Source organism: Mycobacterium sp. RTGN5 (assembly GCF_033804465.1).
GTDB lineage: Bacteria > Actinomycetota > Actinomycetes > Mycobacteriales > Mycobacteriaceae > Mycobacterium.
This window is the reverse complement of record NZ_JAPZLA010000004.1, coordinates 287518-402860: the sequence shown is the minus strand read 5'-3', so window position 1 is coordinate 402860 and position 115343 is coordinate 287518. Positions and strand designations below refer to the sequence as shown.

Annotated in this window: 108 protein-coding genes and 4 pseudogenes (1 of these 112 running past the window's edge); 67 read left to right on the top strand and 45 right to left on the bottom strand. The window is 66.0% G+C overall.

From position 1 onward, the window contains the following. The first annotated feature begins 127 nt into the window (after positions 1-127). Positions 128-838, top strand: coding sequence for a hypothetical protein (locus tag SLQ31_RS21990; RefSeq protein WP_319436185.1), 711 nt, complete (start codon positions 128-130; stop codon positions 836-838). A 434-nt stretch (positions 839-1272) separates the two neighbouring features. Further along, positions 1273-1731: a hypothetical protein gene (locus tag SLQ31_RS21985; protein WP_319436184.1), complete on the top strand. Its 459-nt coding sequence runs from the start codon at positions 1273-1275 to the stop codon at positions 1729-1731. A 974-nt stretch (positions 1732-2705) separates the two neighbouring features. On the opposite strand, the gene SLQ31_RS21980 is transcribed toward SLQ31_RS21985, so the two are convergent. After that, positions 2706-2930 (bottom strand): hypothetical protein, encoded by a 225-nt coding sequence (locus SLQ31_RS21980; RefSeq protein ID WP_319436183.1) that lies wholly within the window; start codon positions 2928-2930, stop codon positions 2706-2708. 39 nt (positions 2931-2969) lie between these two features. After that, on the bottom strand, positions 2970-3401 hold the full coding sequence (locus tag SLQ31_RS21975) for a hypothetical protein (protein WP_319436182.1): 432 nt from the start codon (positions 3399-3401) through the stop codon (positions 2970-2972). 19 nt (positions 3402-3420) lie between these two features. On the opposite strand from SLQ31_RS21975, the gene SLQ31_RS21970 reads away from it, so the two are divergent. Then, entirely contained in the window at positions 3421-5421 is a 2001-nt protein-coding gene (locus SLQ31_RS21970) for a beta-propeller fold lactonase family protein (RefSeq protein ID WP_319436181.1), read from the top strand. A gap of 448 nt (positions 5422-5869) precedes the next feature. Here the strand turns inward: SLQ31_RS21970 and SLQ31_RS29525 are convergent. Next, positions 5870-6055, bottom strand: a pseudogene (locus tag SLQ31_RS29525) (hypothetical protein); the annotation flags it as partial. A gap of 305 nt (positions 6056-6360) precedes the next feature. Beyond that, on the bottom strand, positions 6361-6834 hold the full coding sequence (locus SLQ31_RS21965; RefSeq protein ID WP_319436180.1) for a hypothetical protein: 474 nt from the start codon (positions 6832-6834) through the stop codon (positions 6361-6363). Between the two features lie 151 nt (positions 6835-6985). Between SLQ31_RS21965 and SLQ31_RS21960 the strand changes: the two genes are divergently transcribed. Then, positions 6986-8293 (top strand): YncE family protein, encoded by a 1308-nt coding sequence (locus SLQ31_RS21960; RefSeq protein ID WP_319436179.1) that lies wholly within the window; start codon positions 6986-6988, stop codon positions 8291-8293. Between the two features lie 245 nt (positions 8294-8538). On the opposite strand, the gene SLQ31_RS21955 is transcribed toward SLQ31_RS21960, so the two are convergent. Further along, positions 8539-9768 (bottom strand): helix-turn-helix transcriptional regulator, encoded by a 1230-nt coding sequence (locus SLQ31_RS21955; protein ID WP_319436178.1) that lies wholly within the window; start codon positions 9766-9768, stop codon positions 8539-8541. A 110-nt stretch (positions 9769-9878) separates the two neighbouring features. Here SLQ31_RS21955 and SLQ31_RS21950 point away from each other — a divergent pair, with 110 nt between their 5' ends. The 3 genes from SLQ31_RS21950 (at position 9879) to SLQ31_RS21940 (ending at position 12547) form a co-directional block, all read left to right on the top strand. Next, entirely contained in the window at positions 9879-10079 is a 201-nt protein-coding gene (locus SLQ31_RS21950) for a hypothetical protein (RefSeq protein WP_319436177.1), read from the top strand. Between the two features lie 170 nt (positions 10080-10249). Beyond that, positions 10250-10801, top strand: coding sequence for a recombinase family protein (locus SLQ31_RS21945; protein WP_319436176.1), 552 nt, complete (start codon positions 10250-10252; stop codon positions 10799-10801). Positions 10802-11056: 255 nt separating this feature from the next. Continuing rightward, positions 11057-12547: an ADP-ribosylglycohydrolase family protein gene (locus tag SLQ31_RS21940; RefSeq protein WP_319436175.1), complete on the top strand. Its 1491-nt coding sequence runs from the start codon at positions 11057-11059 to the stop codon at positions 12545-12547. Between the two features lie 226 nt (positions 12548-12773). Here SLQ31_RS21940 and SLQ31_RS21935 read toward each other — a convergent pair whose 3' ends face one another. The 3 genes and pseudogenes from SLQ31_RS21935 to SLQ31_RS21925 all read right to left on the bottom strand — a co-directional run bounded on the left by SLQ31_RS21935 (position 12774) and on the right by SLQ31_RS21925 (position 13477). Further along, positions 12774-12950 carry a hypothetical protein gene (locus SLQ31_RS21935; RefSeq protein WP_319436266.1) on the bottom strand — a complete coding sequence of 59 codons (177 nt, stop codon included), beginning with the start codon at positions 12948-12950 and terminating at the stop codon, positions 12774-12776. Positions 12951-13073: 123 nt separating this feature from the next. Further along, a pseudogene (locus tag SLQ31_RS21930) lies at positions 13074-13178 on the bottom strand (DUF2510 domain-containing protein); the annotation flags it as partial. Positions 13179-13312: 134 nt separating this feature from the next. Continuing rightward, the gene (locus tag SLQ31_RS21925) at positions 13313-13477 is read right to left on the bottom strand and encodes a hypothetical protein (protein ID WP_319436174.1); all 165 of its coding nucleotides are present in this window, start codon (positions 13475-13477) and stop codon (positions 13313-13315) included. 772 nt (positions 13478-14249) lie between these two features. On the opposite strand from SLQ31_RS21925, the gene SLQ31_RS21920 reads away from it, so the two are divergent. From SLQ31_RS21920 to SLQ31_RS21905, 4 genes are all read left to right on the top strand, one after another. Continuing rightward, complete coding sequence (locus SLQ31_RS21920; RefSeq protein WP_319436173.1) at positions 14250-14639, top strand: hypothetical protein; 390 nt, start codon at positions 14250-14252, stop codon at positions 14637-14639. A gap of 285 nt (positions 14640-14924) precedes the next feature. Beyond that, positions 14925-16901, top strand: a complete 1977-nt coding sequence (locus SLQ31_RS21915) for an N-6 DNA methylase (protein ID WP_319436172.1) — start codon at positions 14925-14927, stop codon at positions 16899-16901. After that, the gene (locus tag SLQ31_RS21910) at positions 16898-18100 is read left to right on the top strand and encodes a restriction endonuclease subunit S (protein WP_319436171.1); all 1203 of its coding nucleotides are present in this window, start codon (positions 16898-16900) and stop codon (positions 18098-18100) included. The genes SLQ31_RS21915 and SLQ31_RS21910 overlap by 4 nt, the downstream gene beginning before the upstream one ends. A gap of 2 nt (positions 18101-18102) precedes the next feature. Next, on the top strand, positions 18103-21207 hold the full coding sequence (locus SLQ31_RS21905; RefSeq protein WP_319436260.1) for a type I restriction endonuclease subunit R: 3105 nt from the start codon (positions 18103-18105) through the stop codon (positions 21205-21207). 36 nt (positions 21208-21243) lie between these two features. Here the strand turns inward: SLQ31_RS21905 and SLQ31_RS21900 are convergent, their stop codons facing one another. Further along, on the bottom strand, positions 21244-21666 hold the full coding sequence (locus SLQ31_RS21900; protein WP_319436170.1) for a hypothetical protein: 423 nt from the start codon (positions 21664-21666) through the stop codon (positions 21244-21246). Positions 21667-22010: 344 nt separating this feature from the next. Here SLQ31_RS21900 and SLQ31_RS21895 point away from each other — a divergent pair, with 344 nt between their 5' ends. From SLQ31_RS21895 to SLQ31_RS21880, 4 genes are all read left to right on the top strand, one after another. After that, positions 22011-23381 carry an FAD-dependent oxidoreductase gene (locus tag SLQ31_RS21895; protein WP_319436169.1) on the top strand — a complete coding sequence of 457 codons (1371 nt, stop codon included), beginning with the start codon at positions 22011-22013 and terminating at the stop codon, positions 23379-23381. A gap of 85 nt (positions 23382-23466) precedes the next feature. Further along, a complete protein-coding gene (locus tag SLQ31_RS21890) occupies positions 23467-23844 on the top strand; it encodes a DUF427 domain-containing protein (RefSeq protein ID WP_319436168.1) in 378 nt (125 codons plus the stop codon). A 2-nt stretch (positions 23845-23846) separates the two neighbouring features. After that, positions 23847-24761, top strand: a complete 915-nt coding sequence (locus SLQ31_RS21885) for a DNA-3-methyladenine glycosylase 2 family protein (protein ID WP_319436167.1) — start codon at positions 23847-23849, stop codon at positions 24759-24761. Between the two features lie 74 nt (positions 24762-24835). Then, positions 24836-25378, top strand: a complete 543-nt coding sequence (locus SLQ31_RS21880; RefSeq protein ID WP_319436166.1) for a DNA starvation/stationary phase protection protein — start codon at positions 24836-24838, stop codon at positions 25376-25378. A 5-nt stretch (positions 25379-25383) separates the two neighbouring features. Here the strand turns inward: SLQ31_RS21880 and aqpZ are convergent, their stop codons facing one another. The 6 genes from aqpZ to SLQ31_RS21850 all read right to left on the bottom strand — a co-directional run bounded on the left by aqpZ (position 25384) and on the right by SLQ31_RS21850 (position 31843). After that, entirely contained in the window at positions 25384-26136 is a 753-nt protein-coding gene (gene aqpZ, locus SLQ31_RS21875; RefSeq protein WP_319436165.1) for an aquaporin Z, read from the bottom strand. Positions 26137-26250: 114 nt separating this feature from the next. Further along, positions 26251-27696: a chloride channel protein gene (locus SLQ31_RS21870; RefSeq protein WP_319436164.1), complete on the bottom strand. Its 1446-nt coding sequence runs from the start codon at positions 27694-27696 to the stop codon at positions 26251-26253. Between the two features lie 26 nt (positions 27697-27722). After that, positions 27723-27980: an HPr family phosphocarrier protein gene (locus SLQ31_RS21865; protein WP_319436163.1), complete on the bottom strand. Its 258-nt coding sequence runs from the start codon at positions 27978-27980 to the stop codon at positions 27723-27725. Between the two features lie 61 nt (positions 27981-28041). After that, complete coding sequence (locus SLQ31_RS21860) at positions 28042-30069, bottom strand: fructose-specific PTS transporter subunit EIIC (RefSeq protein ID WP_319436162.1); 2028 nt, start codon at positions 30067-30069, stop codon at positions 28042-28044. 20 nt (positions 30070-30089) lie between these two features. Further along, positions 30090-31067: a 1-phosphofructokinase gene (pfkB, locus tag SLQ31_RS21855; protein ID WP_319436161.1), complete on the bottom strand. Its 978-nt coding sequence runs from the start codon at positions 31065-31067 to the stop codon at positions 30090-30092. Next, positions 31064-31843, bottom strand: a complete 780-nt coding sequence (locus SLQ31_RS21850; RefSeq protein WP_319436259.1) for a DeoR/GlpR family DNA-binding transcription regulator — start codon at positions 31841-31843, stop codon at positions 31064-31066. The genes pfkB and SLQ31_RS21850 overlap by 4 nt, the downstream gene beginning before the upstream one ends. A gap of 103 nt (positions 31844-31946) precedes the next feature. Between SLQ31_RS21850 and ptsP the strand changes: the two genes are divergently transcribed. Then, positions 31947-33644 (top strand): phosphoenolpyruvate--protein phosphotransferase, encoded by a 1698-nt coding sequence (gene ptsP, locus SLQ31_RS21845; RefSeq protein ID WP_319436160.1) that lies wholly within the window; start codon positions 31947-31949, stop codon positions 33642-33644. A gap of 36 nt (positions 33645-33680) precedes the next feature. Continuing rightward, positions 33681-34658, top strand: coding sequence for a pirin family protein (locus tag SLQ31_RS21840; protein WP_319436159.1), 978 nt, complete (start codon positions 33681-33683; stop codon positions 34656-34658). Between the two features lie 6 nt (positions 34659-34664). Here SLQ31_RS21840 and SLQ31_RS21835 read toward each other — a convergent pair whose 3' ends face one another. Both SLQ31_RS21835 and SLQ31_RS21830 read right to left on the bottom strand, forming a co-directional pair. Next, on the bottom strand, positions 34665-36815 hold the full coding sequence (locus SLQ31_RS21835) for an FUSC family protein (protein WP_319436158.1): 2151 nt from the start codon (positions 36813-36815) through the stop codon (positions 34665-34667). Then, positions 36812-37372, bottom strand: a complete 561-nt coding sequence (locus tag SLQ31_RS21830) for a TetR/AcrR family transcriptional regulator (RefSeq protein WP_319436157.1) — start codon at positions 37370-37372, stop codon at positions 36812-36814. Before SLQ31_RS21830 ends, SLQ31_RS21835 begins: the two co-directional genes overlap by 4 nt. A gap of 147 nt (positions 37373-37519) precedes the next feature. Between SLQ31_RS21830 and SLQ31_RS21825 the strand changes: the two genes are divergently transcribed. From SLQ31_RS21825 to SLQ31_RS21805, 5 genes are all read left to right on the top strand, one after another. Further along, positions 37520-38920 (top strand): aldehyde dehydrogenase family protein, encoded by a 1401-nt coding sequence (locus SLQ31_RS21825; RefSeq protein WP_319436156.1) that lies wholly within the window; start codon positions 37520-37522, stop codon positions 38918-38920. Between the two features lie 310 nt (positions 38921-39230). Then, the gene (locus tag SLQ31_RS21820; RefSeq protein WP_319436155.1) at positions 39231-39863 is read left to right on the top strand and encodes a TetR/AcrR family transcriptional regulator; all 633 of its coding nucleotides are present in this window, start codon (positions 39231-39233) and stop codon (positions 39861-39863) included. A gap of 164 nt (positions 39864-40027) precedes the next feature. Beyond that, on the top strand, positions 40028-40954 hold the full coding sequence (locus SLQ31_RS21815) for a class I SAM-dependent methyltransferase (protein ID WP_413642743.1): 927 nt from the start codon (positions 40028-40030) through the stop codon (positions 40952-40954). Positions 40955-41031: 77 nt separating this feature from the next. After that, complete coding sequence (locus SLQ31_RS21810) at positions 41032-41895, top strand: SDR family oxidoreductase (protein ID WP_319436153.1); 864 nt, start codon at positions 41032-41034, stop codon at positions 41893-41895. Positions 41896-41913: 18 nt separating this feature from the next. Further along, positions 41914-42609 (top strand): haloacid dehalogenase type II, encoded by a 696-nt coding sequence (locus SLQ31_RS21805; RefSeq protein WP_319436152.1) that lies wholly within the window; start codon positions 41914-41916, stop codon positions 42607-42609. On the opposite strand, the gene SLQ31_RS21800 is transcribed toward SLQ31_RS21805, so the two are convergent. The 3 genes from SLQ31_RS21800 to SLQ31_RS21790 are packed head-to-tail and all read right to left on the bottom strand — an operon-like array spanning position 42606 to position 46441. After that, positions 42606-43475, bottom strand: a complete 870-nt coding sequence (locus SLQ31_RS21800) for an EamA family transporter (protein WP_319436151.1) — start codon at positions 43473-43475, stop codon at positions 42606-42608. The two genes, SLQ31_RS21805 and SLQ31_RS21800, sit on opposite strands and share 4 nt — an antisense overlap. 10 nt (positions 43476-43485) lie before the next feature. Continuing rightward, positions 43486-44907 carry a Re/Si-specific NAD(P)(+) transhydrogenase subunit beta gene (pntB, locus tag SLQ31_RS21795; protein WP_319436149.1) on the bottom strand — a complete coding sequence of 474 codons (1422 nt, stop codon included), beginning with the start codon at positions 44905-44907 and terminating at the stop codon, positions 43486-43488. A gap of 1 nt (position 44908) precedes the next feature. Next, the gene (locus tag SLQ31_RS21790; protein WP_319436148.1) at positions 44909-46441 is read right to left on the bottom strand and encodes a Re/Si-specific NAD(P)(+) transhydrogenase subunit alpha; all 1533 of its coding nucleotides are present in this window, start codon (positions 46439-46441) and stop codon (positions 44909-44911) included. Positions 46442-46831: 390 nt separating this feature from the next. On the opposite strand from SLQ31_RS21790, the gene SLQ31_RS21785 reads away from it, so the two are divergent. After that, positions 46832-47317 carry a DUF456 domain-containing protein gene (locus SLQ31_RS21785; protein WP_319436147.1) on the top strand — a complete coding sequence of 162 codons (486 nt, stop codon included), beginning with the start codon at positions 46832-46834 and terminating at the stop codon, positions 47315-47317. Here SLQ31_RS21785 and SLQ31_RS21780 read toward each other — a convergent pair. From SLQ31_RS21780 to SLQ31_RS21765, 4 genes are all read right to left on the bottom strand, one after another. Further along, positions 47306-48100 carry a tyrosine-protein phosphatase gene (locus tag SLQ31_RS21780; protein WP_319436146.1) on the bottom strand — a complete coding sequence of 265 codons (795 nt, stop codon included), beginning with the start codon at positions 48098-48100 and terminating at the stop codon, positions 47306-47308. The genes SLQ31_RS21785 and SLQ31_RS21780 overlap by 12 nt on opposite strands. Further along, positions 48097-49314, bottom strand: coding sequence for an acyl-CoA dehydrogenase family protein (locus SLQ31_RS21775; protein WP_319436258.1), 1218 nt, complete (start codon positions 49312-49314; stop codon positions 48097-48099). Before SLQ31_RS21775 ends, SLQ31_RS21780 begins: the two co-directional genes overlap by 4 nt. A gap of 149 nt (positions 49315-49463) precedes the next feature. Then, entirely contained in the window at positions 49464-49631 is a 168-nt protein-coding gene (locus tag SLQ31_RS21770; RefSeq protein WP_319436145.1) for a hypothetical protein, read from the bottom strand. 19 nt (positions 49632-49650) lie between these two features. After that, complete coding sequence (locus SLQ31_RS21765) at positions 49651-49821, bottom strand: hypothetical protein (protein WP_319436144.1); 171 nt, start codon at positions 49819-49821, stop codon at positions 49651-49653. A gap of 151 nt (positions 49822-49972) precedes the next feature. On the opposite strand from SLQ31_RS21765, the gene SLQ31_RS21760 reads away from it, so the two are divergent. Both SLQ31_RS21760 and SLQ31_RS21755 read left to right on the top strand, forming a co-directional pair. Next, complete coding sequence (locus SLQ31_RS21760; RefSeq protein ID WP_319436143.1) at positions 49973-50614, top strand: response regulator transcription factor; 642 nt, start codon at positions 49973-49975, stop codon at positions 50612-50614. Next, positions 50607-51812: an ATP-binding protein gene (locus SLQ31_RS21755; protein WP_319436142.1), complete on the top strand. Its 1206-nt coding sequence runs from the start codon at positions 50607-50609 to the stop codon at positions 51810-51812. Before SLQ31_RS21760 ends, SLQ31_RS21755 begins: the two co-directional genes overlap by 8 nt. Positions 51813-51967: 155 nt before the next feature. Here SLQ31_RS21755 and SLQ31_RS21750 read toward each other — a convergent pair whose 3' ends face one another. Beyond that, on the bottom strand, positions 51968-52393 hold the full coding sequence (locus tag SLQ31_RS21750; protein ID WP_319436141.1) for an ATP-binding protein: 426 nt from the start codon (positions 52391-52393) through the stop codon (positions 51968-51970). 772 nt (positions 52394-53165) lie between these two features. Between SLQ31_RS21750 and SLQ31_RS21745 the strand changes: the two genes are divergently transcribed. Together SLQ31_RS21745 and SLQ31_RS21740 are read left to right on the top strand one after the other, a co-directional pair. Next, a complete protein-coding gene (locus tag SLQ31_RS21745) occupies positions 53166-55907 on the top strand; it encodes an Ig-like domain-containing protein (RefSeq protein ID WP_319436138.1) in 2742 nt (913 codons plus the stop codon). A 53-nt stretch (positions 55908-55960) separates the two neighbouring features. Beyond that, a pseudogene (locus SLQ31_RS21740) lies at positions 55961-56119 on the top strand (NAD(P)(+) transhydrogenase (Re/Si-specific) subunit beta); the annotation flags it as partial. On the opposite strand, the gene SLQ31_RS21735 reads toward SLQ31_RS21740, so the two are convergent. The 3 genes from SLQ31_RS21735 to SLQ31_RS21725 are packed head-to-tail and all read right to left on the bottom strand — an operon-like array spanning position 56116 to position 57857. After that, complete coding sequence (locus SLQ31_RS21735; RefSeq protein ID WP_319436137.1) at positions 56116-56583, bottom strand: acyl-CoA thioesterase; 468 nt, start codon at positions 56581-56583, stop codon at positions 56116-56118. The pseudogene SLQ31_RS21740 and the gene SLQ31_RS21735 sit on opposite strands and share 4 nt — an antisense overlap. Beyond that, positions 56580-57728 carry a low temperature requirement protein A gene (locus tag SLQ31_RS21730; RefSeq protein ID WP_413642696.1) on the bottom strand — a complete coding sequence of 383 codons (1149 nt, stop codon included), beginning with the start codon at positions 57726-57728 and terminating at the stop codon, positions 56580-56582. Before SLQ31_RS21730 ends, SLQ31_RS21735 begins: the two co-directional genes overlap by 4 nt. An 18-nt stretch (positions 57729-57746) precedes the next feature. Continuing rightward, a complete protein-coding gene (locus SLQ31_RS21725) occupies positions 57747-57857 on the bottom strand; it encodes a hypothetical protein (protein WP_005142555.1) in 111 nt (36 codons plus the stop codon). 144 nt (positions 57858-58001) lie between these two features. Between SLQ31_RS21725 and SLQ31_RS21720 the strand changes: the two genes are divergently transcribed. Together SLQ31_RS21720 and SLQ31_RS21715 are read left to right on the top strand one after the other, a co-directional pair. Next, entirely contained in the window at positions 58002-58652 is a 651-nt protein-coding gene (locus tag SLQ31_RS21720) for a TetR/AcrR family transcriptional regulator (protein ID WP_319436134.1), read from the top strand. A gap of 20 nt (positions 58653-58672) precedes the next feature. After that, positions 58673-59116: an SRPBCC family protein gene (locus SLQ31_RS21715; RefSeq protein WP_319436132.1), complete on the top strand. Its 444-nt coding sequence runs from the start codon at positions 58673-58675 to the stop codon at positions 59114-59116. Positions 59117-59130: 14 nt separating this feature from the next. Here the strand turns inward: SLQ31_RS21715 and SLQ31_RS21710 are convergent, their stop codons facing one another. Further along, on the bottom strand, positions 59131-59826 hold the full coding sequence (locus SLQ31_RS21710; RefSeq protein WP_319436131.1) for a GntR family transcriptional regulator: 696 nt from the start codon (positions 59824-59826) through the stop codon (positions 59131-59133). 146 nt (positions 59827-59972) lie between these two features. Here SLQ31_RS21710 and fadD5 point away from each other — a divergent pair, with 146 nt between their 5' ends. The 15 genes from fadD5 to SLQ31_RS21635 all read left to right on the top strand — a co-directional run bounded on the left by fadD5 (position 59973) and on the right by SLQ31_RS21635 (position 76048). Further along, complete coding sequence (gene fadD5, locus SLQ31_RS21705; RefSeq protein WP_319436130.1) at positions 59973-61598, top strand: fatty-acid--CoA ligase FadD5; 1626 nt, start codon at positions 59973-59975, stop codon at positions 61596-61598. 314 nt (positions 61599-61912) lie between these two features. Then, positions 61913-62629, top strand: a complete 717-nt coding sequence (locus tag SLQ31_RS21700) for an MlaE family ABC transporter permease (RefSeq protein WP_413642740.1) — start codon at positions 61913-61915, stop codon at positions 62627-62629. A 1-nt stretch (position 62630) separates the two neighbouring features. Further along, positions 62631-63500 carry an ABC transporter permease gene (locus tag SLQ31_RS21695; RefSeq protein WP_319436127.1) on the top strand — a complete coding sequence of 290 codons (870 nt, stop codon included), beginning with the start codon at positions 62631-62633 and terminating at the stop codon, positions 63498-63500. 3 nt (positions 63501-63503) lie between these two features. After that, complete coding sequence (locus SLQ31_RS21690; protein ID WP_319436126.1) at positions 63504-64715, top strand: MCE family protein; 1212 nt, start codon at positions 63504-63506, stop codon at positions 64713-64715. Next, positions 64712-65752 carry an MlaD family protein gene (locus SLQ31_RS21685; RefSeq protein WP_319436125.1) on the top strand — a complete coding sequence of 347 codons (1041 nt, stop codon included), beginning with the start codon at positions 64712-64714 and terminating at the stop codon, positions 65750-65752. Before SLQ31_RS21690 ends, SLQ31_RS21685 begins: the two co-directional genes overlap by 4 nt. Beyond that, the gene (locus SLQ31_RS21680; protein ID WP_319436124.1) at positions 65749-67305 is read left to right on the top strand and encodes an MCE family protein; all 1557 of its coding nucleotides are present in this window, start codon (positions 65749-65751) and stop codon (positions 67303-67305) included. Before SLQ31_RS21685 ends, SLQ31_RS21680 begins: the two co-directional genes overlap by 4 nt. 3 nt (positions 67306-67308) lie before the next feature. Then, complete coding sequence (locus SLQ31_RS21675) at positions 67309-68931, top strand: virulence factor Mce family protein (protein WP_319436122.1); 1623 nt, start codon at positions 67309-67311, stop codon at positions 68929-68931. Between the two features lie 53 nt (positions 68932-68984). Beyond that, positions 68985-70085 (top strand): virulence factor Mce family protein, encoded by a 1101-nt coding sequence (locus SLQ31_RS21670; protein ID WP_319436257.1) that lies wholly within the window; start codon positions 68985-68987, stop codon positions 70083-70085. 15 nt (positions 70086-70100) lie between these two features. Continuing rightward, entirely contained in the window at positions 70101-71666 is a 1566-nt protein-coding gene (locus SLQ31_RS21665) for an MlaD family protein (RefSeq protein WP_319436120.1), read from the top strand. Next, entirely contained in the window at positions 71636-72325 is a 690-nt protein-coding gene (locus SLQ31_RS21660) for an Mce protein (protein ID WP_319436119.1), read from the top strand. The genes SLQ31_RS21665 and SLQ31_RS21660 overlap by 31 nt, the downstream gene beginning before the upstream one ends. A gap of 2 nt (positions 72326-72327) precedes the next feature. Further along, complete coding sequence (locus tag SLQ31_RS21655) at positions 72328-73341, top strand: RDD family protein (RefSeq protein WP_413642738.1); 1014 nt, start codon at positions 72328-72330, stop codon at positions 73339-73341. Next, positions 73338-73895: a mammalian cell entry protein gene (locus tag SLQ31_RS21650; RefSeq protein WP_319436115.1), complete on the top strand. Its 558-nt coding sequence runs from the start codon at positions 73338-73340 to the stop codon at positions 73893-73895. Before SLQ31_RS21655 ends, SLQ31_RS21650 begins: the two co-directional genes overlap by 4 nt. Next, positions 73862-74500: an Mce protein gene (locus SLQ31_RS21645; protein WP_319436113.1), complete on the top strand. Its 639-nt coding sequence runs from the start codon at positions 73862-73864 to the stop codon at positions 74498-74500. The genes SLQ31_RS21650 and SLQ31_RS21645 overlap by 34 nt, the downstream gene beginning before the upstream one ends. Positions 74501-74525: 25 nt before the next feature. Further along, entirely contained in the window at positions 74526-75209 is a 684-nt protein-coding gene (locus SLQ31_RS21640) for a YoaK family protein (RefSeq protein WP_319436112.1), read from the top strand. A 14-nt stretch (positions 75210-75223) separates the two neighbouring features. Continuing rightward, a complete protein-coding gene (locus SLQ31_RS21635) occupies positions 75224-76048 on the top strand; it encodes an SDR family NAD(P)-dependent oxidoreductase (RefSeq protein WP_319436111.1) in 825 nt (274 codons plus the stop codon). A gap of 32 nt (positions 76049-76080) precedes the next feature. On the opposite strand, the gene SLQ31_RS21630 is transcribed toward SLQ31_RS21635, so the two are convergent. Further along, entirely contained in the window at positions 76081-77160 is a 1080-nt protein-coding gene (locus SLQ31_RS21630; protein ID WP_319436109.1) for a phosphodiester glycosidase family protein, read from the bottom strand. Between the two features lie 237 nt (positions 77161-77397). Here SLQ31_RS21630 and SLQ31_RS21625 point away from each other — a divergent pair, with 237 nt between their 5' ends. Continuing rightward, on the top strand, positions 77398-77676 hold the full coding sequence (locus SLQ31_RS21625) for a GlsB/YeaQ/YmgE family stress response membrane protein (protein ID WP_319436107.1): 279 nt from the start codon (positions 77398-77400) through the stop codon (positions 77674-77676). A gap of 57 nt (positions 77677-77733) precedes the next feature. On the opposite strand, the gene SLQ31_RS21620 is transcribed toward SLQ31_RS21625, so the two are convergent. After that, entirely contained in the window at positions 77734-78489 is a 756-nt protein-coding gene (locus tag SLQ31_RS21620) for a pirin family protein (protein WP_319436106.1), read from the bottom strand. A gap of 92 nt (positions 78490-78581) precedes the next feature. Here SLQ31_RS21620 and SLQ31_RS21615 point away from each other — a divergent pair, with 92 nt between their 5' ends. Further along, complete coding sequence (locus SLQ31_RS21615) at positions 78582-79028, top strand: MarR family winged helix-turn-helix transcriptional regulator (RefSeq protein WP_319436105.1); 447 nt, start codon at positions 78582-78584, stop codon at positions 79026-79028. Positions 79029-79040: 12 nt separating this feature from the next. On the opposite strand, the gene SLQ31_RS21610 is transcribed toward SLQ31_RS21615, so the two are convergent. Further along, positions 79041-79436 carry a heme-binding protein gene (locus SLQ31_RS21610; RefSeq protein ID WP_319436256.1) on the bottom strand — a complete coding sequence of 132 codons (396 nt, stop codon included), beginning with the start codon at positions 79434-79436 and terminating at the stop codon, positions 79041-79043. Positions 79437-79926: 490 nt separating this feature from the next. Between SLQ31_RS21610 and SLQ31_RS21605 the strand changes: the two genes are divergently transcribed. Together SLQ31_RS21605 and SLQ31_RS21600 are read left to right on the top strand one after the other, a co-directional pair. After that, entirely contained in the window at positions 79927-80889 is a 963-nt protein-coding gene (locus SLQ31_RS21605) for a ferritin-like domain-containing protein (protein ID WP_319436104.1), read from the top strand. 100 nt (positions 80890-80989) lie between these two features. Then, positions 80990-81415 carry a nitroreductase family deazaflavin-dependent oxidoreductase gene (locus tag SLQ31_RS21600; RefSeq protein WP_319436103.1) on the top strand — a complete coding sequence of 142 codons (426 nt, stop codon included), beginning with the start codon at positions 80990-80992 and terminating at the stop codon, positions 81413-81415. A 23-nt stretch (positions 81416-81438) separates the two neighbouring features. Here the strand turns inward: SLQ31_RS21600 and SLQ31_RS21595 are convergent, their stop codons facing one another. Further along, positions 81439-82446: a sigma-70 family RNA polymerase sigma factor gene (locus SLQ31_RS21595; RefSeq protein ID WP_413642686.1), complete on the bottom strand. Its 1008-nt coding sequence runs from the start codon at positions 82444-82446 to the stop codon at positions 81439-81441. Between the two features lie 65 nt (positions 82447-82511). On the opposite strand from SLQ31_RS21595, the gene SLQ31_RS21590 reads away from it, so the two are divergent. The 6 genes from SLQ31_RS21590 to SLQ31_RS21565 all read left to right on the top strand — a co-directional run bounded on the left by SLQ31_RS21590 (position 82512) and on the right by SLQ31_RS21565 (position 87950). Further along, on the top strand, positions 82512-83351 hold the full coding sequence (locus tag SLQ31_RS21590) for an alpha/beta hydrolase (RefSeq protein ID WP_319436102.1): 840 nt from the start codon (positions 82512-82514) through the stop codon (positions 83349-83351). Between the two features lie 29 nt (positions 83352-83380). Next, positions 83381-84385, top strand: coding sequence for a hypothetical protein (locus tag SLQ31_RS21585; protein ID WP_319436254.1), 1005 nt, complete (start codon positions 83381-83383; stop codon positions 84383-84385). Between the two features lie 50 nt (positions 84386-84435). Continuing rightward, the gene (locus SLQ31_RS21580) at positions 84436-85185 is read left to right on the top strand and encodes a DUF2786 domain-containing protein (RefSeq protein ID WP_319436101.1); all 750 of its coding nucleotides are present in this window, start codon (positions 84436-84438) and stop codon (positions 85183-85185) included. After that, complete coding sequence (locus tag SLQ31_RS21575; protein WP_319436100.1) at positions 85182-85679, top strand: TIGR04338 family metallohydrolase; 498 nt, start codon at positions 85182-85184, stop codon at positions 85677-85679. Before SLQ31_RS21580 ends, SLQ31_RS21575 begins: the two co-directional genes overlap by 4 nt. 140 nt (positions 85680-85819) lie before the next feature. Continuing rightward, positions 85820-87520, top strand: a complete 1701-nt coding sequence (locus tag SLQ31_RS21570) for an ABC transporter substrate-binding protein (RefSeq protein WP_319436098.1) — start codon at positions 85820-85822, stop codon at positions 87518-87520. 73 nt (positions 87521-87593) lie between these two features. Next, positions 87594-87950 carry a nitroreductase family deazaflavin-dependent oxidoreductase gene (locus tag SLQ31_RS21565; RefSeq protein WP_319436097.1) on the top strand — a complete coding sequence of 119 codons (357 nt, stop codon included), beginning with the start codon at positions 87594-87596 and terminating at the stop codon, positions 87948-87950. On the opposite strand, the gene SLQ31_RS21560 is transcribed toward SLQ31_RS21565, so the two are convergent. Beyond that, a complete protein-coding gene (locus tag SLQ31_RS21560) occupies positions 87947-90169 on the bottom strand; it encodes a molybdopterin oxidoreductase family protein (RefSeq protein WP_319436096.1) in 2223 nt (740 codons plus the stop codon). The genes SLQ31_RS21565 and SLQ31_RS21560 overlap by 4 nt on opposite strands. 66 nt (positions 90170-90235) lie before the next feature. After that, the gene (locus SLQ31_RS21555; RefSeq protein WP_319436095.1) at positions 90236-90997 is read right to left on the bottom strand and encodes an IclR family transcriptional regulator; all 762 of its coding nucleotides are present in this window, start codon (positions 90995-90997) and stop codon (positions 90236-90238) included. 90 nt (positions 90998-91087) lie between these two features. On the opposite strand from SLQ31_RS21555, the gene SLQ31_RS21550 reads away from it, so the two are divergent. The 3 genes from SLQ31_RS21550 (at position 91088) to SLQ31_RS21540 (ending at position 94816) form a co-directional block, all read left to right on the top strand. After that, positions 91088-92428, top strand: a complete 1341-nt coding sequence (locus tag SLQ31_RS21550; protein WP_319436094.1) for an FAD-binding oxidoreductase — start codon at positions 91088-91090, stop codon at positions 92426-92428. Further along, entirely contained in the window at positions 92425-93213 is a 789-nt protein-coding gene (locus tag SLQ31_RS21545) for a DAPG hydrolase family protein (protein ID WP_319436253.1), read from the top strand. The genes SLQ31_RS21550 and SLQ31_RS21545 overlap by 4 nt, the downstream gene beginning before the upstream one ends. A 121-nt stretch (positions 93214-93334) precedes the next feature. Then, a complete protein-coding gene (locus SLQ31_RS21540) occupies positions 93335-94816 on the top strand; it encodes a PE-PPE domain-containing protein (protein WP_319436093.1) in 1482 nt (493 codons plus the stop codon). Positions 94817-94840: 24 nt separating this feature from the next. Here SLQ31_RS21540 and SLQ31_RS21535 read toward each other — a convergent pair whose 3' ends face one another. Continuing rightward, on the bottom strand, positions 94841-95287 hold the full coding sequence (locus SLQ31_RS21535) for a GNAT family protein (RefSeq protein WP_319436091.1): 447 nt from the start codon (positions 95285-95287) through the stop codon (positions 94841-94843). A gap of 18 nt (positions 95288-95305) precedes the next feature. Then, complete coding sequence (ilvD, locus tag SLQ31_RS21530) at positions 95306-97003, bottom strand: dihydroxy-acid dehydratase (protein WP_319436089.1); 1698 nt, start codon at positions 97001-97003, stop codon at positions 95306-95308. 82 nt (positions 97004-97085) lie between these two features. Here ilvD and SLQ31_RS21525 point away from each other — a divergent pair, with 82 nt between their 5' ends. The 5 genes from SLQ31_RS21525 (at position 97086) to SLQ31_RS21505 (ending at position 102000) form a co-directional block, all read left to right on the top strand. Further along, positions 97086-97673, top strand: a complete 588-nt coding sequence (locus tag SLQ31_RS21525; protein ID WP_413642679.1) for a DUF305 domain-containing protein — start codon at positions 97086-97088, stop codon at positions 97671-97673. Next, positions 97674-97964, top strand: coding sequence for a metal-sensitive transcriptional regulator (locus tag SLQ31_RS21520; RefSeq protein ID WP_319436086.1), 291 nt, complete (start codon positions 97674-97676; stop codon positions 97962-97964). It begins immediately after the preceding gene. A 75-nt stretch (positions 97965-98039) separates the two neighbouring features. Continuing rightward, positions 98040-99266: an MFS transporter gene (locus SLQ31_RS21515; protein ID WP_319436085.1), complete on the top strand. Its 1227-nt coding sequence runs from the start codon at positions 98040-98042 to the stop codon at positions 99264-99266. Between the two features lie 144 nt (positions 99267-99410). Further along, positions 99411-100484, top strand: a complete 1074-nt coding sequence (locus SLQ31_RS21510) for a L,D-transpeptidase (RefSeq protein ID WP_319436083.1) — start codon at positions 99411-99413, stop codon at positions 100482-100484. Between the two features lie 61 nt (positions 100485-100545). Further along, positions 100546-102000, top strand: a complete 1455-nt coding sequence (locus SLQ31_RS21505; protein ID WP_319436082.1) for an alpha/beta hydrolase — start codon at positions 100546-100548, stop codon at positions 101998-102000. Here SLQ31_RS21505 and SLQ31_RS21500 read toward each other — a convergent pair. From SLQ31_RS21500 to SLQ31_RS21490, 3 genes are all read right to left on the bottom strand, one after another. Then, positions 101966-103177, bottom strand: a complete 1212-nt coding sequence (locus tag SLQ31_RS21500) for an MFS transporter (protein WP_319436081.1) — start codon at positions 103175-103177, stop codon at positions 101966-101968. The genes SLQ31_RS21505 and SLQ31_RS21500 overlap by 35 nt on opposite strands. Before the next feature lie 94 nt (positions 103178-103271). Then, positions 103272-103787 carry a nitroreductase family protein gene (locus SLQ31_RS21495; protein WP_319436080.1) on the bottom strand — a complete coding sequence of 172 codons (516 nt, stop codon included), beginning with the start codon at positions 103785-103787 and terminating at the stop codon, positions 103272-103274. A gap of 5 nt (positions 103788-103792) precedes the next feature. Continuing rightward, entirely contained in the window at positions 103793-105772 is a 1980-nt protein-coding gene (locus SLQ31_RS21490) for a M13 family metallopeptidase (protein ID WP_319436079.1), read from the bottom strand. A gap of 66 nt (positions 105773-105838) precedes the next feature. Here SLQ31_RS21490 and SLQ31_RS21485 point away from each other — a divergent pair, with 66 nt between their 5' ends. Together SLQ31_RS21485 and SLQ31_RS21480 are read left to right on the top strand one after the other, a co-directional pair. Beyond that, positions 105839-106429: a hypothetical protein gene (locus tag SLQ31_RS21485; RefSeq protein WP_319436078.1), complete on the top strand. Its 591-nt coding sequence runs from the start codon at positions 105839-105841 to the stop codon at positions 106427-106429. After that, the gene (locus SLQ31_RS21480; RefSeq protein WP_319436076.1) at positions 106426-107115 is read left to right on the top strand and encodes a hypothetical protein; all 690 of its coding nucleotides are present in this window, start codon (positions 106426-106428) and stop codon (positions 107113-107115) included. The genes SLQ31_RS21485 and SLQ31_RS21480 overlap by 4 nt, the downstream gene beginning before the upstream one ends. On the opposite strand, the gene SLQ31_RS21475 is transcribed toward SLQ31_RS21480, so the two are convergent. The 3 genes from SLQ31_RS21475 to SLQ31_RS21465 are packed head-to-tail and all read right to left on the bottom strand — an operon-like array spanning position 107102 to position 110970. Further along, positions 107102-107521, bottom strand: a complete 420-nt coding sequence (locus tag SLQ31_RS21475; protein ID WP_319436074.1) for a CoA-binding protein — start codon at positions 107519-107521, stop codon at positions 107102-107104. The two genes, SLQ31_RS21480 and SLQ31_RS21475, sit on opposite strands and share 14 nt — an antisense overlap. Before the next feature lie 21 nt (positions 107522-107542). Further along, positions 107543-108037, bottom strand: coding sequence for an XRE family transcriptional regulator (locus tag SLQ31_RS21470; RefSeq protein ID WP_319436073.1), 495 nt, complete (start codon positions 108035-108037; stop codon positions 107543-107545). Continuing rightward, entirely contained in the window at positions 108034-110970 is a 2937-nt protein-coding gene (locus SLQ31_RS21465; RefSeq protein WP_319436072.1) for an MMPL family transporter, read from the bottom strand. Before SLQ31_RS21465 ends, SLQ31_RS21470 begins: the two co-directional genes overlap by 4 nt. Before the next feature lie 420 nt (positions 110971-111390). Between SLQ31_RS21465 and SLQ31_RS21460 the strand changes: the two genes are divergently transcribed. The 3 genes from SLQ31_RS21460 to SLQ31_RS21450 are packed head-to-tail and all read left to right on the top strand — an operon-like array spanning position 111391 to position 113824. After that, positions 111391-111762 carry a heme-binding protein gene (locus SLQ31_RS21460; protein ID WP_319436071.1) on the top strand — a complete coding sequence of 124 codons (372 nt, stop codon included), beginning with the start codon at positions 111391-111393 and terminating at the stop codon, positions 111760-111762. A 57-nt stretch (positions 111763-111819) separates the two neighbouring features. Next, on the top strand, positions 111820-112488 hold the full coding sequence (locus tag SLQ31_RS21455) for a response regulator transcription factor (RefSeq protein ID WP_319436252.1): 669 nt from the start codon (positions 111820-111822) through the stop codon (positions 112486-112488). A gap of 7 nt (positions 112489-112495) precedes the next feature. Next, positions 112496-113824 (top strand): HAMP domain-containing sensor histidine kinase, encoded by a 1329-nt coding sequence (locus SLQ31_RS21450; protein ID WP_319436070.1) that lies wholly within the window; start codon positions 112496-112498, stop codon positions 113822-113824. On the opposite strand, the gene SLQ31_RS21445 is transcribed toward SLQ31_RS21450, so the two are convergent. Both SLQ31_RS21445 and SLQ31_RS21440 read right to left on the bottom strand, forming a co-directional pair. Then, positions 113821-114198 carry a DUF3054 domain-containing protein gene (locus tag SLQ31_RS21445; protein ID WP_319436069.1) on the bottom strand — a complete coding sequence of 126 codons (378 nt, stop codon included), beginning with the start codon at positions 114196-114198 and terminating at the stop codon, positions 113821-113823. The genes SLQ31_RS21450 and SLQ31_RS21445 overlap by 4 nt on opposite strands. A 30-nt stretch (positions 114199-114228) precedes the next feature. Further along, positions 114229-115343, bottom strand: a pseudogene (locus tag SLQ31_RS21440) (lysylphosphatidylglycerol synthase transmembrane domain-containing protein); its annotated part runs 54 nt beyond the window's last position; the annotation flags it as partial.

The window sequence follows — 115343 nt, the reverse complement described above, 5'->3', positions numbered from 1 at the left end:
CGGTGAGGAGCCATGAGGCCCCCGACATGGAGAGGGCCGCTCGGTTGTCTCGCCAAGCGGCCACTCATCCCAATTGCCACCACGGTTCATGAGGAGGCTGCTGCACATCATATGCGGTTGCCCGCATATGAGTGGCAGCGTCATGGCCGATGACGACGACCTCATTGGTGCCCCCATCGACCATTCACTGGGCTATCTGCAGGATCTGCTGCACTTCGGCATCCCCGAGCGCAAGCACCCCACCGACACGATGGTCTGGGGTGCATTCGTGAGGATCGCCATGAGCGCCCAGCGCCGTGGCTGGGGCCAGATCGAGTTCGAGAACGAGGTCACCGCCGAGCGCAAGATGAAGGGGCGCTGGCGCAAGCACAAGCTGTGGGTGCAGCACACCGAACTGAACCGGACCCCGGAGCGGTCCCTGGACAAGGCGTGGCAACAGGCTGCCTTGCACCTGCGCGGTGAGGGACTGAGCACCTGCGAGGACATCGCGGACCAGGCAGTGGAGACGGCCCTGCACTGGGAGGACCGGCTGACCTCGGGGGTGGACGGTCTTGATGACATCGACATCCTGGTGATGGACTATGTCATCGTCTGGACCCAGAAGCGTCGGTACGCCCAAGTCACCTGTCCCAAGCGTGAGGTTGGCCTCCACGCCGGTGTCCACGAGAACGTCGCCATCTACCGGCTGAAGCGGTTGGCCAAGCGGGGGCTGCTGGTCAGGTACTCAACCGGTTACGCCGCCAAGAAGAAGCTCAACGACGAGGGCAAGTGGGAGCCGTGCGGGGGAAGGGCAGCCATCTACTGTCTCACCGACCCCTTCACCGGTGGATCACCCTGACGGTATGTCCATAAGAGTCTTTGGAGACATATATGGACAACATCCCGAGTTGTCCCGCTGGAGGGCAGGGGGGTTCCGTCTGGCTGGGGCTTTGGTCAGTGCTTCGCGGGGGTCCGGTGATTGACCCGCATCCCCCGCCTGCCACCCCCGGTGTCCCTGTGGCACACCTACTCCGGTGGCCCATCCCCCGATCACTCCCCACCTCGGTGGGGTGCGGCTACCGGTGACGCCTTGCCATTGATGTGCCGAGGCTCCCAGGCCCTGATGGCCAAGCACAGCTGAGGCGGAATCACCCCATCCCCCTTGCTTATCGAGGCCCGCGGGACCCTGCACCACGCCTGGACCGAGCCATCGCAGCGCCTTAGGGTTCCATTCGACTGAGGCAGGATCTGCATGCATGGCCCCGATCCTGCCAAAACGTTATCGTGAGGGTTATGACGCCTGACCAGGCCGGGGGACCGCACCATCACGCCATATCCAAGGATGACGCCCAGGTGGTGGCGGACACCATGCGTGCAGAGGTAGGGCTGCCACCGCAGGATGACACCACGATGATGAGGGCGGCTGAACCGGTGAGGACCGACCTCCTGCGCAGAGAGCCCCGGTGTCGGATATGCCGTGAAGAGTCCCTGCGCATCGAAGTGAACGCCATGCTGGACTGGCGCGGAGTCCCCACCTTTGAGAAAGGCGGCAAGAGCCACCGAGTGACCTACGCAGAGATTTTTCGTGACTTGGAGCCACTCAACGAGGGCCGCGACAAGAAGGACCTAATCACGTACTCCGCGCTGTGGAATCATGCTCGGCTTCACTACAACCTTGCCGGGGTGGCGTCCTACTTGAGTGCCCAGTTGGACAAGAAGCTGAGGAAGGGTCTGAGCCGTAAAGCGGTGTAGGCCTACAGAATAGCTATAGAGAAACTGGCATTAAGTACGAAGGAAATTGATCCCGGGTTACCCAACTTGTGTTGCGCTACAGGCTCAATCGGTCGCGAGAGCGGATTCAGCAAGCCAGCGCCAAGGCCCCCCAAGGTGACAGGTGAGCTGCCTGGCCACCAGTGCATGACCGCCGCCATGAGGTCCAGGCGGCCCCTGTCGATCAGCAACCGCAGCCTTTGACAGGCTGGTTGTTACGACCTATTGCCTGAGTGCTTTTCACGGCCACGGACAACGGCCGGGCTGCGGCCTAACGGCATCAAACAACACGCGGCAAGCACGATCAAGACAACTGGAGATTGGGATTACGTGCGAATCTGATCTCCACCCGCCACGGCGGCAACTCCCAAGAAGGGTGACCGTCCTGATGAACCGAGCACATTTATACCGATTCGAGCTGGAAGACGACTGGCCCGTCCCAGCTGTGCGGGGGCACCAACGACATCGTGCGCGTACAAGAATTCAAACCAACATATTTCCGCACGAGATGGAACGCCAAAGGCCGACTGATCGAAGCGAAGCTCATGGGAGAGAGAGTCGGAGGTGGGCGGGCGCTGGCCTGGATGTTTTTACCGACCTTCTCCGATCTGCCTCCGCAGGTTAGGAAGGAGTTGGTGTCGTATTGCATCCAGAACGGCCTGACCATTGCCGGAATGCCGGGTGAAGCCACTCACCTGTCGTGGTCGGCAACGTACGGAGCCAGCTAAACGTAAATTGACACGAATGCCATTTTCTTCATACGGTTCGCTAGAACCAGCAAACGACCCGCCGCCCCGGAGGCAGCCACGGGTCGCCACTGTGCTGTACGACTCACAGCGCTGAGCGCCGTCAGCGATGCACAGCACGATTAAGGAAAGCAGGGGCAATTCGATGGCGGGTGGGCATCGGTCGCACAAGCGGGCCAAAGCAACAACGAAGCGCAAGGCGAATGCGCGTCATGCCAAGCCACAACGCGCCGAGGCGTACACCTGGCTGGGTGCGGGTGCGCTCACCCTGGGTCTGGGCGCGGCCATGGCGAGCGGATCTTGCATTGCCCACGCCGACGACACCGGCTCCGACACTGCCTCCTCGCCGAGCAGCAAGGCCAACGGCTCGCCATCCACTGTGAGGTCGACCAGCGTGGGCAGCGGACCCAAGGCCACCAAGACCGCCGATACCACCGGCAGCTCTAGTGCAGCTCACGGCGCAGCGGCACCGGATCACACAATCCCATCGAGCACGGTGTCCTCGACCGGCGGCAACGTGTCCTCGGCGACGACCACCTCCACAGCGTCACGCTCGACGAGTTCCCCGCAGCCCGGATCGACCACAACCAATACACCCGGGGCATCCAGCACCGCCACACCCGCGATGATGACCAGCGTTGTAACGCAACCCAGTACGACCAGCACCCCAATCACAGGCACGACCGCCGTCAACACGGGCAATCCTGACGTGCCGACAACACTCGTTGCAGCCCTTGCGACACCGACGGTTGCGACGAACACCCTTGCGGCACCCTCGATCACCCCAACCGCTGCGGCGTCGGGGACACCGACCCCGCTGGCTTCGACCGCACCCACCGCGAACGCGGTGACACCCAGCCAAACCCTCGCCGTCCAAACCACGGCGGCACCCGTCGCAAACAGCACGCCACCGTCGATGGCCCAGATGCTGCAACACGCTTTGTTCAACAAGACCCCAACCGCCAACCCGGCGCAGTCTCCCGGACATTCCGCCGCCGGAGTCGTCACCGGCAACCTCAACGCCAGCGACCCCAACGGCGATCAGGTGACCTACACCGTCACCCAGCAGCCCACACACGGCAGCGTGGTGGTGAACCCCGACGGCAGGTACACCTACACCCCGAACAACACGGATCTGGCGAACTTTGGCGGACCGGATCACTTCACGGTTTCCGTCGACGACGGCACCGCCTACCGGACTACCGATGTCGCTGGTGCGATCCTCGGACTCTTCCATTCGCTGGCCCAAGCAATCGGACTCAGCGGGCCTGATACCAAAACTGTCACCGTCACCGTCAGCGATCCGGGAACGCCGATTGTCGGAACCCCCATGGTGGGCGTCCCGAGCTGGGCTGGGGGTACGGGGTCAGTCCTTGTCACCGCAGTGTTCACTGACCCCGCAGGCGGCGACCTGAACTACAGCGCACCCACCACCAGCACCGGCGGCGGCAGCGTCGTGTACAACGGCTCTGACCCCGGCCTGCCATATTTCGTGTACACCCCGAGCGCCGCCCAAATTGAAGCCGCGACACCGACGAGCACCGACACCTTCACCATCACCGCCTCCAACGGCTGGCACACGGCCACCCAAACTGTCACTGTCCCGGTCATCCAAGACATCCCGTCAGCCACCGACAACAGCGGTGCGTTTGGCGGCGAATACAACTCCATGGTCGACGGATCGGTCAGGGGCCAGGTGCAGTTCCGTGATCCGGCCGGTCACCCGCTGACCATTAGCGTCCCTTCCAGCAGCACCGGTGGGGGCACCATCCAGTACTCCCCCTTCCCCGAGGGCCCGATTGCGGGGGGGAGTTTCACATACATCCCCACTCAGGCTCAACGTCGTGCCGCCCAGACCGCTACCGGCACCGTCTTCGACACCTTCACCGTCGCCGCCTCCAACGGGGTGCATACCACCACTCAAACAATTATCGTCCCAGTCCTACCTTCACCTCCTCCCACCGCGACCGCCACCGTCCCTGTCGGCAACGATCCGTCCGAGGTGGCCCTCAGCCCTGACGGCAGCAAGCTCTACGTCACTAACTTGAATGACAACACCGTGTCGGTCATCGACACCGCAACGAACAGGGTGACCGCGACCATCCCGGTCGGCAAAGCGCCAGAGGGGGTGGCAGTCAGCCCCAACGGCACCGTTTACGTCACCAACATCAGCGACGGAACAGTGTCGGTTCTCGGCGGCGGAAACGCAGTTACGAAGACAATTTCGGTTCCTGGCTGCGGCGGTTGCACGGGTGGACCAGGACCGAACGCCGTCGCGTTTAGCTCCAATGGTCGCTACGCCTACGTCGCTAAAGTCCCCCCCAACAACACGCGCTACGGAACTGTCTCGGTGGTCGACACCCTCACTTCCGCCGTCATAACTGGCATCACCGTCGGCCCTGCGGGGACCTATCCCCAAGACGTGGCGTACGCCTACACCAGCAGTGGGGAACGGCTTTACGTCGCCAATGTGGGCCCGACTGGCTCCTACGGCACGGTGTCAGTAATCGGGATCACCTACAACGGCAGTACCACACCCACCCTCACCCCCGCCGCCACCATAAATGTCGGAACCAAGGGCAACTTCCCCGTCGCGCTGGCAGTCAGCCCCGATGGCAGCCACGTCTATGTCGTGAACAACTCCGATGGAACAGTGTCGGTGATCAACACCGCCACTAACAGCGTCACCGCCACCATCCCCGTCGGGTCTGGTCCGCAACAGGTGGCGGTAAGTCCCGATGGCACCCGTGTCTATGTCACCAACGGCGCAAGCAATACGGTGTCAGTGATCAACACCAGCACCAACACCGTCACGAATACCATTGAGGTCGGTACTCTCCCGGACGGAATTGCAGTGAGTCCGGATGGACAACACATCTACGTCGCCAACTCCGGCAGTAACACGGTGTCGGTGATCGCCGTTTGACGCTCGATCACCCAGGATGTCGAAGGCGCTCGGTGGCGATAGGCGTGGTCTCGAAAGAGAGCACATCTGCGACACTCGTCGATCCCCTTACGGGGCGGGGGATTCCGCACGTCGCAATGTCTCAAAAGTTAGTCTCACGGCGATGTGTCTCATCTTCCGCCCTGAAGTACTAATGAGGTGCCTGCCCAGACCAAACCGAGGCAGGCAGAAGGGCCGCCGTCATGGCACCGCCTCGGCCCCCTCCGCCGTCGCCTCCTACGCCAACTCGACACTGCAAAATCTGATCCGTACGTTCCGGTCACCTAAAACCCGGACACGGCACGACGCCCGGCATCCCCGCCCCTCCCGCGCCCAGCGCGGCCACCTAATCGGTACTGACGCTCGGGTCGGCTACGACTCTGGGGCTTTTCCAACCGCACGCACGCAGGCATAGGCAGAGAGAGGAGAGGGCCGCCGAGAACTGCGCCAGGGAGTTGTTCTGGGCCTGCTGCTGCAGGGTCTCGCTCTCTTCGAGCCGGTCCTTGATGTGGGTGACCACGTTACGCACGCTGGAGTCGGGGTGATCTCCAGAAAACAGGTCATTGATCTGTGCGATGGCCTCATCAAAGGCACCGTCTCCGGACCGACCTGCTGGAAAGCATGGTGTTGACTCGATTGGTGCGGGCCAAACCGGAGGCGTTCGGGATCGGCGATTCAGGGGCTAAGGGGAATCGACGCCGTTCAGTGGATGCAGCAAAGGGGCAGGTGAACTTTGTTTGGCTAGACAACCTGCATATATTCCCTACCTGCTATTTTTTGGTCGGTACAGGGTGTCGGCTTAACGCAACACGAGGACCGGGGGCGTGAAATGGTCGGTGGCCATCAGGCAGAGATATCGGCGAACGGCAAGGCCCCGCGCACGAGGGGATTCCACCGTGCCGGGCAGCGCCACCGCGAGCCCTACGCCTGGCTCGGGGCGGGTGCGATCACGTTGGGTGTCGGTGCCGCGTTGGCGAGCGGCTCGGGTGTCGCCCATGCTGACGCAGCGGTGTCCGGCAAATCGTCCACGTCAAGAGACACCAGCGACGCCGCGTCATCATCGAACCCCACCAGAAGCGCCGCATCGGCACATGACACGTCCTCAGTGACAAGCAATCCAGAGCGCATGGCACCTCGGCCATCGACCGGTAGCTCCAATACGGCATCGGCCGTTAACGGCAGCATCACCAACTCCACGGGCACGGGCAGTGCTGCGTTGGCGAGGGGCTCGGGTGTCGCCGACTCCACCGGCACCGCCGTGAGTCGGCGGGGCGCGGCCACCGCAGACACAACTGATATCGCCACTAGCACGCCCCAGCGGGCGCTGATACGCGCAACCGCTGCGGCGACGACCACGATCCCCGCTGGTGCTTCGGGCGCAACTGCCCGAAGCATAAGGGTCAGCGCAGCCCCCGCTGCCGTCCCATCGACGGCCGCCAGTGACACCCAGGCTCGGGAGGTAATCGCATCGGTGCAAGCTGCGGTGACCAGGGCCGCTTCAGCGCAAGCGAACCCAATTGTGAGCCTGTTCGCTAGAGTGCTGTCCTTGTTCGGACTGACGGCCCCGACTGCACCCACGAATCCGGTGGGCGCGTTTGTTTGGGGGTTGTTGCGTCAGATCGAATCCGGGCAGGGCTTGATTCCGGTGGCAGGCACCCCCACCATTGGCACACCCGACAGTGTCACCGGGGTCGTGACCGGCACGCTGGGGTTCACCCAACCTCGTGGGCTGCCGCTGACCTACACCGTCACCGGCATGTCCACCGGCGGGGTGGTCACCGTGGATAGCGTCGGGGGCTTCATCTACACCCCGAACCAGGCCCCCCAAGCCGACGCCGTCACCAACACCGATACGTTCACCGTGACCGCAAGCGACGGGTTAGCTGGCACCAACCAAACGGTCACTGTCGCCGTCAATCTTGGCGCTATCTCCGGCCCCGTGACTCGTGGAGCGTATGGGGTCGCGGTCAGCCCCGACGGCCTTGTGCTTTACGTCACCAACGGCTGGGACAGCGCGATACAGGCGTTCAACACGGCCAACAACGACTACCTCGGGGGCTTTAGCGTTCACCACCATCCGACGGGGTTGGCGTTCAGTCCCGACGGGTTTGCCGTCTTTGTCACCGATAACGTCGTCAATACCGTGTCGTATGTTGTCAATGCCGAACAATGGCTGGTTCCGATATCCGGCGGCTGCTGCGGTTATCCGCCCCCGGAAATCCCCGTGGGCAGCGCACCGACCGGGGTCGCGGTCAGCCCGAACGGCAGTTCCGCCGTCTACACCGTCTACGTCGCCAACGCTGCCAGCAACACGGTGTCGGTGATCACGACTGCCACCGACGCCAATTACGGTCTGACGGGCACCGTTACCGCCACCATTCCCGTGGGCAGCGCACCGACCGGGGTCGCGGTCAGCCCGAACGGCAATACCGTTTATGTCGCCAACGGTGGCGGTACGGTGTCGGTGATCAACACCGCCACCAACACCGTCACCACCAGCATCCCCGTCGTCGATGGTGCCAACGGAGTGGCGGTCAGCCCGAACGGCAATACCGTCTACGTCGCCAACGGCGGCAACGCAGTATCGGTGATCAACACCGCCACCAACACTGTCACGGCCAATATCCCAGTGGGCGTGAAGCCGGAGTGGATCGCGGTGAGTCCCGATGGCACCCACGTCTACGTCGCCAATTCCGGGAGCAACACGGTGTCGGTGATCGACACCGCCACCAACACCGTCACGGCCAATATCCCGGTGGGCGTGAAGCCGGAGGGAATCGCGGTGAGTCCCGATGGCACCCACGTCTACGTCGCCAATTCCGGGAGCGACACGGTGTCGGTGATCATCGTTTGACCTCCACTGCCCAGAGGTGCTCCCCGGCGAATCTGGCATGGGCACCGCTGATTCATTTGTCGTCATCAAACGATGCGAATCCGTCGATGGGGACCCCCGGGGCACGGTCAACGGGCGTGGGATCGTGTCACCACCCGGCAAGGCAGTCCGCCATAACGGCGGTCGGCTCAGCAACCAGGAGCCGAGCACGGACGGGTCCGACATGAAACGGACACATCGGAATCCTGGGCCCGGCGATCACGCGCTCATACGAGTGATTCGATGGTGGATTGCGCTTGTTTGAGGACTTCGTCGGCGAACTCGATCAGTTTCTCTCGATCCTCACCACGACTGGCCATGAGTTCTTGAACGTTGATGGTGACGACCGACAACTGGCTGGCGGCAAGGGCGATGAAATCCTTGTAGCGCTGTTGCTCGTCGGGGGACATCGAGTTCCATTGCCGCGGTCGTGGGCCAAGTTGGCCTTCCCATCGTTTGAGTGAGTGTCCACCATGCACGGCGATGTAGTCCAGTGTCTTTGTCGCACGAGGAAGGATGTTCGCGAACGCTTCGAAACCTCTTCGCGTTGCGGCGATCTCCTCATCTGCCGCATCAAGCTTGACCGTGAGTTCTTGTTGTTGCTTGCGGTTGCGTCTGACCATCCAGACCAGACCGCCAACCGTGAGCAGCAGTGCGGGTGCTGCCACGATGCTGGCGAGCAGGGCGGTGCCGCCAGCGACTCCGGCACCCCCAGCGGCCAGCGTGCCCCCGCCCAGCAAGGCCAGCGCAGCGTTTGTCGCAGTTACACCGGACAACCCCGCAATTGCGGCACCAGTCGATGCAGATCCGAAGGACACTGCGGCCATGAAGGTGCCGTAGGCCGCAGCCCCGCCCACAGCGGCACCCGCGAAAGCGCCCCCCGCACCACCGGCAAGCACATGGGCAACCCCGTAGGAGGTGAACCGCTGCCGGTACTGCGCTTCTGCCTGTGCATCGTCGGCATCGTCCACCTGCAGGCCTTTGCGATCTGGTGGAAGTACTCCGTTGATCCCATCAGCGATCTCGATGAACTTCATGAAGAAGTCGTCGCGGGCACGGTCATGGGCCTCGTTGAACTTGTCCCCGAGCTCAGTGATGAGCGTGGTGCGACGTTCGATTTCGTGCTGGATTCGCTTGATCCGATCTTTGATGCGCTCATCGCCAGCCGCTTTCGCTGCCCCGCCGCTGCGCGGCTCGCCCTGTTCCTTCGCTACCTCCAGGGTCCGTTTGGCTGCCTCTGCCTCAAGTTGGCGGGTGCTCAGGCCCAACGCACGGGCGATGCCCTCGAACCGTTCCGGGCTGGGACGTGTTAGTCCGCTCTCGATGCGGGAGATCGAAACACCCGCGCCAGACTTGTACCCAGCCTTGTCGCCTAAATCGTCTTGGGTCATCGGGGGCTTCTTGGCCTCACGATGCTCGCGGATGACCCGGCCCAGCGTCTCCAGTGAGAACTCCATAGAGGCACCTTAGCGCAAGAAGTTAACTTTAGTGTGTTGACATTGACTAATTTAGTCACTAACTTCGTGTTTAGCGAGGTCGCCCGGCCTCCCCATCGAAAGGTCTCGTCATGGCTCGTATCAATACCGCAACGCTGATCGCGCAGGCCGCAATCGTGGGCGACCGTGCAAACTTCGTGCGCCAGGACCCTGCTGTGGTGAAGGCCGCGAAGCAGGCACTGGCCGATTTCATGCAGGCCGGGCGCTCGGCCAACACCCTCTTCCAGGAGACCAGCGCCGCATGGCAGCGCTCCGCTCGGCACAACCGCTGAGCACACCGCGACGACCAATCCGCCATCACGATCACCGCCTGCTCGGTGGGTGAGCTGCTCAGGCCCAACGACTTCACAAACAGGAACACGGCTTCGGTAATCGCGGAGCAATAGACACATCGTGCGACAGGAGCGTGGACATGGAATCAGCGTCAAGCACTGGGACACGGGTGGGCTACACACGAGTAAGCACCATCGCCCAGACCCTCGATCAGCAGAACACCGCTCTGGCCGCAGCAGGGGTCACGAAAACGTTCTCCGACAGCATGTCTGGCGCGAAAGACGACCGTCCCGGCCTTGCTGCGTTGATGGAGTACGTCCGTGACGGGGACACCGTGGTGGTCTGGAAGCTCGACCGGCTCGGTCGCAACACCCTGCACATCCTGGAGACCGTGAAGGCACTCACCGATGCTGGGGTCACCCTGATCTCCACCACTGATGGCATTGACTCGTCAACTGCGGCGGGGCGCATGGTGATTGGTGTCTTAGCGAGTATGGCGGAGTTCGAACGGGAACTGATTAAGGAACGCACTGCGCTGAAGCGGGCAGTCTCCCGTGCCAACGGCACCAAATTCGGGCGACGCATCAAAGTCTCCGACCCAGTCCACATAACTACCGCGAAGCGGATGAAGGCTGACGGGCATACCGCCCGCGATGTCGCCAAATACCTTGGTGTCAGCCGGGCAACCTTGTATCGCTACCTCGCTGAGGAAGCGGCGTAACCCCCTAGTGGGGGCAGCCATATCGCTTCACCCCCGTCGGGGACACCGACCAAACCTGCACTCCCCCGTCGGGGACACCCTGCTTCCTGCGTCGCGGGGACTAACGAATCTGCTCCCCCGTCGGGGACAGAATCACACCTTCCCCCGTCGGGGACAGACAACACCGACCACTGAGCCCCGTTGGGGGGCATTGACATTCTGATTCGCCCCCGCCAGGGGCATGCCCACTTGTCAGTGGGCGAAAGGAGACATCTGATGAACTTGACTCCCGCAGAACTTGACCGGGCGGTCGGCGTGCTGCTGGGCACCGCAGCCGGTGACGCACTAGGAGCACCGTATGAATTCGGTCCTCCCCGTGGCCCGGAACTTGAGGTGGCCATGGTGGGGGGCGGCAGCTTCGGCTGGGAGCCCGGTGAATGGACTGATGACACCTCGATGGCCATCGCTATCGCAGAGGTGGCCGCCACCGGGGCAGATCTGCGTGACGAAGAAGCTGCCGACGCCCTGGTGCAGCGGTGGCATGAATGGTCGCAACACGCCACAGATGTTGGGGTCCAGACCCGCTCGGTGCTGAGCCGGGCAGGCCGACACGGCATCACAGCCCACACAGCACGCACCGAATCAGCCGCGCTACACGAACTCTCTGGCCACACCGCAGGAAACGGTTCCCTGATGCGGACTGCACCGCTGGCGCTGGCCTACCTCGATGACGAGCTGGGACTGGTGCAGGCAGCCCGTGCGCTCAGCGAGCTCACACACTGGGACCCCGACGCCGGAGACGCCTGCGTGCTGTGGTGCCTGGCGATCCGCCACGCCGTCCTCACCGGCGAACTGGACGTGCGGATCGGCCTGCAGCACATCGACCCACACCGTCGAGACCTCTGGATCTCGCGGCTAGACACCGCCGAAAAGTCACAGCCGTCGGACTTCCGAAACAACGGATGGGTGGTCGAGGCACTACAGGGGGCGTGGTCGGCCATCGCGACGACACCAGTGCCGGTGGATGATCCGGCCAACGGTGTGTTCCGTGCCGATCACCTGCGCCTGGCGCTGGATGCTGCGGTGCGCGGCGGTTATGACACCGACACCGTCGCTGCCATCGCTGGTGGACTGCTCGGTGCTGTCTATGGGGCCTCCGCCATCCCTGCACAGTGGCGTCGTGTCTTGCACGGCTGGCCAGGGCTGGTGACCTGGGACCTGGTGGCGCTGGCCACCCGAATCGTGAAGGCCGATAGGCCATTCAGCTATGAACCCGCTCCGATGACCCCAGTGCGGCACCCCCATGACGACGGGGTGTGGATGGGCAACGTCGCAACCTTGGGAGCACTCCCGAATGATGTGGATGCCGTGGTGTCCCTGTGCCGGGTGCCCGAGGCGGACCTGCCGATAGGTGTCGAGCAGCTCGATGTCCGACTCATCGACCAACTCGATGCCAATGACAACCTCGACTTCGTACTGCTCGACACGGTGCGAGTGGTCGAGTTGCTGCGCCACGAGGGCCACACCGTGCTGATCCACTGCGTGCAGGCCCATAGCCGCACCCCTGCCATCGCCGCCCTCTATGGAGCGAGGCTGCACAGCATCGACATCGCTGAGGCACTTGCAGCGGTGTGTGCCGTCTTGCTGGAAGCCGATCCGAACCCGGAGTTCCGTGAGGCGTTGCGACGGCTTCACCAGGTGCAGGTCGACACGCAGATGACTAGCGACACGGTTCTTCGGGGCGACAGAAGGAAAAAGAAGAACTGACCGGTCTCATTCGGCGCTACTTGCATCTGCACACCCCCAAGCACCTCACCAACCCGGACCATCTGAGCTCCCTGGGCGATCAGCAGCAGCCAACAGCAGGCTTTGATGGACCAAGACTGCAAGTCGCCGCGAGCTATTCAGCGGGACGCCCGAAGCTCACCGGAACATGCAATAGGACTGCGGCACAGGCGGAAATGCGGCAATGTCTTGGTCCGCTACCAACCGATCAGCTGCTTCGCAGCTGCCTGACGCCCCACACGACCACGCCGATGATGCCGACAATCGTGGCCACAACGCTGGCAAGCCACATCGCGAACAGCACGAAACCGACGATCTCGAACAAGAGTGAGTTCGACCCGCCGGTGGCCGCGCCAAAAGCCAGCTGCATGAGAACGAACGTCACGACGCCCAGAATCGGGCCGCCACAAGCCATGATCACCCAGCGCCACGGAAACCTCGCCGGGGCACCCGGTCGTTTAGCCTGCGATGCCGGTGGCGGTAACGGACTGCGGATGGGTGGCGGGCTAAACGGAGCGAGTTGATCCGTCCACTTATTGCCGTCGAAATACCGCTGCGCGTTAGCGCCGCCGGGATCTGGATACCAACCCGCAGACTGCTGCTGTCCCGTCACGCTGTTCCCTGCACGCCCATAGCGTAGGGCGGCAGTGGCACGCTGGGAATGATCGGCTCATTGAAGTGTTTTTGGTCAAATCGCACTCAGCGCCGTAGCAGGACGACTTAGAGGAGATCCTCCGCTTATTGTCGTCATCGCCGCGTCAGCGGACTATTGAGTACGGAATTCACCAGGCCGACCGAGCACCCGACCTCTCTAGCGATGGCGCGCTGCGACAACCCAGCGGCGCGCAGCATGAGGATTCGGTCGTCCCGTAGCTCACGCGCCAGTTGGATCTCGCCATGCTCGTCGGCCACGTGTTCAACGGTACTAAAAGTTCAAACCCGGTAGAACGCGATTGGTCCCACGCGGTGATGTTGGATGCCGCGTGAAGAGCCGCCAGGGTCGGCACTGAAATGTTCTTCAGCCAATCGCGATCAGGTCTATCTCAAGACGCACGATGGGCTTGCAATCAGTCCTTTGGCATAACCTGGATGGTCTTGTGTCGGTATCTCTCGGGGGACGGCAATTCATAGCCAAGGTCAGCGGCGCTCTTCGACGTGAAGGGGCGGGTGCCGTCTAGCCTCTGTGCGAGCTTCTCTGCCTGCGAACGTCCGCCAGTCTGTCCCCGTGCGTTACTAACTTCGCGCAGGATTGAGCCATCCCGACGTATCAGCCAGAAGCGACCCGAGTCGGACGAAATCACCGCGACCTTCTTCGTGCCTTTCCAATCATTGTGGTCCACCGCCCATAGTCGCAAGGCGTCGAAATCCTCGGACTCAGCCAACGCTGGGCATGGGGCTACAGAGCCGTGGTCCTCGTACAGCCGGTACTTCACTGGCGCACCTCCCACTCGCAGGCTCTGTTGCCCCAATGCAGTGATTTCACCACGCAATCGAGCCCTGTCAAGCCCTATAGATTGGAGTGTCTTTCGGCCCCAGTCGCTATCAGAAGCGACGGCCTGCACTTCGCCGATCTCGTCCCGTATTAGCGCGGCGGCTGATGCTTGATCCAACCTCGCCGTTGGCTACGAACTGCCGCGCTAAGGTCGGCAGTTATGGACCCGGACGTTGCTTCACTCCGCCGCAAATGAGTCTCGAACAGGGCGACTACGGCCTGTGGATGAGTTGTCAGCACTACAGCGGCTGTGGTCGCAACCGCTACGAACGCGAGCACAACCTGCCGAGTCGGTGGCCGGGCCAACGCCCCCATTACGCTGCCGCCGAAATCGCCACGTTAGTCGCGCTATGCGACGAGCTGCCCTCACATCGGGGCCACCCGTTCATCGCCAGGTGGAACGGTGAGGACTGGCAGACTGTTGGCATGGTCTGGACCGATGGCTGTGTCCAAATCAACGACAAGTTGCGACCGGACAAGTACGACCGGTTGCGCCGCGGCAAGGGCAAATCCAGCTATCCGGCGAGTTACCCGTCATTCGAATCCATTGCCAAAGACGACGTGCCGACCAAGTACGTCTGAGTGCCGCGTAGAACGAACAAGTACGCAGCTAATGTCGCCCTGCCATCGATCAGAGGCGTATCGACCAAATCGTTGACTAGGCAACAGCCTTAGCCCACGGGCTGGCACACACCTCCCGATCCAGGCGGGCCTCCCTTGCCGAAGTGATCTACTTTCACCGGGTCTGTTGTAATCCGTCAGGGTCGGCGAATTACGGCGGCTCAGAACCGCAATCCAACATCTAGTCAGCACGTCGGGGTAACTTCCACCTGTCTCAGAATCGAACCAGGGGGGTAGTTCAAGGCTATGGCTCAGACCAATGCCAATTTGATCTGGAAGATCGCCGATCTGCTGCGGGGGCCATATCAGCCCAACCAGTACGGGGACGTGATCTTGCCGTTCACCATCCTGCGCCGCCTGGACTGCATCCTGGAGCCCACCAAGACCGAGGTCCTCGCCGAGTACAAGAAGATCTCCTCGACCAAGGTCGACCCGGGCGTGCTGCTGAAGGCCAAGTTCAAGCTGCCGTTCTACAACACCTCGCGCTGGACCTTCGCTTCCCTAATCTCCGACCCGGAGGGCGTCGCCGACAACCTCGTCAACTACATCGAGCACTTCTCACCCAACGTGCGAGATGTGTTCGACGGCTTCAGGATGCTCGACCTGATCAGCGACCTGGCCAAGTCGGATCGGCTATATCTGATCGTCAAGGAGTTCGCCGCCGTCGACCTACATCCCAACGTGGTCACCAACCACGACATGGGCTACATCTTCGAAGAACTCATCCGAAAGTTCGCCGAGTCCAACAACGCCCAGGCCGGTGATCACTTCACCCCACGCGAAGTCATCGCCCTGATGGTGGACATCCTGTTCCACACCCAAGACGACGTGCTGACCAAACCCGGCACCGTGCGCACCATCTACGACCCCGCCGCCGGGACCGGGGGCATGCTCTCCACCGCCTACGACCATCTGATCGAGATGAACCCCAAGGCCCGCCCGGTGCTCTACGGCCAGGACATCAACCCTCGCTCGTATGCGATGTGCAAGTCGGACATGATCATCAAGGGCCAGGACATCGACAACATCCATCTCGGCGACACCCTGACCGATGACGGCTTCCGCACCCGGCACTTCGACTTCCTGCTGTCCAACCCGCCCTTCGGGGTGGCCTGGAACACCCAGCAGAAACAGGTCACCGACGAATACGAGCAGCGTGGCTTCGCAGGACGTTTCGGCCCTGGCCTACCTCGCGTGTCCGACGGGTCACTGCTGTTCCTGCTGCACCTGATCTCCAAGATGCAGCCCGTCAAGGGTGGCGAGGGTGGCAGCCGTCTGGCCATGGTCCTCAACGGCTCCCCGCTGTTTACTGGTGGGGCGGGGTCGGGTGAGTCGAACATTCGGCAGTGGATCATCGAGAATGACCTGCTGGACGCGATCATTGCGCTGCCGACTGACATGTTCTACAACACCGGCATCAGCACCTATATCTGGGTCTTGGACAACAACAAGCCGACCAAGCGCAGGGGCAAGGTCCAGCTCATCAACGCCGTGGGCATGTTCGGCAAGATGCGCAAATCCCTGGGCTCCAAGCGCAAAGAACTACGGCCCAAGGACATTGAGCGGATCTGCCACCTCTACGACAGCTTCCGCAACGAGCATGGCACCGACGAGCACCCCGCTGTATCGAAGGTGTTCACGGGCGAGGAGTTCGGCTACTCCACCATCACCGTCGAACGCCCATTGCAACTGCGGTTCACCCCCACCGAGGACAACATCGAGGAAGTCCTCGCTCAGAAGAGCATCGAGAAGCTCAAGCCTGGTGAGCAGGCCGCGATCCGCAATGCCCTGACCGGACTGATCGGGTGGGAGTACAAGGACCGCGACGGATTCGTCACCGAACTCAAGGACTCACTACGCAAGACGGGGTTGGCCAAACCGCCCGCCCCGCTGATCAAGACAATTTGCGCGGCAGTCGGGGAGCATGACGAGGACGCCACCACCGTCACCGATTCCAAAGGCAAACCCGAACCCGACCCAGCCCTGCGCGACACCGAGAACGTCCCCCTGGTCGAAGACATCGAGGAGTACTTCACCCGCGAAGTCCTGCCTCATGTTGCCGATGCATGGATTGACCACGAGAAGACCAAGATCGGCTACGAGATCCCGTTCACCCGCCACTTCTACCGCTATGTGCCACCTAGGCCGTTGGAGGAGATCCAGAAAGACCTCCGCGTCCTGGTCGGTGAAATCCAAGCCATGCTCGCCGAGGTCGGAGCATGACATGGCCCGCTTACCCTAGGTATCGCGATTCCAGGGTTGACTGGCTAGGGGACGTTCCCGATTCCTGGGCTGTGACCCAGCTACGCCACGTGTGCAAAGTGTCGACTGGAGACAAGGACACGATCAACCGCGTCGACGACGGCGAGTACCCGTTTTTCATCCGCTCTGAAGAAATTCAGCGGATCAACTCTTGGTCGCTTGACTGCGAGGCGGTCCTGACGCCGGGCGACGGGGCGGTGGGGAAGGTATTCCATCACTACGTAGGGAAATTTGACTTTCACCAGCGTGTTTATGCCTTCTACGACTTCCGAATGGTCCTTGGCCGATACTTCTTCTATTACCTCTCCGGGCTATTCGCAGCCGTTGCCCTGGATGGGAGTGCGAAAACAACCGTTGACTCGCTAAGGATGCCGCTGATCAAGGGCTTCCAACTGACATTTCCGTCGAGCGGAACGGATCAGCGGGAGATCGTCGAGTTCCTAGACCGCGAGACCGCCAAGATCGATGCGCTGATCGGCAAGCAGGAGCGGCTCATCGCCACCCTGCAGGAGCGACGCGGTGCCGTCGCCGATCAGCTGCTCAATCCGCCCGGCCTTATCCTCCCGCTGAAGCGCATTGTCGCGGACGTGACGGTAGGAATCGTGGTCACCCCCTCAGCGTGGTATGCGGATGAAGGAGTCCCCGCGCTGCGCGGACTCAACATTCGACCCGGTCTCGTTACATCGGAGGACCTCGTCTACTTGACTCCTGAGGGAGACGCCCTCCATGCGAAGTCGCGCCTCTGCGCGGGCGACGTGGTCATGGTGCGCACCGGTCAAGCCGGGTCAGCCGCAGTGATACCAAACCAACTGAGCGGGGCTAATGCCATTGATCTGCTAATCATCCGTCCGGGTGCTAAGGCTGACCCCGACTTTCTCGCCGCCTACTTCAATGCACCGTCAACTCGGGAGAAGATCGCACACGGCTCCGTAGGGGCGATCCAAGGGCATTTCAACGTGAGCGCTCTAAGGGAGTTGGAGTTCCCCTCTATTGATATTGCCGAACAACGCCGCCGGGCAGAGCATTGGTCCATCCAAGCTTGCAACATCGACGCCCTGATCGAAAAGACCGAGACGTTCATCGAGCTCTCGCGTGAGTATCGGTCGGCGCTGATCACCGATGTGGTGACCGGGAAGATCGATGTGCGAGGGGCGGCGTGATCGTGTCGCAGCAGCATCATGAGTCCTCCTTCGAGATCGAGATCTGCCAGCACCTGGCCGAGAACGGGTGGCTGTACTCACCGACCGATGCGGGCTATGACCGTGAGCTGGCGTTGTTTCCCGAGGATGTGTTCGGTTGGTTGGCTGAAACCCAGCCGGATCAGTTAGCCAAGCGGGTCAAGCCGGATCTGACCGGTGAGGCGCTGGCCAAGGCCCAGGCCGGTGTCCTGGCCACGTTGGTGAAGGCGTTGGGGGCTGATCCGAAGGCCAATGGTGGCACGTTGTCGGTGCTGCGGCGCGGGTTCAAGGACCTCAATGCCCAGTTCCAGATGTGCCAGTTCCGGCCCAACACATCGCTGAACGAGACCACCGCCAAGAAGTACGAGGCGGTGCGGCTGCGGGTGATGCGCCAGGTGCATTACTCAACGAGCAACAACAACAGCATCGACCTGGTGCTCTTCGTCAACGGCATTCCCGTGGCCACCGCCGAGTTGAAGACGGACTTCACTCAGAACATCACCGATGCGGTCCTGCAATACAAAGATCACCGGCTGCCCAAGGGTGAACCCTTGCTGGGGTTTGGGTCTCGGGCGTTGGTGCATTTCGCGGTGTCCAACAGCGAGGTGCAGATGACCACCAAGCTGGCGGGCAAGGACACCGTCTTCCTACCGTTCAATCGGGGCAACAAGCACCACGCCGGGAATCCGCCCAATCCGCACGGCTCACCGACGGCGTATCTGTGGCAGCAGATCCTGGCGCGTGACACCTGGCTGGACATCCTCGGACGTTTCCTGCACCTACAGGTCACCGACAAGGTCGACCCAGTGTCGGACAAGAAGATCCGCACTCAGACCATGCTCTTCCCGCGCTACCACCAGTGGGACGCAGTCACCCGGTTAGTCGAAGGGGCCCGCGATCAAGGGCCGGGACACCGGTATCTGATCCAGCACTCGGCAGGGTCGGGCAAGACCAACAGCATTTCGTGGCTGGCGCATCGGCTGTCGGTTCTGCATGACGAGGCCAACACGCCGGTGTTCGATTCGGTCATCGTGATCACCGACCGCAACATCCTCGATACTCAGCTGCAGGAAGCGATCCGTCAGATCGACCGCACCCCCGGAGTGGTCGCGCACATCGCTGGTTTGGGTGGGGCCAAGTCGCAGGAGCTGGCCGATGCGCTCACTGGTGGGACGAAGATCATCATCGTCACCATCCAGACCTTCCCCTTCGCCCTGGAGTTGATCCGCACCCAGGCCAACCTGAAGGGCAAGAGCTTCGCGATCATCGCCGATGAGGCCCACTCCTCGCAGGCCGGGGAAGCCTCCAAGCGGCTCAAGGCGGCCCTGACGGCCACCGAGCTGGGTGATCTCGAAGACGGTGGCACGGTGGACGCTGAGGACATGCTGGCCGCGGAGATGGCTGCCCGGGCCGAGGCGAAGAACTTGTCGTTCTTTGCGTTCACCGCCACCCCGAAGGCCAAGACCCTGGAACTGTTCGGGCATAAGGGCATCGACGGCACGCCGCACCCGTTTCACTTGTACTCGATGCAGCAGGCTATCGAAGAAGGCTTCATCCTCGATGTGCTGAAGAACTACACCCCCTACAAGACGGCGTTCCGGCTCACCCACAACGGGCAAACCTTCGAAACCGAAGACACCGCCGCTACGGGGACCATCCAGGTCTCTGGGGGCTCCAGCACCGACCTGGTGGATAAGAGCGCGGCGATCAAGTCGGTGATGAACTGGGTGAAACTGCACCCCACCAACATCTCCCAGAAGGTGCAGATCATCATCGAGCACTTCCGGGAGAATGTCGGCTGGCGCTTGGATGGCAAGGCCAAGGCGATGGTGGTCACCTCGTCACGTAAAGCGGCGGTGCGCTACAAGTTGGCCTTCGACAAATACGTCGCTGAACAGGGCTACACCGATGTAGCGGCCTTGGTGGCGTTCTCCGGTGAGGTCACTGATCTGGAGTCGGGGTTGGAGAAGGTCACCGAGACTTCGATGAATCCGGGCTTGAAGGGCCGCGATCTGCGGGATGCGTTCGCGACCGACGAGTACCAGGTGATGTTGGTGGCCAACAAGTTCCAGACCGGGTTCGACCAACCCCTGCTGGTAGCCATGTACGTCGACAAACGGCTGTCCGGGGTGGCTGCGGTGCAGACCCTGTCCCGGCTCAACCGGGTTGCTCCCGGTAAGGATCAGACCTTCGTGCTGGATTTCGCCAACACCGCCGAGGACATCATCGAGGCCTTCGAGCCCTACTACCAAGCGACCACGCTTGCCGATGTCACTGATCCGAACATCGTCCACTCGACGATGGCCAAGCTGGATGCCGCAGCGATCTATCAGGAGTCCGAGATCAACGGACTGGTCGCCGACTACCTGGCCAAGAAGGGCAACAACGCCCTGACCAAATGGGTCACCCCGGCCCGGGACCGCTTCCGTGACCGGGAACGCGATGCCATCGACCACAACGACAAGCTCGCCCTCGACGAATTACACCTGTTCCGCAAGGACGTGAGCACTTTCCTGCGCCAATACGATTTTTTGTCGCAAATCGTCAACTACGAGGACATGTCGTTGGAGAAGCTCTCGATCTACCTGCGGCACCTGGCCCCGGTGATCAGCAGCGAGCAGCTCAACCATGAGATCGATCTGTCCACCGTCGATTTCGACTATCTGGCGCAGCATGGGCAGGGGACCACTTCGGGCAAGCTCGCCGGTGGCACCCCGCTGGAACCAGCCAAGGAGTCAGGCACTGGGACAGCTAAAGATCCCGAACTGGTGGCCCTCGACGAGGTCATCGCCCAGATCAATGACCTGTTCTCCGGTGAGCACCCCGACTCCAGCGTGCGCAACGTGATCACCCACATCAAGGACCGGCTCGAAGAAAGCGAGACCCTGCAGCAGCAGGCGCAGAACAACTCTCTGGCTCAGTTCTCGGCCAGCCCGGACCTACAGAACGAGTTCGTCGGTGCGGTGATCGGGGCGATGGACTCCTCCGAAGACCTGTCCACGCAGATCCTCAACAACCCCGAGATCTCGCAGAAACTGATGGGTGAGTTGGTGCCGATCATCTTTAAGGCCCTGCAGACGACGGCATGATGTGTAGTTACTGACATCGTGTCGCGTGGCCCGATTTCAGTCATCAACAGCGCGCCAGGCGGCGAGGTGCCGCTCCACTGCCTCGTGGTCATCCCTGGCCATAGCCTGCATCGCGGCCCAGTGATGCCGTCGCATCTCTTCGTCTTCGAGGCACTCCCGGATGGTGCGCAGCCTCACCCTGAGGGCGTCGATGGCCTTGTTGGCCCCGTCGGAGAACGCCACGGTCTCCAGGACCTTGCTGTCGGGCATGCCGCGTTGCTCGTTGTACATGCCGTGACGCTCCAGCTCCGTGACGATCCTGGCCACCTCTGCAATCAGCTGATCGACGGGACGGGACCGTGCCGTGCTGCGCTGGCGGTAGGCCCGTTGGCGGCAGGCTGAGCTGCAGTAGGCCGCATCGCTGCGGGCCTGGAACAGGCCACCACAGTCAGCACAAGTTCTGGAGGTGGTATGCCTCATGTCCTAAAGCGTAACGCGATCTGTAACGGTCAACGGTTGGCTCATGCGAAGTCGCGAATCCCCACTGCCCAAACGTCCAGGGGCAGCAATACCCCGTCGGCGGTGGGAAATGACGGGTCGATTCCGCCGAATCATTGTCTGCTACATCTCTGCCTGCCGATGATCAGTCCACACGGGCGTAGGACGCTTAGGGGTGGCTAGATGTGCGCGGGACTATAGGATAATTCCGCCTACAACGCTCACCAACGAGCACTGATTACATGGGTATTGCACTGCGTTGCACATCGCTAGTGGCGCAGTATCACCGCTACGCGTTCTAGTTTCTCGCCGTTCTAGATTGAAGTATGGCCACGATCAACGGCGCCGTCTCGCACTGGTTCACCGAACTTCCCCAACCTCGCCCCGCCCTGCCCGGTGACCGCGACGCCGACGTCTGCATCGTCGGCGCCGGCTACACCGGATTGTGGACCGCCTACTACCTGAAGCAGGCCGACCCGTCGCTGCGGATCACCGTGCTGGAGGCCCGTTTTGCCGGGTTCGGCGCCTCCGGGCGCAACGGCGGCTGGCTGTCCGGGCTGGCGCCGGGGCATCGTGGCCTGCTGGCCAAGCAGTACGGCCGCGCTGCCGTGGTGGCCTGGCAACAGACCCTCAACGCGGCCGTCGACGAGGTCATCGCCGTGGCGGCCAGGGAGAACATCGACGCCGACATCGTCAAGGGCGGCAACCTGGAAGTCGCCCGCAACGGGGCGCAGGCCCGCCGGCTGCGTGCCGAGGCCGACGAGGACCGCGAATGGGGGACCGACGGCATCGAGATGCTGAGCGCCGCCGAAGCCGCCGCCCGAGTGCGGGTGGACAGCGTGGTGCTCGGCTCGTTCAACCCGCATTGCGCGCGGATCCAGCCCGCCAAGCTGGCGCGCGGTCTGGCCGACGTCGTCCAACGTCTCGGCGTGACCATCTACGAGCAGACCCCGGTGGCGGCGATCAGCCCGGGACGGGCCCAGACACCGATGGGTGCGGTGCGGGCGCCGATCGTGCTGCGCGCGACCGAGGGGTTCACGCCGCGGATGCGTGGGCTGCGGCGGCGCTGGCTGCCGATGAACAGCGCGATGATCGCCACCGACCCGATCCCGGATGACGTGTGGGCGCGCATCGGCTGGGAAGGCCGCGAAACGATGGGCGACCTCGCGCACGGGTTCTTCTACGCACAGCGCACCGCCGACGACCGCATCGCGATCGGTGGCCGGGCGGTGCCGTATCGCTACGCCTCCCGGATCGATCACGACGGCGGCGTCGGCGCGGACACCATCAGCTATCTGACCCGGGTGCTCAACACCGTCCTGCCGCAGACCCGCGGGGTGCCCATCGCGCACGGCTGGTGCGGCGTGCTCGGCGTGCCCCGCGACTGGTCGGCCGGCGTCAGCCTGGACCCCGTGACAGGACTGGGTGAGGCAGGCGGATACGTCGGCCACGGCGTGACGGCGACCAACCTGGCCGGCCGGACCCTGACCGACCTGGTGCTCAAGCAGTCCACGCCGTTGACCGCGCTGCCCTGGGTCGGTCACCACTCCCGGACCTGGGAGCCTGAACCGTTTCGCTGGCTCGGGGTGCGCGGCATGTACACCGCCTACAAGGTGGCCGACCGGCACGAGGCCGGCGGCCGGTCCACGACATCGCCGATCGCCGTGGTCGCCGACGCTATTGCTCGCCGCCCGTAGCGCGGGCCGCGCAATCAGGCACAGTGGGAATCATGAGAGGCAGACGGTGTTGCATGAACTACGCCTCACGTAGGGAGAATCACCGATGAGCACACGAGAGATCAGGCAGCCGTCTGCCGAGCATCCGATCACGGTCACCCCGACCAGCGGCCGTGTCCAGGTCCGGGTCAACGGTGAAGTGGTCGCCGACACCCGCGCCGCACTCGGCCTGGCCGAATCCACTTATCCGATAGCGCAATACATCCCGATCGGCGACGTCGATCCGGCCGCGCTGACTCGCACCGAGACCCACACGTACTGCCCGTACAAGGGGGATGCGAGCTATTACAGCGTCACCGCGGCGGGCACGACCGTCGACGACGCGATCTGGACCTACGACGAGCCCTATCCGGCGGTCGCCGCGATCGCCGGGCACGTCGCGTTCTACCCGACCAAGGCCGACATCAGCGTCGACCCGGACTGACCTTGGTTCCTGTCGAGCGCACGCTGACCTTCCCCGGCCCGGCCAGCCCGGGGCTGACGCTGGCGCCGCAGCGGCGCGGGCCGGGCGACCCGTGCTACCAACTCGACGGCGAACGGGCGATCTGGCGGACCAGCCTGCAGGCCAGCGGTCCGGTCACCGCGCGGGTTTCCCGCACCGCCCCCGACACGGTCGCCTGCCAAGCCTGGGGCGAGGGTGCCGAGGAGTACGTCCACGCGCTGCCCGCGCTACTGGGATTCGACGAAGATGCGAGGGATTTCCGTCCGCAGCACCCAGTTGTGGCGGCCGCGGCCGCGCGGGTCCCGCATCTTCGGCTGGGCCGCACCGCGCGGGTGCTCGAGGCGCTGATCCCGGCCGTGATCGAGCAACGGGTGCCCGGCGCGGACGCATTTCGCGCCTGGCGGCTGCTGGTCACCAAATTCGGCACCCCGGCGCCGGGGCCCGCCCCGGCACGGATGCGCGTGCCCCCCTCGGCCGAGGGGTGGCGGCGAATCCCGTCCTGGGAGTTCCATCGCGCCAACGTCGACCCCGGCCGCGCCCGCACGATCGTCGGCTGCGCGCAGCGGGCGGCCGCGCTCGAGCGGTTGTCGGGCCGTCCCGTGTCCGACGCGAGGGATGCCCTCACCACGCTCCCGGGCGTCGGGGTGTGGACGGCAGCCGAGGTCGCCCAGCGGGCCTTCGGCGACGCCGATGCACTCTCGATCGGCGACTATCACATCGCGAAAATGATCGGCTGGACACTGGTCGGTCGGCCGGTCGACGACGCCGGGATGGTGGAGCTGCTCGAACCGATGCGCCCGCACCGCCATCGCGCGGTGCGGCTGCTCTACGCCAGCGGACTGGCGTACGAACCGCGCCGCGGCGCCCGGCTTCCGATTCAGCAGATCAGCAAGCTCTGACGTGCTTCGGGTTTCCTGTCAGGCAGGCCGGGTATGCAGCCGGTCTACCGCGAAAGCACGAAGGAGCGATTTACATGGGTTCGAAATTCACCGTCCCCGGATTGTCGGACGCGAAGAGCCGCAAGGTCGCCGATCTGTTGCAGAAGCAGCTGAGCACCTATAACGATCTGCACTTGACGTTGAAGCATGTGCACTGGAATGTCGTGGGCCCCAGCTTCATCGGCGTGCACGAGATGATCGATCCGCAGGTCGAACTCGTTCGTGGCTACGCCGACGAGGTCGCCGAGCGGATCGCCACACTCGGCCACTCACCGCAGGGCACACCGGGCGCCATCCTCAAGGACCGTACGTGGGATGACTATTCCGTGGGCCGCGACACCGTGCCGGCGCACCTGGCGGCGCTGGACCTGGTCTACGACGGGGTCATCGAAGACATCCGCAAGGCGATCGAGGCCACCGACGATCTGGACCCGGTGACCCAGGACATCCTCATCGGTCATGCCGCCGCACTGGAGAAGTTCCAGTGGTTCGTGCGTGCCCACCTCGAGAATGCCGCTGGCTCACTGGAACACGAAGGCAAGTCGACCGAGAAGAGCGCCGCCAAAGCTGCGCGCTGAGCCGTTTACTTCTCCAGCGCGTCGTCGCGAACCGGCCGGTCGGCGAGTTCCTCGTTGCGCCCGAACAAGATCGGGTAGAGGACGCCCGCGAGAGCGGCGCCGACCAGCGGTGCGAGCCAGAACACCCAGAGCTGGGCGGGGGCGCCGTCGCCGTTGAAGAACGCGACACCCGTCGAGCGCGCCGGGTTGACCGACGTGTTCGAGATCGGGATCGAGATCAGGTGGATCAGCGTGAGCATCAGGCCGATTGCCAAGCCCGCGAAGCCCTTTGGTGAGCGGTCATCGGTGGCGCCCAGGATGACGAGCAGGAACAGGAACGTCAGCACAATCTCGGTGATCACCACGGCGACCAGCGAGTAGCCGAAGGGGGAGTGGTCACCGTAGCCGTTGGCGGCCATGTGACCGGTTGCCGAGAAGTCCTCCCGGCCCTTGGCGATCCAATAGATCAGGGCGCCGGCGACCAGGCCGCCGAGCACCTGGATGACCCAATACGCCGGCAGCGCTTTCCATTCCACGCGCTTGGCCAGCGCAGCACCCAGCGTGACAGCCGGGTTGAAGTGGCCACCGGAGATCGTGCCGAAGGCGTAAACACCGGCGAGCACCGTGAGGCCGAAGGCCAGTGCCACCCCGGAGAATCCGATGCCCATGCCACCGCCGGGGCTCGCGGCGAAAACCGCCGCGCCGCAACCGCCGAGAACCAACAGGAACGTACCGATGAACTCTGCGGCGAGTCGGTGCGCCATCGTGGGAGCAGTCACTGGTGTAACCCTTTCGCCGTTGAATCGGGCATGTGTGGATGCAGGATTGCACGATTGATGCGCTGAACGCACGAGGCTTAGCTGAATTGTGTTGAGACAGTGACCTGGGGGCCGCTACGGCTCGGGCGCGTCATCCTCGGCAGTCGACATGATCTCCGGTGCCGGCACCGTGACCCGTTCGGCGGCCGCGGTCTCGCGGTTGAGCCGCTGGGCCTGATAGATCGACACCGGGGTCCGGATGATGATCAGGTAGGCGATGCCGACGGCGACCATCGCGCCAGGGATCACCGAGAACGATCCGGTCATCTCGGCGACCATGAGCATCACGGCCAACGGCGCGTGGGCCACGCTGCCGAAGCAGGCCATCATCGCGGCGATGACGAAAACTCCTGGCCCTGAGGGCACCGCAGGCATGCCCGCCAGATCGGCCAGCCGCCAGATCGCCGCGCCGACGAACGCACCGATCACGATGCCCGGCCCGAAAATGCCTCCGGAGCCGCCACTTCCGATGGACAGCGACGTGGCAATGATCTTGGCGATCGGGAGTACGAGCACAATCCACAGCGGGATCGACAGCAGCCCTTCCTTCGTCGTGGCGATCTGCACCCAGCCGTAGCCGCTGGACAGGATCTGCGGGATGACCAGGGCCAGTAGGCCAACCAGCAGGCCGCCGATCGCGGGCTTGATGATCTTGTTGCCGGGCAGCCGGTGCGTCAGCGCAACGGTGCCGTAGAACACTCGCGCGTAGAGGTATCCGACTGCCGCCGAGGCGATCCCGATCACGGCGAACCAGCCCAGTTGCGCGGGATCGAAGACGTAGTCGTGTTCCACAAATCCGAACATCGGCTCGAAACCGAGGATGGAGCCGTAAACGGCGTAGGCGGTCCCCGAGGTGACGAACCCGGGGATCAGCGCCTTGTAGTCGAAGTCCTCGCGGTAGACGATCGACGCGGCCAGCACCGCACCGCCCAGCGGCGCACCGAAGATCGCGCCGATACCCGATCCGATACCCAGTGAGACCGCGACTCGGCCGTCGGCGTCGGTCAGGTCGAACATCCGCGTCAGCAGTGACCCGAATCCCGCCGAGATCTGGGCGGTGGGTCCCTCGCGGCCGGCGGAACCGCCAGAGCCGATCGTCAGCGCGCTGGAGACCAGCTTCACCAGCACCGCGCGGACGCGGATCGAGCGGGGATCGGTGTGGACGGCCTCGATGGCGCTGTCGGTGCCGTGGCCCTCGGCTTCCGGTGCCAGCTTCGCCACCAGGATGGCCGACACCAGCGCGCCGCCGAACACGATCAGCGGGATGGCCCATGGGCGGACGAAGCCGGCGGAACCGGTGCCGCCACCGTCGGCGTAGGCCTGCGGTGCGTGATAGCCGCCGAGGTAGCCGAGCAGGAACTGGCCGGTGTAGTCCAGGGCGAGGTAGAAGATGACGGCGCCGAGCCCGGCGATGATGCCGATCGCGACCCCGAGGATCAGCCACTTCCGCAGATAGGGGGATTCCCGGAGGAATTCGCCCAGCCGTCCGCCTGCCTTGCTGCCGATCGGCGCCTGGGCCATCTGCGGATGCTAGCAGCGCATGAGCACTAGGCGTCGAGGTCCTGCTGGACCAGCTCGGCGATGCTCGCGCACGCCGCCTCGTCCTCGGAGGCGACGGTGACTTCCGCCCCATTGCCTGCGCCCAGGGTCATGATCATCAGCGCCGAGCCGGCGTCCACCGGCTCGCCGCCGTCGACCGACAAGGTCACCGGAACGCCCGCGTTGACAACGGCTTCGGAGATGATCGCGGCGGGGCGGGCGTGCAGTCCGATCGCCGAGCCGACGATGACGGTCTTGGTGTGCATGAGACTCCCTCTGTTGGTGCCGAATTCGACGTTATGGAGATGTTTACTCGAACTTCTTCGGTCAAACGTTGGTTTCGGCGAGGGGGGTGGCGGCAGTGGCGGAGGCAGCCTTCCCGGCGAACTGCTTGGCGCCCATCACCGCGAACGCGCCGACGGCGGTGCCCGCGGCCAGGGCCACCAGGAACCAGACCAGGTTGCCGATCGCGAAGAACACGAAGATCCCGCCGTGCGGCGCCTTGAGCGTCACGTCGAAGGCCATGATCAGCGCACCGGTGAGTGCCCCGCCGGCCATCATGGACGGGATCACCCGCAGCGGGTCGGCGGCGGCGAACGGGATAGCGCCCTCGGAGATGAAGGAGGCGCCCAACAGCCAAGCCGCCCTGCCATTCTCGCGCTCCGGCTCGCTGAACAGACCCGGCCGGATGGTGGTGGCGAGCGCCATCGCGAGAGGGGGCACCATGCCGGCGGCCATCACCGCGGCCATGATGCGCAGCGAGGAGGGGTCGGCGACGTTGAGCCCGGCGGTGGCGAACGCGTAGGCCGCCTTGTTGACCGGCCCGCCGAGGTCGAAGCACATCATCAGGCCCAGGATCACCCCGAGCAGGATCACCGACGCGCCGGTGAGGCCGTTGAGCCAGTTGGTCAGTCCGGAGGTGATCGCGGCCAGCGGGCGGCCCAGCAGCAGGAACATCAGCAGGCCGACGATCAGCGAGGCGAACAGCGGGATGATCACCACCGGCATCAGGCCGCGCAGCCATTGCGGCACGCTCACCCGGCTGATCCACAGTGCCGCGAAGCCCGCGATCAAGCCGCCGACGATACCGCCGATGAAGCCGCCGCCGACGTACACCGCGACCGCGCCGGCGGTGAAACCCGGTGCGAGACCGGGCCGGTCGGCGATGGCGAACGAGATGTAGCCGGCCAGCGCCGGAACGAGAAAGCTGAATGCCAAGCCACCCAGGGTGAACAACACCGCGCCGAGGTACTGGGTGAACCCGCCGCTAGGCAGGTTGGTCAGCGAGTTGGTGGTGGCGATCAGATTGCCCAGCGACTTGGTCGCGCCGTCGGGGGTGTTGGCAATGTCGTAGCCCGCGAACAGGAAGCCCAGCGCGATCAGCAGACCGCCGGCGGCCACGAACGGAATCATGTAGCTGACACCGGTCAACAGGATCTGCCGGGTCCGGGTGCCCCAGCCGACTCCGCCGGCGGGCGCACCGCCCTCGGCCGCGGCGGCCGTACCCTCGACTCGTGCGGCCTTCGGATTGTCCGACGCGGCAACGGCTTCAGCGATCATGACGTCGGGCTCGTTGATGGCCCGCTTGACGCCGGAGGCGATCACCGGCTTACCGGCGAAACGCTGGCGGTCCTTGACCCCGACATCGGTGGCGAAGATGACGGCGTCGGCGCCGCTGATAATGTCCACGCTCACCGGTGTGCTTCCCGAGGAGCCCTGGGTTTCCACCGTGAGGCTGATCCCTGCGCGCTCGGCGGCCAGCTTCAACGCGTCGGCGGCCATGTAGGTATGGGCGATCCCGGTGGGGCACGCCGTGATCGCGATGATCGACTTGGTCTGTGCGGCCGTGGGTTTGGCCGCGGCGACGGGGGCGGCAGCCGGTGTGGCGGCAGCCGGGTTCACCACACCGTTGACCAGGCTGACCACGTCTTCGGCTGACTTGGCATCACGCAACGACTGCACGAAGTCCGGCCGCACCAACGCGCGGGCCAGGCTGGACAGCAGCTTCATGTGCTCCGCGCCTGCGCCGTCGGGTGCGGCGATCAGGAACACCAGATCCGCGGGGCCGTCGGGCGCACCGAAGTCGACCTTCGGGGACAGCCGGGCGAATCCGATCGACGGGCTGGTCACCGCTGCCGAGCGGCAGTGCGGGATCGCGATACCCCCGGGAAGCCCGGTGGCCGACTGCGCTTCGCGGGCCATGGCCGCGGCCTGTAGTGCCGCGCCGTCGCTGACCCGCCCGCTGTCGGCAAGCCTGCTGGCGAGCAGGCCGATCACCGACTCCTTGTCCGACCCGGCGTCGACGTCGAGCAGCACCAGGTCGGTGCTGATGATGGAGGGGGTGGAGTTCGTCATGATGGGGTGCCTTTTGGGTATCAGTTGCGCGCGGGATAGGGCGATATCGAGGTGACTGCCACCTCGTCGAGGTCGATCTCGGCAGGCGCCGGGAGCGCCGAACCGGGAAGTGCCGCAGCGGCACTGCCGTAGGCGACAGCCATCTGCAGTCGTTGCGGCGCCTGGGCACCACCGACATCGGCGCGTACGTAGCCGGCGAGTGAGGAGTCGCCGGCGCCGACGGTGCTCCTTGGCTTGATCGGAGGTGGGGTGGCCAGCCAGCTGCCGGTGTCGTTGACCAGCAATGCGCCGGCCGCGCCGAGGGTGGCCAGTACGGTCTTGGCGCCGCGGTCGAGCAGTTGCCGAGCGGCGTCGATGACAGGATCGGGATTGCCCTGGGCCAGAGCGTCTTCCAGCGACTGCGCATCGACGCCCGCCAGGCTGGCCAGCTCCTCGGAGTTCGGCTTGATCAGGTCGGGTGCCGCGGTGGCGAAACCCGCGGCCAGCGCCGCGAGGGGGGCATCGGAGGTGTCGACAGCGACTTTGCAGTCGTAGGACTGCAATTGGGCCACCACATCGGCGTACCAGGTGTCCGGCATCCCGGGTGGCAGGGATCCGGACAACACCACCCAGCGCGCGGTTGCCGCACGATCGAGGATCGCCTTGGTGAACGCGGCCAGCACGGGCCCATCGATCACCGCGCCGGGCTCGTTGATCTTCGTTGTGGTGCCGTCGGATTCGGTGATCGCGAGGTTGGTGCGGACCGCACCATCGATGGGCACTGCGTAGAACGGCACGCCGCATGACTCCAGCGCCGCGACGATCGGGTCATGGCGGGCGGCGGGCAGCACCGCGACGGTGTCCAGCCCGGCCAGCGTCAGGGCCCGTGCGACGTTGACGCCCTTGCCGCCCGGTTCGGTCGTCACCGATTGCACCCGGTGCACCGCGCCGCGCACCAATTGGGCGGGCAGCGTCACCGTACGATCGATGCTCGGGTTGGGTGTGACGGTGACGATCATGATTCCCCTCCTGCGGCAACGATTTCGATGCCCTGCTCGGCCAACTCGGTGCGGTTGGCCGCACTGATCTCGCAGTCGGTGATCAGGGCGTCGACACTGTCGATCGGCGCGAAGCTGACGAATTCCTCGCGACCGATCTTCGACGAGTCAGCCAGCACCACAACATAGTTCGCGCACCGGACCATCGCGCGCTTGACGGCCGCTTCCTCGCTGTCGGGGGTCGAGAGCCCGTGGCGCACGGTGATGCCGTTGGCGCCGATGAACGCGATGTCCACCCTCATCGTGTCGAGTGCGCGCAGCACCGGCTCGCCGACGGCGGCCTGGGTCAGGCCACGGACCCGGCCACCGAGCAGCTGCAGGTTGATGGACGGCATGGCGGCCAGCCGCGCCGCGATCGGCACCGAGTTGGTCACCGCCACCAGTTCCCGGTCGGCCGGCAGCATGGCCGCGACGCGGGCAGTGGTGGTGCCGGCGTCGAACAACACCGTCGCACCCGACAGCGGCAGGAATTCGGCCGCGGCCCTGGCGATGGCCTCCTTGTGGTCGGCGCGGGTGGTCTCCCGCTCGTCGACACCCGGCTCGACCACGTGCAGTGCCCGCACCGGGACCGCACCGCCGTGCACGCGGCGCAGCACGCCGGCCCGGTCCAGCACCGCCAGGTCGCGGCGGACCGTCTCGGTCGTGACGTCGTAGGCCAGGGCTAGTTCAGCCACCGACGCCCGCCCCTGAGACAGCACTCGGGCGGCGATCGCCTGCTGACGTTCTTCCGGGTACACGATTCTCCGTTTGTGTGGGGACACCAGTGGATTGAATGTTGGTATGTGTTGTTTTACCCCCGTTCGTGTTGACTTGTCAACGATTCGCTGTAACCTAGTTCACATGCCCGACTCATCCACACCTACCTCACTCGGTGCCGGACAGGTCCTCACCGGAGTCCCCGTCGTCCCCGGCGTCCGCTATGCACCGGTCATCCGTCCCGGTCGGCTGCCCGCCATCGACGACCTCGACCCCGGTGGTGAGCTCGCCGAAGACAAGCGCGACGGCGAGGCGACTCGGTTCACCGCCGCGGCGGCAACGGTTGCCGGGCGGCTGCGGGACCGTGCCGCCCATGCGACCGGCGCCGCCTCGGAGGTGCTGGCCGCCACCGCGATGCTGGCCCAGGATCGCGCCTGGCTGGGCGCGGCGGAAAAACGCATCAAAGAGGGCACGCCCGCGGTACGTGCCACCGCCGCGGCGGTGGAGCAGTTCGTCGAGCTGTTCACCAAGATGGGCGGGTTGATGGCCGAACGCGTCACCGACCTGCGCGACATCCGCGACCGGGTGGTGGCCGAGCTCAGCGGCCTGGCCGAGCCCGGTGTGCCGGTGCCGGCACAGCCGGCCATCCTCTGCGCGGAGGACCTCGCACCCGCCGACACCGCCGGCCTTGACCCCACGCTCGTCATCGGCCTGGCCACCACGCTCGGCGGCCCGACCAGCCACACCGCGATCATCGCCCGCCAGCTGGGCATCCCATGCGTGGTCGCCGTCCACGGTCTCGACGACATCCCGGCCGGTGCCGACGTCCTCATCGACGGGACCCGCGGCACCGTCAGCGTGTCACCCGACCCGGCCGAAGCCGCCGCCGCCGTCGACGCCTCCAAGGCGGCCGCCGCCGCGATGGCCGGCTGGACGGGCCCCGGCGCCACCGCCGACGGGCACCCGGTCTCGATCCTGGCCAATGTCCAGGACGGGTCCGCCGCCCGGGCCGCGCGGGAAACCCCGGCAGAGGGCATCGGGTTGTTCCGCACCGAACTGTGCTTCCTCAACCGCGACACCGAACCCACCGTCGACGAGCAGGCGTCGATCTACGGCGAGGTGCTCGACGCTTTCGCCGGGTGCAAGGTCGTCATCCGCACCTTGGACGCCGGTTCGGACAAGCCGCTGAAGTTCGTTGGGCATCCCAACGAGGCCAACCCCGCGCTCGGCGTGCGAGGAATCCGCATCGAGGCCCTTCATCCCGAGGTGCTCGAGCGTCAGCTGGACGCGATCGCGCTTGCGGCAGAGCGGACCGGCAGCGCGCCGTGGGTGATGGCACCGATGATCGCCACCCCCGACGAGGCCAAGCGGTTCGCCGATCGGGCCCGCCGCCGCGGCCTCCTCCCTGGCGTGATGATCGAGGTGCCCGCCGCCGCCCTGCTGGCCGACCACATCCTGGAGCATGTCGAGTTCCTCTCCATCGGCACCAATGACCTGGCGCAATACACGATGGCCGCCGACCGGATGTCCGCCGAACTGGCCACCCTGACCGACCCCTGGCAGCCCGGCGTGCTGGCGCTGGTCGCGCAGACCGCACGCGCCGGCGCCAGCAGGGGCAAGCCGGTCGGCGTCTGCGGCGAGGCTGCCGCCGACCCGCTGCTGGCCTGCGTACTGGTCGGGCTGGGCGTCACGTCGCTGTCGGCGGCCGCTGCCGCCGTGACCGGCGTCGGCGCCAAACTCGCCTCGGTCACCGTGGCGCAATGCCGCGACGCCGCCGATGCCGTGCTGACCACGGCGAGCGCGGCCGAGGCGCGCGCGGCGGCGTTGGCCGTGCTGGACTGACGGAATTAATCGGACTGCGGTCCGGTTAGAGATATCATGCCAGCAGTTACCGCAGACACGTTGTCACTACCGCGCCTGAGCGCGGCCGCCGCGACCGATACCGAACGGCCCGTCAGGTCCGTCACCACCGGTCCACGCGGGTTCGAAGGCGAAGGCTTCCCCGTCGTGCGCGCGTTCGCCGGCGTCAGCGCCGCCGACCTCGACCCCTTCGTCCACATGGACCAGATGGGTGAGGTCGAATACTCACCGGGCGAGCCCAAGGGCACCGACTGGCACCCGCACCGCGGCTTCGAGACGGTCACCTACATGATCGACGGCCGCTTCGCCCACCAGGATTCGCATGGCGGCGGCGGCCTGATCGCCGACGGCGCCACCCAGTGGATGACCGCTGGTTCGGGCATCCTGCACATCGAGACGCCGCCGGCCGAGCTGGTGGAAAGCGGCGGGCTGTTCCACGGAATCCAGTTGTGGGTCAACCTGCCTCGCGCGGACAAGTTCGCGCAGCCGCGCTATCAGTCGATCGAGGGTGGCGCCGTTCGCCTCTTGTCGTCGGCCGATGGCGGTGCGCTGGTGCGTGTGATCGCCGGCGACGTCGACGGCTGGGCGGGCCCGGGCATGACGCACACCCCGATCACGTTGGCGCACGCCAGTATCGAGCCTGGCGCTCAGCTGAACTTGGCGTGGCCACGCGATTACAACGCGTTGGTCTATGTGCTCTCCGGTCGCGGCACGGTCGGTCCGATCGGGCATCCGATTGCGCAGGGACAGCTCGCGGTGCTCGGGCCGGGCGACCGCATCACGGTGGCCGCCGATGCCGGTCAGGACGCCAACCGGCCGGCCATGGAGGTTCTTCTGTTGGGCGGCAAGCCGATTCGTGAGCCGGTCTTCCATTACGGGCCGTTCGTGATGAACTCCAAGTCCGAGGTCGCCCAGGCGCTCGACGATTTCAACGCAGGCCGATTCGGCGTCATCCCGCCGGGCGCGCTGATGCCGCACCGCGCCGGTCGCGGGTAGACGGGTTCAGGTGCGCGCCGGCTCGGCGGCCAGGGCAGGCGGATAGGTCAGCTCCAGCTCGCCGAGGTTGGCCGCGGCGGTGACCAGCGGCAGCGCCGCCGACACCGCCAGGTCTCCCTCGCCGGCCTCGGCGCGCAACGCGGGCACCAGATCGTCGCTGATCGGTGCGGTCAGCCCGGTTCCGCCGCTGCCGTCGAAGCGGGCGCAGAGCGCGCCGGCGTGGGCCTCGAGCACCGCCCGCGCCTGCGGGTACACCCCCAGCGGCGGCGGCACGATATCGGCGATCAGGTCAGCGGCGGCGCGCAGCCGGACCGCGCGGCTGGATGACCGCACCACCGGTGCGCGGGAGTCCGTGGGTCCACCACTCTCGGAAAGGTATTGGCGCACTGCGTCATCCAGGGTCCGTGACGCCGTGAGAGCGTCGTGGCTGAGCGCGTTCACATCGTTCTCCGCCTGCTCGAAGGCGCCGCGGGTCACGCGCAGGACCGCCGCCCGCAGATAGCGGGAGCCCACCTCCCGCGCCGTGTCGACCGCCTGCTGTACGGCGGTTTTCGCCCCGCGTGGCCACAGCAGCAGCGACACGACGACACCCACCGAAGCGCCCACCACGACGTCCTCGATCCGGATCAGGCCGACGGCCCACCCGCTCGGGACGATCAGGTTGAACACGATCAGCACCATCATCGTGAACGCGGCCTGGGTCGCGGTGAACGAACCGATCTCGGGCACGTACGCCGAACCGAAGGCCACCAGCGGCAACAGCACCCACATCACGATCGGATCGGTACCGAGCAGCTCGATCACGATCGCGCCGAGGACGAAGCCGATCACGGTGCCGCTTACTGCGCGCACGACGGTGGTGCCGGTGGTCAGCGCGCTGCTGCGCAGCACCGACAACGCCCCGAGGACCACCCAGAATCCGTGCTGCACGGGAAAGACGAACGTGACGAGCACGGCCAGTGCCAGACCCAGTCCGGTCCGCACGCTGTTGCGGGCGGTGACCGACCGGGTCGCCAGATGGCCACTGGTCAGTGCGGTGAACGCTTCAGTCTCGGAGTACACCCGCTCGGCGATCCCGGTCTCGGGCAACCGCCGCCCCAGCACTCGCGCCCAGACCGGTCGCGCGTCGGCCGCCGCGGCGCTGGCGATCAGCCGCCCGGTGACCCCGACCGCGGCGCCGATGGTGCGCCGGTTGAGCAGGGTTCGGCCCAGCGCGACGGCTTCGTCGTCGTCGGGCTCAGCGAGGATGTCGACGATGTCCTGCCGGTAGCTGCCGATCGCGATGGTCCGCGAGTCGCTCAGCGCGGTGGCCAGCTCTGCGCGTTCGACGGCTCGGGCGCCCGGTCTGGTGATCTGTAGGACCCGGGCGCAATCCCGCAGCACCTGAACCACCGGTTCGCGCATCGGCCCGAGCAGCTCGCCGGTGTCACCGGTGACCCGATCACACAGCCACTGCAGGTCGTCGACCACCCGGACCAGTGCGCGGCTGCCCGCTGTCAGCGCCACCGGACGGTAGGCCACCCCGAGGAAGTTGGCCCGCAGCGCGTCCATCGCGGTGATGACGTCGGCGGCCGACGCGGTGCCCTCGATCCGATCGGCGAGCACCGCACAGACCTCGGCGGCATGCCGGCGCAGCTCGCCATGGTGGCGCGGGGGAAAGAGGAACAACGCGGCAGGCACGCAGATCACCAGGGCGATCAGCCAGCCGAACAGCCGGTCCCCGAGCGGGCCCACCGGTGTACATACCGGAAGCACGAAGGTCAGCAAGGTGGCCCGCTGCCCGGCGGCGACGATCTCGCTGAGCACGCCGGTAAACACGACAGCCACCCCGATGACGAACATCAGCGTGACCGCGAGCCACGGGATGGGTGCGGCCACGGTGCCCAACGTGATCAGCACGGCGCCGTTGAAGCCCAACCCGCCGTAGGCCAGCGCCCGGGCGTTCACATTGCCGGGGAAGTCCACGACGATCAGGAGTGCGATCGACCCGAAGATGGTGAACATCGGCGTCTGTGACCCGCCGCCGAGAGCGAAGCTGACCGCCGCGGCGATCGGCACGACGATGGCGGCGCGCAGGGCGCGGCGCGCGCCGTCGTTCTCGGGGTCACGTGTCCGAACCCGCTCGACCGCCCGCCGCCATAAGGCAGCGGGGGTCACTTCGGCACGCTGGCGAAACTGCCCGCGTCCAGCGCGTCGAGCATGTAGCGGGCGATCCACCCGAACATGCCCGGCTCGCGCGGCAGGGTGGCCTGCTCGTAGCCGATGAAAACGTAGACCGCCCAGGCGGCGTAGACCTCGGCCTGACGGGTGTCATCGACGATTTCGATCGCCGAGTCGTAGAGGATCTTGTACCGCTGCCGGTCGACCTCGGATTGCACCGCCAGCACGTGCGGGTCCACCGAGCTCCACGACCGGATGGCGGCCTCGGCCCCGTGCGGCAGCGACAGCCCGACCTGGATGATCGCCTCGATGCGACGGCGCGGGTCGGAGACCTCGCGGATCGCGCCGATCAGCCGCACCGTCCGGTCCTGGACCCAGTACGACACCAGGTCCCGGGTGTAGGCCGGCCAACTGGAGAAGTAGTGATAGAACGACCCGGTCGTCACGCCGAGCCGATTACACACTTCGGCAAGTTTGAGTCCGCCGTACCCCACATCTGCGAGCACCTCGAGGCCGGTCTCGAAGTACGCCTCTCGGTTGGCAACGGTGGCCATGCCACAAGACGATAGTGCGCGACCCCCGTTAAAAGGCCGTGACGTGCAGGATCGTGACCAAGTTTCGCAGGATCGGCCCCCAGGCCTGGTGACGCGACCCCAATGATGGGGCAAGCTGGAATCACGAGATCGATTCGAGGAGATGGCATGACCGCCCAGATCACCAATGACCAGGCCACCGACCAGGGTGCCGCCGGCGTGCTGGCCGATGTGCGCCGGGTGTTCAACAGCGGCCGCACCCGCTCGCTGACCTGGCGTTCCGAGCAGCTGCGGGCCGTGGAGCGGATGTGCGAAGAGCGGGAGCCGGAGATCGCCGAGGCGCTGGCCAGCGATTTGGGCCGGTCCTCGTTCGAGGCATGGCTCGGCGATATCGGCTCGACGAAGGCCGAAGCCGCTTTCGCCCGTAAACACCTGAAGAAGTGGGTGAAGCCGCAGAAATATGGGCTTCCGCTGGCGCAATTGCCCGGGAAGGCATGGGTGCAGTTCGATCCACTGGGCGTGATCCTGGTGATCGGGCCGTGGAACTACCCCTTCTATCTGTGCATGGCCCCGGTGGTGGCGGCGATCGCCGCAGGCAATGGCATGGTGATCAAGCCCTCGGAGTTGGCGCCCGCCACGTCGGCGCTGATGGCACGGCTGATTCCGGAATACCTCGACGCCGAGGCCATCCGCGTGGTCGAGGGCGACGCGGCGGTCACTCAGGACCTGATGGCACAGGGGTTCGACCACGCCCTGTTCACCGGCGGTACCGAGATCGGCCGCAAGATCATGGCTGCCGCCGCGCCGACGTTGACGCCGGTGACCCTGGAGTTGGGCGGCAAGAGCCCGGTGGTGGTGCTCGCCGACGCCGACCTCGACGTGGCGGCCCGCCGGATTGCCTGGATCAAGATGCTGAACTCGGGTCAGACCTGCATCGCCCCGGACTATGTGCTGGCCGACCGCACGATCGCCAGCGAGCTGGCCGACAAGATCGTGGCGACGATCGCCCAGTTCCGCGCCGAAGAGAAGGACCCGTCGCTGCGGATCGTCAACGAGCGGCAGTTCGATCGGCTGGTGTCCCTGATCAGCGCGACCAGCGGGACCGTTGTCACCGGTGGCGGCTCGGATCGCTCGGCGCTGCGGATCGATCCGACCGTGATCATCAACCCGGCCGCCGACGATCCGGTGATGTCCGACGAGATCTTCGGCCCGATTCTGCCGATCATCGCGGTGGATTCGCCAGACGCTGCCGTAGCGTTCGTCAACGCCCGGCCCAAGCCGCTGGCGCTCTACGTCTTCACGGCTTCGCAGCAGGTGGCCAAGGACCTCATCGACCGGATGCCCTCCGGCGGTGCGGTGGTCAACCATGTGGCGGTGCACTGCCTCGTCCCGCAACTGCCCTTCGGCGGTGTCGGGGCCAGCGGGATGGGTGCCTATCACGGGAAGTGGGGCTTCGAAGCGCTCAGTCACCGCCGCGCCGTGTTGGCCAAATCGACCAAATTGGATTTGAAACTCATGTACCCGCCGTACACTGATCGTGCGATCAGGATCATGCGTAAGGCCTTCTAGAGACCAAAAACTGGCTCCAGCAAACGCGTCTCCAGCACCCTGCAACCTTTTGACGGGGAACTCTCGCGCGCAAATGCCGTACTGGCGAATTCTCAGGCGTAATTCGCATTTCCAAAGAATTTACCTGTTGGTGACTATCCGGTATAGGGACCTAAAACCGCAGGTTGCGAACGGATCGCGAGCTAGAACGGCGTCGTTGCAACGGATTCCGCAGGTAGATATGAATATGAGTGGAATTCTAATTTCTCAGGATTAAGCAAATGTTGTCGGCCGTCAAAATTTCTCGCGTAGTTGTGGCACAATTTTGACCGTGCCGCATACAGCGAGTCGGGGCCCGGGTCGCCCCCCAGCAGCGAAGGCAGCGGAAACGCGAGAGCGCATCATGCGCGCCGCCCGTGAGGTGTTCAGCGAATTGGGTTATGACGCTGCCACCTTTCAGGCAATCGCCATCCGTGCCGACCTGACTAGACCCGCCATCAATCACTACTTCGCCAGCAAACGGGTGTTGTACCAAGAGGTGGTCGATCAGACCAACGCCTTGGTCATCGAAACTGCCGTCCAGCAGTCGCAGCGTGAGGGAACGCTGGCCGGCCGGATCCGCTCTTTCATCCAGGCGGTGGTGCAGGCCGAAGGTCAGGATCGCTCAGTTGCTGCGTTCCTGGTGACGGCCGTACTCGAAGCCGAGCGACATCCGGAGTTGGCCGAGTCCAACCATGATTCGCGGGAGTTCACCCGCGGATACCTCAAGGCCGCCATCCGGGACGCCATCGAGTCGGGCGAGGTTCGCGCCGATATCGACATCGAGGCGGCTGCCGAGATGTTCATGGCCGTGATGTGGGGCCTGGGCTTCTACGCCGGATTCGTGGGCGACAACGAGCGGCTGGTCGCGATCATCGACCAGTTCCTGGAGTTGCTCAACGGCAAGGCCTGGCACGCCGGCTAGCAGTCCGGTGACATGCGCCACAGTCGCATAGTCTAGCTAAGTTTCTCGGTAGCATCGTCGTATAACCCTGGCTGAACTGGGTTGATGCGCTGCCCTCGGGGCCCGCGGACCAGTGTCGAGCCGATAAGCGACGCCGAATTGGGGACACCGCTGCCATGAGTACTTTGCGCACAGATGACGACACCTGGGACATCGCGACCAGCGTGGGTTCGACCGCCGTATTGGTGGCCGCCGCCCGTGCCGCCGAGACCGACCGTCCCGATGCACTGATCCGCGATCCCTACGCCCGGATTCTGGTGGCGGGTGCCGGGACCGGGATGTGGGAGAACTTCCTCGACGCGTCGATCGCCGACCGGCTGACCGAGGTCGATCCCGAAGCCGTCGCCATGTTCACCCACATGCTCAATTACCAGGCGGTACGCACCCACTTCTTCGACGCCTTCTTCGCCGAGGCCACCGCCGCCGGCATCCGCCAGATCGTGATCCTGGCCTCGGGTCTGGACTCGCGCGCCTACCGGTTGGATTGGCCGGCCGGCACCCACGTGTACGAGATCGACCAGCCCCTGGTCCTGGACTACAAGGCCAAGACCCTGGCCGAACACGGTGTGACGCCGGTTGCCGAACGCCACGAGGTGCCCGTCGACCTGCGCCAGGACTGGCCGACCGCGCTCAAGGACCAGGGTTTCGATCCCGCACAGCCCACGGCCTGGCTGGCCGAGGGACTGCTGATGTACCTGCCCGCTGACGCCCAGGACCGGTTGTTCGAACTGGTCACCGAGCTCAGCGCGCCGGGCAGCCGGGTCTCGGCCGAGACCGTCGGGCACCATTCCGACGAGCGGCGCGAACAGGCGCGGGAACGCTTCGAGAAGTTCGCCGACCAGCTCGACATCGAGCAGACCATCGATATGCAGAACCTGATGTACAACGACCCGGATCGCGCCGAGGTGACCGATTGGCTCAACGGGCACGGGTGGCTGGCGTCCGGCGAGCGCTCCCCCGATGCGATGCGCCGGCTGGACCGCTGGGTCGACGTGCCGATGGCCGACGATCCGGACGCGTTCGGGACCTTCGTCGTCGCGCAGAAGGCCTGACGCCACCCGGGTGCCTGCAGCTCCGGCGGCCCACGTATACAGGGGAGTAAGTCCCGTCAGTCGGAGAAAGGAAACTCATGCCCGGAGTTGTGGATCGAGTTGTCGTCGTCACCGGTGCCGGCGGTGGTCTGGGCCGTGAATATGCCCTGACCCTGGCCAAGGAGGGCGCCAGTGTCGTGGTCAACGACCTCGGCGGCGCGCGCGACGGCACCGGAGCCGGCCACAACATGGCCGACCAGGTGGTCCAGGAGATCAAGGACGCCGGCGGCCGGGCTGTCGCCAACTACGACTCGGTTGCCGAGTCGGAGGGCGCCGAGAACATCATCAAGACCGCGATCGACGAGTTCGGCAAGGTCGACGGCATTGTCAGCAATGCGGGCATCCTGCGCGACGGCACGTTCCACAAGATGCCGTTCGAGAACTGGGACTCCGTGCTGAAGGTCCACCTGTACGGCGGCTACAACGTCATCCGCGCCGCCTGGCCGCACTTCCGCGAGCAGAGCTACGGCCGCATCGTCGTCGCCACCTCCACGAGTGGTCTGTTCGGCAACTTCGGGCAGGCCAACTACAGCGCCGCCAAGCTCGGCCTGGTCGGCCTGATCAACTCGCTGGCCCAGGAAGGCGCCAAGTACAACATCAAGGCCAACGCTGTCGCGCCGATCGCGGCCACCCGCATGACCGAGGACATCCTGCCCAAGGAGGTGCTCGCGAAGCTCACCCCCGAGTACGTCGCACCGGTGGTCGGCTACCTGTGCACCGAAGAGGTGCCCGATTCGGCCTCGATCTTCATCGTCGGTGGCGGCAAGGTGCAGCGCGCGGCGCTGTTCCAGAACGAGGGCGTCACCTTCGAGAACGTGCCGACCGTCGACGACATCGCGTCGCAGTGGTCGACGATCGATGACCTGTCCTCCGCCGAGCACGCCACCTTCAAGCTCGGCTGATCTCAAGCTGGAGTCGCTGTGATTCGCGCGCTGGCCTTCGACGTGTTCGGCACCGTCGTCGACTGGCGCGCGAGTCTCATCGGTGAGCTCCAGGAATTCGGGAACCGGCAAGGCGTGCTACGGGATTGGCCGAAGTTCGCCGACAACTGGCGGGCCGGCTACGTTCCGGCGATGGATCGGGTTCGCCGCGGCGAGCTGCCGTGGACACGGCTGGACGACCTGCACCGCAGGATCCTCGACGAGTTGCTTCGCGACGCCGCCATCGAGGCGGCAGACGACGACGTCGACCACCTGAACCGGGCGTGGCACCGGCTGGACCCGTGGCCCGACAGCCTCGCCGGGCTGCACCGGCTCAAGGAGCGATTCATCATCACCACGCTGTCGAACGGCAACGTGTCGCTGCTGACCGACATGGCCAAGCGGGCGGGTCTGCCGTGGGACTGCGTGCTGTCAGCAGAGATCTTCGGTCACTACAAACCCGACCCCGAGGCCTACCTGGGCTGCGCGCAGATCCTGGATGTGGCGCCCGACGAACTCATGTTGGTCGCGGCCCATCCCAGCGACCTGCGAGCGGCCCGCGATGCCGGGCTGCGGACCGCCTACGTCGACCGCCCGCTGGAATGGGGACAACCAGGGCGCTATCGGGTGGCGTTCGAGCCCGACGAATTCGACGTGACGGCAACGGATCTCGTGGACCTCGCCGACAAGCTTTAGTTTCCGGTGTCCTCGGCAACCGAGTCGCCCGCGGTGATGACCAGCGCAGTCATGACCAAGGCGATGCCCGTGAGTTCGGTGGGTGTCAGCCACTGATGCAGCATGACCGCGCCGATACCGGCGGCGACAGCGGGCAGCAGTGCCAGAAACAGGGCGAAGCGGGCCCGGGTGATGACCGTCAGGACGAACTGATCGAGCGCGTACGGCACCGCCGTGGACAGCACGCCGACGCCAAGACCCACCAACCAGGTCCGAGGATCGGTGAGCACGTGCGCATCGGTGTGTAGCTGACCAGCCAGCAAGAGCGGCGCCAGCAGCCCTGCCGCGACGGCCATCCCGATGGCCAGGGAACCCAGCCCTGAACCCGCCTCCGCGACCCGTTTGCCGAGCAGGATGTAACACGCCCACAGCGCCGCGGCGGTCAGGGCGAAGCACACACCGACGGCGTCGGCACCGGCCTGCACTCCGGCCAGGAGCGCCACCCCGCCCGCCGCGAGTACGACGGCCAGGACATCACGGGGGCGCCGCGTGCCCAGTGTCGCCACCGCGACGGGTCCGATGAATTCGATCGCGACGGCGGTACCGAGCGGGATACGTGAAATCGCCTCGAAGAAGGCCACATTCATCCCGACGGTGACGATCCCGAACCCGGCGGCGACGGTAAGACCACGGCGCGTCCACACCTGGCGCCACGGTCTGCGCCAGGCGAGCAGCACGACGGCGGCCCCCGCGGCGCGTAGCCAGGCCACCGCGGCCGGATTGGCCGTGGCGAACAGGAACACCGCCAGCGCGGCACCGACATACTGCGATACGGCGCCGACGATGAAGAACATCGGCACCGACCACATCGGGACGCGGCGGTTCACCGCAACGGTCTTACAGCGCGGCGTTGATGTCGTCGACCCTGTCGCGAGCATCGCCGAACAGCATCTGGGTGTTCTCGCGGAAGAACAGTGGATTCTGCACGCCGGCGTAACCGGAGGCCATCGACCGTTTGAACACGATGACGTGCTCGGCATTCCAGACCGTCAGCACCGGCATGCCGGCGATCGGGCTGGTCGGATCTTCCGACGCCGCCGGGTTCACCGTGTCGTTGGCGCCGATCACCAAAACCACTGAGGTGCTGGCGAAATCGTCGTTGACCTCATCCATTTCGAGCACGATGTCGTAGGGCACCTTGGCCTCTGCCAGCAGCACGTTCATATGTCCGGGCAGACGGCCTGCGACGGGGTGGATACCGAATCGCACACTGACACCACGCTCGCGCAGCTTGCGGGTCAGCTCTGCCACGCCGTACTGGGCCTGGGCCACGGCCATCCCGTAGCCGGGGGTGATGATCACCGAACTGGCCGACGACAAGAGTTCGGCGGCTCCCTCGGCGGTGATCTCGCGGTGTTCGCCGTAATCCTTGTCCTCGGCCGGTCCTGCTTCGATGCCGAACCCACCGGCGATGACCGAGATGAACGAGCGGTTCATGGCTTTGCACATGATGTATGACAGGTAGGCACCTGAAGATCCGACCAGGGCGCCGGTCACGATCAGCAGATCGTTGGACAGCAGGAAACCCGAAGCTGCTGCAGCCCAACCGGAATAGCTGTTGAGCATCGACACCACGACGGGCATGTCGCCGCCGCCGATCGAGGCGACCAGGTGCCAGCCCAGCAGCAGCGCCAACGCCGTGACGACGATGAGGAGCCACAGCTGGGGTTCGATGACGAACCAGACGGTGAACGCAACGAACAGCACCAGGGCACCGACATTGAGAAAGTTCTTGCCGGGCAACATCAGCGGGGCGGATTTGATGCGCGCCGACAATTTGAGGTTGGCGACGATCGATCCGGTGAAGGTGACGGCGCCGATGAACACGCCGATGAAGACCTCGGCGGAGTGGATGCCGAGCATGCCCTGGCTATCGAGCAGCGCGGCCTCGGCGCCGGCGAGGTCGTGCTCGACGTGCAGGTAGCCGTTCCATCCGACCAGGACCGCGGCCAAACCGACGAAACTGTGCAGCAGGGCAATCAGCTCGGGCATACCGGTCATTTCGACGACCCGGGCACGCCACAACCCGATCGCGGCACCGATGGCCATGGCGCCGATCAGTAGGCCCAGACCGAGTGGCTCGATATGGCGGGCCAGGGCCAGCGCGATGGTGGCCACCAGCGCCACCAGCATGCCTGCCATGCCGAATGTGTTTCCGTTCCGCGATGTTTCGTGCTTGGACAGCCCGGCCAGCGCCAGGATGAACAGCAGGGCCGCGACGACGTAGGCCGCGGTGGCGGCCGTTTCCAATGTGAACAACTCAGCTCCTCGAGAACATCGCGAGCATGCGACGCGTCACCGCGAAGCCACCGAAGATGTTGATACTGGCAAGCAGGATGGCGACGGCGGCCAATGTTGTGACGATGACGTCACTGTGGCCGATCTGGAGCAGCGCGCCGACGACGATGATGCCCGAGATCGCGTTGGTCACCGACATCAACGGGGTGTGCAATGCGTGGTGCACGTGGCCGATGACGTAGTAGCCGATCACGATCGCCAGCGCGAACACTGTCAGGTGCACCTGTAGTGCTGCCGGGGACAACGCGATGAGGAGGAACAGCACCGCGGCAGCGCCGAAGGTGATGCCGAGCCGGCGGCCCATCGTCATCGGTTCTTTGGTCGGCCGCACTGCCGGGGCGGCCGTCGCAGCAGGAGCCGGGGCAGCAGATACCTGTACCGGTGGTGGTGGCCACGTCGTCTCGCCGTTGCGGACCACGGTGACCGACCGCTGTACGACGTCGTCGAAATCGAGTACGAGCGTGCCGTCTTTTTCCGGGGTCACCAGTTTGAGAAGGTTGACCAGGTTGGTGCCGTAGAGCTGCGATGCCTGAGTGGGCAGCCGGCCGGCCAGGTCGGTGTAGCCGATGATGGTCACGCCGTTGTCGGTGAGGACGACCTGGTCTTTGACGGTGCCCTCGACGTTGCCGCCGTTGGCCGCGGCCATATCGACGATGACACTGCCCGATTTCATCGAGGCGACCATGTCGGCGGTGATGATGCGCGGTGCGGGCCGGCCGGGGATCAGTGCCGTCGTGACGATGATGTCGACGTCCTCGGACTGGTCCGCGTAAAGCTGCGCCTCCCGGGCCTTGTAGTCGTCGCCCATCTCCTTGGCGTACCCGGTAGCCGATACCTCGGTCTCCGGCGACTCGATCGAAAGATACTCACCACCAAGGGATTTGACCTGATCGGCGACCTCGGGGCGCGGGTCGGTGGCGCGCACGATGGCACCGAGGCTGCCCGCGGCGCCGATCGCCGCCAGCCCGGCGACACCCGCGCCGACCACCAACACCTTGGCCGGCGGGACCTTGCCCGCGGCGGTCACCTGGCCGGTGAAGAACCGGCCGAAGTTGTGTGCTGCCTCGATGACCGCGCGGTACCCGGCGATATTGGCCATTGACGACAGGACGTCCAGCGACTGGGCTCGCGAGATCCGCGGGACCGCGTCCATGGCCAGCACGGTGATGGGCCGCGTGGACAGTTCCTCGACGAGTTCGGGTTTCAGTGCGGGGGAGATCAGGCTGATCAGTGTTGCCCCGTCGCGCAGTGCGGCGATCTCGGGACTGCTGGGTGCGTTGACTTTCAGGATGACATCAGCGCCGAGCGCCTCGGTCGTGGTCCCAATACCGGCACCGGCCTCGACGTATGCCTCGTCGGAGAAGCTCGCCGCGACACCCGCACCGGACTCCACCAGCACCTCGTAACCGAGCTTGATGAGCTGTCCGACCGTCTGTGGTGTGGCGGCGACACGTGTTTCCCCAGGCAGAGACTCACGTGGAATCCCGATGATCATCAGTGCGATCCGATCTGGTTGGTCATGCGGAGGCTGGGCGGAAGATGCAAGTGTATGGAATGGCAGGGTCCACCTGCGAACTCCGTACCCCGAGCGCGGTTGGCGGTGGCTCGAGATCCCGAATCGGGATGACGCGGGGGCGGACATCAAGTAATGGACACTTGTCCAGGTTAGCTCGCCGCCGGGTATTGCGATACGGACGTCCGTCAAAATGGCATATGAGATGCAATTATGCGCCACGGCCAAGAGGGTATGGCGCGGTGTCGCTCGCGTAGGTGGGGGCGCATCCACCGGGTGGTCGACCGTACGCGAGACACCTGTCCAGTTGCATCGGGGGCAGCGGATCGGCCTCCCGGAGTGTCGGCGATGTTGCCGGCCTAGATTCGACAAGTGAGCATCGGCGGCATTGTCCTGGTTGGACTGGCCATCGCCGTCGGACTGGTCGGCGTCATCGTGCCGCTCCTGCCGGGCACCCTGTTGGTCTTTGCCGCGATCGCGGTCTGGGCCGCCGTCGAACACACCCTGGTGTCCTGGGTGGTGCTCGGGGTGGTCACCGTGGTGCTGGGCGCCACCCTGCTGATCAAGTACCTGTGGCCGGCCAAGCGGATGCGGGCGGCCGAGGTCGGCACGTGGACGCTGGCCGCGGGAGCGGTGCTCGGGGTGATCGGCTTCTTCGTGGTGCCGGTCGTCGGCCTGCTGTTCGGGTTCGTGCTGGGGGTGTACCTCGCCGAACTTGCCGCCCGCCGCGATCAGCGGCGCGCCTGGGCGGCGACCGTGCACGCGCTCAAGGGTGCCGCGTTGTCGGTGGGTGTGGAGCTGGCGGGCGGGCTCATCGCCACCGCGGTGTGGGTGGCCGGCCTGCTGCTAACCCAGTAGTTCGGTGCGGGTGCGTGCGACGTCCTCGGCGCTGACGTCGCAGACTCGGAGGAATCCCTCCAGGTTGCCGTAGTTCTCGTCGATGGTGCGCCGGGCGGTCGCCAGGTACTCCTCGCGGACGCCGAGGACCCCGTTGGTCAGGCGCGCCTCGGCGAAGGTGGTGATCTCGGGCGTCTCGCCCGCATGGTCGACCACCGATTCCATGATGCGTTCACGCAACGACCCGACGGCGTCGTTGCTGCGCAGGAAATCGGTCAGCACGGCGTCATGCCGGATCCCGATGGCCTCCAGTACCACTGCCACGGTGAACCCGGTGCGATCCTTACCGGCGAAGCAGTGCGTGATCACCGGACGCCCCGAACCCAGCAACGAAAACACTTGCCGCACAGCACGTTGCGCGCCACCGAGCACCGGGAACTTCAGGTACTCCTCGGTCATGAACCGCGTCGCCGCGGCCTCGACGTCGTCGTCGGCGGTATTGTCGGTCATCATCTTCTGCCAGCTGGTCTCGTGCGGAGCCTGGGCGGTCGTGTTCGACAGATCCGGGAACGGCAGCAGATGGATCGCGACGCCGTCCGGAACGGCCCCGGCCCCACGGCGTTCCACCTCCTGCGGCGAACGCAGGTCGGCGACATCGGTGATGCCGAGCGTGCGGAAGACCTCGCGGCCGTCATCGTCGAGACGGCTGAGCTCACTGGACCTGAAGAACCGGCCGGGGCGCAGCCCGGCGGTCGCGGCGATATCGCGGAAGTTCCACGCGCCCGATAGCTGACCGTTGTTCACGCGTTGGTCACCGCCGCTGCGAAAGCGCCTTTGTCCCTGCCGAGTTCGGCGCGGGCAGTGGCACGAATATGAACCTCGTCGGGTCCGTCGAAGATGCGCATCGCCCGTTGCCAGCCGTACATTCGCGCCAGCACGGTGTCGTCGCTGACGCCGGCGGCGCCGTGTACCTGGATAGCGCGGTCGATGACGTTGCAGGACATCTGCGGGGCAACGGTTTTGATCTGCGCGACCAGATCCTTGGCTTCTTTGTTGCCGAGCTGGTCGATGGTCCACGCGGCCTTCTCGCACAGCAACCGCGCTTGGTCGATCTCATTGCGGGACAACGCGATCGCGTTCTGCACCATGCCCTGTTCGGCCAGTGGCTTACCGAAGGCGATCCGGGTCTGCACCCGGTCGACCATCAGTGCCAGCGCCCGCTCGGCCACGCCGATCGCCCGCATACAGTGGTGGATTCGGCCGGGCCCGAGCCGTGCCTGGGCGATCGCGAATCCGCCGCCCTCCTCACCCAACAGGTTGGACGCGGGCACCCGCACGTTGTCGTAGACGATCTCGGCGTGGCCGTGCTGGTCCTGCCAGCCGAACACCGACGTCGAACGTTTGATGTTGACCCCGGGGGTATCGGTGGGCACCAGGATCATCGACTGCTGCTGATGGGACGCGGCATCGGGATTGGTGCGGCCCATGACAATCAGGATCTTGCAGCGCGGATCGTTGGCGCCCGACGTCCACCACTTGTGGCCGTTGATGATGTAGTCGTCACCGTCGCGCACGATCGACGTCGCGATGTTGCGCGCATCGCTGGACGCCACCGCGGGCTCGGTCATCGAGAAGGCACTGCGGATCTCGCCGGCCAGCAGGGGCTCCAGCCACTGCTTGCGCTGCGGCTCGGTTGCGAACAGGTGCAAGGTCTCCATATTGCCGGTGTCGGGCGCCGCGCAGTTGATGGCCTCCGGGGCGATCTCGGTGCTCCAACCGGTCAGCTCGGCCAGCGACGAGTACTCCAGGTTGGTCAATCCCGACTCGGCAGGCAGGAACAGGTTCCACAGCCCTTGGCCGCGCGCCAGCACCTTCAACTCCTCGACCACCGGCGGCACGGTGAAGTCGCCCGGTCCGGCGGCGGCGCGGTACTCGTCGTAGGACTTCTCGGCCGGGAAGACGTGCTCGACCATGAACTCGGAGAGGCGTTTGTGGTAGTCAGCACCCTTGGCAGACATGGCGAAATCCATGCCGCCACGATATGACACCCGTTAACACCACGACGAGGCCCTCCCTTATGACCATAGGGAGGGCCTCGTAGGCATGTGGAGAAAGGTTATCGATCAATAGACCTCCGAACTCCCGGGAACGGGTCTGGGGTGATGGATTATGGGTGGCCGCTGATGTGTTGTGCGCTGACGCTCGAGCCGTAGTCGGCGACGTCGGAGGACGCAGAGCTGTTCGTGTTCGACAAGACCGTTGCCGCGACGATGCCGGTCGTGGCGACCGCTGCGACGTGAAGAGCGATGAGTCGGGTTGCCGTGATGGTGGCCATGTCGAGGCTTCCGTCCCAGTCAGAGGTTGACGGGGATCAGGGCGGCGGGCGAGTCCGTTGCCGTCATGCTCAGGCCCATCGTGTCGGCCGCGGCGGGGGTGGCGACGATCAGGGTGCCGGCCAGGACGCCGACCGCGAGGGTCGGTCCCGCCAGGGCGGTGGTGAAGCGGCGAGTGAATGTGCGGTCCATGTCCGTCTCCCTTACTTCCTGGGGCCGATGACTTTCGGCTATGCATTGACTATCGCCCGCACGCGATGCCCTGTCTGTCCGCCGATGGGACCCTGGCAGGGATGAAGTGTTTGTCCCCCGATCGGTGGACAGAATATGGAAAGCTGCTGGTATGCCCGATAAAAAGGTGCGTGTCGTCGTCGGCGACGACCACCCACTGTTCCGCGACGGTCTGGTTCGGGCCCTGTCCGGCAGCGGTGAGGTGGAGGTCGTCGCCGAAGCCGAGGACGGTACCTCGGCGCTCGCGCTGATCAAGGAACACACCCCCGACGTCGCGCTGCTGGACTACCGGATGCCCGGAATGGACGGCGCCGAGGTGGCCGCCGCCGTGCGGCGCGACGAACTGACGACCAGGGTGCTGTTGGTCTCCGCGCACGACGACGCCGAAATCGTCTATCACGCACTCCAGCAGGGGGCGGCCGGCTACCTGCCCAAGGACTCCAGCCGATCCGAGATCGTCAACGCGGTTCTGGATTGCGCCAAGGGCCGCGACGTTCTGTCGCCCCGGCTGGCATCGGGACTGGCCGTCGAGATCCGGCGCCGCGCCGAGCCCACCGGTCCGTCGCTGAGCGCGCGGGAACGCGAGGTGCTCAAGATGATTGCACTGGGACGCACCATCCCGTCGATCGCCGAAGCGCTGTTCCTGGCCCCCTCGACTGTTAAAACCCATGTGCAGCGGCTCTACGAGAAGCTGGGCGTGGGAGATCGCGCCGCGGCCGTCGCCGAAGGCATGCGGCGGGGCCTGCTTGAGTAACCTGCCGGCTCCGCTGGCCCGCGCGGCCGATTATCTCGGCACCGAGCCGGTCCGCGTCGCGGCCGTCCTGAGGCTGCCGCTGATCGTCCTGATCGCATTGCTGGTGTGGATCGAGGGCGTCGACCATTGGCTTCCGATGGTCTATTGGTCGGTCCTGATCGTGTACACGGCCACCGCCGCGGTCTGGCTGGCCCTGGTGCTGATCAGCCCGTTGCAGCGGTGGTTCGGTTGGGCATCAACGGCGATCGACGTGGTGGCCGTGCTGGCGATGTGCGTCGCCTCCGGTGGCGCGACGAGCTGGCTGCTGCCGATCTTCTTCCTGATCCCGATCACCGTTTCGTTCCTGGACCGGCCCGAGATCACCGCCCTGATCGGTGCCAGTACCGCGCTCGGGTACCTGGGGGCGTGGGTCTTCTATTCCAAGCGCGACGACACGATGGGCTTGCCCAATATCGTCTACGTGCAGGTCGGCTGCCTGGCCTGGCTGGCGCTGGCCACCACCGCGCTGTGCCTGGTGCTGGCCCGTCGCCGGGCCAGGGTGCGCTCGCTTCTCGAGGTGCGGCGGCGGCTGGTCTCGGAGTCGATGCAGGCCGACGAACGCAACAACCGGCAGCTGTCCGAACAACTGCACGACGGTCCGTTGCAGAACCTGTTGGCCGCCCGGCTGGATCTGGAGGACCTGCGCGAACAGCCCTCCGATACCGCCTTTGAGCGGGTCGACGCGGCGCTGCAGGACGCCATCAACCAACTTCGCAGCGCGGTCACCACTTTGCATCCCCAGGTGCTGGCCCAGGTCGGGCTCGGCGCCGCGCTGCGCGAGCTGGTCGGCCAGTACGAGCGGCGCTGGAAGGTCACCATCGACTGCGCTGTCGAAGAGGTCGGCAAGCCGCCGTCGCAGGCCCTGCTCTACCGCGCCGCCCGCGAGCTACTTGCCAACGCGCACAAGCACTCTCGTGCCACCCGTCTGCGTGTCGAGCTCGATCCGATGCCCGGTTCACTGGTGCTGCGGGTGGTCGACAACGGGGTGGGATTCGACCCCGCCGTGCTGGATAACAAGGTGGCCCAGGGGCATATCGGGCTGTCGTCACTGTTGGTCGGGGTCGAAGCGATGGGCGGTTCGGTCGAGTTGGTCGACACCGCCGGTGGTGGCACCACAGCGGTCGTGACCGTGCCGGACGGCGATGTTTCTGCTGAATGAGCGGAATTGCCAGGGAAATCCCTAGTGCAGCGAATCGGGGGCGCGAGTTTGCGTAGCTGGGATGAGCGTGGCGCAAGATCCGATCCATCGCTTCTTGGCGGAGTGGTATCAACCGGCGCTTGTCGGCGCGCCGCTGGCTGATATTGCCGGCCGGCTCATCGGTCAAGCGGCGCCGGCCCGTTCACGGGGCACTGCGGTGTCGGTCGTGTTGACGGTGGCCTCCCCGATCGACGAAATGGTCTTGGGAGTGGCCCTGCCTCGCCGGTGCTCACCGCGCCCAGCGCGCGCTGGTGCAGGGCGGGCAACCTCGCCAGCACCGCGTCGTCGATCCCGGTGAGCAAGTCGGCCGGCCCCGTCCACGCCAGCGCCACCTCCGCGGCTGCCCCGGCGGTGGTCAACACCCCGAACCCGGCGCCCCTGGCCCACTCGGCTGACGCTCGCCATACGGTGGTTTTGCCGATGCCCGCCTCACCGGCGAGGATCAGCGCCGTCGGCGCATGCCGAGCCCGTTCAAGTACAGCCTCTACCCGCGCCAGCTCATGGCTGCGCGCGACGATTTCCCCCGCCACGTTCAGGATCATCGCAGACACTTCGCACAGGCAGTCGGCAGCAATCACTACCTGCCTCGGGTCGCGGCGCTACCCATGTTTAGTCTGGCGTCGATTTTTGGTCCCCCTGGCGGGTACCAGGGAAACCCCCGTATCCCTGCTGAATCCCTTTTCTTACGATCAGCACTGGACGGACATGTCCGAGGGCACGGGGGAGGCCATTTTCATGAATGCAGTTCCGGCGGCAAGCAAAACGCTGCGATTTGAGAAGTCGATCGGGCGCGTCGGCGCGCTGGCAGTGACGTTGGGAGTCGGGGTGGGCCTGGGTGCCTCGCTGGCTTGCGGTGTGTCGCATGCCGACGGACCGGGCCCCACCTCGGCCAGCTCTGATCATGGCGGATCGACGGTTGGCCGCTCTGCTCCGGGCGGCGCGTCCGGGGGAGCCGGTAAGGGACCGACGACTCGCTCGCAGCGTCCCCCGACTTTCCGGGCCTCAGGCGCGGATCCCCAGCAGGTGTCGGCATCGGACAACCCGGCCACCGCAGGGCGCCGGCACCGTGACGGGGCTGCGCAATCAGGTGGACTGCCGCCATCCCGGCCTGCTGCGGCCCACGACGCAGCCCCCGTTCCCCCGGTTGGCAACGATTCGGACGCGACCGCACCCATGCCCACAGCGCGTGCTCAACGCCACGAAGCAGCGACTCAGGCCGAGGCCCCCGACGGCGCCCAAGTCGGTAAACCACCGCCCGCGGCGGCCGCTGCTGCTGCCGCGGCTGTGGCGCCCCGCATCCATACGACCGGCAACGTGCTCGCATCGCTGCTGGTTACCGGATCACCGGCTGGTGATCCGGTCGGTTCGCCAGCAGAGGTGGTGCTGTTGGCGGGTACGCGCCGCGAATTCGGTGGTCACAGCCGCCAGCGGGAGGTCGTCACAAGCCGCACCGCGACGAGCCTCGCATCAAATTCCGGCACCGGCGAAGTCAACCCACCCGTTAAGGCACTGACCTTGTCTGCATCCGCCACTGCGCAAGCGGCCGCGGACCCGCTGCAGTCCTTCGTCACCAGCATCAGCAAGCTCGTCACAACAGCACTGAATTCCATCAGCCATGCCTTCACCGCCGCGGTCACCGCCGTTAGCAACTTCATCACCTCCACGCTGAGCGCGCTCGGCGTGATCCCCAAGCGCAGCAACGGCGCTCCGACCGCGGTTGATGATGGTGGGTTGAGTACTGCTGAGGACACTGCGTTGACGGTGGCGGCGGGTCAGTTGGTGAGTAATGACACTGATCCTGACGCTGGTGATGTCTTGTCGGTGGCGTCGGTATCGGGGGCAACCCATGGGTCTGCGGTGCTCAATGCTGATGGGACGGTGACGTTTACACCGACCGCTGATTACAGCGGGGCGGCGTCGTTCACGTATCAGGTCAAGGACTCTGCGGGGGCGATGAGTGCCACCAGTGCGACGGTAACCGTGTCGGTCACGGCGGTCAACGATGCTCCGGTGGTGAGTGCTTCGGCGGGGTCCGGTGCTGAGGAAACCACGATCACGGGGGTGTTTTCGGGCTCGGATGTTGATTCGAGTGATTTGACGTATGCGGTGGGTACGCAGGCTGGGCATGGCACCGTGACGCTGACCGGTGACACTTGGTCGTATATCCCGAATGCGAATTTCAATGGCACTGACTCGTTTACGTTCACGGCTTCGGATGGTTCGCTGAGTTCTGGCCCGGCGACGGTGACTGTGTCGGTCACGGCGGTCAATGATGCTCCGCATGCGGTGAATGACACGGCCATCACCGCTGAGCATGCCGCGGTATCAATTGCGGTGCTGGACAACGATTCCGACCCTGATGGCGATGCGCTGACGGTGGTGGCGGTGGGGGTGGCATCGCACGGTAGCATCGCGATGTCGGGGTCGGAGGTCACCTATACCCCGGACGAAAACTATTCGGGCGTAGATAGTTTCACCTACACCGTTATCGACGGCCACGACGGCACCGCCACAGCCAACGTTACGGTCACTGTTGGATTGGATACCAACGCGAATCACAACCCGGTACAGACCGCGGCCGTCACCGTGGGGCAGCCGGATGTCGACGGGTTCGTACAGGGTAATTTCAATGTGACCGACCCGGACGGTGACGTGCTCGCGTTTGACATCATCTCGGTTGGGCAGACGACTGACGCGGATGGGAACTTCTTCCTCGATGATGGGACCGGTTCGTGGTGGTTCCATCCGAGCGATGAGCGGCGTGCGCAAGCCGCCACTGATCCGGGTGCGGATGTCGGCCTGTATCACTGGGTCGCGGATGACGGCCGCGGCGGCACCATCGAAGGTGACTTTAGTGTCCCGATCGAACCGTCGGCGCCGATCGTCCTGCCCGATCCCAATCAGCCGGCCAATCACGCCCCGACGGCCACGATCTATGTCGGTGCGGCAGATCAGAATTCGGGTGTGGTGTACGGGAAAGTCACGGCCACCGATGCCGATGGGGACCAGCTGACCTATGGTTCGTCGGGCCGGACCACGATGGGTTCGCTGACCGTCAACGCCGACGGCTCGTTCCTCTACAAGCCACGCGATGCCTACCGCGAACTGGATGCCGCTGCTGAGGGCACGCTACAGGACATGTTCTTCGTCACGGTCACCGACGGCAAGGGCGCGACGACGAAAGTCCTTGCCGTGGTTCCCGTTGCCCCGCTCGCAACGCCGGACGGAGGAGCGGCCGGCGACGCCGGCGACGGGACAGGTGGCGGCGGAACAGGCGTCCCTGATCTGAGCCGCTGGAGTGGTAGCCTCGCCGACCTTTTGGCGCTCCCAGGTTTGACTGGCCGCACAATACCTGGGCTCGCCTTGCGCGACCTGTCGGAGCACGACGTGACTGACGAAAAAACATACACCTATTACACGGTGGCTGGATTCCAGTGGTACCACGAAGTTGTATCCGAACATAAGGATTTCACGGGGACTCGGCCTTCGTCGGTTGTTGGCCAGAATGTGTATCTCGTCCAGGTGCTCATGGATCGGACCGCGTTGAGTAACGACACTCAGACTGGATGCGGCGGCGACGGCTGTACCTATTTACTTCCCGACGGCCAGGTGCCCGTGCTATCGATCCAGCGAATCGAGCCTGGGCAATCCGTATCCTGGACTGAGCGCAGTCATTTGGTCGTGGATCAGGGATACGGACTCAATACCTATCCCAATGCGAAATGGGTTGATGCGGCATTCAGCGACGACACTTACACCTTTGCTCTGATCGTGTACTTCGATGAGGGTTTTGGGCCAGATCAGGCCGTTATGCCGTGGAGCGATATGGACGCGGATCTCGTCCACGACCAACGGATCCTGTGGAAGATGCAGCAATTGAACCGTTGTGCGGTCGGCGGTCTGCACGCGGTGCCGAGTCTGATCAACAAGGCATATACTCCGCCCGGCACGGGCCCTGCACAGTCGCTGATCAAGCAGATTCAGGGCCACGTCGCCGACCAGCTCAACGGCGCGATCTCGGACGCCCAGGCAAACGTCGGTCAGTGCGGTACGTAGATGGCCCATATATCGTTGGGTGACAAGTGTTTCCGAGATCCTGAGGCTGAGGTGTCGACCAGTCCCGGTCGGTGATCGTGCTCAAACGCGGAATGAGCGCGGGCTACGCCGGCATCGAGAACCCGCTGTTCTTCCTCGAGCAGACCTCAATGTTGTTCGGGGACACCAAGAAATCGGTCAGCGAGGTCATCGAGGAGCTCGAAGCCCGCTAGCCCGGCGTGCCCAACCGGACGGTTTCCAGCGCGGCCAGCCGGTCGGCGGGAATCGGCACCGGACCGTCGTCGCCCAGTAGCACCAGCACGGTGTCACAGACACCGACGCAATTGCCGTCGACGAACAGTCCGGTCGACGCCACGAACGAGGTGCGCCCGATCCGCCCGACTCCGGCGCCGGTCTGGATGGTCGCCGGCCAGTGCACTTCGGCGAGGAAATGCACGGCGTTCTGCGAGGTGACCAGGCGCAGTCGGCGCGTGGTCACGTCGTAGATATCGGTGAACAGGCTGCGGTTCATAGTCGCCCGGGCGTTTTCGTGCAGCGACTCCAGCGCCAGGTTGTTGAGGTGCGCGTTGGAATCCATGTCGCCGTAGCGCGCCTGGATGGCGTCGATGACGGGGTAGGAGTCCAGGCGAAGCCGCATCTCGTGCGGGCGCGCCGCAGTGGTTGTCCAGTCGCTCACAAGGCGGCAAGCTTATCGGCTGCGTGCCGCCAGCTGACCAGCGCCGCCGCCGCGACCATGACCACGGCCGCACCGACGGGTGCGTTGGGCAGCAGCGACGAGCCCACCATTGCCACCGTGAGTACCACGGTGCCGATCGCCTGGACGATGTCGCGGCGCACCGCGTCGAGCACCAGCCAGGTCGCGAGCAGGAACACCGCCAGCGGGACGGTCAGCGTCAGCGAGGCCACGATATGCGGCAGGTGGCCTTCCCCGAGACGGTCGGCGACCGCGATCTCCACCCCTGCCGAGAACGCGGCGGCCGAGGCAAAGATGAAGTAGTGCAGATAGCCCCAGTAGAAGGACCGGCCGAAGGTCATCGTCTGACGGTGCTGAGGGCGGTCGAAATAGATCCACCACATCGACGCCACGATCGCCAGAGCGCAGGCCGCGACGACGATGAGACTGGTGCGCGCGTGGGCGTCCGAGAGCCCGCCGATGATCGAATTCGCCACCGCCAGAATCGATTCGCCCAACACGATCAGCGTGAACAAGCTGTATCGCTCGGCGATGTGGCGGTGGTGGTAGGCCGTCATTTTGTGGTGTTCGGCGATCGGTGACACCGACAGGTCGATCAGAGCCAGCACCGGGAACCACCACACCGGGCCGTCGAGCGCCCACCACGAGACCCAGAGCACTTGCACGATGACGATGCCGATGGCGTACCGCACGCAGGTGCCGCGGTATTCCGGATCGCTGATCGCCGCTCGGGTCCACTGCGCGGCCATCGCCACCCGCATGATCACGTAGCCGACGATGATGGCGGCGAAATCGTTCTCCAGCATCGCGCGCTGCGCACCTGCCGCGATCACCAGCGCCCCGGCCATCTGCGCGAACGTGGTTAGCCGATAGAGCCAGTCGTCGGTGTCATACGCGCTGGCGAACCAGGTGAAGTTCATCCAGGCGTTGAAGATGGCGAAGAAGACCATCGCGTAGGCCGCCAGGCCTGCGGCGAAGTGTTGCTCTTCCCAGAGGTGGTGCAGGGCACCGGACGACTGCGAGACGGCGACCACGAAGACAAGGTCGAAAAGGAGCTCGAGGGAGCTGGCCGCGCGATGCGGTTCTTCGGGGTCGCGGGCGCGCATCGCCCGCAGGCCGGCCGCCAAAGGTTTTGTCAGGCTGGCTTAGACCGGGGGGTAAGCGGGTGGTGGGTAGACGCCACGCAGCGCCCACGGGAGCCAGCTGAAGAAGTACTCGACCTCATCGCTCGCGTCGTAATCCGGATTCGGATCCATCCGCCACACCTCCCAGAGCCGCCGCAACCTTTGCCGAGTCTAGTCCGCGGGTCGCTTCCGCGACACCGGTCATTAAACTATCCAACTAGTTGATAGAGAGCCGACATCGTCGGAAGAGAACAGAAGAGAACAAGCGAGGACATCATGGCATCCGAGAACGGGATGACCCGGCGCGAAGAGCTGCTGGTCGTCGCCACCAAGCTCTTCGCCACGCGCGGCTACCACGGCACCAGGATGGATGACGTCGCCGATGTCGTCGGCCTGAACAAGGCGACGGTCTACCACTACTACGCCAGCAAGTCGCTGATCCTGTTCGACATCTATCGCCGCGCCGCCGACAACACCCTGGAGGCCGTGCACGACGATCCGTCCTGGACCGCGCGCGAGGCGCTCTACCAGTACACCGTCCGGCTGCTGACGAACATCGCCGAGAACCCCGAGGGCGCGGCGGTGTATTTCCAAGAGGCGCCCTACATCACCGAGTGGTTCACCGCTGAGCAGGTCGCCGAGGTCCGGGAGAAGGAAACCCAGGTCTACGAGCACGTGCACGGCCTGATCGGCCGGGGCATCGTCAGCGGCGAGTTCTTCGAGTGCGACACCCACGTGGTGGCGTTGGGCTACATCGGCATGACGCTGGGGGCCTACCGCTGGCTGCGCCCCGACGGCCGGCGCACCGCCAAGGAGATCGCCGCCGAGTTCAGCACCGCGTTGCTGCGCGGCCTGATCCGTGAAGAGAAGGTCCGGGTGGAGTCACCGCTGGGCCCGGCGGCCGGCGCGGAAAAAGCGAACGCCTAGCTTTGAAATAGACTCGCCCGATGCCGCTCGTCAGCAAGACCGTAGAGGTCAACGCCGATGCCGATTCGATCCTGCGCATCGTCGCCGACTTCGAGGCGTACCCGCAATGGAATACCGAGGTCAAGGCCGTCTTCGTCCTGGCCCGCTATGACGATGGCCGGGCCAGTCAGCTGCGCCTCGACATGGAGATCCAGGGCCAGGCGGGCACCTTCATCCAGGCCGTCTACTACCCAGGCGCGGGCCAGATCCAGACCGTGCTGCAGCAGGGCGAGGTCTTCACCAAGCAGGATCAGCTGTTCTCGGTGGTGGCGATGGGGCCGTCGAGCCTGCTGACGGTCGACCTCGAGGTCGAGGTCTCCCTGCCGGTCCCGGACATGATGGTCAAGAAGCTGGTCAACGACGTGCTCGAGCACTTGGCCAATAACCTCAAGACGCGCGCCGAGCAGCTCGCAGCGAACAGCTAAACCGCCAAACGCGGCTAGCGACGCCACATCCCGTTGCGCTCCAGCTGCTCCAGCAGCCGGTGCACGCCGTCGTTGAACTCGGCCCCGGACAGCTCGACGAGCGTGGCCGTGTCGCGGTTCCGCAACGCGGCGATCAGCTGGCGATGGGTCTCGACGGACGACTCGCCCCAGGACGCATCGGTGACGTAGATCTGTGGCGGCATGTACCGCGCTGCGTGCAGCAGGAACCAGGCCAGCTTCATCCGGCCGGCGCCCCGGTTGAGCAACCGGTGGAAGGCGAACTCGGCGGCGCCGACGACGGCCGGATCGCCCGCGGCCACCGCCGCGGCGAGCCTCTCGTTGGCCTCGTCGAGCTCATTGATCTGGTCGTCGGTCATACGCTCGGCCGCGCTGGTCACCAGCTCCTTGGCGATCGTGGCCTGCAGCCAGTAGATGTCGGCGACGTCCTGGCGACTCAGCGGTTGCACCACATAGCCGCGCCGTGGCTCGAGAGCCACCATCCCCTCACCCCGCAGCGTCAGCAGGGCCTCCCGCACCGGGGTGATGCTGACCCCGAGCCGTGCGGCCGTTTCGTCGAGGCGGATGAACGTCCCCGGCCGCAGCGCGCCGGTCATGATGGCTTCCCGCAGATGCGCCGCGACCTCGTCCGACAGCTGTGAGCGACGGCGTCCCCGACGGTTGTCAACCCGTGCGGAAGCCGGTGCGTTCACGTGACCTCCGAGGACTTGTGTGGCGATCAGCGAGGCAATAATGTGACCCAAGCAACACGAAATTTGATCAAATATAACGATTCCTGCGTTCTCCAGTATCGGGTTCACGCGACGTTCACGCCAGACGGACGGATAAAAGAGGACTAGTGACCAGGCAGCTGACCGCGACCACCGACCAGCCGTATCTCGCGCGCCGACAGAACTGGACGAACCAGCTGGCGCGGCACGCCCTGATGCAACCGGACGCGACCGCATTGCGGTACCTGGGGCATACGACGACGTGGGCCGAGTTCGACCGCCGGATCACCGCGCTGGCGAACGCCTTGAGCAGCCGCGGAGTCCGGTTCGGCGACCGGGTGATGATCCTGATGCTCAACCGCCCGGAGTTCGTCGAGGCCACCCTGGCGGCCAACCAGCTCGGCGCGATCGCGGTCCCGGTCAACTTCCGGCTGACCCCGCCGGAGCTGGCGTTCCTGGTTCAGGACTGCGAGGCGGCGGTGGTCGTCACCGAGACCGTCCTCGCCGACGTCGCCAAGGCCGTCCGCGACCTCGCGCCGACGCTGACCGCAGTCGTCGTCGCCGGCGGCGCCACCGACGACGGGGTGCTCGGCTATGAGGACCTCATCGCCGAAGAGGGCGATGAGCACGAACCCGTTGACATCCCCAACGACAGCCCGGCCCTGATCATGTACACCTCGGGCACCACCGGGCGGCCCAAGGGCGCGGTGCTGACCCACACCAACCTGGCCGGACAGGCGATGACCGGGATGTACACCACCGGCCCCGACATCAACCACGACGTGGGGTTCATCGGCGTCCCGTTGTTCCACATCGCCGGCATCGGCAACCTCCTCGGCGGCCTCATCTTGGGCACCCCGACCGTCATCCACCCGCTCGGCGGATTCGACCCCGGGCAATTGCTCGACGTTCTCGAGGCCGAACGGGTCACCGGCATCTTCCTGGTCCCGGCGCAGTGGCAGGCCGTCTGCGCCGCCCAACAGGCCAAGCCGCGGGACGTCCGGCTGCGGTCACTGTCCTGGGGTGCCGCCCCGGCGTCGGACACCCTGCTGCGCGAGATGTCGGAAACCTTCCCCGACAGCAAGATCCTCGCCGCGTTCGGCCAGACCGAGATGTCGCCGGTGACGGCCATGCTGCTCGGCGACGACGCGATCCGGAAGCGCGGCTCGGTCGGCAAGGTCATTCCGACCGTCGCCGCCCGCGTCGTCGACGAGGACATGAACGACGTCCCGGTCGGCGAGGTCGGCGAGATCGTCTATCGCGCACCGACTCTCATGGCCGGCTACTGGAACAACCCGGAGGCCACCGCTGAGGCGTTTGCCGGTGGCTGGTTCCACTCAGGCGATCTGGTCAAGATGGACTCCGACGGTTACGTCTGGGTGGTCGACCGGAAGAAGGACATGATCATCTCCGGCGGCGAGAACATCTACTGCGCCGAGGTGGAGAACGTGCTGGCCGCGCACCCCGCGATCGTCGAGGTGGCGGTCATCGGTCGGACCCACCCCAAGTGGGGCGAGGTGCCGGTCGCCGTCGCCGCTGTCTCCGGGGGCGAACTTCGGCTGGCCGAGCTCGACGAATTCCTCACCGAGCGACTGGCCCGCTACAAGCACCCCAAGGGGCTCGAAATCGTCGATGCCTTGCCCCGCAACCCCGCTGGCAAAGTGCTGAAGACCGAGCTGCGGATTCGCTTCAGCGCCAGCGCCGAAGCGGATGCTGCCCGCGAAAATGCTTCGGATGCAGCCGATCCCGGCTAACGGCCGAACCACTTACCCGCACGACAAATTTCGCTGGATAACGAGGGAAGGTCAATAGTGCAGATGCGGTGCACGCGCCCTCAGCGATCGGGTACATTCCTGTGGTCCGCCTTACTACTCGTTAGTAGGGAGACGACACTCACTCACTGCGGGTCGGGGCAAGGAGGGTATGTGCCAGTCGGACTGCCGTTGAGCTGCCACCGACGTGGTCCCGTCATGTGGGCATCCCAGTGACGGCGACGACCGCCGGTGTTGGCGGCTACATCCAGGACAAGGCGCGTCCGGCGCTGACCGCTATCGGTGGCTTCTTCCGCATGTGCGTGCTCACCGCGAAGGCCACCACGAAATGGCCGTTCGAGTGGCGAGAGTTCATCCTCCAGGGCTGGTTTCAGTTTCGGGTGACGTTCCTGCCGACCATCGCGGTGGCGGTCCCCAACACCATCCTGATCATCTTCACCATCAACATCCTGCTGGTCGAGTTCGGCGCCGCCGATGTCTCCGGCGCGGGCGCCGCGCTGGCCGCGGTGACCCAGCTCGGCCCGATCGTGACCGTGCTGGTCGTGGCGGGCGCCGGGTCGACGGCCATCTGTGCCGACCTCGGTGCGCGCACCATCCGCGAGGAGATCGACGCCCTCGAGGTGCTCGGCATCGATCCCATCCACCGTCTCGTCCTGCCCAGGGTGGTCGCCTCGACGTTCGTCGCCGTGCTGCTCAACGGCGCCGTCATCGCCGTCGGCCTGGTCGGTGGCTTCATCTTCGGTGTGTACATGCAGAACATCTCCGCCGGTGCCTACGTCTCGACCCTGACCCTGATCACCGGACTGCCCGAGGTCATCATCTCGATCGTCAAGGCGCTCACCTTCGGGCTGATCGCCGGCCTGGTCGGGTGCTATCGCGGCCTGACCGTTTCCGGCGGCTCCAAGGGCCTCGGCACCGCGGTGAACGAAACGCTCGTCCTTTCCGTGGTCGCATTGTTCGCCGTGAACGTCGTCCTGACGACCATCGGCGTCCGATTCGGAACGGGGCACTGAGATGAGTACAGCGACAGTCCTGCGTAGCCGCTACCCGCGGGCGTATTCCAGGGCGACCAAGTGGGCGTCGTCGCCGGGCCGATTCATCGACCGGGTCGGTGACGTGGCGTGGTTCACCGTCACCGCCGTCGGCCAGATCCCGCACGCCCTGCGCTACTACCGCCGCGCGACCCTGCGACTGATCGCGGAGATCGGTATGGGTACCGGTGCGATGGCCGTCATCGGCGGCACCATCGCGATCGTCGGTTTCGTGACGCTGTCGGGCGGTTCGCTCATCGCGATCCAGGGCTATGCCTCACTGGGCAACATCGGTGTCGAGGCCTTCACCGGTTTCGTCGCGGCGCTGGTCAACGTCCGTGTCGTCGCGCCCCTGGTGTCCGGGCACGCCCTTGCCGCCACCGTCGGCGCGGGAGCGACTGCCGAACTGGGCGCCATGCGCATCAGTGAGGAGATCGACGCGCTGGAGGTGATGGGCATCAAGTCCGTCAGCTACCTGGTGTCGACGCGCATCCTGGCCGGCATGGTCGTGATCATTCCGCTGTACGCGATGGCGCTGCTGCTGTCGTTCCTGGCCGCTCAGCTCACCACGACCGTGTTGTACAGCCAGTCGACGGGCACCTACGACCACTACTTCCGCACGTTCCTGCGGCCCGACGACGTGTTCTGGTCCTTCGTCGTGGCCATCATCATCGCCATGTTCGTGATGATCAACCACTGCTACTTCGGCTACAACGCCAGCGGTGGTCCGGTCGGCGTCGGCGAGGCGGTCGGGATCTCCATGCGTGCGTCGCTGGTCGCCGTCGCGACCGTGGTTCTGTTGGCTTCGTTGGCGCTCTACGGCACCGACCCGAACTTCAACCTCACGGTGTAGCGGATGACGGAACCGTTGAACGCTTCCCGGCGCCCGCCACTGAAGTTGGCGGGCGCGGTCTTCCTTGTGTTGGCAATTGTGCTGGTGACGCTGGTCTACATGCAGTTCCGTGGTGATCTCACGCCGAAGACGACGCTGACGATGGTGTCCGATCGTGCCGGCCTGGTGATGGACCCGGGCTCCAAGGTGACCTACAACGGGGTGGAGATCGGCCGCGTCAGCAAGGTGGCCGCAGTGGATCGCGGCGGTAAGTCGGTGGCCGAACTCACCCTGCAGGTCACGCCGCACTACATCTCCCTGATCCCGGCCAACGTCGACGCGCAGATCAAGGCGAGCACCGTCTTCGGCAACAAGTACGTGTCGTTCACCAGCCCGAAGGACCCGGTGAAGAACCGGATCTCGAGTGCCGACGTGATCAAGGCCTCGGGGGTCACCACCGAGTTCAATACGTTGTTCGAGACGCTGACGTCGATCTCGGAGAAGGTCGACCCGGTCAAGCTGAACATGACGCTGTCAGCGACTGCCGAAGCGCTCAACGGTCTTGGCACCAAGTTCGGGCAGTCGATCGTCAACGGCAACGCCGTCCTCGATGACGTCAATCCGCAGATGCCGCAGATCCGCACCAACATTCAGCAGCTCTCGAAGCTGGCCGATGTCTACACCAAGGCCAGCCCCGACCTGTGGGACTTCCTCGATCACGCGGTCACCACTGCCCGCACGCTCAACGAGCAGCAGAAGGATCTCGATGCCGCGCTGCTGGCCGCCACCGGCTTCGGCAACACCGGCGCCGACATCTTCGAACGCGGCGGCCCGTACTTCGTGCGCGGCCAAGCCGACCTGATTCCGACCGCCAAACTGCTCGACACCTACAGCCCGCAGCTGTACTGCCAGATCAAGGGTGAGGCCGAGGCGCTGCAACCGGCGCTGGATGCGTTCGGCGGCAACGGCTACTCGCTGGACACCGTCACCGAATTCCTCGGTGCGCCTAACCCCTACGTCTATCCGGACAACCTGCCCAGGATCAACGGGCACGGCGGCCCCGGCGGTGCGCCCGGCTGCTGGCAGAAGATCGACCGCAACTTCTGGCCCGCGCCGCACCTGGTGGTCGACGACGGCGCCTCTCTCGCTCCGTACAACCACTTCGAACTCGGGCAGCCCCTGCTCACCGAGTACGTGTGGGGACGCCAAGTCGGGGAGAACACGATCAACCCATGAGAATCACCGGCACAGCAATCAAACTCGGGGCATTCTCATTGGTGCTCCTGCTCTTCACGGCGATCATCGTCATCGTGTTCGGTCAGTTCCGTTTCGACCGAACGACTTCGTACACAGCCGAATTCAGCAATGCCAGTGGTTTGCGTGATGGCCAGTTCGTCCGTGCCGGTGGTGTCGAGGTCGGCAAGGTGTCCGACATCAAGCTCGTCGGCAACGGCGATCGTGTTCAGGTGACGCTCAACGTCGATCGGACTCTGCCGCTGTACCAGTCGACCAACGCGCAGATCCGCTACCAGGACCTGATCGGCAACCGCTACGTCAACCTCGATCGCGGCACCGGCGAGGGCGCCGACCGGATTCTGCCTGGGGGCGGCTTCATTCCGATGTCGCACACTCAGCCCGCGCTGGATCTCGACGCGCTCATCGGTGGATTCAAGCCGCTGTTCAAGTCCTTGGACCCGCAGAAGGTCAACACCATCGCCTCCTCGCTGATCACTGTTTTCCAGGGGCAGGGCGGCACCATCAACGACATCCTCGATCAGACCTCGCAGCTGACCTCGGCGCTGGCCGACCGTGATCAGGCGATCGGTGAGGTGATCACGAACCTGAACACGGTGCTGGACACCACCGTCAAGCACGAGAAGGACTTCGACCAGACGGTCAACAACTTCGAGATCCTCATCACCGGGTTGAAGAACCGAGCCGACCCGCTGGCCTCGTCCGTTGCGAACATCAGCAGTGCCGCAGGCACTTTGAGTGATCTTTTGGCCGATGACCGCCCGCAGCTCAAGGACACGATCGGCAAACTCGAGACCATCCAGCAGCCGCTGGCCGACGGTCAGGAGCGCCTCGACGATCTGCTGACCAAGCTGCCGGCCGCCGTCAAGATGATCGGCCGCGCCGGCGGCATCTACGGCGACTTCTTCAACTTCTACCTGTGCGATATCAACCTGAAGCTCAACGGCCTGCAGCCCGGTGGCCCGGTCCGCACCGTGAAGATCACTCAGCAGCCCACGGGTAGGTGCACGCCGCAATGAGGACGCTAGAGACTCCCAACCGGATCAAGAACGGCCTGGCCGGCATCGTGATCATCGTGCTCGTCGTCGTGGTGGGGCAGACCTTTTCGGGCATTCCCCAGTTGTTCGCCCAGCCGACCTACTACGGCCAGTTCACCGACAGCGCGGGGCTGAACCCCGATGACAAGGTGCGCATCGCCGGCATGGATGTCGGCACGGTGAAGTCGCTGAAGATCGATGGCGATCACGTGTTGATCGGATTCAACCTGGGCGCCAGGCAGATTGGCACCGAGAGCCGAGTGGCCATCCGCACCGAGACGATCTTGGGCAAGCGAGTGCTCGAGATCGAGCCGCGGGGCGGCAAGCTCCTGCAGGCCGGCGCGGTGCTGCCGGTCGGCCAGACCACCACGCCCTATCAGATCTACGACGCGGTCTTCGATGTGACGAAAGCCGCTGCGGGCTGGGACATCGACACCGTCAAGCGATCGCTGAACGTGTTGTCGGAGACCATCGATCAGACCTACCCGCACCTGAGCGCCGCACTCGACGGGGTCGCCCGGTTCTCCGACACCATCGGCAAGCGTGACGAGCAGTTCAAGCAACTGCTGGCCAGCGCCAACAAGGTCGCCGCCGTGCTGGGCAACCGCAGCGAGCAGATCAACCGGCTGGCCGTCAACGCCCAGACACTGCTGGCCGCCGTCAACGAGCGTCGCTCGGAAGTCGACTATCTGCTGAGCAACATCTCGGCACTGTCGGCGCAGTTCACCGGATTCGTCAACGACAATCCGAACCTGAATCACGTTCTGGAGCAGCTCAAGACGATCAGCGATGTGCTGGTGAAGCACAAGACGGACCTGTCCGACGTGCTGATCACCGCCTCGAAGTTCATGGGCGCCCTGGCCGAGGCCATCGGGTCGGGCCCGTTCTTCAAGGTGCTGGTGGTCAACCTGGTGCCCTACCAGATCCTGCAGCCGTGGGTGGACGCCGCGTTCAAGAAGCGTGGCATCGACCCAGAAGAGTTCTGGCGCAACGCCGGTCTGCCGGCCTTCCGGTTCCCCGATCCCAACGGACAGCGCCAGCCCAACGGTGCACCGCCGCCGGCCCCGATCCCGCTGGAAGGCACCCCGGACCATCCGGGTCCCGCCGTCGGCCCGGGCTCGCCGTGCTCGTACACCCCACCCCCGGACGGCATCCCGACGACCGGAAACCCGCTGCCGTGCGCCGGTCTGACCAATCTTCCCTTCGGGCCCGTGGCAGAAGGTGCCTACCCGCCGGCCGATGTGCCGATCTCGGCACCCAACCCTGCCGCTGGCTACAGCCCGGGTGTCCCGAGTGCGGCCTTCCCCGGCGAGCTCTCGCCGAGCATTCAGGGCGTGCCCGCCCCGCCGTTGGCACCCGGTCCGCCGGGGGCTCGCACCGTTCCGGTCGGCCCGCTGCCGGGTCCGGCCACCGATATCCCCGGCTACGCCCCGCCGCCGAACGCCCTCATCGGACCGATCCCGCCACCGGGACCGGGACCGCAGGTGCCGCCGGTCGGGGACCTGGCGCCCGTCGATCAGGGAGGGGGAGGATAACCGATGTCGACAGCCTTCAACATTCGTAATCTGGGCGTGCCGAAGATGTCTCGGATGTCCGTCATCGTCGGCACCCTCGTGGTGATCGTCGCGCTGATCGCGGCGGTGGTCGGCTTCCAGCTGTACAAGAAGCTCACCACCAACACCGTGGTGGCGTATTTCCCTGAGGCTCTGGCGCTGTATCCGGGTGACCGGGTGCAGATCATGGGGGTCCAGGTCGGCAAGATCGAATCGATCGAACCGGCCGGCGACAAGATGAAGGTCACCTTCAACTACCAGAACAAGTACAAGGTGCCCGCCGACGCCACCGCGACCATCCTCAACCCGAGCCTGGTGGCCTCCCGGGTGATCCAGCTGGCACCGCCCTACAAGGGCGGGCCGGTGATGGGCGACAACGCCGTCATCCCGATCGATCGCACCCAGGTGCCGGTGGAATGGGACGACCTGCGCAACCAGATCTCCGATATCGTCACCAAACTCGGCCCGACGCCCGAACAGCCCAAGGGGCCCTTCGGCGACGTCCTTGAGTCCTTCGCCAACGGGTTGGAGGGCAAGGGCGAGCAGATCAACACCACGTTCAAGGCACTGTCCGACGCGGTGAGCGCATTGAACGAAGGGCGCGGCGACTTCTTCGCCGTCCTCAAGAGCCTGGCGTTGTTCGTCAACGCCCTGCACAAGAGCGACCAGCAGCTGGTGTCGCTCAACAACAACCTCGCGACGTTCACCGGCTCGTTCACGCAGTCCGATCAGGAAGTGGCCAAGGCGGTCAAGGACATTGACACGTTGTTGACCACGGCGCGCAAGTTCGTCAACGACAACGGTTCGGTGCTGAGCAAGGACATCAACAACCTCTCCGACGTCACGACCCAGGTGCTGCAGCCGGAATCGCGCAACGGCCTGGAGACGGTGTTGCACGTCTACCCGAACCTGGCCGCCAACCTGCAGAACATCTATCACCCGACTCACGGTGCGCTGGTGGCCATTCCGACCATCGCCAGCTTCGCCAACCCGCTGCAGTTCATCTGTAGCGCGATCCAGTCCGGCAGCCGGCTGGGCTACCAGGATTCGGCGGAGATGTGCGCGGAGTACCTCTCGCCGATCATGGACGCGATCAAGTTCAACTTCCCGCCGTTCGGTGTCAACCAGTTCGCGACCGCCGAAACGCTGCCGAAGTACGTCGCCTACTCCGAGCCGCGGCTGCAGCCGCCGCCCGGGTACAAGGACACGACGGTGCCCGGCATCTGGTCGCGGGACACGTTGTTCTCGCACGGCAATCACGAGGCGGGCTGGATCGTGGCGCCCGGCATGCAGGGTGTCGACGTGCAGGCGTTCACCGCCAACATGCTGACCCCCGACTCGCTGGCCGCATTGATGGGCGGGCCCGACCCCGTCTCGTACGCGCCGGGCGGACCGCGTGGTGGCGCCCCGTCGAACTCCTATGACCAGAACAACCCGCTACCGCCGCCGTGGTACCCGGGGGCGATCCCGCCGCCGCCGCCAGGGCCGGATGTGGTCCCCGGACCGCTGCCCGTCTCGCAGCAGATCAACGGTGGGGCTCCGCCGGCCGCACCCGCGGCTCCGGCTGCCGGCCCGGCGTTGCCCGCTGAAGCCGGAGGTGGACAGTGAGTGCCATCCTGACGACCGCCCGCCGGTTCGGCTGGCGCGGTTTCGTACTGCTGATGACGGCGCTGGTGCTGACGTCGTGCGGTTGGCGCGGTATCGCCAATGTGCCGATGCCGGGAGGGCCCGGTAGCGGCAGGGACAAGACGACCATCTACGTCCAGATGCCGGATACGTTGGCGCTCAACGTCAACAGCCGGGTGCGGGTTGCCGACGTGTTCGTGGGCTCGGTGCGTGCCATCGAGCTGAAGAACTGGATTCCGACCCTGACGCTCGAGTTGGAGCCCGGAATCAAGCTGCCCGCCAACGCAATTGCGCGGATCGGTCAGACCAGCCTCCTGGGCACTCAGCATGTCGAGCTGGATCCGCCGCCGAATCCGTCGCCCGAGCCCCTGCGTGACGGCGCGACGATCCCGCTGAAGAACTCGCAGTCCTTCCCGACCACCGAGCGCACCCTGGCCAGCATCGCCACCGTGCTGCGCGGCGGCGGCATCCCGAACCTGGAGATCATCCAGACCGAGGTCGCCAACATCCTGGACGGCAATGCCGGGCAGATCCGCGACTTCCTCGGCAAGCTGGACACGTTCACCGATCAGCTCAACCAGCAGCGCGACGACCTGACCCGGGCGATCGACAAGACCAACGAACTGGTCTCGATCGTGGCCGCTCGGAACACCACCCTGGACCGCGTGCTCACCGAATTCCCGCCGCTGATCAAGTATTTCGCGGACTCCAGGGACAGGTTCACCGGTGCCGTCGAGGCGCTCGGCCGGTTCAGCGCGATCACCGACCAGACGCTGTCGCAGTCGCGTGCCGACTTCGACACCAACCTGGCGCTGCTGCAGCGTCCGCTGAAGCAGCTCGGGCGGGCCGCGCCGTATCTGATCGACTCGCTGAAGCTGGTCATCACGGCGCCGTACCCGATCGACAACATCCCGAAGGTGATTCGTGGCGACTACATCAACACGTCGGCCACTTTCGACCTGACGCTGAGCTCGATCGACAACGCGTTCCTGACCGGTACCGGTGTTTCCGGAATGCTGCGCGCTCTCGAGCAGGCATGGGGCCGCGATCCGCAGACGATGATTCCGGATGTCCGATTCACGCCTCACCCGAACATGACTGACGGTGGCGGACCGTTTGTCGAACGTGGCGAGTGAGAGGGTGACGAGTAGATGTTGACGCGCTTCATCAAGACACAGCTCGTCGTGTTCGGCGTGCTGACGATCGTCGCCCTGCTGGTTCTGGGCTGGTACTTCCTGCGCCTGCCCACGCTGGCCGGGATCGGGCAGTACGAGCTGAAGGCGGACCTGCCGTCCTCGGGTGGCCTGTACCGGACGGCCAACGTCACCTACCGCGGCATCACGATCGGCAAAGTCACCGAGGTGGAGCCGACCGAGACCGGTGTCCGGGCCACGATGAGCATCAGCGACAAGTTCAAGATCCCGCTGGACTCCTCCGCCAATGTGCATTCGGTGTCCGCGGTCGGCGAGCAGTACATCGACCTGGTGTCCGACGGCAATCCCGGTCAGTACTTCGCCAGCGGGCAGACCATCACGAAGTCGACGGTGCCGGAGGAGATCGGCCCGGCCCTGGATGCGGCCAACAAGGGACTGGCCGCGCTGCCCGCCGACAAGATCCCGGTGCTGTTGAACGAAACCGCCCAGGCGGTCGGCGGTTTGGGCCCGTCGCTGCAGCGCCTGGTCGACGGCACGCAGGCCATCGTGACTGAATTCAAGACGAACATTGCCGACGTCAACGACATCATTCAGAATTCGCCAGCCGTCATCGACAGCCAGGTCGATTCCTCGAGTGCGATCCAGCAGTGGTCGAAGAACCTGAACACCATCACGACGCAGACCGCGGCGCAGGACCAGGCATTGCGCGATGGACTGCGCCAGGCCGCGCCGACCGCCGATGCGGTCAATGCGGTGTTCAGTGACGTGCGCGAGGCGTTGCCACAGACGCTGGCCAACCTCGAGATCGTGCTGGACATGCTCAAGCGCTACAACAAGGGCGTCGAGCAGTCCCTGGTGCTGTTGCCGCAGGGCGCGGCCGTCGCACAGTCGGTGTCGTCGCCGTACCCGCATCAGGCGGCGCTGGACTTCGCGTTGACGATCAACCAGCCACCGCCCTGTCTGACCGGCTTCCTGCCCGCCGCCCAATGGCGCGCTCCGGCGGACACCAGGCCGATGCCGGTGGAGAACAACCTGTACTGCAAGATCCCCAAGGACACCCCCGCCAACGTGGTTCGCGGTGCTCGTAACTTCCCGTGCGCCGATGTGCCGGGTAAGCGGGCGGCGACGCCGATGGAGTGCCGGTCCACCGAGCCGTACACCCCGCTGGGTAATAACCCGTGGTACGGCGATCCCAACCAGGTGCTGAACTGCCCGGCGCCGGGCGCTCGATGCGACCAGCCAGTGAACCCCGGTACCGTGATACCGGCACCGACGATCAACAACGGGATGAACCCGTTGCCGGCCGATCTGCTGCCAGGGCCCACGCCGCCGATCAGTGACGACCTCAGTCCACCGGGGACTGGCACCGTGCAGTGCAACGGCCAGCAACCGAATCCCTGCACGTACACCCCGGCAGCCGGCGGTGCGCCACCAGGTAATACGGCCATCTACACCCCGCAGAGCGGGGAGTTGGTCGGTCCTGACGGTGTGAAATACAACGTCAGCAACTCGAGCAGTACAGGAGACGACGGATGGAAGGAGATGCTGGCTCCGGCCGGCTGACCCCCAACCCGCCCACCACCACCGATGACGAGGCTGAACGCAGAGAAGCTGAGGAGTCGGTGAAACCGGACATTGACGCCGAACTGAGTGAGGCCGAGGAGTCGGCGAATCTCGACCCGGTCGACGAGACCGAAATCGCCAACGGTGAACAGCCGCGCGGGTCGCGGCCGAGTGGGCGCCGCCTGGTGGCGGTGTGCTCCGCGCTGGTGATCGCCAGCCTGCTGATCGCCGCCGGCGGGTTTCTCGCGCTGCGTTCGCACAAGAACAGCGTCACCGCGGCTCGCGCCGAGACCGTCGCGCTGGCCGCCGCCAAGGACTGCGTCACCGCGACCCAGGCACCCGACGCCGCCGCGATGGCGGCCAGCCAGCAGAAGATCATCGAGTGCGCGACCGGCGACTTCGGTGCCCAGGCCACCCTCTACAGCGGGCTCCTGGTGGACGCCTACCAGGCCGCCAAGGTCCAGGTCCAGGTGTCCAACATGCGTGCGGCGGTGGAACGGCACAACGACGACGGCTCGATGGACATCCTGGTCGCCGTGCGAGTGAAGGTGTCCAACTCCCAGGCTCAGGACCAAGAGCAGGGCTATCGCCTGCGGGTGCGGATGATGCCTGAGGGAGGCACGTACAAGATCGCCAAACTCGACCAGGTGAGTAAGTGACGGTGACCGTCCCCGAAGCTGACGCCGTCCCCGACGCTGAGGCAGCCGACGCAGAAGCCACCGAGGCAGCCGAGGCCGCCGACCAGGTGCCTGCCGCCGTGCAGGCAAGCTGGCTGGCGCGCGCCGGCGCCTTCGCGGTCGACGTGTTCTTTCCCGCCGGTGTGGTGATCACCTGCCTGCTGGTGGCGCAGTCGGCCTCGATATCGGGCCTCGGCTGGTTGCGGTGGACGGCGATTGCCCTGGCCGCGGTGGTGTTCCTCGCGATGGCACTCAACCGGCTGCTGCTGCCGTCGATCGCCGGGTGGACGCTGGGCCGCTCGCTGGCCGGCATCGTCGTCGTCCGCCGCGATGGCGCCCCGGTCGATCCGTGGCGCTTGCTTGTCCGCGATTTGGCGCACGTGCTCGACACCGCCGCGGTGTTCCTGGGCTGGCTCTGGCCGCTGTGGGACTCGCGCAGCCGTACCTTCGCCGACCTGATCGTTCGCACCGAGGTGCACCGCGTCGTCTGCGAGCGACCCAACCGGCGACGCCTGGCGGGTGCGGTGCTGGTGGCTCTCGCGGTGCTCGCCGGCGCGGCCACCGCGCTGGGCTATTTCGGCGTGTACCGGCCCGAACTCGCGATCGAGCAGAGCCGTGAGGACCTGGCGGTGCAGGGACCCAAGATCGTCCAGCAGATGCTGAGCTACAACGTCGCGACGATCGACGCGGATTTCGCGCGGGCTCGCGGCTTGGTGACGGATAGCTATCGGCAACAGCTTGTGGCGCAACAGGATTCGGTGCGCAAGGCCGGACCGGTCGACAACGACTACTGGGTCACCAACAGCGCCGTGCTGACCAACACCCGGGACCGGGCGGAGATGCTGCTGCTCATGCAGGGCCAGCGCGGGGAGGCGCCCAAGCAGCGGATGATCACCGCGACCGTCCAAGTGAGCTTCGAGCGGTCCGCCAGTGGTCAGTGGCAAGTGGCCAACCTCTCGGTGCTGGCCAAACCGAACACGGCGGGGGAGGCCAAGTGAGCCCGCGACGCAAGGTCGACCCCGACGGCGAGGAACTGTTCCGGCTGCCCGATGCCCAACCGCGCCGGTGGGTGCTGCCCCTGGTCGCCGGACTTGCGGCGGTGGCGATCATCGCCGCGCTCACGGTCAGCACGCTGTTACTGGTGAAACGCGATACCCAGCGGCAGGACGCGATTCGCGAGGTCGCCGTGCTGAGTTTCGTACGCGGCTTCGTCACGCAGTACACGTCGATCGACCCGTTCCACGCCAATGACTATGCCGACAAGGTGCTGGCCCAGGGCACCGGACAGTTCGCCAAGCTGTATCAGGACAAGATGAACGAGGTCGTCATCCAGGTGGCCAGGGCCGAACCGACGACGGGAACCGTACAGGCCGTCGGCATCGAGCGCTGGAACCGCGACGGCAGTGCGGATGTGGCGGTCGCCGCGACAACGAAGACCAGGATGCCCGACAACAAGACCATCGAAAGCGGTAGCCGCTGGGTGGTCACCGTGACCCAAGAAGGAGGTGCAGGAGGGGCGTGGAAGATCAGCAACCTACTGCAGGTGATCTGACCGACGCGGCGCCCGACGAAGAGGCGACCGACACCGAGACCAGTTCTGAAGAGCCGACCGCCGACGAGGCGCCGAAAGCCCGAAAGCGGTTCAACCCCACCAAGATAGGTGTGGCGGCCGGAGTGTCGGCTGCCCTGTTCGTGGCCGCGGGTGCCTTCGCCGGTGCCACCATGCAGCCGTATCTGATGGACCGTGCGGCGGTCGACACCAAGCTGAACATCGCCCGCACCGCCGCCGAGGCGATCACCACGCTGTGGACCTACACCCCCGACGATATGGACAAGTTGCCGGACCGATCGGCGAAGTACCTGTCCGGCGACTTCGAGGATCAGTACCGCAAGTACGTCGACGCCATCGTGCCGACCAACAAACAGGCCAAGGTCACCAACAGCACCGAGGTGGTCGGAGCGGCCGTCGAATCGCTGAACGGCTCGGATGCCACCGCGATCGTCTACACCAACACCACGTCGAAGAGCCCACTGAGCAAGGACATCCCGTCGACGAAGTACCTGTCCTACCGCGTGCAGCTGACCCGGGATGGCTCGCACTGGCTGGTCACCAAGATGACCACCGTGACATCGCTGGACCTGACCCCGAAGCTCTGAGGCATTCATTGGCGATACTTGGGCCATGGCCGTCGCCTCGCCCGTATCGGAACGCTCCACCGTCGTCGCGCTACTGCTGCTGACCTTCGCCACCGGTCTGGTCGACGCGGTCAGTGTGTTGGCGCTCGGGCATGTGTTCGTCGCCAATATGACCGGCAACGTCATCTTCCTCGGCTTCTGGTTTGTGCCGCATTCCGGCGTGGACATGACCGCCGCGGTGATCTCGTTCATCAGCTTCTTGATCGGCACGGTGGTCGGCGGCCGGTTCGCGCGGCACTTCGACCGTGAGGTGCGGGGCTGGCTCACCGCGGCGCTGGGCAGCGAGGTGGTCGTGCTCGTGGTGCTGGCGGTGCTGGCCGGCACCGGTGTCGTGGATTATCACAACGACGGCAAGCTGGTCCTGATCGCCGGGCTGGCCCTGACCTTCGGTGCGCAGAACGCCGCCGCCCGCCAGTTCGGCGTCCAGGAGCTCAGCACCACCGTGCTGACGTCGACGCTGGTGGGAATCGGCGTCGACAGCCGGCTTGCCGGCGGGCGCGGCGAGCGGCAAAAGCTGCGCTACACCGTGGTTTTGACGATGTGTGCGGGCGCGATGGTCGGCGCGACGATGACGCGCTGGATGGTGGCACCGGTGATCGCCTTGGCCGCGGTCGTGGTGGGCGCCAGCCTGGCCGTCTTCCGGTACGGCCCGCGACCGGCGAGCGGGTAACTAGGCTCGGGGCCATGCCCACTGTTCTGGTCACCGGCGCAGCCCGGGGAATCGGCAAGTCGATCGTGAGTCATCTGGCCGCCACCGGATGGGACGTCATCGGCGGCGTCCGCAACGCCGCCGATGCCGACGCGTTGTCGGCGCTGCCGCGGGTCAGCGCGGTCATCCTCGACGTCACCGACGACGTACGGGTCGCCGCGCTACCCGAGGCGCTGCCGGGCCGTCTGGATGCGGTGGTCAACAACGCCGGCATCGCGGTCAGTGGCCCGCTGGAGGGATTGACCGCGGCCGAGATCCGGCACCAGCTGGACGTCAACGTCGTCGGTCAGCTCGCTGTCACTGCGGCGGTGCTTCCCCTGCTGCGCGAGTCGGCCGGCCGGATTGTGTTCATTTCCAGTGTGAATGGCAAGCTTTCGGCGCCGATGATGGGCGCGTATAGCGCGTCCAAGTTTGCGCTCGAGGCCGCCGCCGATGCGCTGCGAGTCGAGCTTCGGCCCTGGCACATCGCGGTCAGCGTGGTCCAGCCCGCGCAGACCGACACCGACCTGTGGCGTGATGCCGACCAAAGCGTCGCCGATATGGAAGCCGCGATGACGGCGCAACACCGCGCCCTCTACAGCAAACATGTTGCGGGCATGCGGAAGTCGATCCCGATGGCGCAACGCCTTGCCGTCGATCCGGAGAAGGTGTCCAAGGTGGTGCTCACCGCACTCACCGCACGCAACCCGCGGGCGCGCTACCCGGTCGGCGTGGCGACCGCGGTGCAGATGACCCTGATGACCAAGCTCCCGACCCGCGTGCGCGACGCGGTGCTGCGCCGGGTGTTCGGCCAACCCTGACCGGCTCGGGACTCCCTGGGCTGCAATGAATCTCAGTTGAACCCGAGCCACGCGGGTAGTGCACGCTCGTGGGAATCGCAGAGCACCGCCATCGTGTCGCACGAGCCCTTGGGCACGCCCGCGCCTGCCCACATGCCGCCGGTGTCGCGGCGCAGCACGATCGCCGACGACCCGCCGCCGTCGAGAAGGATGGCGGTGTCGCTGCCCAGACCCCGGAAGAGATCCTGGATCTGATCCGGTGTGTAGCTGCCGCCCTGGAAGACGTACATCTCGTCCTTGTCCCTGGCGTAGGCCAGAGCGGTGCGCGCGGCGCTGGGGCCCGGGTCGTTCAGCTGGCCCGTATCGCCCGGGGCCAGCAGCCCGAGTCCGCTGACCGCGGCGAACCGGGTGCCCTTGTCCAGCAGACCCTGGACCACCGGGGTGGCGGCGTCGTAGTCGTTGGGCGTGTTGGGTGTGACGAGGAACGGCGCGCCCGCGACGGGCAGGATCATCGTGGTCAGCGCGGTCCACACCTCGTCACCGCCGGATAGCGCCTGCTTGCCGGCGTAGGCCAGGGTCCCGGTCACGGCGGCGTTGGCCCGGCCTTGGCCCTGGGTGTTGTCGACGTAGGCGCCCAGCGGAGAGCTGCACCCGGTCGATTTCCACGAACCTGCCTGCTGCCCACGGACATCGAAGAAATTGGCGTTGATGGCGATGGTCGGCTGCCCGAGCGCCTGCCACGCCTGCAACGGCGAGTAGGTCTCGGACGCCTGCACCAATCCCTCGCGGGTGCGTGTGCCGGGAGTCTGTTCGCAGCGGGCCTGGTAGCCGGTATGGCCGTCGACCAGCAGTCGCGGCGTCAGCCGTTTGGACGCGGCCTTGATGATCATCAGGTGACCGCCGTTGGTCTGCTCGTACCAGTTGCCCGCCGCGTTGAGCATCGGTGCGGGATAACCACTTCCGAAGTTGTAGACGAGGTAACTGCCGCGCGTGGTGGCGATCGCCTGGGCCAGTTGGTCACGGCCGTCGGCGGAGGCGACCGGCATGCCGATCGTCGCCGCGAGCGTCAGGCAGCTGGCCACGGCCATGCTGCCCGCGGCCAGGCGACGTAACTTCGCGGCGACGGTTGGCACAGTTGCCCTTTCATCACGGAGAGTCCACTACTGCATCGACACTCTCATTCTCAGCAATCACACAGTCAACTTTGGTAACAGACCTGCGCCGGTTCGGCACCGGCGTCGTCACGACCAGGAACGTTGATTTGCCGCGCCGACAATTACTTGGCCTAGGGACGGTTATCCGCGTCACGGGCGGGGAACTACTGCTTGGCGCGGCGCTCTTCCGAGGCCGCCGGAACACGAGGAGCAGCAATGATCGGAACGATTATCGGAGCCATCGTCGTCGGACTGATCGTCGGCGTGCTGGCGCGACTGGTCATGCCCGGCAAGCAGAACATCGGCATCATCATGACCGTTCTGCTTGGTGCGGTCGGTTCCTTCCTGGGAACGTGGGTCACCTACCAGGTCGGATACGCCAACTCCAACGGCGGGTTTGCGATCATCCCGTTCTTGGTGGGCGTCGTCGTCGCTGTGGTGCTGATCGCGGGATACCTCGCGATCACCGGACGCAGCAACCGAGTACACCACTAGGAGGTCGACGGCCCGGACGGCAGCGGAACACCGCGCCGTCCGGGCCGACCGCCGTCCTCAGCCCGCCAGGGCGGCGTGCATCTCCCAGACGAGGACCTCCGACGGTTGCGTGGCGGTCACCCGCTGGCCGCCCGCCGCGGTGAAGCGCACCGCATCACCCTCGTGCAGCCGGCCGGCACCCTCCAACGTCACCTCGCCGCGCGGGACGAACACATGCAGATACGGAGCTTCGGGCAACTCGACGGTGTCGCCGGGCTGTAACCGAGCACCGTGTAATGCCGCGTACCGGTTACGGATCGAGATCGCCGCCTGATCCTTGTGATCGGGCATTCCGGAGGCGATCGTCACCAGCCCGCCGCGGAGTAGCTCGTCGTCGATCTCCAGCTGCTGATAGCCGGGGTCAATCCCGGACTCGTCGGGCGCCACCCACATCTGAACGAAATGGACTGGCTCGCTGTGTGTTTGCTGCCCCGTGAGCGTCCATGAGTCATTCTTCTCCGAGTGCAAGATGCCCCGGCCGGCCGACATCCGTTGGGCCAGACCGGGATAGATCACGCCGGAGTGGCCGGTGGAGTCCTGGTGCACCAGCGAGCCCTGCAGCACCCAGGTGATGATCTCCATATCGCGGTGCGGATGGGTGTCAAAGCCAGTGCCGGGGTTGACGATATCGTCGTTGTTCACCAACAGCAGGCCGTGGTGGGTGTTCGCCGGGTCGTAGTGGTGTCCGAACGAGAACGAATGCTTGGAGTCCAGCCACTCGATCTTCGTTGCGGCGCGGTCGGCGGCACGTCTGATGTCGACGGTTGCGGCCATGTCATCACCCCTTGGGTCGTTGCCAGCCTAAATCGCCGGCGCTGACTGCGACAACATAGATGATGTGTCATGTATTCCGCTATGGTGGTGGCATGGCGGAGCGCTGGTTGTCCGATGACCAACAGCGCATCTGGCGCAACTACCTGACATTGGGCAGCCACCTGCAGGTCGCAATGAACCGTCAACTGCAGGCGCGATGCGGGCTGTCGCTCGCTGACTACGAGGTGCTGGTCGTGCTCGACGAGCGCGGGCCGATTCGGGTGCTCGAGCTGGCTGCCGCGCTGGGCTGGGAGCAGAGCCGGGTCTCGCATCAGCTGCGCCGGATGCGGGCCCGCGATCTGCTCGAACGGCGGGATAGCGAGGATGACCGGCGCGGCGCGACCGTCGAGATCACGGCCGCCGGAAGCGTCGCCCTCGCCACCGCCGCCCCCGACCACGTCGCGCTGGTCAGCTCGGTGCTGTTCGAGGGGACGACGCAGGCGCAACTGCATGGGTTCGATCAGGTGATTACCGCGGCGCTGCAACGCCTCGACGAGTGACGCCGGCCGGATCTAGCCGGCCATGAAGGCGTCGTAGGCCGTTTGCAGGTTGGGCGGCAATACCGAGACATTGCACGCCTGCTGGGTGTCACCGATCGGTGTAAGGATGCCGCGCAGGTCGTGGTACTCACCGGGGTTGGCGGTGAAGTATCCGCGCACGTTGGCTTCGGCCTGCGGGCGCGGCTGGTTGTAGGCCGCCGTCAGTACCTGGTTGGCGCCGGGATGGGCGGCCAGGTACTGGTTCGCCGAACCGGTCACCGAGCTGACGGTGTTGGCAACGCCGGCGCTGCTGCAGTCCGGTGCCGCCGAGGCCATCGGCGCGGCCAGAGTTGCCGCTGCCATGCCCCCCACGAGCAGACCGGTGCAGACGGCCGCAGCCTTCTTACTGGATGCGATACCGCTGTACATAGTGATCACTTCTCTCTTTCACTGGTTCCCCCGACCTGAAACCCAAAGTACCCATGAGGTTTTGCAGCAAAACCCCGTGCCGCGAACATGATTCGCTTCGGCAGCGAGCGTTACAGCGTCGAGTGGTGATATTGCACTCAGTCTGCGCCGAACTGGTCGAGGCCCGCTCGCCTGCGTCTGAGAGTTCTTAATGCCGGCGACGATCCCTTAAGTGATTGTGATCTTCGGCGTGACGCAATTGTGATACCCGCAAACGCGAATACCGCTGGTGTAGCGCAGATTCGGGGTAGCGAGCGGGTCGGATCAGCCCGCGAACGCGTGACCGGCGCCGCCACACTGCAGCCAGTGGTGATCGTCTTAACGGATCGTGAAATCGCTGCACCGGAATTGTGGACGTGCGTACCGATCGGACAGATCGGGTAGAGGTCTGAACGAGGCGCACAAACCCCGCGCCGACAAAAATCCGTCAACGCATAAGGGGAGAAACGCGATGACCACTCCAGATACCACCACTCTGCTCGCCCAGCTGCGGGCCGTGCTCGACCTGACCAACACCGAGATCCAGATCGCCGAGACCAGGGTGGCGCAGGCCCGTACCGATGCGGTGCGCACCGAGCTCACCCAGAACGCCGCCAACGGCCGCGAGCGTGCGGAGGCAATCGAGGGGGCCATCCGCGACTTGGGCGGCTTCCCCGATGTCATCGGTCCGTTCTTCGGGCGTGCGGCCGCTGCGGTCAAGGCGCTCACCGAACAGGCGCAGCCGTTCGATGAGGCCCTGCTGGGCGATCTCGCGCTGGAAGGCCAGCTGCTCGATCGCTCGCGCTACCTCAAGGCGCTCGCCGTCGCGACGCATCAGCCCGACGTCGAAAGCCTGGCCAATCGCCTGATCACGGCGCACTCGGCGACCGTTGACTGGCTGACCACCGTGCTGGCTGAGGACGCGTTGGGCGGCCCGGCTGCGCTGAAGCGCACGCCGTTGCAGATCCTGACCGGGCTGACCGTCCGGGTGGCCAACTGGCCGGTGATTTCGTCGGTCCGCGGCATCGACCGGGCGCTCGACCTGCTGCGGAACTCCCGCCCGGTTGTCGACGACCTGGTCAGCCGCGGCCAGCACGCTGGTGAGGTCGCGGTCAAGGCGGCCCAGGCATCGCGGGATGCCGCGCTGGAGACCGCCGAACGGGTGGCCCGCCGCGAGGGTGCCGACGGCGCCGCCGACGCGCTGCACTCGTTGCGCAGCGCAACCGGTGTCCTGTCGCCCGAGGAACTGCCGATCGAGGGTTACGACGAGCTCAACCTCAACGACGCCGTCGCCGCGGTGAAGGAGCTCGAGGATCCCGCCGACATTCGCGCCGTCGTCGCGTATGAGGAGGCGAACAAGAATCGCCAGCGGCTGGTCTCCGCTGCCCAGACCCGGGTGGCCGCGATTGCCCAGGAGATCGTCGGCATCGACTGATCCGACGGGTGCCACGCGGCGTCCCCGATGATGGTTCCTCATCGTCGGGGACGTCGGCGTTGCCGGATCTTGGGCCGGATCTTGGGCCTACGGTGAACACATGACGGACGCAATGAACTTCGACGAGATGAACCGACAGGTCATCGAGGAATTCCGGACCAGCGGCGGCAAGGCCGGTGGGATGTTCGAGGGCAAGCCACTGGTGCTGGTCCACCACGTCGGCGCCAAATCGGGCACCGAACGCATCGCACCGCTGGTGCCGCTTCTGGAGGACGGCCGGATCTTCATCTTCGCCAGCAAGGGCGGTGCGGACACCAACCCGGACTGGTATCACAACCTCGTCGCTCACCCGGACACCACGGTCGAACTGGGAACCGAGACCTTCCCGGTCACCGCCAAGGTGATCACCGGATCCGAACACGACGAGATCTACGCCAAGCAGGTCGCCGCGGAACCCCAGTTCGGCGACTACCAGCGCAGCACCTCGCGGATCATTCCGGTTATCGAGCTGCAGCGCCGCTCCTGAGCGGCTGCAATGCTCCTGATCCGCTAAAGGGCTTCGGGCAGGCCGAATTTCGCGAAGAGGCTGGTGTCGAGGAAAGCCACCACATGCGAGATGCCGTCCGGGCCCAGGTCGAGGACGTGGAGCTGGAACGGCACGTGGCGGCCGCCGGTCTCGGGTAAACGCATGTACATCGCCGCGGCCGGCTGGCCGTTGGCAGTCAGCGGCAACAAGCGCATGTCCTCGGGGGAATCGGCCGGGCAGTTGTGGTGGATGAGCGCACCGATGGCCGGGCCGCCCTGATACCAGCCGTCGAACGGGGGCATCTCCCACACCGCTTCGGCGGTGAACATCTCCACCAGCCGCGGGATGTCGTAGTCCTCGAACGCCGAGATATAGCGGGCCAGCTGTTCGCGGGCTTCCGCCGACTCCGGCGGGGACAACTGATCGTCCTGGCTGGGCCCGACGGCGTCGAGCTGGGCCCGGGCTCGTTGCAGGAGGCTGTTGACGGCGGCGACGGAGGTGCCGATGGCGTCGGCGACTTCAGCGGCCTTCCACTGCAGCACATCGCGCAGCACCAGAACGGCGCGTTGCCGCGTTGAAAGATGCTGCAGCGCCGCAACGAATGCCAGCCGCACCGACTCCCGCGAACCGACGATCACAGATGGATCAGCGGGGTCGTCGTTCAACGAGTCGGGGAGCGGCTCCAGCCACGGCACCTCGCCGCGTTCGACGAGCTCGTCGGTGGGTTGGGAGCTCGGCGCACCCAGCCCCGTCGGCAGTGGCCGGCGCTGCCTGCCCTCCAGCGACGTCAAGCAGGTGTTGGTGGCGATGCGATGCAGCCAGGTGCGTACCGAGGACTTGCCCTCGAAGCGGTCATAAGACTTCCACGCCCGCAGGAAGGTCTCCTGCACCAGATCCTCGGCGTCGTGCAACGACCCCGTCATCCGGTAGCAGTGCGCCAATAATTCGCGTCGGTACGGCTCGGCCTGCACCAGGAAGTCGCCCCGGTTCGGGTCGAGACCGTCGTCAAGATTATGCGCGAGCACGCTCACACCGACCGAGCTTACGCACGCGCACCGACAACGGGCCGTGCCGTCTTGGCGGTTACGCTCCCTTGATGGTCACAACGCGCACCGAGCGGACGTTCGACGGAGTCGGCGGCGTCCGCATCGTCTACGACGTGTGGACACCGGATACCGAGCTGCGCGGCGTCGTCGTGCTCTCCCACGGCCTGGGCGAACACGCTCGCCGGTATGACCACGTCGCCGAACGCTTCGGCCAAGCCGGCCTGGTGACCTACGCGCTCGACCATCGCGGGCACGGCCGTTCCGGCGGCAAGCGCGTGCGCGTCAGGTCGATCAACGAGTACACCGGGGACTTCGGCACCCTGGTCAATATCGCCACCGCCGAGCACCCCGGCCTGAAGCGAATCGTGCTCGGCCACAGCATGGGCGGCGGCATCGTGTTCGCCTACGGGGTGGACCACCAGAAAGACTTCGACCTGATGGTGCTCTCCGGTCCCGCCGTCTCGGCCCAAACCGGGGTGTCCCGCGCCAAATTGCTGCTCGGCAAGGCGGTCGGCTCACTGCTGCCGGACCTGCCGGTCGAGGAACTCGATGCAGGCGCCATCTCCCGCGACCCCGAGGTGGTGGCGGCCTACAACGCCGACCCGCTGGTGCATCACGGCAAGATCCCCGCCGGCATCGCCAAGGCGCTGGTGACGGTCGGCGAGACCATGCCACAGCGCGCGCGTCAGCTCACCGCACCATTGCTGGTCGTGCACGGCGCCGACGATGCGCTGGTGCCGGCCGCCGGGAGTGAATTGCTGGTCGACTGTGTCGGCTCCAGCGACGTCCACCTCAAGGTCTATCCGGGGCTCTATCACGAGGTGTTCAACGAGCCCGAGCGCGATCGGGTGCTCGACGACGTGACCGCCTGGATCGAGGCCAGGCTGTGAGCTGGCGCCGTCGCATCGCGATGGCGGCGATGGCGCTGATGCTGGTGGCCGGCTGCTCGTCGAACAGCGAGTCGCACAACGCCTGGGTCGAGGACGAGGTGACGTTCGTCGCGGACGGGCTGACCATCCACGGCACCTACCGTCATCAGCACGGCGACCAGAAGGGGCCGGCCGCGCTGCTGATCTCGGAGAGCGGGCGCACCGACCGCAACGGCGACAACAACGTCGCCGGGCCGATCGGCAACATGCGTCAGCTGGCCGAATACCTGTCGAATCACGGGGTGGCCTCGCTGCGCTACGACAAGGTCGGCACCGGGCAGACGGGCCTGGGCCCGTATGCCGATCACCCGGCCGACGTGGGCAGCGCCGTCTACACCGTCGGCGCGAAGTCCGCGGTGCGGTTCCTGGCCGGGCAGTCCGCCACCGACAAGGACCACATCTCGGTGTACGCGCTCGGCGAGGGCACCATCCATGCGATGACGCTGGCCGACGACACATCTCCTGGAGCACCCAAGATCCATTCGCTGGGTCTGCTGCAGCCGCTGGCGGGCCGCTACCTCGACCTGATCAGCAAGCGGGTCACAACCGATATGGCCGCCGCCGTGAAGGCCGGGCAGAAAACCCAGCAGCAGGCCGACCAGACGATTGCCGCATGGAACGCTGCCGTCACCGAGGCGCGCACCAAGGGCAGCGTGCCGGCCAAGCTGCCCGAGAGCCTGAGCGCGATTCTCAACCCCGGCAACGTCAAGGCCGTCGTCGAGGCCGACGCTATCGACCCGCTGGAGCTGGCTGCCCGCATCCCTGGCGGCACACCGGTCTTGGTGACGTGCTCGGATTCCGACGGGCAGGCCAACTGTGCGGATATCAAGGCCTTCACCGATGCACTGGCGCACACCTCGTTGTCGGTGGTCGCGCTCAAGGGTGTCAACCATGTGCTGCGCGACGACGCCAGCGACAACGTCGGCAACTACGCCAAGCCGGGTCCGCTCTCACCACAGCTGACGGTCGCGCTGGACGGGTTCGTCGGCCAGTAACGGTCGCGGCGGCCGTGCCAGTGTCGGGCCGCTCCGCTAGGTTGCCAATCGTGACCGACGACAAGATGCTGGCGCGGATCGCAGCACTCCTGCGCCAGGCCGAAGGCACCGACAACGTCCACGAGGCCGAGGCGTTCATGTCCGCCGCCCAGCGGCTGGCCACCGCGACGTCGATCGACCTGGCCGTCGCGCGCGCGCATTCCGCCACCCGGACCGCGGCGCAGGTGCCGACCCAGCGGACCATCACCATCGGCGACCCCGGCTCCCGGGGCCTGCGCACCTACGTGCAGCTGTTCGCGGGCATCGCCGCGGCTAACGACGTGCAGTGCGATGTCGCCTCGAATTCGACGTTCGTCTACGCCTACGGCTTCACCGAGGACATCGACGCCAGTCACGCCCTCTATGCGAGCCTGGTCGTCCAGATGGTGCGGTCCTGCGATGCGTATCTGTCCACCGGTGCGCATAAGCCGACGCCGACCATCACCGCGCGGCTGAACTTCCAGCTGGCCTTCGGCGCCCGCGTCGCCCAGCGGCTGTCCCACGCGCGTGAGGAGGCCCGGGCCGAGGCCACCCGGGACCGCAAGACCGCGCCGGGAACCGCGCTTGCGCTGCGTAACAAGGAACTTGAACTGCGCGACCACTACCGGCAGAACTCCAAGGCGCGCGGCACCTGGCAGGCCAACCGCGCTACGGCGGGGTACTCGTCGGCGGCCCGACGTGCCGGTGACCGGGCCGGCAAGCAGGCCCGGCTGGGGTCCAGTCCCGAACTGCCGGGGACGCGGACCCGGCTGCCGAGGTGACGGCGCGCGACAGCCAACGCTCCCGCGTCTACGCGGCCGAGGAGTTCGTCCGCACACTCTTCGACCGTGCCGCACAACATAGTTCGCGCACCATCGACTTCTTCGGAACGCAGCTCACCCTGCCGCCGGAGGGGCGTTTCGCGTCCATGCCGTCGGTACAACGCTATGTCGACGACGTCCTCGCGCTGCCCGCCGTGACCGACCGCTGGCCGGCACCGGAACCGCTGAAAGTCCGACCCCGGCGTGCGGCTAGTGCCGCCCACTACGAAAACTCCGATGGCACAGGCATTATCGCGGTCCCAGACCGGAGCTCCGCGGACTGGGCCATGCGGGAACTGGTCCTGCTGCACGAGATCGCCCATCACCTGACACCGCAGGGGCCGGCCCACGGCACGGATTTCATCGCGACGTTCTGCGAGCTGGCTGCCGTGGTGATGGGCGCGGAGGTCGGCCATGTGCTGCGGGTGGTGTATGCCAAAGAAGGCGTCCGATGACAGGCACTCGTCACGATTCTGTTGATTTGCTTGCGATTTAGTCTCTCGACGTGGTTGTCTCCGTGTAGCGCCGTATTTGCTGTCGGCGCTATGAGACTGGGGGGTCCATTCACGTGAGATACCGCTTGAGGTTTTTCGGCGTGCTCGTCGTCGCTACCGCACTGACGGTGGCCGGCTGTTCAACGAGTGGCAAGCCCGGTGGCAAGTCGGAGTCCGCGGGTCCAGAAACGCAATCCGCCAAATCGTCGGCGCGGATCAAGGACAAGGGCATTACTGCCAAGGGCGGAACGGTATACGTCCTCAAAGAGGAGGACTTCGAATCGTTGGATCCGGCCAACAATTACGAAACGGCCAACACAGAGGTGGGGCGGCTCATCTACCGCTCGTTGACGTTCATCAACGACATACCTGGCGCGACTCCGTCGATCCAACCCGACCTTGCCGAATCTCTTGGTACTTCCAGTGACGGCGGAAGCACCTGGACGTACCGGCTGCGGGCTGGCCTGAAGTACGAAGACGGCCGGCCGATCACCGCCCAAGACATCAAATACGGCGTGATGCGCTCCTTCGACAGCGACGTGTTTCCGCTGGGTGCGACGTGGATGAAGGATCTTCTCAAGAACGAGACGGATTTCAAAAGCCCTTATGCCACACCAGAAAAAGACCTCAGCTCGGTCGAGACTCCCGATGACAGGACGTTGATCTTCCACTTCGACGGGCCCCAACCCGACGCGGACTGGATCATGTCCTTGCCCTACACCGCGCCAGTGCCCAAGGACGCGGATACGAAGGAGGCCTACAGCAATCATCCGGTCTCATCGGGGCCATACAAGATCGAGAACTACCAACAGGGCACAGCGCTATCGCTGGTACGTAACGAAAACTGGGATCCGGCAACCGATCCCAACCGGCCCGCCTATCCCGACCGCTTCCAATTCGACCTGAAAGCAGCCAGAGCCAGCGAGCGACTCATCAAGGGCGACGGTAACGACGCGTTCGCGGTCCCATTGGACGGAGTGCTCGCGGTCAGCGACTTCGGCAAGGCGCAAGAACCCGCCGTCAGCCCTCGGTTCATCAATGGGCCGGGGCCGTGTGTCGACTACATCGCGATGAACACTCAACGGCTCAAGGACCCGGATATCCGCCATGCGATCGCACTCGCCATCGACCGGCAGGGCATTCAATCCGCCTACGGCGGCGATCTTTACGGCTCAGTCGTCGACTCGGTGATTCCATCAGACATTCCCGGTTACGCCGCACCGAATCTCGGCCTCAAACCCGGCGGCGACCCCGACGCTGCGAAGAAGCTGCTCGACGGCAAGTCGTTGCCATCGCTGCACATCGCCGTCGCCGATTCGCCGAGCCCCGCGTATGGCAAGGAGATCACCCAGATCGAGGCGAATCTCAAGGCGGTTGGCTTCGAGGTGGCCGTCGACCGGCACTCAGACACCGACCTCACCGCCCTCTTGGACGGTGTCGACGGTTGGGACATCGACCCTTCCCCGGGATGGTGCGCCGACTGGCCCACGGCAGCATCCGCGACCCTGCCCGTGCTCGGGCCGAACAGTGACGGCACCACGTGGGGCCCGAGAAACGCGGCGAAATATTTCGATCCGAAGTTCTCCGGTCAACTGGCCGAACTGAAGTCTTCGACAGCGGACCCGGCTGCGACCGCCAAGAAGTTCGTCGAGATCGCCAACGAGATCCAGTCAACTGCCTGGCCGGTGCTGCCGGTAATGCAGGACAATGATCCCGAGGTCGTCGGCGCGAATGTAACGAACGTCGGCATTTCCCCGCTTCTCAGCCAGGTCGACCTCAACACCCTCGCCGTGCGGAAATAACTGCCGCTACGGTGGATTGGAAAAGCCCGAGGAACCCGCACCACGGTTACAGGGTCGCGGGAGCGCTGCGACAATGAGCAGCATGCGACTGATGCGGGTAATGGCGACGTTCAACCGGCGGGTCACCAACAAAATAAACGGCTTGTTGGCGCCGTACCTGCCGCCGTGGGGGATGCTCATCCACCGAGGCCGCAAGTCTGGTCACGAGTACCGCACGCCGGTGGCGGTCACCGTTCGCGACGGCTCGTTGATGGTGCCGATCGGGTACGGCGAGGAGTCGGACTGGCTGCGCAACCTCCTCGCGGCCGGCGGCGGCCAGGTGATGCACCGAGGTAAGACCCGGGCCTTCACCAATCCCCGCGTCGTCGACCGGGACGAGGTCAGTACATGGGGCCGGATCAGTCGGACCTTCGTCGCCGACTTCGTCTAACCCGCCCGAGCCACCTCGACCGGCAGCGCGTTGAGCACCGCGGTGCCCGACAACGGATCCAGCAGCGTGCCGTCGTTGAGGCTGTTGACGTTCACGCCCGGATCGCGTGCCGCCACCTGCATCCGGGTGCCCGGCTCGGTATGACCCCAGCCGTGTGGCACTGACACGACGCCCGGCCGGATGGAATCGGTGATCTCAACGGGCACTTCGAGTTTCCCGCCCGGGCCGGTGACCACAGCCATCTCCTCCAGGCCCAGCCGCGCGGCATCGTCGGGGTGGATCTGCAGCGTGCAGCGATTGGAACCGCCGGACAAGGCAGGCAGGTTGTGCATCCAGCTGTTGTTGGACCGCAGGTGACGCCGGCCGATCAGCAGGAACCCCGGCTCCGACGTCAGCGACGCAAGCAGCCGTGGGATATCGGCCAGGATCGGGTCGGGATCCAATTCGACTGTCCCCGAAGGAGTTCGGAGAATCTCGGGAATGCGGGGGACTAGCGCGCCGAGGTCCACCCCGTGCGGGGCGTCCTTGACCCGCTGCAGGGTCAGGCCGTCGGGGCTGGCGCCGAACCCGTCACCGAACGGGCCCAGCCGCAGCATCATGTCCAGCCGCCGTTCGAAACCGCGACCCTCGGGCAGCATGGCGGTCAACTCCTCGACCGTCCGACCGGCGACGGGGGAGTGTTCGTCGGCGACCTCCTTGCCCAGCGTGGATCCGATCACCTGGTCGTCCACCAGTTTCGGGTCGGCGTCTGGACCCAGGCCCAGCACGATCAGTGCCAGCCGGGCCAGGATCTCGCACTCGTCGGGCCGGCCGTCGGCCAGTGGGAGCACCGGCGGGGAGTACCGGGCGTTGTTGCGCACCACCGCGCCGCTGAGGGCGAGGTCGAAATGTGCTGCGCGAGAGGGCGGTGGCGGTGGCAGGATCACGTCGGCATGGCGGGTCGTCTCGTTGAGGTAGGGATCGACCGACACCATGAAGCCGACGCTGGCCAGAGCATCCTGCAGGCGGGCGCCATCCGGCGCCGACAACACCGGATTGCCCGCGATGGTGATCATCGCCCGGATCTGACCCTCGCCGGGATTCTCGATCTCCTCGGCCAGCGCGACCGCGGGCATCTCGGACAGCACCTCGCGGTGACCCGAGACCCGGCTGCGCCAGCGGCCCGTCGTGAAGCCGCGGCCGGGGCGCGCCGGTCGCGGGGCTCCGGCGATGGTGGAGCTGGCGAACATCACCCCGCCGGGCCGATCCAGATTGCCCGTCAGGATGTTGACCACGTCCACCAGCCAGCTGGTCAGGGTGCCGAACTCGACGGTCGAGGTGCCGATGCGGCCGTAGACCGCCGCACTTGGTGCGGCAGCGATTTCCCGTGCAAGGCTTCGGATTTCGTCGGCATCCACCCCGCAATGCTCAGCGACGGCGTCCGGCGGGAAGTCCAGTGCGGCCGCCTGTACCCGATCCAGCCCCGTGACGTGATCGGCAAGCCGGCCCAGGTCGACCAGGTCCTCGTCGAAGAGGACGTGCACGATCGCGAATAGCAGCGCGGCGTCGGAGCCGGGGCGCACGGCGAGGTGGCGATCGGCCAATTCGGCGGTGCGGGTGCGGCTGGGATCGATCACCACGAGCGTGCCCCCACGGCGCCGCAAGGCCTTGATCTTGCCGGGGAAGTCAGCGGCGGTGGCAAGAGAGCCGTTGGACACCAACGGGTTTGCGCCGATGATGACGAGATAGTCGGTGCGGTCGAGGTCGGGCACGGTGAAGGCAACCGGGTTGCCGTACAGGTAGCCGCACGAGACATGCTTGGGCATCTGATCGAGCGTGCTGGCGGAGTACACCTGGCGGGTGCCCAGCGACTTGATGACGACCGGCCCGTAGAGGGACCCGGCGATGGTGTGCGCGTTGGGGTTACCCAGGTAGACCGCCACCGACGTCCCGCCGGTGTCGGCGATGACGCGCTGCAACCCGTCGGCGGCCGCGGCGAAGGCCTCCGCCCAGGTGGTCTCGACCAGTTCACCGTCGCGGCGCACCAACGGGTTCTGCAGCCGGTCGGGATCGTTGTCCAATTCGGCGAAGCTGGCGCCCTTCGGGCAGATGAAACCGTGACTGAACACGTCGTCACGATCGCCCCGGGCCGAGCTGACCCGATCGTTGTCATCGATGGTGAGGACCATCCCGCAGGTGGCCTCGCACAGCGGACAAATACGTAAGGCGGTGCGGCTCATGCTAGCCACTGTGCTCCGCTGGCAGACTCGCTGGCAAGCCCAACCAACCGGATGGTCAGATTTACCTCAGTTGGACCAGACCGTCGCGTCCAGAGCCGAGTGCAGTGCGGCGACGATGCGGTCCTTGTGTCGGTTGAACCGCTCGGTCGGCGCGGGCACCGAGATCGCGACGATATTGCCGCCGACGGCCCGTCCCGCAATGCCTGCGGCCGAGATCCCGTCGGTGTGCTCGTCGCGGTCGAAAGCCACTCGACCGGCGCGGATCTCGCGGATATCGGCCCGCACTGCGGCGCCCGCGACCGGGTCAAGCGGAGCCAGCGCCGACTCGATGTCGGCGTCGTCGAACAGCGCCAGCGCCGCCTTCCCGTTGGCGGTGTCGTGCAGGGTGAACCGGCCGCCGATCGCCGAGACAGCGCGCAGCCGATGGGGCGATTCGATCTGGTCGATGAACAGCATCTGGCCACCGCGGTACACCGAGAGGTCCGCGGTTTCCCCGGTGGCCTCGGCCACCGCCTCCAGGGTCGGCCGGAAGGCCGAGGTGATGTGGGCGGCGTTGGCGCTGGACAAGCCCAGCAGCCGCTCGCCAAGGACGATGCGGCCGTCGTCGTCCACGGCAGCGAACCCCACCTCGACCAGACCGAACAGCAGCCGCCGGGTGGTGGACTTGGCCAGGCCCAGCCGGCTGTGCAGGTCGACCAGCCGCAGTCGGCCCGGCGCGGTCGCGATCTCGTCGAGTGCGGCCGCAGCGCGGCGCAGGACCTGAATGCCGTCGTCGCGGGCGCTTCCCGCTCGCTCGCCATGCACCTCGGAAATTTCCGGATCTGCCATCTGGTCGGCCCTTCCCTGTGCGTTCCCTGCGCGGTATTGTGCCGCAATACGGATCATACAGATCCGAAATGTGAACCAGAGGAGGCTGTGGTGGGGTCACTTCCCGAGGGTCGCCATTTCTTCCGAGGCGACGACGGTTACGAAGCCGCGCGCACCGCCACGGTGTGGAACCAGCGCGTGCCCGACCGCTATCCGGACGTCATCGTCCAAGCGGTCGGCGCCGACGACGTGGTCGCCGCCGTGCGCTACGCCAAGGCCAACAACAAGCAGGTCAGCATCAAGTCCGGCGGGCACAGCTGGGCGGCCAGCCACCTGCGCGATGGCGCCGTGCTGCTCGACATGAGCCGGGTGGACCAGACCAGCATCGATACCGACGCGCAGACCGCGGTCGCGGGTCCCGGCAAGGGCGGCAGCGTGCTGGCCGCCGAGCTCGACGCGGTGGGCTTGTTCTTCCCTGCCGGCCATTGCAAGGGCGTGTGTATCGGCGGCTATCTGCTGCAGGGCGGTTACGGCTGGAACAGCCGGGTCGTCGGGCCGGCCTGCGAGAGCGTGATCGGGCTGGACGTGGTGACCGCCGACGGCGACCAGATCTACATCGACGCCGACCACCATCCGGATCTCTACTGGGCCGCCCGCGGTTCCGGGCCCGGATTCTTCGCCGTGGTCACCGCGTTCCACCTCAAGCTCTACAAGAGGCCCGCCGTGTTGGGCAGCAGCTTCTACGCCTATCCCATCGAGCTCGCCGACGAGATCTTCACCTGGGCGCGCGATATCTCCGCCGAGGTGGATCGCCGGGTCGAGTTGCAGATCGTCGCCACCAGCAGCGTGCCCGACGCGGGCATCGATCGGCCGGCCATCGTGATGGCCTCACCGGCATTCGCCGACACCGAGGCCGAGGCCAGGGAGGCGTTCGGCATCCTCGACCGATGCCCGGTCGTCGACAAGGCGCTGGTGGCGTTCCCGTATGCGCCTATGGCACTGGCTGATTGGTACACCGCGGTGATGAGCAACTATCTGGCCGATCACCGGTACACGGCCGACAACATGTGGACCAACGCCTCGGCCGCCGAGCTGATGCCGGGCATTCACCGCATCCTGGAGACCCTGCCGCCGCACCCCGCGCATTTCCTCTGGCTGAACTGGGGTCCGTCACCGGATCGTCAGGACATGGCCTACAGCCTGGAAAGCGAGATCTACCTGGCGCTCTACGCCGGCTGGCTGGACCCGGCCGACGACGAGAAGTACGCCGACTGGCCCCGCACCAACATGGCCGCGATGGCACCGCTGGCCACCGGAATTCAGTTGGCTGACGAGAATCTGGGCAAGCGGCCGGCGAAGTTCGCCACCGACGTGAGCATGGCGAAGCTCGACCGCGTGCGGGCCGAGTACGACCCCGACGGTCGGTTCCACAGCTGGATGGGGCGCGTCTGATGACCGAGACGTATGTGGGCTACCGGCCCGGCGACGGCGACACCGCGTGGGGCAAGTACTTCAATCCCGAGATGGCGGAACTGCCAAGGCACGCCGTCATCGCGCTCGAGCACGGCCCGCAGGCTGATCAGGTGATGCTCGGATTCGATTCCGCCGCAACCATTCTCGACGAGGGATACCAGCAGACCGAGAACGGTTACGGCAGCCTTCGCGGCGGCGGATTTCATGTCGCGATCCGCACCGACATGCCCGGAGTCACGCCGGCGATGTGGGACTGGTGGTTCGGCTGGCACGGCAGCGAGTCCAGTCGCTACAAGCTGTGGCATCCGCGCGCGCACGCCTCGGCGCACTGGGGTGACGGTGAGGTCGGCTCCGGTTACGTCGGGCGGACCTCGATCATCGAGGAGTATCTGGGCTCGGCCTACGCCAAGGCGGCCATCCAGTTCCTCGAGCCGGCGGCGCTGGGGCTGGACGCGTCGAGGCTGGGCACCGACGTTGCGGTATGTGCGCGGCTGGGATCCAGTGAGGTGCCCGTGGGTACCGGCTGGTTCGTCCACCACATCCGGGCCACTGCCGGCGGCGCGGAGATGCGGTCCCGGTTCTGGATGGGCGGCCCGTACACCGGTGTGCGGCGCGGCAACCGACTGACCGACTCGGTGATCCGCCCGATCGCCGCTCATCAGCTGCCCGACCCGCGCGACCTGCTGGTGCACTGCTCGCAGGAGATGAGTCACCTGGCCGGGATGCTGCCGCAGATTTACGCGGAGTTCGCTACCACCGGCTAATTCGGCGCCGCCGCACACAGACATTGCCAAATCCCCACCACCGCCAACCTGAGGGGTTATCTTCCTGGAAGCAGCCTCAGGGGTCGGCAAAAAGGGGTGGGTAATGGTAGCTGCAGCGCTAATGAACAGGGTCCGGCGAGGATCGAAGGTCGGGGCCAGGAAGGCCGCACTCGTCGGGGCCGCAGCCGCCACCGCCGTCGCGATGACGATGGGTTCGGTTGCCACGCCGGTGGCACCCACGGCAAACGCGGCGCTCACCCTCGATACGACCACCACCGGGCCGCTGCTGTGGCTCGTCAACCAGCTCGGCGTCGACAGCTACACCTTCGACAACGTGCCCGTCGTCGGGTCGATCACGCTCGCCTTCGACTACAACAGGGCCGATCCGGTCGGCCTGTACAACGACCTCAATGCCGCGACGTTCACCACTTTCAACCCGCTCAACTATTACTTCTCACGCCCCAACGTCCTGGCCAGCAGTCCCACCGGGCCGCTCATGGTCGTGTCGGGAACGGCCGTGCCCGCCGCGCTCCAGACGTACCAAGCGCTGTTGGCGAGCGCCAATGGCAATACGCCGGCGGGCTTCACCCCGCTGGTCGCCAGGGGGAAGGTGAACATCAGCGGGCAGGCGTGCACCTCGGGGCTCACCTGTTCGCAGGGCACCAACGTCACCAACCTGCCGATCGCGTTGGTGCGCAACCCCGAGACCCCCAACGGGGGTCTGTACGCGCGCTTCGCGCCGATCTTCAACCTGTTCGGCATGAACCCGGTCAGCCCGACCGCCGGCTCCGGCTCGAGCGTCGGCATCAGGTTGAACGGCGCGTTCGTCAACGTCGCGCTCGGCTACGACATGCTGTCCGACTTCCCGGAAACGCTGAACCCGTTCTCGCTGGCCAACTCGTTCTTGGCCAGCGCGCTGCCCACCTATCTGCTCGGCGGCGGCGTGGGCCTGGCGGGCACCGACCTCCCGACGATTGAGGGCAACCTCATCGCGCTGTTGACCCTCGGCGCCCCCAGCACGACCTACAGCACGATCGTCGCCAACGACCTGCCGCTGCTGGAGCCGCTGCGGCTGCCGTCGCGAATCCTCAACGCGGTCTTCAAGCAGGCGGGCATACCGATCACGTTGGGTACCCCGCTGGCCGACGCGCTGCAGCCGGCGCTGAAGATTCTGGTCAACATCGGCTACACCGACGTCCAGACGCCGAGTGAGGGTGGCACCTACAACCGGACCTATGACCAGTCGGGGCAATTCGTTCCGTTCCTGTCGCAGGCCACGCTGACGCCGCAGGAGTGGGCGGCGGTCCCCGGTGATGTGGTCAAGGCGCTGTTCACCGGCTTCCGCGACGTGTTGACCGGCAAGTCCACCACGACGCCCGATCCCGTGACCGAGCCGGAGGATCCGCCAGTGGATCCGCCCGCGTCGGCATCGTCTGGCGCACAGACGGTCTCGACCACGACGGCCACCGCCGCGAGCACACCGGCGTCCAGTGCCAAGTCGGGCAAGCCGTCCAAGAAGCCCAGTTCGGCTGCAAGCGGCCACAAGTCAGCTCAGAAGAGCTCGGCACACAGGGGTGCGGCTTCCAAGCGAGCGGCCAGCTAGCTAGCCGATTCTGCGGTCACCGCATCAGCCCGGAGGTCTGGTCAACACGCGATAAGTGACGGGCTGGTCGCTGAGGTGCACGACTAATTGGCCGACGTCGGAGAATCCGAGCCGGCGTGTCAGGCGAAGACTTCGCACATTCCAATCCTGGATGACTGCGCGCAGCGTCTGGTCGGGATCCTGGGCAGCTAGGTACCGCAGCACAGCCGCTCCGAATGCTGCGCCGTGTCCTTGTCCGACAAGCGCGGGATCCATACCCAGTCCGACATCGAGAATTCCTGGCTCCTCGGTCATTCCGGGGACCCGGGCCGCTACGCCTGTGCAGCAGAACCCGAGCACCCGAGCATGCTCAAGCACCGAGTGATAGCAAGCCAGGTCATCGAGGATCGACTCTGCCGAGTCCAGGTTGTATATGGACCAATCACCGTCGTACTGCCAGGTCGCTACCAGCTCGGCCTCGCCGGCCGTCATCGCACGAACGTGCAAGACCTAGCCGCAGACCGCTCCCTGAGCGGCCGAGCCGACCAGCTTGCGGTACTTGGCCAGCACACCGGTGGTGTACTTGGGCGCGGGCGGGTTGAATCCGCTTTTGCGGGAATCGAATTCGTCGGCGTCGACCAGCACGTCGAGCGTGCCGTTGCCGACGTCGAGGCGGATCCGGTCACCGTCGCGCACGAAGGCGATCGGCCCGGCGTCGACAGCCTCCGGCGCCACGTGACCCACGCAGAGGCCGGTGGTGCCGCCAGAGAACCGGCCGTCGGTCAACAGCAGGACATCCTTGCCAAGCCCGGCACCCTTGATCGCGCCGGTGATCGCCAGCATCTCGCGCATTCCGGGACCACCCTTGGGGCCCTCGTAGCGGATGACGACGACGTCGTTGGCCACGATGGTGCCGTCTTCGAGCGCATTCATCGCGGCGCGCTCGCCGTCGAAAACCCTTGCGGTGCCTTCGAACACGTCGGAATCGAAACCGGCCGACTTGACCACCGCGCCCTCGGGAGCCAGCGAGCCGTGCAGGATCGTGATGCCGCCGGTCGGGTGGATCGGATTGCTCAGCGCACGCAGCACCTTGCCGTCGGGATCGGGCGGCGCGATGTGCGCCAGGTTGGCCGCCATGGTCTCGCCGGTCACCGTCATGACGTCACCGTGCATCAGCCCGGCATCCAGCAGTGCCTTCATGACCACCGGCACGCCGCCGATGCGGTCGACGTCGAACATCACGTGCTTGCCGAACGGCTTGACGTCAGCCAGGTGCGGCACCTTGGCGCCGATCCGGGTGAAGTCCTCCAGCGTCAGCTTCACGTCGGCCTCATGCGCGATCGCCATCAGATGCAGCACCGCGTTGGTGGACCCGCCGAACGCCATCACGACCGCGATCGCGTTGTCGAAGGCTTCCTTGGTCAGGATGTCGCGGGCGGTGATCCCGCGGCGCAGGAGCTCCACGACGGCCTCGCCACTGCGGCGCGCATAGCCGTCACGGCGGCGGTCGGTGGCCGGCGGCGCGGCGCTGCCCGGCAGCGACATGCCCAGTGCCTCGGCGGCACTGGCCATCGTGTTGGCGGTGAACATGCCACCGCAGGCGCCCTCGCCCGGGCAGATCGCCCGCTCGATGATGTCGACATCGGCACGCGACATCAGCCCGCGCGCGCACGCGCCGACGGCCTCGAAGGCGTCGATGATCGTCACGTCCATCTCGCTGCCGTCGGTCAGCTTCGCCCGCCCCGGCAGGATCGAGCCCGCGTAGAGGAACACCGCGGCGAGGTCGAGGCGCGCGGCGGCCATCAGCATGCCCGGCAGCGACTTGTCGCAGCCGGCCAGCAGCACCGACCCGTCGAGGCGCTCGGCCATCATCACCGTCTCGACGCTGTCGGCGATGACCTCGCGCGACACCAGCGAGAAGTGCATGCCCTCATGGCCCATCGAGATGCCGTCGGACACCGAGATGGTGCCGAACTCCATGGGGAAGCCACCGGCGGCGTGCACGCCGTCCTTGGCGGCCTGCGCGAGCCGCTGCAGCGACAGGTTGCACGGGGTGATCTCGTTCCACGAGGACGCCACCCCGATCTGTGGTTTGGCGAAATCCTCGTCACCCATGCCTACCGCGCGGAGCATGCCGCGGGCGGCAGCCTTTTCCAGACCGTCGGTGACGTCACGACTGCGGGGCTTGAGATCGGGCGTTTGAGTCACCGGACAAGTATGCCGTGGTCGGGGGTGGTGACCAAATTTATTTTTATACCCCCGAGGGGTATTCCGGTACGGTGGGGTGATGATGTCCACCAGCAGCCGCATCGTGGCGGTCACCGCAGCCCTGGCCACCGCCGTCGTCGTGTCCTCGTGTAGCAAAACCGATGATCACAGCCAGCACGCCACCGCGACCCCCACCACCAGCTCAACGGTGGCCGCGCACAACGCCGACGACGTGATGTTCGCGCAGATGATGATCCCGCACCATCAGCAGGCCGTTGAGCTGGCGGCGCTGGCTCCCGAGCACTCGACCAACCAGGCGGTGCTCACGCTGGCGGCCACCATTTCGGCCGAGCAGCAGCCGGAGATCCAGGCAATGAAGGCGCTGTTGCTGCAGTGGGACGCCGACCCCAACGGGATGGGCGACCACGGCGGCCACGGGATGCAGGGCATGGTCGACGACGCGACGATGGCCAAGCTCAAGTCGCTCAACGGCCCGCAGTTCGACACACTGTGGCTGCAGGCGATGATCGGCCATCACCAGGGCGCCATCGACATGGCGAACACCGAGGTCGCGAAGGGGCAGAGCGCCGACATGATCGCGATGGCCAAGACCATGATCACCGCGCAGCAGGCCGAGATCAACCAGATGAAGCAGATGCTGGGAGGGTAAATGACTGGCGCACATGGCTATTCGGAGCGCAAGGACAACTACACCAAACGGCTGCGCCGGATCGAGGGGCAGGTCCGCGGCATCGCCAAGATGATCGACGACGACAAGTACTGCATCGACGTGCTGACCCAGATCAGCGCCGTCAACAGCGCGCTGCAGTCGGTGGCGCTCGGTCTGCTCGAAGAGCATCTCAGCCACTGCGTCAGCCATGCGGTCGCCGAGGGCGGCGAGGAGGCCGACAAGAAGCTGGCCGAGGCGTCGGCCGCGATCGCCCGGCTGGTTCGGTCCTGACGCTCTAGAAGGTCCGCCCTGGCAACGCGGGGCGATGTCGGCCGGTTTCGCCTGGGCAGCCGATACCGTGATCCTGTGACCACAGTGCCGCACGCCGGCCCGTGGACACCGAGGGTCACGGTGGCGCTGGGCGTGCTCGCCGCCGCGGCGTTCATCTACGTCACCGCCGAGATCATGCCGGTCGGGGCACTGTCTGCGATCGCACGCGACCTGCACGTCAGCGAAGCCATGGTCGGCAGCCTGCTGGCCAGCTACGCACTGGTGGCGGCGGTGGCCACGATGCCGTTGGTGCGCTGGACGGCGACCTGGCCGCGGCGGCGCACCCTGCTCTGGACGCTGGCGTCCCTGTCGGTGTCACAACTGATCTCGGCGCTGGCCCCGACCTTCGAGGTGCTGGCCGTCGGCCGGGTGCTGTGCGCGCTGACCCACGGGCTGATGTGGTCGGTGATCGCGCCGATCGGCGCGCGCCTGGTGCCGCCCAGTTATGCCGGCCGCGCGACGATGGCCGTCTATGTCGGCACCGGGCTGGCCCTGGTGGTGGGCAGTCCGCTGACCGCGGCCATGAGCGAGGTGTGGGGCTGGCGGCTGGCGGTCGCCGCCATCACGGTCGCCTCGGTGGTGGTGCTGGTGGCCGCGCGGATCGCGCTGCCCGTGATGACGGTGGCCGGCGCGAGCGCCGGTGCCCGGCAGCGCCGAGTCGGTCACCACCGCAACCGGCCGCTGGTGGTGTTGTCCGCGTTGACGCTGGTGGGAGTCACCGCGCATTTCATCTCCTACACCTTCATCGTGGTGATCATCCGCGATGTGGTCGGTGTGCGCGGGGCGCATCAGGCCTGGCTGCTCGCCGCGTACGGCGTGGCCGGGCTGACCGGCATGGCGTTGTTGGCCCGGCCGGGGGACCGGCGGCCGAAGGCTGCCGTCGTGGGCTGCCTGGCGGGCTCGTCGCTGGCCTTCGCGGCGCTGGCGAGCCTGGGCTTCGTCGACTGGCACGTCTTCGCCGCGTCGCTGCTCGGGGTCGCCGCGATCGTGCTCTGGGGGGCGACGGCCAACGCGATGCCGCCGATGTTGCAGGCGGCCGCGATGCGGCACTCACCGGAAGACCCCGACGGCGCCTCGGGACTGTATGTGGCGATGTTCCAGGTCGGCATCATGGCCGGATCGCTGACCGGGGGCGTGCTCTATCAGCATGCCGGGGTGGCGGCCATGCTGACCGCGTCGGCGGTCTTGATGCTGGCTGCCTTGGTCAGCGTGCTGGTCAGCCGGGACCTGTTCGCGATGCGCCCGGCTACCAGCGAAAAGTAACGCTCCTCACCCTCCGGGCGACTATCTGCACAGTTCAGGGCGGTGAGAATGCCCGAGCCTGGGTTCGCTAGCGAATCACGTCGGGCGGCATGTCCAGGCTGCTGTGCAACACTGGGTCAGTCGGGTAATGAGGGAGTTTTGGTTATGAAGCTGCAGGTGAAGGGGGCGATCGCCGCCACGTTATGCGTGGTCGGAGTGGCCGCCGGAATCAGTCTCGGCAGCGGATCGGCGCTGGCCGATCCGGACCAATCGCCCGCGGACCCCGGGATCGTGGACGTGCCGCCGGCACAGCTGCCACCCCCGCCGGACCCCTTCGCTCCGCCGCCTGCTGACCCGGCGGCCTTCCCGCAGGGTGACCCGGCGCTGCCGCCGCCTCCCCCGCCCGCCGATCCGTTCGCTCCGCCGCCGCCCCCGCCGGCTGATCCGCTGGCCGCCCAGCAGGCAGCCGCGGCGGCCGCAGGCCCCGTCAAGGGCCAGAATCCGCTGCCCTACACCGGGGATCCGGTGTTTGCGCCGCCGACGTTCAATCCCGTCAACGGCTCGATGGTCGGGGTGGGCAAGCCGATCATGATCAACTTCGCGCGCCCGATCGCCAACCGGGCGCTGGCCGAGTCGGCGATCCACATCTCGTCGGTGCCGCCGGTTCCCGGCGCGTTCTACTGGACCACCGATAGCCAGGTTCGCTGGCGGCCGTACGCCTTCTGGCCGACCGGCACCGTCGTCAACATCGACGCCAGCGGCGCCAGGTCCAGCTTCCGCGTCGGCGACACCCTGGTGGCCACCGTCGACGACAAGACCCACCAGATGACCGTGACGAAAAACGGCGCGGTGTTGAAGACCTTCCCGGTCTCGATGGGCAAGCCGGATGGCAAGCACGAGACCAAGAACGGCACCTACTACGTGCTCGAGAAGTTCCCGGACATCATCATGGACTCGGCCACCTACGGCGTGCCCAACACCTCACCCGAGGGTTACAAGCTCAAGGTCCAATGGGCAGTGCGGATCGACAACAGCGGTGCCTTCGTGCACAGCGCGCCGTGGTCGGTGGCCGATCAGGGCAAGCGCAACGTCAGCCACGGCTGCATCAACCTGGCCCCGGACAACGCCAAGTGGTTCTACGACAACTTCGGTAGCGGTGACCCGATCGTGATCAAGAATTCGGTGGGGACGTACAACAATCCCGATGGCGCCGACGACTGGCAGTGGCAGCTCGCCTAGCCGGATCTAGCAGGTCGCGGCTCAAAGGTTAAGCACAGCAACGGCCCCCACAATGGGGTACGTGCCGCCAACCCCGTCGCCCGCACCGTCGCCGGCTGAACCGACACCGCTGCCCCAGCTGCCCGCTCCCGATCTCCACCAATACGCGCATGGCGTCTCGCTGCTCGGCGGCTGGTTGCCGCTGACCATCGAGATCGTCGCCGTCGTCACGCTGATCGTCGCGATCGGCTGGCGCAGGACCCGGCGCTGGTGGATGGTGTGGCTACCGGTCTGCGTCGTGGTCGGCGTTCTCGGCGCGCTCGCCGCGCGCACCTACGTCAACTCCGAAGGCCTGGCGTCGGATCCGGCGCCGTTCTACTTGTGGGTCTGGACCGGGGTTTTCGCGGCCGGGGTCGCGGTGGCGGTGTTCGGCTGGCGCGGGAATTCTTGGTGGCGACGAGGTGTCGCGCTGCTGGCGATTCCGTTGACACTGGTGACCGCGCTGCTCGCGCTCAACAAGTGGGTCGGCTACTACCCGAGCGTGCAGGCCGCGTGGGGGGCGCTGACTGCGGGGCCGCTACCCAACCAGATCGACGCCGCCGACCTGCCGGGCCTGCGAAACACGGTGCAGACCAACGGAAAACTGGTCGAGGTCGACATCCCCGCTGACGCAAGCGGATTCAAGCACCGCAGCGAGTACGTCTACCTGCCGCCGGCCTGGTTCGCCGGACCCACCCCGCCGCGGCTGCCCGTCATCATGATGGTCGCCGGCGAATTCAACACGCCTGCGGACTGGATGCGTAGTGGCAACGCGATGCCGATCATCGACGGCTACGCCCAGAGCCACGGTGGCATGGCGCCGATCTTCGTCTTCGTCGACACCGGCGGCAGCTTCAACAACGACACCGAATGCGTCAACGGTCCCCGCGGCGACTCCGCCGACCACATCACGAAGGACGTCCGGCCCTACGTCGTCGACCATTTCGGCGCATCCGATCAGGCCGCCAACTGGGCGGTGGTCGGCTGGTCGATGGGCGGCACCTGCGCGATCGACCTGACGGTCATGCATCCGGATCTGTTCAGCACCTTCGAGGACATCGCCGGCGACCACGGGCCGACGGCCGGCACCAAGGACCAGACGATCAGCCGGCTCTACGGCGGCAACGCCGCGGCCTGGGACCAGTTCGACCCGCGCACCGTGATGCTCAAGCACGGGCCGTATCAGGGGGTCGCCGGCTGGTTCGAGGACACCGTCACACCCACCAACACCACGTCGCCCTACGGCAACGGTGCTGGGAAACGGCCGCAATCCGATGCGCCGTCCGGCTTTGGCGGCCATGACGAGTTCCGCGACTCCGACGAGGCCGGTGCGGCCGATGACCTGTGCGCGACGGCGCAGACCGTCGGCATCTCGTGCTCGGTGCATCGCATCATCAGCTTCCACACCTGGCAGTTCGCCGAGCGGGCGCTCGCCGATGCGCTGCCGTGGCTGGCTACTCAGATCAAGACGCCTGGCGCGACGGACTCGCCCGCCTGAGGCCCGCCGCCGCGGCGGCCAGGCAGGCCAGCGCGACGATCGCGGCGAACCACGGGAACACCTGCGCCAGCGGCCACCGGGTGGCGGCCCAGCCCGCCGCGATCGTGGGCAGTGCCATCGCTGTGTAGGCCAAGAGGTAGAACGCTGACATCGTCTCGCCGCGCTTGTCGGCGGGCACCACGTCGGACAGGTGGCGCAGTGAACCGCCGAAGCCGAGCCCGAACGTCGCACCGAGCAGGGCGGCCGCCGCGAACACCAACGGCCAGCGGTGGGTGTGCAGTACCGGCACTGTCAGCAGGAGCGCGGCGGCCATGCCGATGTCGCCGATCACCGCCGAGCGCCGGGCCGGCACTCGAGTGGCCACCAGCTGCGCCATCGCGGCCGAGAACGCCGTCACGCCGACCACCCCGCCGCCGAACACCAGGTTGTGCACGTGGCTTTGCTCAGCGGCCAGCGACGGATACAACGACAGCAACACGCCCAGCACCGACCACGACGCCATCGCGCCGAGCGCCGCGAAACAAAAGTCTTCCCGAATCTCCTGCGGCACAGCAGGTCTGCTGATACGAATGCGCCCACCGGTGCGACCGGCGTGGGTTTCGTTCAAGGCCACAACGCCGACGCCGACGACGGCGCACACCACCGCAACCACCGCATACGGGGTGCGCAGCGGGTGGGCGACGTACTGAGCCAGCACCGAGGAGCCGACGATCGCGACGGTCATGCCGATGTTGAAGCTCACGCCGCTGAGCTGTCCCGAGCGAATGCCGTGATGCGGCCGCAGGTCCAGAAGTGCGGCCGCGGCGGCCACCACGATCGAGCCGACGGCGGCGCCGTGGATGGTGCGGGCCAGCAGCAGCATCTCGAAGCTGTCGGCGATCAGGAAGATTCCCAGGCCGACGATCAGCGCGATCAGTGCGCCGAGCAAGACCGGCTTGCGGCCCACGACGTCGGAAATCCGGCCGGACACCAGCACCGCGGCCAGCGCGGCGAACGCGTACACCGCGAAGACGACGGTGGTGGCCAGCGGCGTGAGGTGCCAGTTCGCCTCGTAGATGCCATAGAGCGGCGCGGGCAGCCCGGAGACCCCCAGCGCGACGCCACTGAGCACGAGGAGAAGCGGGTACGCCCAGCGCTGAGTGGCGGCCTGGCTGGGCTGGCCCTCGAGGCACGCCATGAACGGACTCCCGGAATGATTGACAGATATCGAACTCGTCCGAGAGGACACAACCATGGTGGAACCAGCGGCATTCCTGCCTTACGTGCGGCCCCTACCAGCTGCCGCGATGCACGACCTCGGTGAACGGGCGCCGACTGGGCTTGCGGATCGGTGCGAGCGGACGGTCGGCCGGGTAGCCCAGCCCGAGCAGATAGGCGACGAGGTAGCCGTCGGGAACGCCGAGGATCGCCCGTGCCTTGTCCTGCTCGCCGATCGCCGAGTGGCCGGTGCCGATGCCCAAGTCGGTGGCCGCGATCGCCATCGCCATGGTGGCCTGGCCGAGGTCGTACTGGTCGAGCAGCTTGCTGCGTTCGTCCGGCGGTTCGGGAATCACCAGCGCGATCGCGGCCTGTGCCCCGGCGATGTGGCCGGCCCCCACCCAGACCGTCGAAAGCTCCTGCAGTGCAGCGGGATCAGTGACGATCACGAAGTCCCAGTGCTGGTTGTTGCGCGCTGACGGGGAGCGCCAGCCGGCCTCGAGGATCCGGTCGAGGTCAGCCTCGGGGATCGGCGCCGAGGTATAGCTGCGGACGTTGCGCCGCGCCCGGATGGCGTCCCAGGCATCCACGGCCGTCAGCTCCAGATCCGCACGCGCAGGTCGGGCTCCAGGTACAGCTCGTCGTCGGTGCCGACCTCGAACGCGTCGTAGAACGCATCCATGTTGCGGATCACGCCGTTGCACCGGAACTCCGGCGGCGAGTGCGGGTCGGTGGCCAGTCGTCGAATAGCCTCGGCCTCACGGGATTTCGTACGCCAGACCTGGGCCCAGCCGAAGAACACCCGCTGCTGGCCGGTGAGTCCGTCGAGCACCGGTGCCGGCTTGCCCTCCAGGGACAGCTCATAGGCGAGCAGCGCGATGGACAGCCCACCGAGGTCGCCGATGTTCTCGCCGACCGTGAACGCCCCGTTCACGTGATGGGACGGCTCGAGCCCGCGCGGTACGAATGTCTCGTACTGCTCGATGAGTGCCGTGGTGCGCGCGCCGAACTCGGTGCGGTCCGCGTCGGTCCACCAGTCGACGAGATTGCCGTCGCCGTCGTATTTGGCGCCCTGGTCGTCGAATCCGTGGCCGATCTCATGGCCGATCACCGCGCCGATCCCGCCGTAGTTCGCCGCGTCGTCCGCGTCGGCGTCGAAGAACGGCGGCTGCAGGATCGCGGCGGGGAAGACGATCTCGTTCATGCCGGGGTTGTAGTAGGCGTTGACCGTCTGCGGTGTCATGAACCACTCGTCGCGGTCGACTGGTTTGCCCAGCTTGGCCAGCTCCCGATCGTGGGACACCTCGGCACCCCGAATAATGTTGCCGTAGAGATCGTTTCGATCGATCACCAGCGCGGAGTAGTCGCGCCAGTTGGCGGGATAGCCGATCTTCGCGGTGAACTTGTCCAGCTTGGCCAGTGCGCGCTGACGGGTGGCAGGCGTCATCCACTCCAGGTCGTTGATGCTGACTCGGTAGGCCTCGCGCAGGTTGTCGACGAGAACGTCCATGCGGGCCTTGGCATCCGGCGGGAAGTGCCGCTCCACATACAGTCGACCGACCGCGTCGCCCATCAGGCTTTCCACCACCGACACCGCGCGCTTCCAGCGGTCGCGGATCTGCTCGGTGCCCGACAAGGTACGGCCGTAGAAGTCGAAATTGGCTTCGACCACCGCGGCGGTCAGGTATCCGGCCCGCGTGTTGATCAGCCGCCAGCGCAGCCACCACTTCCAGTCGTCGAGGGACTCGCTTGCCCAGAGCGCGGCGAAAGCCGTCAGGTAATCAGGCTGGCGCACAACCAGTTCAGCGACCACATCCGGGGTGGTGCCCTGCGCGGTGATCCAGCCCGCCCAGTTGAAGCCGGGCGCCTCAGCGGCCAGGTCGGTGAACGCGCGCAGGTTGTAGGTCAGGTCGGCATCGCGGCGTTTGACGACATCCCAGTGCGCGGCAGCCAGTTTGGTTTCCAGGGTGACGATCTTGGCAGCCGTGCTCTCCCATTCCCCGGCGTATTCCTCGCCGTAGACCAGGGCGAACATCGCGGCGATGTGGGCCGGGTAGGCGGCCAGGATCGCGGCGTGCTGCTCGTCGCGGTAGTACGACTCGTCGGGCAGGCCCAGCCCCGACTGCGAGGCATGCACGAGGTAGCGCGAGGAGTTCTTCGAATCGGTGTCGATGTACAGCCCGACGCCACCGCCCACGCCGGTGCGCTGCAGCGCACCGATCACCGTGGCCAGCGCGTCCGGGTCGGCCGCGGCGTCGATCCGGGCCAGTTCGTCGAGCAGCGGTTGGACACCGCGGCGCTCGACGGCGTCGGAGTCCAGGAAGCTGGCATAGAGGTCACCGATGCGCTGCGCGTCGGTCCCCGGTGAGCCAGATGCCTGGGTGATCAGCTCGCGCACCTGCTCCTCGGCCCGGTCGTACAGCGTGCGAAACGCGCCGTCGGTGGCCCGGTCACCGGGGATGGTGTATTCGGTCAGCCAGCGTCCATTGACGTGGCCGAACAGGTCATCTTGGGGGCGAACCTCGGCCTCGACGTGGGACAGGTCGATACCCGAGCGCAGTGCTTCTACCGTCACCCAACCATCCTTACCAGAGGTCCGACCGCGGCGTCCGGCCCCAGGGCCGCCCGGTAGCCTCCCTTCATGCCCGAGGCCGACGTGGACCAGGACGAGGCGCCGCGCCGGGTGTTCTCCGCCTACGGTGTCGCCTCGGCCGTCCTCGGCCTGCTGAGCGTGGTCGCGATCGTGCTGGGCGTGTTGATCTGGTCCGGACACCGCAACGCCACCGATGAGCGCAGCTATCAGACCAGGGTGATGGGCGCGGCCGCGGACTGGACCGGGGTGCTGATCAACATGAACGTCGACAATGTCGACGCCAGCCTCGCGAAACTGCATGCCGGCACCGTCGGGCAGCTCAACGCCGACTTCGAAGCCGCGATCACGCCGTACCGCGAGGTGATCCGGACGCTCAAGGCGCGCACCACCGGACAGATCGACTCGGTGTCGTTCGAATTGATTCACCACGATCTCGACGTGCAATCGGGCCAGCGCCCGCCGGCGCCGGCCACCCTGCCCCCGGAACTGGCCCAACGCACCGACTCCGTGCTGGTCGTCGCGACCTCGGTCAGCGAGAACGGTGGCGACAAGCCGGCCACCGTGCGCTGGAATCTGCGCCTCGGGGTCTCCGACGTGGACGGCAAGCTGATGATCTCCCGGCTGGAGTCGCTGCGATGAGGAACCTGGCCCGCGTGCTGGGCTTCGACGTCGCCGCGCCGGTCGCCGCTATCGGGGCACTGCTGGCCATCGGCGTGGTGCTCGGCTGGCCGCTGTGGTGGGTGTCCGTGTGCTCGGTGCTGTGCCTACTGATCGTCCAGGGCATCATCGTCAATTTCGTTCTGTACCGCCGTGATTCGGTCACCGTGGGCACCGACGACGAGGGCCCCGGGCTGCGGCTCGCGATCGTCGGGCTGGCCACCGTGGCGGTGGTGGCCGCGGTCGTCGTCGGCTACACCCGGTGGACGCTGCCTGATGCGGACTTCACCCGCGACTCCGCGGAAGTGGTGCGCATCGCCACCGCGGTGTCCGAAGCCACTGCCACCTTCACCCCCGCCGACCCCATGTCGTCGATCGACCGCGCCGCGTCCTTCATGGCACCCGAGCGGGCGGACACATTCAAGGGCGAATTCGGTAAGTCCACTTCAGATCTGGCCAAGAAGAACATCTCCGCCTCGGCGCAGACCATCTCGGCCGGCCTGGAGGCGTTAGGCCCCGCGGCGGCCAGCGTCTCCGTGGTGATGCGCGGAACCCAGAGCCAGCCCGGTCAGCAGCCGAGCACCGCGGTGCTGGCGTTGCGCGTCGGACTGGCCAAGCAGGACGATCGGTGGGTCGTCCTCGACATCGCGCCGATCAACGCCCGATGAGCCGGGCGTAGTCAACCTTCAGGCACCGATCCATCACAACGCGTAGGCCGGCGGCCTGCGCCTGCTCGCCGACCTCGTCGTGCCACAAACCCTGTTGCAGCCAAAGGTATTTGGGCCGCGGGTTCAGGGCGAGGACTTCGGCCAGCACCGCGGGCAGATCGCCGAGGCGGCGGAACACATCGACCATGTCCGGTACGACAGGCAGGTCGGCCAGCGATGAGTAGACGGGTTTGCCGTCGATCTCGCTGATGTTCGGGTTCACCGGGTACAGCTCGAATTGGCTGAACCTGGCCAGGTATTGGTAGACCTCGTTGCTGGGCCGGGCCGGATTGTCCGAAACACCCACCACCGCAACCGTGCGGGTATCGCGCAGAATCTGTTGTAGCTCAGTCGAATCCTGGCCCATCGTCAAGGCACCGCCACCGGACTATTCCCCGCCGGAGGAGCGCTGGGCACGCATCTTGGCGAACCGGTCCGAGAGCCTGCGCATCCGGATCATCAGCGAGGCCGGCGGGCTGACCGTGCCGTCGAGGTAGGTGCCCAGATCGGCATGGGCCACGCCGATGCGGGAGGCGAACTCCTGCACCGCCAGACCGGACCGGTCGAGGAGCAGTCGCACGTGGCGGGCGGCCTCGGCGCGCTCGTTGGCTTCCAGATGGCCGCGAGCCCGGATCAACACCTCGGACAGCGCCTTGGAGATGCCGTAGGGCTGCGAGTGTCCCAGCACTTCCTCGACCTGCCGGGCGGTGCGGCCGTAGGGATCACGCTTGATGGCGACGACGATGCGCTGCCAGACGGTGATATCGCCGGTTTCCAGCGCGTCCCGGATCAAGGCCGTCGGCCAGAACTCGACGGGGCGGCCGTCGGCGAAGGGCTGTGAGGACGGTGCGGGTATGGCATCGCGGTCCGCTGCCACCGTCACCTCGCCTCCTCCAGGATCGCCACCGCCACCGCAAGGCAACGCTGCCTGATCCGCTCCCATTCGGCTGCCCCCTCCGGTCCAGCCCACCGGTCGTCGTCGGCGACGCTGGACGGGTTGGGATCGGCGAGCCGCCGTACCAACTGGGTTGTCACCCATTGTCTCTTAGATTGTCCAGAACAGTAATACCGGTCCATACCGCTGAGTACCACCGCAGCGGCCTCGGTATCCATCACACCGACGAGGTCGGCGAACTCGGCGAAGTCTGACCGGCTGTTGCGGCACATCACCAGGTAGGCCTGCATCCGCAACGTCTCGGCGCAGGTCGGAATCTGCAGCCGGTCACCGGTGGGCAACTGGACATTGGTGGTCTCCACCGGGCTGAGCCGCTCGACCGACGGGTGCGCGGCATCGGCACCGGTTTCCAGGGCGTCCAGCGCGATCGCGATGCGACCGCGCCACATCGTGACCGGATGCACCGGGCGAGCCGTCGCCATCCTGGCGCTGCGGTAGCCCCTGATCAGTTTGACGGTCGCGGCGCTCCCCGCGCCGACGCGCATGGGTTGCGCCCGGGCATCGTCGCTGCCCTTGACCTTGCCTGCGAGTTGGCTGCAGCCGCTGAACGCCAGCGGGTCGGCGACGCTGACCGCATCCGGGGCAAGGTTCTTCAGCCGAGCCGCACCCTTGACCACCATCCGCAGATCCGCGCTCGGCGGTACCAGCGAGGAGATGTCGTCGGGAATGACGACCAGGTCGCCGAGGTCGACCTTGGGTAGCGGCTTCTCGAAGTCCACCGACGGCAGGATTCGGGCCAGCCACGCGGGCAGCCACCAGTTCCACTGGTCGAACATCGCCATCAGTGCAGGCACCAGGACCAGCCGAACGATGGTGGCGTCCACGGCGATTGCCACCGCGCACGCCACACCCAGCTCGGCCACCAGTGGCATGCCCGCGAACGCGAACCCGGTGAACACCGCGATCATGATCAGCGCGGCGCTGGTGATCGTGCGGGCGCTGGTGGACACGCCATAGGCGACAGCGTCTCGGGTATCGCCCGCTTGCAGGTAGCGCTCCCGGATCCGGGTGAGCAGGAAGATCTCGTAGTCCATCGACAGACCGAACGTCATCGCCAGCACCAGCGGCGGGATCGTGCTGTCGATCGAGGTGATCTTCTCGAAGCCCAGCTCTTCCAGCCAGCCCCATTGGAAGACCATCACCAGGCTGCCGTAGGCGGCTGCGACGGACAGCACCGTCATGAGCACGCCCTTGAACGCCAGGAACACCGACCGCACCGAGATCAGCAGCATCACGAACGCGATCAGCGCGACGAACACGAACACCAGCGGTTGCGTCGTCGACACCCGATCGTCGAAGTCCTTGATCAACGCGGTCGGACCACCGACATCGACCTCGGCGCCGCCTGCGGCCGGCAGCGCAGGCAGGTGGGCGCGCATCCAGTCGATGGAGTTACGTGCGCCGATGTCCTCGGGGTCCACCGAAAGCACCGCGGAGAGCAAGGCGCTGCCGTTGTTGTCGGCGAACACCGGCCGGGAGACCGAGACGACGTCGGGCGCCTTGGACATCTCGGTGCTGATCGCCTCGAGCGCGGGCGCGTTCTTGGCGTCGGACGCGCCGCCGCCAGGGAAGGTGACCAACACGCGCACCGGGCCCAGTGCGCCGGGGCCGAGGGCTTGGGCCGCCGCGGCCACCCCACCGCGGATCTCGTGGGACGACTTGAACTGACGCTGCATGCTGTTGCCCAGCACCATCGAGAACGCCGGCGCGGCCATCAGCAGCAGGACCAGCGTTGCCGCCGTCGCCGAGAGCCACGGTCTGCGCATGACCTCATTGACCCAGCGGGTCCAGAACCGCGACTGGGTCGCCTCCGCCCGGCGCGACCATTGCAGCAGCGGTGACCGTTTGGCCACCGACCGCCCGAAGGTGGCCAGCACCGCCGGTGTCAGCGTGGTCGACGTCAACACCGCGATCGCGACCGCCAGGATCGCGCCGGTGGCCATCGAGCGCAGCACGGGTGTGTTGATCAGGTAGATGCCCGTCAGCGAGGCGATCACCGTCAAGCCCGACAACAACACCGCCAAGCCCGAGGTGGCCATCGCCGCGTCGGCGGCCTGTTGCGGATCGCGGCCTGCGCGCAGTTCCTCTCGGAAGCGCATGAGGATGAACAACGAATAGTCGACGGCCAGTGCGATACCGAACATCGACACCGTCGACGTCACGAACACCGACATGGTGGTGACCATGGACAACAGATAGACCACGCCCATCGTCACCACGACCGTGCACACCGCGAGTACGAGCGGCACCGCGGCGGCTGCCAGGGAGCCGAACACAGCGAGCAAGACGATCAGGACGATCGGCAGGTTCCAGCTCTCGGCCTCGGCGATATCGTGCTTGGTGGCGGTCTGGGCGGCGGCACCGAGCGCGCCCTGACCGATGACGTAGAGCCGCACCCGGCCGTTCTGGATCTGCCCGGGCTGATCCCCGGTGACCCCGATCTTCTGGCGCAACTGCCGCGCGACGTCGACGGCACCGCTGTTGTGAAAGTCCAGCTGCAGCGACACCACGTAGGGCTTGTCCGGGGCGGGCGCGGGCTGGGCGGGGTTGGGTACCACCACCACGCTCGGGGTCTGCTTTGCCACCTGCTCCAACTGGGCGACGGCGGAGTTCATGTCGTCGTAGCTGGCGTCGGCGCGGGGCGCGGCGACCAGCGCCAGGGGGGAGGCCCCCTGCTCGGGGAAGTGGTCCTCCAGCTGGTACTGCACATTCAGCGACTGGGAGCCGGCCACGTCGAAGCCACCACCGGTCAGGTGGTTGGACTCAGTGAGTGCCAGAAGCGCGGCCGGCACGAGTGCCAGCAACCAGCACAAGAACACCAGCCAGCGGAATCTGCGCAGGTTGCTGCTGAGGCGCATCATGAACTGCTGGATGTTTATCTCCCCGCATTCTCCCCGAATTGCGTGGCTGCGAGCGTACCTCAGATAGCTGTGCGGCGACCTGTCGCGATCGGCGGTCTTAGCTGGATTGAGACCTGCTGATGGGGTCCTCGTTACCGACGTTGACGCGGCAGCGATGCCGCGGGCAACGGCAGCACGTCGCCCGACTGTTTCCCGGTCGGGAACTTCGCTGGGTCGCAGCATTGCCGCGGCGCGGCTGGTTTTCAGCGAACCCGGGGAGCCCCGATGTCGGCGTCCCCGAGGGGGTTATGGCCAGCCGCATCGGGACATTCTCACGATTGGTTAAGCTCAAGGCGCGAAAGTCTGCACCAAGTCTGCTTAGCTTTCTTCTGTCAGTAGCGGTTACTGGCACGGTTTCTCCCTACGTTAAGGAGTCCGAGCATGTTGGTTAATGCCCGTCTTGCCCGTCGCGCGGTCGTCGGAGTGATCGGCACGGGCGCTGTCGCCGGCGCGATCCTGGTTGGTGCGGCCCCGTCCGCGCTGGCCGATCCGCCGCCGAACTGCACCGCTGCCGACCTCGCCGGGGTCGCCGCAGGTGTGTCCGCTGCGACGTCGGCGTACCTGTTCACCCACCCGGACGTCAACGCGTTCTTCACCGGTCTGGAGGGTGCGCCGCGCGACACCATCCGCTCCGAGGTGAAGCAATATCTGGACTACAACCCCTCGGTGAAGGCCGACCTGCAGGGCATTCGCCAGCCCCTGGTCGACTTGAAGAACCGCTGCGGCAGTAGCCCCGACGTACCTGTCTCCTAAGTCGCTGTGCGGGTAGGACAGCAGCCCGCACAGGAAGGCGCTGGCCGCACCGTCCTGATGGTCGACGACGACCCGGATGTCCGCACCTCGGTCGCTCGGGGCTTGCGGCATTCGGGGTTCGACGTGCGGGTCGCCGCGAACGGCAAGGAAGCGTTGCGGCTCCTGGCGACTGAGAATCACGACGCGTTGGTGCTCGACGTTCAGATGCCCGAGCTCGACGGTGTCGCGGTGGTGACCGCCCTGCGCGCGCTGGGCAATGACATCCCCATCTGTGTGCTTTCGGCGCGCGACACGGTCAATGACCGCATCGCCGGTCTGGAGGCCGGTGCTGACGACTATCTGACCAAGCCTTTCGATCTGGGCGAGTTGGTGGCGCGGCTGCATGCGCTGTTGCGGCGCGCGGTGAATTCCCACGAGGGCTCGGACGCCGTCACCATCGGGCCGCTGACGATCGACACCGCCCGGCGGCTGGTGTTCGTCAACGGCGACCGGGTGGAGCTGACCAAACGCGAATTCGACTTGTTGGCGGTGCTGGCCGAGAACTCCGGTGTGGTGCTGTCCCGGCAGCGACTCCTGGAATTGGTGTGGGGCTACGACTTTGAGGTCGACACCAACGTGGCCGACGTGTTCATCAGCTACCTGCGCCGGAAGCTGGAACGCGAGGGTGTGCCGCGGGTGATCCACACCGTACGGGGAATCGGTTACGTGCTGCGGTCGGAGCCGTGAGCCGACCGTGAATGGGTCGGGCCGTAGCCTTTCCCTGCGCGTCCGGGTCGCCTTGGCCGCCGCCCTGGCCGCCGCCCTCGTCGTCGCCCTGCTGGCGGTGCTGACATCGATCGTGCTGGCCAACAACGACAATGCGCAACTGGATCGGCGGCTGGACTCGATCGTCGACGCCAGCATGTTTCCCGAGCAGCTGCGCGATCCCAGCCGGGTGCTGACCACCGGACGGTCGCGGTCCACCGGCCAAGTCGTCTTCCAGCGTGGCTTCCAACTCCCGCCGCTGCCGCCGGGAACCGACACAGTGACCGTCAACAGCGTGGACTACCGGGTGCGGACGGTGACCGTCGAACAGTCCGGCGGCATCCTGGTCTCGATCGGCATCCGTGCCGACAGCATTCTGTTGAGCCGCGCTCGCATTCCGCTGTACGTGTTCATCGTGTGTCTCGCCGTGCTGGTGGCGGCCGCACTGGGCTGGATACTCGCCGGCCCGGCGATTCGGCCGTTGCTGCGGCTCACCGAACAGACCAGGCGGCTGGGCAAGGGTAGTGATCAGTTGGAGCCGGTGTACGGGGCCAGCGAAGCCGAGGACCTCTCCGAGGCTATGGCCGCGATGCTGCACCGGTTGGCCGAAGCCCAAGTGGCGACCACGAATTCGCTTCAGGCCGCCCAGGACTTCGCCGCCAACGCCGCCCATGAACTGCGCACTCCGCTGACGGCGATGCGGGCCGATCTGGACACTTTGCGTATCCACGACCTGCCGCCCGAGGAGCGCGCCGAGGTGGTCGGCGACCTGGCCAGGGCGCAACGCCGGGTCGAGGCGATCATCACCGCGCTCGGGCAGCTGGCCTCCGGGCAGCTGGCCCGCATCGAGGACCGCGAGCCGATCGACGTCGCCGAGATGCTCGACCGGGTGGCCCGGGAGAACGTCCGCTCGGGCGCGATCGAGATCATCGTGGAGGCCGACGAGGCAGGCACGGTATGGGGCTGGCCGGCCGGCCTGCGACTGGCGGTCGACAACCTGGTGCGCAACGCGATCACTCACGGCGACGCCACCCGCATCGTGCTGCGCGCCCGTCGCCACGAGTGGCTGCTGGCGATCACCGTCGACGACAACGGCCGGGGCCTTCCCGTCGAGGAGCACCAAAAAGTGTTGGGGCGCTTCGCCCGTGGCAGTACCGCCACGGCTGGGGGATCAGGTCTTGGGCTGGCGCTGGTAGCTCAGCAGGCAGCGCTGCACGGTGGCGGCATCCAGCTTTCCGACGGTCCGCTCGGCGGGTTGCGTGCTGTCCTGACGGTGTCGACCTATCCCGAGCCCGTGCTGCCGACCGGGCAGGCCTAACTACTGCGCTTGCGCACCAGTGCGGCGACCGCTCGCCAACCCAACAGCAGCAGTGCGGTCACCACCGTCGCGACGATGATGAAGCTGGTCGCGACTCCTTGAGAACTGGCTTTGCGCAACAACATTCCGACGACGACGGTACTCAGCCAGACGATGACACCGGTTGGGACGACGGCGCTCGGCGCACGCCAGGCCCGGGAGATCAACCAGCCGAGCACGGTGCCGGACAGGAACGGCCATGCGGTGTCGGCGATTCCGGCGAGCGTCAGTCCTTCGGCGTGGCTGCGGCGGCCGAGCGCACAGAACACCAGGACGCAGACGATGTCGCCGGCCAGCGCCAGAACCGCCGGCCGGGTGTCGGTACGAACTGCCATGGTGGGATCCAAGCACAGTCACGCCGGCCGTCAGTGTCGGGCGTCGTCCTCCGGAGGGCCCGGCGGTGGCACGGGACCCTGCAGTGCGGTGTCGGCGGGATCGTCGTCGGCGCCGCCATCCTCGGCATCGGCCCCGACCAATTCGTCGGCGTCGGGGTCCAGCGCGACTTCGGTGCGGAACATGAAGAAGAACACCACCCAGCCGATCGACGAGATGAAGATCCAGCTCACCAGTCGGTAGATCAGCATCGCCGAGATGGCGGCGGGCAGCGCCATTCCGCTGGACACCAGGCCGGGCACCAGCACCGCCTCCACCACAAGCAGGCCGCCGGGCATCAACGGAATCGACCCGACCGCGCGGGCGGCCGCGTAGGCGACGGTTAGCCCCGCCAGCGATGGCTTGCCGCCGGCGGCGTAGGCGGCGAAGGCCAGGCACGCGACGTCGGCGACCCAGTTGAAGTATGACCAGCTGAACGCCACCCCGAGTTCACGGCGGCTCAGGCTGACCGATTCCAGTTGGGTCAGGGTTTCCCGCCACTTGCGCAGGCCGGTGTCCGCGGCCTTGCCGCGCACGGAGTTGACCCAGCCCAACACCCTGACGCCGATACCGTCGATGAGTTCGGGGCGGGTGGCGACGGCCTGCGCGAGCAGCAGCAGGGCGATGAACCCGCCAAGGGTGAACAGCAGCGAGAACGGATTGTTCTTGGCGCCCAACAGGAATGCGCCGCCGAGACCGAGTAGCGCGAGCCCGACGACCTGTAGAGCTCCCGACATCACCAGCTGCCAGGACGCCACGACCGGGGAGGCACCCCAGATGCGCTGCTGGCGGTAGACGAAGGTGGCTGAGAGCACCGGGCCGCCCGGCAGTGTGGTGCTCAGCGCGTTGCCGGCGTAGAAGGCCGCCTCGGAGCGCCACTGGTGCACGACGACCCCGGCCGATCGCAGGAGGGTCCGCTGGATCTGCGCGAAGCTGTGCATCGACGCCATGGCTGCGACGATGGCGGCCAGCACCCACCACCCGTTTGCCGTGACCAGGCTTTTCCAGGCTTTGGACAGCTGATCCCACACCAGGGTGGCCTCGACGGCCAGCACGATGACGGCAACGCCGAGCACCGCCCAGCGGACCCACCAGTACTTCCCGCGTG

Coding starts and splice junctions, on each gene's coding strand:
- SLQ31_RS21990 (WP_319436185.1), top strand. CDS start 128: ATGAGTGGCAGCGTCATGGCCGATGACGACGACCTCATTGGTGCCCCC.
- SLQ31_RS21985 (WP_319436184.1), top strand. CDS start 1,273: ATGACGCCTGACCAGGCCGGGGGACCGCACCATCACGCCATATCCAAG.
- SLQ31_RS21970 (WP_319436181.1), top strand. CDS start 3,421: ATGCTGCAACACGCTTTGTTCAACAAGACCCCAACCGCCAACCCGGCG.
- SLQ31_RS21965 (WP_319436180.1), bottom strand. CDS start 6,834: ATGCTTCGGGCAGTTGCGCCCGAAGCACCAGCGGGGATCGTGGTCGTC.
- SLQ31_RS21955 (WP_319436178.1), bottom strand. CDS start 9,768: ATGGAGTTCTCACTGGAGACGCTGGGCCGGGTCATCCGCGAGCATCGT.
- SLQ31_RS21950 (WP_319436177.1), top strand. CDS start 9,879: ATGGCTCGTATCAATACCGCAACGCTGATCGCGCAGGCCGCAATCGTG.
- SLQ31_RS21940 (WP_319436175.1), top strand. CDS start 11,057: ATGAACTTGACTCCCGCAGAACTTGACCGGGCGGTCGGCGTGCTGCTG.
- SLQ31_RS21920 (WP_319436173.1), top strand. CDS start 14,250: ATGAGTCTCGAACAGGGCGACTACGGCCTGTGGATGAGTTGTCAGCAC.
- SLQ31_RS21915 (WP_319436172.1), top strand. CDS start 14,925: ATGGCTCAGACCAATGCCAATTTGATCTGGAAGATCGCCGATCTGCTG.
- SLQ31_RS21910 (WP_319436171.1), top strand. CDS start 16,898: ATGACATGGCCCGCTTACCCTAGGTATCGCGATTCCAGGGTTGACTGG.
- SLQ31_RS21900 (WP_319436170.1), bottom strand. CDS start 21,666: ATGAGGCATACCACCTCCAGAACTTGTGCTGACTGTGGTGGCCTGTTC.
- SLQ31_RS21895 (WP_319436169.1), top strand. CDS start 22,011: ATGGCCACGATCAACGGCGCCGTCTCGCACTGGTTCACCGAACTTCCC.
- SLQ31_RS21890 (WP_319436168.1), top strand. CDS start 23,467: ATGAGCACACGAGAGATCAGGCAGCCGTCTGCCGAGCATCCGATCACG.
- SLQ31_RS21880 (WP_319436166.1), top strand. CDS start 24,836: ATGGGTTCGAAATTCACCGTCCCCGGATTGTCGGACGCGAAGAGCCGC.
- SLQ31_RS21870 (WP_319436164.1), bottom strand. CDS start 27,696: ATGGCCCAGGCGCCGATCGGCAGCAAGGCAGGCGGACGGCTGGGCGAA.
- SLQ31_RS21865 (WP_319436163.1), bottom strand. CDS start 27,980: ATGCACACCAAGACCGTCATCGTCGGCTCGGCGATCGGACTGCACGCC.
- SLQ31_RS21860 (WP_319436162.1), bottom strand. CDS start 30,069: ATGACGAACTCCACCCCCTCCATCATCAGCACCGACCTGGTGCTGCTC.
- pfkB (WP_319436161.1), bottom strand. CDS start 31,067: ATGATCGTCACCGTCACACCCAACCCGAGCATCGATCGTACGGTGACG.
- ptsP (WP_319436160.1), top strand. CDS start 31,947: ATGCCCGACTCATCCACACCTACCTCACTCGGTGCCGGACAGGTCCTC.
- SLQ31_RS21840 (WP_319436159.1), top strand. CDS start 33,681: ATGCCAGCAGTTACCGCAGACACGTTGTCACTACCGCGCCTGAGCGCG.
- SLQ31_RS21830 (WP_319436157.1), bottom strand. CDS start 37,372: ATGGCCACCGTTGCCAACCGAGAGGCGTACTTCGAGACCGGCCTCGAG.
- SLQ31_RS21825 (WP_319436156.1), top strand. CDS start 37,520: ATGACCGCCCAGATCACCAATGACCAGGCCACCGACCAGGGTGCCGCC.
- SLQ31_RS21810 (WP_319436153.1), top strand. CDS start 41,032: ATGCCCGGAGTTGTGGATCGAGTTGTCGTCGTCACCGGTGCCGGCGGT.
- SLQ31_RS21790 (WP_319436148.1), bottom strand. CDS start 46,441: ATGATCATCGGGATTCCACGTGAGTCTCTGCCTGGGGAAACACGTGTC.
- SLQ31_RS21775 (WP_319436258.1), bottom strand. CDS start 49,314: ATGTCTGCCAAGGGTGCTGACTACCACAAACGCCTCTCCGAGTTCATG.
- SLQ31_RS21770 (WP_319436145.1), bottom strand. CDS start 49,631: ATGGCCACCATCACGGCAACCCGACTCATCGCTCTTCACGTCGCAGCG.
- SLQ31_RS21765 (WP_319436144.1), bottom strand. CDS start 49,821: ATGGACCGCACATTCACTCGCCGCTTCACCACCGCCCTGGCGGGACCG.
- SLQ31_RS21760 (WP_319436143.1), top strand. CDS start 49,973: ATGCCCGATAAAAAGGTGCGTGTCGTCGTCGGCGACGACCACCCACTG.
- SLQ31_RS21750 (WP_319436141.1), bottom strand. CDS start 52,393: ATGATCCTGAACGTGGCGGGGGAAATCGTCGCGCGCAGCCATGAGCTG.
- SLQ31_RS21725 (WP_005142555.1), bottom strand. CDS start 57,857: ATGGATCCGAATCCGGATTACGACGCGAGCGATGAGGTCGAGTACTTC.
- SLQ31_RS21720 (WP_319436134.1), top strand. CDS start 58,002: ATGGCATCCGAGAACGGGATGACCCGGCGCGAAGAGCTGCTGGTCGTC.
- SLQ31_RS21715 (WP_319436132.1), top strand. CDS start 58,673: ATGCCGCTCGTCAGCAAGACCGTAGAGGTCAACGCCGATGCCGATTCG.
- SLQ31_RS21700 (WP_413642740.1), top strand. CDS start 61,913: ATGTGCGTGCTCACCGCGAAGGCCACCACGAAATGGCCGTTCGAGTGG.
- SLQ31_RS21695 (WP_319436127.1), top strand. CDS start 62,631: ATGAGTACAGCGACAGTCCTGCGTAGCCGCTACCCGCGGGCGTATTCC.
- SLQ31_RS21690 (WP_319436126.1), top strand. CDS start 63,504: ATGACGGAACCGTTGAACGCTTCCCGGCGCCCGCCACTGAAGTTGGCG.
- SLQ31_RS21685 (WP_319436125.1), top strand. CDS start 64,712: ATGAGAATCACCGGCACAGCAATCAAACTCGGGGCATTCTCATTGGTG.
- SLQ31_RS21680 (WP_319436124.1), top strand. CDS start 65,749: ATGAGGACGCTAGAGACTCCCAACCGGATCAAGAACGGCCTGGCCGGC.
- SLQ31_RS21675 (WP_319436122.1), top strand. CDS start 67,309: ATGTCGACAGCCTTCAACATTCGTAATCTGGGCGTGCCGAAGATGTCT.
- SLQ31_RS21670 (WP_319436257.1), top strand. CDS start 68,985: ATGACGGCGCTGGTGCTGACGTCGTGCGGTTGGCGCGGTATCGCCAAT.
- SLQ31_RS21665 (WP_319436120.1), top strand. CDS start 70,101: ATGTTGACGCGCTTCATCAAGACACAGCTCGTCGTGTTCGGCGTGCTG.
- SLQ31_RS21660 (WP_319436119.1), top strand. CDS start 71,636: ATGGAAGGAGATGCTGGCTCCGGCCGGCTGACCCCCAACCCGCCCACC.
- SLQ31_RS21640 (WP_319436112.1), top strand. CDS start 74,526: ATGGCCGTCGCCTCGCCCGTATCGGAACGCTCCACCGTCGTCGCGCTA.
- SLQ31_RS21635 (WP_319436111.1), top strand. CDS start 75,224: ATGCCCACTGTTCTGGTCACCGGCGCAGCCCGGGGAATCGGCAAGTCG.
- SLQ31_RS21625 (WP_319436107.1), top strand. CDS start 77,398: ATGATCGGAACGATTATCGGAGCCATCGTCGTCGGACTGATCGTCGGC.
- SLQ31_RS21620 (WP_319436106.1), bottom strand. CDS start 78,489: ATGGCCGCAACCGTCGACATCAGACGTGCCGCCGACCGCGCCGCAACG.
- SLQ31_RS21615 (WP_319436105.1), top strand. CDS start 78,582: ATGGCGGAGCGCTGGTTGTCCGATGACCAACAGCGCATCTGGCGCAAC.
- SLQ31_RS21610 (WP_319436256.1), bottom strand. CDS start 79,436: ATGTACAGCGGTATCGCATCCAGTAAGAAGGCTGCGGCCGTCTGCACC.
- SLQ31_RS21605 (WP_319436104.1), top strand. CDS start 79,927: ATGACCACTCCAGATACCACCACTCTGCTCGCCCAGCTGCGGGCCGTG.
- SLQ31_RS21600 (WP_319436103.1), top strand. CDS start 80,990: ATGACGGACGCAATGAACTTCGACGAGATGAACCGACAGGTCATCGAG.
- SLQ31_RS21590 (WP_319436102.1), top strand. CDS start 82,512: ATGGTCACAACGCGCACCGAGCGGACGTTCGACGGAGTCGGCGGCGTC.
- SLQ31_RS21585 (WP_319436254.1), top strand. CDS start 83,381: ATGGCGCTGATGCTGGTGGCCGGCTGCTCGTCGAACAGCGAGTCGCAC.
- SLQ31_RS21565 (WP_319436097.1), top strand. CDS start 87,594: ATGAGCAGCATGCGACTGATGCGGGTAATGGCGACGTTCAACCGGCGG.
- SLQ31_RS21560 (WP_319436096.1), bottom strand. CDS start 90,169: ATGAGCCGCACCGCCTTACGTATTTGTCCGCTGTGCGAGGCCACCTGC.
- SLQ31_RS21555 (WP_319436095.1), bottom strand. CDS start 90,997: ATGGCAGATCCGGAAATTTCCGAGGTGCATGGCGAGCGAGCGGGAAGC.
- SLQ31_RS21540 (WP_319436093.1), top strand. CDS start 93,335: ATGAACAGGGTCCGGCGAGGATCGAAGGTCGGGGCCAGGAAGGCCGCA.
- SLQ31_RS21535 (WP_319436091.1), bottom strand. CDS start 95,287: ATGACGGCCGGCGAGGCCGAGCTGGTAGCGACCTGGCAGTACGACGGT.
- SLQ31_RS21525 (WP_413642679.1), top strand. CDS start 97,086: ATGTCCACCAGCAGCCGCATCGTGGCGGTCACCGCAGCCCTGGCCACC.
- SLQ31_RS21520 (WP_319436086.1), top strand. CDS start 97,674: ATGACTGGCGCACATGGCTATTCGGAGCGCAAGGACAACTACACCAAA.
- SLQ31_RS21510 (WP_319436083.1), top strand. CDS start 99,411: ATGAAGCTGCAGGTGAAGGGGGCGATCGCCGCCACGTTATGCGTGGTC.
- SLQ31_RS21500 (WP_319436081.1), bottom strand. CDS start 103,177: ATGGCGTGCCTCGAGGGCCAGCCCAGCCAGGCCGCCACTCAGCGCTGG.
- SLQ31_RS21485 (WP_319436078.1), top strand. CDS start 105,839: ATGCCCGAGGCCGACGTGGACCAGGACGAGGCGCCGCGCCGGGTGTTC.
- SLQ31_RS21480 (WP_319436076.1), top strand. CDS start 106,426: ATGAGGAACCTGGCCCGCGTGCTGGGCTTCGACGTCGCCGCGCCGGTC.
- SLQ31_RS21475 (WP_319436074.1), bottom strand. CDS start 107,521: ATGGGCCAGGATTCGACTGAGCTACAACAGATTCTGCGCGATACCCGC.
- SLQ31_RS21465 (WP_319436072.1), bottom strand. CDS start 110,970: ATGATGCGCCTCAGCAGCAACCTGCGCAGATTCCGCTGGCTGGTGTTC.
- SLQ31_RS21460 (WP_319436071.1), top strand. CDS start 111,391: ATGTTGGTTAATGCCCGTCTTGCCCGTCGCGCGGTCGTCGGAGTGATC.
- SLQ31_RS21455 (WP_319436252.1), top strand. CDS start 111,820: ATGGTCGACGACGACCCGGATGTCCGCACCTCGGTCGCTCGGGGCTTG.
- SLQ31_RS21445 (WP_319436069.1), bottom strand. CDS start 114,198: ATGGCAGTTCGTACCGACACCCGGCCGGCGGTTCTGGCGCTGGCCGGC.